Annotated in this window: 75 protein-coding genes, 1 other RNA gene and 1 pseudogene (1 of these 77 cut by a window edge); 23 read left to right on the forward strand and 54 right to left on the reverse strand. The window is 71.5% G+C overall.

Annotated features, from left to right (window positions below):
- From AC1DW8_RS15330 to clpS, 7 genes are all read right to left on the reverse strand, one after another.
- Nucleotides 1–1,138 carry the 5' portion of a molybdopterin-dependent oxidoreductase gene (locus AC1DW8_RS15330; RefSeq protein ID WP_478095079.1) on the reverse strand. The gene continues 428 nt to the left of window position 1, outside the view, so only the first 1,138 of its 1,566 coding nucleotides appear in the window; the start codon lies at nucleotides 1,136–1,138; the stop codon falls past the left edge of the window.
- Nucleotides 1,135–1,755: an RdgB/HAM1 family non-canonical purine NTP pyrophosphatase gene (gene rdgB, locus AC1DW8_RS15335; protein ID WP_056775834.1), complete on the reverse strand. Its 621-nt coding sequence runs from the start codon at nucleotides 1,753–1,755 to the stop codon at nucleotides 1,135–1,137. Before rdgB ends, AC1DW8_RS15330 begins: the two co-directional genes overlap by 4 nt.
- Nucleotides 1,752–2,492, reverse strand: a complete 741-nt coding sequence (rph, locus tag AC1DW8_RS15340; RefSeq protein ID WP_056775832.1) for a ribonuclease PH — start codon at nucleotides 2,490–2,492, stop codon at nucleotides 1,752–1,754. The genes rdgB and rph overlap by 4 nt, the downstream gene beginning before the upstream one ends.
- Before the next feature lie 116 nt (nucleotides 2,493–2,608).
- On the reverse strand, nucleotides 2,609–3,478 hold the full coding sequence (locus AC1DW8_RS15345) for an aldo/keto reductase (RefSeq protein ID WP_478095082.1): 870 nt from the start codon (nucleotides 3,476–3,478) through the stop codon (nucleotides 2,609–2,611).
- A gap of 119 nt (nucleotides 3,479–3,597) precedes the next feature.
- Nucleotides 3,598–4,365, reverse strand: a complete 768-nt coding sequence (locus tag AC1DW8_RS15350) for an MBL fold metallo-hydrolase (protein WP_056775830.1) — start codon at nucleotides 4,363–4,365, stop codon at nucleotides 3,598–3,600.
- A gap of 56 nt (nucleotides 4,366–4,421) precedes the next feature.
- The gene (locus tag AC1DW8_RS15355) at nucleotides 4,422–5,120 is read right to left on the reverse strand and encodes a DUF2017 domain-containing protein (protein WP_478095084.1); all 699 of its coding nucleotides are present in this window, start codon (nucleotides 5,118–5,120) and stop codon (nucleotides 4,422–4,424) included.
- The gene (clpS, locus tag AC1DW8_RS15360) at nucleotides 5,120–5,425 is read right to left on the reverse strand and encodes an ATP-dependent Clp protease adapter ClpS (RefSeq protein ID WP_056775827.1); all 306 of its coding nucleotides are present in this window, start codon (nucleotides 5,423–5,425) and stop codon (nucleotides 5,120–5,122) included. The genes AC1DW8_RS15355 and clpS overlap by 1 nt, the downstream gene beginning before the upstream one ends.
- 71 nt (nucleotides 5,426–5,496) lie before the next feature.
- Here clpS and AC1DW8_RS15365 point away from each other — a divergent pair, with 71 nt between their 5' ends.
- Complete coding sequence (locus AC1DW8_RS15365) at nucleotides 5,497–6,810, forward strand: nicotinate phosphoribosyltransferase (protein WP_478095086.1); 1,314 nt, start codon at nucleotides 5,497–5,499, stop codon at nucleotides 6,808–6,810.
- A gap of 3 nt (nucleotides 6,811–6,813) precedes the next feature.
- Nucleotides 6,814–7,428 (forward strand): isochorismatase family protein, encoded by a 615-nt coding sequence (locus tag AC1DW8_RS15370; RefSeq protein WP_478095088.1) that lies wholly within the window; start codon nucleotides 6,814–6,816, stop codon nucleotides 7,426–7,428.
- A 114-nt stretch (nucleotides 7,429–7,542) separates the two neighbouring features.
- On the opposite strand, the gene AC1DW8_RS15375 is transcribed toward AC1DW8_RS15370, so the two are convergent.
- Complete coding sequence (locus AC1DW8_RS15375; RefSeq protein WP_478095091.1) at nucleotides 7,543–8,214, reverse strand: IclR family transcriptional regulator; 672 nt, start codon at nucleotides 8,212–8,214, stop codon at nucleotides 7,543–7,545.
- 4 nt (nucleotides 8,215–8,218) lie between these two features.
- On the reverse strand, nucleotides 8,219–9,493 hold the full coding sequence (locus AC1DW8_RS15380) for a cupin domain-containing protein (protein ID WP_478095093.1): 1,275 nt from the start codon (nucleotides 9,491–9,493) through the stop codon (nucleotides 8,219–8,221).
- Nucleotides 9,494–9,575: 82 nt separating this feature from the next.
- Here AC1DW8_RS15380 and AC1DW8_RS15385 point away from each other — a divergent pair, with 82 nt between their 5' ends.
- A complete protein-coding gene (locus AC1DW8_RS15385) occupies nucleotides 9,576–10,436 on the forward strand; it encodes a hypothetical protein (RefSeq protein ID WP_478095094.1) in 861 nt (286 codons plus the stop codon).
- The gene (fahA, locus tag AC1DW8_RS15390) at nucleotides 10,433–11,686 is read left to right on the forward strand and encodes a fumarylacetoacetase (RefSeq protein WP_478095096.1); all 1,254 of its coding nucleotides are present in this window, start codon (nucleotides 10,433–10,435) and stop codon (nucleotides 11,684–11,686) included. Before AC1DW8_RS15385 ends, fahA begins: the two co-directional genes overlap by 4 nt.
- 18 nt (nucleotides 11,687–11,704) lie before the next feature.
- Here fahA and AC1DW8_RS15395 read toward each other — a convergent pair whose 3' ends face one another.
- From AC1DW8_RS15395 to hppD, 3 genes are all read right to left on the reverse strand, one after another.
- On the reverse strand, nucleotides 11,705–13,267 hold the full coding sequence (locus AC1DW8_RS15395) for a DHA2 family efflux MFS transporter permease subunit (RefSeq protein ID WP_056775814.1): 1,563 nt from the start codon (nucleotides 13,265–13,267) through the stop codon (nucleotides 11,705–11,707).
- A 135-nt stretch (nucleotides 13,268–13,402) separates the two neighbouring features.
- Complete coding sequence (locus AC1DW8_RS15400) at nucleotides 13,403–14,224, reverse strand: RDD family protein (RefSeq protein ID WP_056827129.1); 822 nt, start codon at nucleotides 14,222–14,224, stop codon at nucleotides 13,403–13,405.
- A 133-nt stretch (nucleotides 14,225–14,357) separates the two neighbouring features.
- A complete protein-coding gene (hppD, locus tag AC1DW8_RS15405) occupies nucleotides 14,358–15,590 on the reverse strand; it encodes a 4-hydroxyphenylpyruvate dioxygenase (RefSeq protein ID WP_478095099.1) in 1,233 nt (410 codons plus the stop codon).
- A 107-nt stretch (nucleotides 15,591–15,697) separates the two neighbouring features.
- Between hppD and AC1DW8_RS15410 the strand changes: the two genes are divergently transcribed.
- Both AC1DW8_RS15410 and AC1DW8_RS15415 read left to right on the forward strand, forming a co-directional pair.
- Complete coding sequence (locus AC1DW8_RS15410) at nucleotides 15,698–16,207, forward strand: Lrp/AsnC family transcriptional regulator (RefSeq protein ID WP_478095101.1); 510 nt, start codon at nucleotides 15,698–15,700, stop codon at nucleotides 16,205–16,207.
- Between the two features lie 80 nt (nucleotides 16,208–16,287).
- On the forward strand, nucleotides 16,288–17,598 hold the full coding sequence (locus AC1DW8_RS15415; protein WP_056827127.1) for an alpha-amylase family glycosyl hydrolase: 1,311 nt from the start codon (nucleotides 16,288–16,290) through the stop codon (nucleotides 17,596–17,598).
- Nucleotides 17,599–17,907: 309 nt separating this feature from the next.
- Here AC1DW8_RS15415 and AC1DW8_RS15420 read toward each other — a convergent pair whose 3' ends face one another.
- The 9 genes from AC1DW8_RS15420 to AC1DW8_RS15460 all read right to left on the reverse strand — a co-directional run bounded on the left by AC1DW8_RS15420 (nucleotide 17,908) and on the right by AC1DW8_RS15460 (nucleotide 28,534).
- On the reverse strand, nucleotides 17,908–18,660 hold the full coding sequence (locus AC1DW8_RS15420) for a methyltransferase domain-containing protein (protein WP_478095104.1): 753 nt from the start codon (nucleotides 18,658–18,660) through the stop codon (nucleotides 17,908–17,910).
- 92 nt (nucleotides 18,661–18,752) lie between these two features.
- Nucleotides 18,753–20,603: a bifunctional metallophosphatase/5'-nucleotidase gene (locus AC1DW8_RS15425; RefSeq protein WP_478095106.1), complete on the reverse strand. Its 1,851-nt coding sequence runs from the start codon at nucleotides 20,601–20,603 to the stop codon at nucleotides 18,753–18,755.
- Between the two features lie 136 nt (nucleotides 20,604–20,739).
- Nucleotides 20,740–22,500, reverse strand: a complete 1,761-nt coding sequence (locus AC1DW8_RS15430; RefSeq protein WP_056775802.1) for a DEAD/DEAH box helicase — start codon at nucleotides 22,498–22,500, stop codon at nucleotides 20,740–20,742.
- Nucleotides 22,501–22,623: 123 nt separating this feature from the next.
- Nucleotides 22,624–23,592, reverse strand: a complete 969-nt coding sequence (locus AC1DW8_RS15435; protein ID WP_478095108.1) for a zinc metalloprotease — start codon at nucleotides 23,590–23,592, stop codon at nucleotides 22,624–22,626.
- A 156-nt stretch (nucleotides 23,593–23,748) separates the two neighbouring features.
- Nucleotides 23,749–24,075 (reverse strand): DUF3039 domain-containing protein, encoded by a 327-nt coding sequence (locus AC1DW8_RS15440; protein WP_056775799.1) that lies wholly within the window; start codon nucleotides 24,073–24,075, stop codon nucleotides 23,749–23,751.
- Nucleotides 24,072–24,875 (reverse strand): glutamate racemase, encoded by an 804-nt coding sequence (locus AC1DW8_RS15445; RefSeq protein WP_478095110.1) that lies wholly within the window; start codon nucleotides 24,873–24,875, stop codon nucleotides 24,072–24,074. Before AC1DW8_RS15445 ends, AC1DW8_RS15440 begins: the two co-directional genes overlap by 4 nt.
- Nucleotides 24,876–24,924: 49 nt before the next feature.
- Entirely contained in the window at nucleotides 24,925–25,476 is a 552-nt protein-coding gene (locus tag AC1DW8_RS15450; RefSeq protein ID WP_056777592.1) for a YqgE/AlgH family protein, read from the reverse strand.
- A 37-nt stretch (nucleotides 25,477–25,513) separates the two neighbouring features.
- A complete protein-coding gene (locus tag AC1DW8_RS15455; protein WP_478095112.1) occupies nucleotides 25,514–27,874 on the reverse strand; it encodes a DEAD/DEAH box helicase in 2,361 nt (786 codons plus the stop codon).
- A 291-nt stretch (nucleotides 27,875–28,165) separates the two neighbouring features.
- Entirely contained in the window at nucleotides 28,166–28,534 is a 369-nt protein-coding gene (locus AC1DW8_RS15460) for a VanZ family protein (RefSeq protein ID WP_056775796.1), read from the reverse strand.
- Between the two features lie 72 nt (nucleotides 28,535–28,606).
- On the opposite strand from AC1DW8_RS15460, the gene AC1DW8_RS15465 reads away from it, so the two are divergent.
- Nucleotides 28,607–29,227 (forward strand): SIMPL domain-containing protein, encoded by a 621-nt coding sequence (locus AC1DW8_RS15465; RefSeq protein ID WP_478095115.1) that lies wholly within the window; start codon nucleotides 28,607–28,609, stop codon nucleotides 29,225–29,227.
- A 39-nt stretch (nucleotides 29,228–29,266) separates the two neighbouring features.
- Nucleotides 29,267–29,668: a thioredoxin gene (gene trxA / locus AC1DW8_RS15470; RefSeq protein ID WP_056775794.1), complete on the forward strand. Its 402-nt coding sequence runs from the start codon at nucleotides 29,267–29,269 to the stop codon at nucleotides 29,666–29,668.
- Between the two features lie 104 nt (nucleotides 29,669–29,772).
- On the opposite strand, the gene ssrA is transcribed toward trxA, so the two are convergent.
- Nucleotides 29,773–30,139, reverse strand: a transfer-messenger RNA (tmRNA) gene (gene ssrA / locus AC1DW8_RS15475).
- Nucleotides 30,140–30,352: 213 nt separating this feature from the next.
- Here ssrA and AC1DW8_RS15480 point away from each other — a divergent pair.
- Nucleotides 30,353–33,727, forward strand: coding sequence for a pyruvate carboxylase (locus AC1DW8_RS15480; RefSeq protein WP_478095117.1), 3,375 nt, complete (start codon nucleotides 30,353–30,355; stop codon nucleotides 33,725–33,727).
- Nucleotides 33,728–33,738: 11 nt separating this feature from the next.
- On the opposite strand, the gene AC1DW8_RS15485 is transcribed toward AC1DW8_RS15480, so the two are convergent.
- Entirely contained in the window at nucleotides 33,739–34,581 is an 843-nt protein-coding gene (locus AC1DW8_RS15485; RefSeq protein WP_478095119.1) for a winged helix-turn-helix transcriptional regulator, read from the reverse strand.
- Nucleotides 34,582–34,634: 53 nt separating this feature from the next.
- On the opposite strand from AC1DW8_RS15485, the gene AC1DW8_RS15490 reads away from it, so the two are divergent.
- The gene (locus AC1DW8_RS15490) at nucleotides 34,635–35,816 is read left to right on the forward strand and encodes an MFS transporter (protein WP_478095121.1); all 1,182 of its coding nucleotides are present in this window, start codon (nucleotides 34,635–34,637) and stop codon (nucleotides 35,814–35,816) included.
- 58 nt (nucleotides 35,817–35,874) lie between these two features.
- On the opposite strand, the gene AC1DW8_RS15495 is transcribed toward AC1DW8_RS15490, so the two are convergent.
- The 17 genes from AC1DW8_RS15495 to AC1DW8_RS15575 all read right to left on the reverse strand — a co-directional run bounded on the left by AC1DW8_RS15495 (nucleotide 35,875) and on the right by AC1DW8_RS15575 (nucleotide 51,289).
- Nucleotides 35,875–37,848, reverse strand: coding sequence for a DUF2207 domain-containing protein (locus AC1DW8_RS15495; protein ID WP_478095122.1), 1,974 nt, complete (start codon nucleotides 37,846–37,848; stop codon nucleotides 35,875–35,877).
- Between the two features lie 78 nt (nucleotides 37,849–37,926).
- The gene (gene smpB, locus AC1DW8_RS15500; RefSeq protein ID WP_056775785.1) at nucleotides 37,927–38,400 is read right to left on the reverse strand and encodes an SsrA-binding protein SmpB; all 474 of its coding nucleotides are present in this window, start codon (nucleotides 38,398–38,400) and stop codon (nucleotides 37,927–37,929) included.
- A 97-nt stretch (nucleotides 38,401–38,497) separates the two neighbouring features.
- The gene (locus AC1DW8_RS15505; protein WP_304437924.1) at nucleotides 38,498–40,000 is read right to left on the reverse strand and encodes a M23 family metallopeptidase; all 1,503 of its coding nucleotides are present in this window, start codon (nucleotides 39,998–40,000) and stop codon (nucleotides 38,498–38,500) included.
- Nucleotides 40,001–40,145: 145 nt separating this feature from the next.
- Nucleotides 40,146–41,051, reverse strand: coding sequence for a permease-like cell division protein FtsX (gene ftsX, locus AC1DW8_RS15510; RefSeq protein WP_056775782.1), 906 nt, complete (start codon nucleotides 41,049–41,051; stop codon nucleotides 40,146–40,148).
- A gap of 24 nt (nucleotides 41,052–41,075) precedes the next feature.
- The gene (gene ftsE, locus AC1DW8_RS15515; RefSeq protein WP_056775780.1) at nucleotides 41,076–41,975 is read right to left on the reverse strand and encodes a cell division ATP-binding protein FtsE; all 900 of its coding nucleotides are present in this window, start codon (nucleotides 41,973–41,975) and stop codon (nucleotides 41,076–41,078) included.
- A gap of 182 nt (nucleotides 41,976–42,157) precedes the next feature.
- Nucleotides 42,158–42,625 carry a hypothetical protein gene (locus tag AC1DW8_RS15520; RefSeq protein WP_478095123.1) on the reverse strand — a complete coding sequence of 156 codons (468 nt, stop codon included), beginning with the start codon at nucleotides 42,623–42,625 and terminating at the stop codon, nucleotides 42,158–42,160.
- A 135-nt stretch (nucleotides 42,626–42,760) separates the two neighbouring features.
- Entirely contained in the window at nucleotides 42,761–43,873 is a 1,113-nt protein-coding gene (prfB, locus tag AC1DW8_RS15525; RefSeq protein ID WP_056775775.1) for a peptide chain release factor 2, read from the reverse strand.
- A gap of 171 nt (nucleotides 43,874–44,044) precedes the next feature.
- Complete coding sequence (locus AC1DW8_RS15530) at nucleotides 44,045–44,572, reverse strand: matrixin family metalloprotease (protein WP_478095124.1); 528 nt, start codon at nucleotides 44,570–44,572, stop codon at nucleotides 44,045–44,047.
- A gap of 288 nt (nucleotides 44,573–44,860) precedes the next feature.
- Nucleotides 44,861–45,319 carry a lamin tail domain-containing protein gene (locus tag AC1DW8_RS15535; protein ID WP_056775772.1) on the reverse strand — a complete coding sequence of 153 codons (459 nt, stop codon included), beginning with the start codon at nucleotides 45,317–45,319 and terminating at the stop codon, nucleotides 44,861–44,863.
- 205 nt (nucleotides 45,320–45,524) lie between these two features.
- Entirely contained in the window at nucleotides 45,525–45,764 is a 240-nt protein-coding gene (locus AC1DW8_RS15540; protein ID WP_478095125.1) for a hypothetical protein, read from the reverse strand.
- Nucleotides 45,765–46,517: 753 nt separating this feature from the next.
- Nucleotides 46,518–47,027: a pilus assembly protein TadG-related protein gene (locus AC1DW8_RS15545; protein WP_056827113.1), complete on the reverse strand. Its 510-nt coding sequence runs from the start codon at nucleotides 47,025–47,027 to the stop codon at nucleotides 46,518–46,520.
- Nucleotides 47,024–47,500 (reverse strand): hypothetical protein, encoded by a 477-nt coding sequence (locus tag AC1DW8_RS15550; RefSeq protein ID WP_056827112.1) that lies wholly within the window; start codon nucleotides 47,498–47,500, stop codon nucleotides 47,024–47,026. The genes AC1DW8_RS15545 and AC1DW8_RS15550 overlap by 4 nt, the downstream gene beginning before the upstream one ends.
- Complete coding sequence (locus tag AC1DW8_RS15555) at nucleotides 47,497–47,871, reverse strand: TadE family protein (RefSeq protein ID WP_255358432.1); 375 nt, start codon at nucleotides 47,869–47,871, stop codon at nucleotides 47,497–47,499. Before AC1DW8_RS15555 ends, AC1DW8_RS15550 begins: the two co-directional genes overlap by 4 nt.
- A 71-nt stretch (nucleotides 47,872–47,942) precedes the next feature.
- Nucleotides 47,943–48,158, reverse strand: coding sequence for a hypothetical protein (locus tag AC1DW8_RS15560; RefSeq protein ID WP_478095126.1), 216 nt, complete (start codon nucleotides 48,156–48,158; stop codon nucleotides 47,943–47,945).
- Between the two features lie 52 nt (nucleotides 48,159–48,210).
- A complete protein-coding gene (locus AC1DW8_RS15565) occupies nucleotides 48,211–49,188 on the reverse strand; it encodes a type II secretion system F family protein (RefSeq protein WP_478095127.1) in 978 nt (325 codons plus the stop codon).
- Nucleotides 49,185–50,054 carry a type II secretion system F family protein gene (locus AC1DW8_RS15570; protein ID WP_082619773.1) on the reverse strand — a complete coding sequence of 290 codons (870 nt, stop codon included), beginning with the start codon at nucleotides 50,052–50,054 and terminating at the stop codon, nucleotides 49,185–49,187. The genes AC1DW8_RS15565 and AC1DW8_RS15570 overlap by 4 nt, the downstream gene beginning before the upstream one ends.
- Nucleotides 50,051–51,289, reverse strand: a complete 1,239-nt coding sequence (locus AC1DW8_RS15575) for a TadA family conjugal transfer-associated ATPase (protein WP_442275665.1) — start codon at nucleotides 51,287–51,289, stop codon at nucleotides 50,051–50,053. Before AC1DW8_RS15575 ends, AC1DW8_RS15570 begins: the two co-directional genes overlap by 4 nt.
- A 253-nt stretch (nucleotides 51,290–51,542) precedes the next feature.
- On the opposite strand from AC1DW8_RS15575, the gene AC1DW8_RS15580 reads away from it, so the two are divergent.
- Together AC1DW8_RS15580 and AC1DW8_RS15585 are read left to right on the forward strand one after the other, a co-directional pair.
- A complete protein-coding gene (locus tag AC1DW8_RS15580) occupies nucleotides 51,543–55,829 on the forward strand; it encodes an FtsK/SpoIIIE domain-containing protein (RefSeq protein WP_478095128.1) in 4,287 nt (1,428 codons plus the stop codon).
- 28 nt (nucleotides 55,830–55,857) lie between these two features.
- Nucleotides 55,858–56,808 (forward strand): acyl-CoA thioesterase, encoded by a 951-nt coding sequence (locus tag AC1DW8_RS15585; protein ID WP_056827095.1) that lies wholly within the window; start codon nucleotides 55,858–55,860, stop codon nucleotides 56,806–56,808.
- A gap of 50 nt (nucleotides 56,809–56,858) precedes the next feature.
- On the opposite strand, the gene AC1DW8_RS15590 is transcribed toward AC1DW8_RS15585, so the two are convergent.
- On the reverse strand, nucleotides 56,859–58,055 hold the full coding sequence (locus AC1DW8_RS15590; RefSeq protein WP_478095129.1) for a glycosyltransferase: 1,197 nt from the start codon (nucleotides 58,053–58,055) through the stop codon (nucleotides 56,859–56,861).
- 204 nt (nucleotides 58,056–58,259) lie between these two features.
- On the opposite strand from AC1DW8_RS15590, the gene AC1DW8_RS15595 reads away from it, so the two are divergent.
- Complete coding sequence (locus AC1DW8_RS15595; protein WP_478095130.1) at nucleotides 58,260–60,314, forward strand: PhoX family protein; 2,055 nt, start codon at nucleotides 58,260–58,262, stop codon at nucleotides 60,312–60,314.
- 99 nt (nucleotides 60,315–60,413) lie between these two features.
- Here AC1DW8_RS15595 and AC1DW8_RS15600 read toward each other — a convergent pair whose 3' ends face one another.
- Nucleotides 60,414–61,340 (reverse strand): DNA-3-methyladenine glycosylase family protein, encoded by a 927-nt coding sequence (locus AC1DW8_RS15600; protein WP_478095131.1) that lies wholly within the window; start codon nucleotides 61,338–61,340, stop codon nucleotides 60,414–60,416.
- Nucleotides 61,341–61,464: 124 nt separating this feature from the next.
- Here AC1DW8_RS15600 and AC1DW8_RS15605 point away from each other — a divergent pair, with 124 nt between their 5' ends.
- Together AC1DW8_RS15605 and AC1DW8_RS15610 are read left to right on the forward strand one after the other, a co-directional pair.
- The gene (locus AC1DW8_RS15605; RefSeq protein WP_056827092.1) at nucleotides 61,465–62,208 is read left to right on the forward strand and encodes a DUF3105 domain-containing protein; all 744 of its coding nucleotides are present in this window, start codon (nucleotides 61,465–61,467) and stop codon (nucleotides 62,206–62,208) included.
- Nucleotides 62,209–62,285: 77 nt separating this feature from the next.
- Nucleotides 62,286–62,720 carry a nitroreductase family deazaflavin-dependent oxidoreductase gene (locus AC1DW8_RS15610; RefSeq protein WP_056775748.1) on the forward strand — a complete coding sequence of 145 codons (435 nt, stop codon included), beginning with the start codon at nucleotides 62,286–62,288 and terminating at the stop codon, nucleotides 62,718–62,720.
- Between the two features lie 33 nt (nucleotides 62,721–62,753).
- Here AC1DW8_RS15610 and AC1DW8_RS15615 read toward each other — a convergent pair whose 3' ends face one another.
- The gene (locus tag AC1DW8_RS15615) at nucleotides 62,754–63,716 is read right to left on the reverse strand and encodes a lysylphosphatidylglycerol synthase domain-containing protein (protein WP_056775746.1); all 963 of its coding nucleotides are present in this window, start codon (nucleotides 63,714–63,716) and stop codon (nucleotides 62,754–62,756) included.
- A 33-nt stretch (nucleotides 63,717–63,749) separates the two neighbouring features.
- The gene (locus AC1DW8_RS15620; RefSeq protein WP_478095132.1) at nucleotides 63,750–65,774 is read right to left on the reverse strand and encodes a glycosyltransferase; all 2,025 of its coding nucleotides are present in this window, start codon (nucleotides 65,772–65,774) and stop codon (nucleotides 63,750–63,752) included.
- 98 nt (nucleotides 65,775–65,872) lie between these two features.
- Here AC1DW8_RS15620 and AC1DW8_RS15625 point away from each other — a divergent pair, with 98 nt between their 5' ends.
- From AC1DW8_RS15625 to AC1DW8_RS15640, 4 genes are read left to right on the forward strand one after another with little or no spacing between them, the layout of a single operon-like run.
- Nucleotides 65,873–66,559 carry a glycosyltransferase family 2 protein gene (locus tag AC1DW8_RS15625; protein WP_056775742.1) on the forward strand — a complete coding sequence of 229 codons (687 nt, stop codon included), beginning with the start codon at nucleotides 65,873–65,875 and terminating at the stop codon, nucleotides 66,557–66,559.
- Nucleotides 66,556–66,984 (forward strand): DUF2304 domain-containing protein, encoded by a 429-nt coding sequence (locus AC1DW8_RS15630; RefSeq protein WP_056775741.1) that lies wholly within the window; start codon nucleotides 66,556–66,558, stop codon nucleotides 66,982–66,984. Before AC1DW8_RS15625 ends, AC1DW8_RS15630 begins: the two co-directional genes overlap by 4 nt.
- Nucleotides 66,974–68,128, forward strand: coding sequence for an LCP family protein (locus AC1DW8_RS15635; protein ID WP_478095133.1), 1,155 nt, complete (start codon nucleotides 66,974–66,976; stop codon nucleotides 68,126–68,128). The genes AC1DW8_RS15630 and AC1DW8_RS15635 overlap by 11 nt, the downstream gene beginning before the upstream one ends.
- Nucleotides 68,128–68,856, forward strand: a complete 729-nt coding sequence (locus AC1DW8_RS15640; RefSeq protein ID WP_056775736.1) for a TIGR03089 family protein — start codon at nucleotides 68,128–68,130, stop codon at nucleotides 68,854–68,856. The genes AC1DW8_RS15635 and AC1DW8_RS15640 overlap by 1 nt, the downstream gene beginning before the upstream one ends.
- Before the next feature lie 11 nt (nucleotides 68,857–68,867).
- Here AC1DW8_RS15640 and AC1DW8_RS15645 read toward each other — a convergent pair whose 3' ends face one another.
- Complete coding sequence (locus AC1DW8_RS15645) at nucleotides 68,868–70,727, reverse strand: peptidoglycan-binding domain-containing protein (RefSeq protein WP_478095134.1); 1,860 nt, start codon at nucleotides 70,725–70,727, stop codon at nucleotides 68,868–68,870.
- 246 nt (nucleotides 70,728–70,973) lie between these two features.
- On the opposite strand from AC1DW8_RS15645, the gene AC1DW8_RS15650 reads away from it, so the two are divergent.
- The 3 genes from AC1DW8_RS15650 (at nucleotide 70,974) to AC1DW8_RS15660 (ending at nucleotide 75,792) form a co-directional block, all read left to right on the forward strand.
- Nucleotides 70,974–71,765 carry a CoA transferase subunit A gene (locus tag AC1DW8_RS15650; protein WP_056827088.1) on the forward strand — a complete coding sequence of 264 codons (792 nt, stop codon included), beginning with the start codon at nucleotides 70,974–70,976 and terminating at the stop codon, nucleotides 71,763–71,765.
- 1 nt (nucleotide 71,766) lies between these two features.
- On the forward strand, nucleotides 71,767–72,423 hold the full coding sequence (locus tag AC1DW8_RS15655) for a 3-oxoacid CoA-transferase subunit B (protein WP_056827087.1): 657 nt from the start codon (nucleotides 71,767–71,769) through the stop codon (nucleotides 72,421–72,423).
- Between the two features lie 234 nt (nucleotides 72,424–72,657).
- Nucleotides 72,658–75,792: a SpoIID/LytB domain-containing protein gene (locus AC1DW8_RS15660; RefSeq protein ID WP_478095135.1), complete on the forward strand. Its 3,135-nt coding sequence runs from the start codon at nucleotides 72,658–72,660 to the stop codon at nucleotides 75,790–75,792.
- 72 nt (nucleotides 75,793–75,864) lie between these two features.
- On the opposite strand, the gene AC1DW8_RS15665 is transcribed toward AC1DW8_RS15660, so the two are convergent.
- The 9 genes from AC1DW8_RS15665 to AC1DW8_RS15705 form a co-directional block, all read right to left on the reverse strand.
- Nucleotides 75,865–76,266, reverse strand: a complete 402-nt coding sequence (locus AC1DW8_RS15665; RefSeq protein ID WP_020144383.1) for an FAD synthase family protein — start codon at nucleotides 76,264–76,266, stop codon at nucleotides 75,865–75,867.
- 70 nt (nucleotides 76,267–76,336) lie between these two features.
- The gene (locus AC1DW8_RS15670) at nucleotides 76,337–77,320 is read right to left on the reverse strand and encodes a glycosyltransferase (protein ID WP_056827085.1); all 984 of its coding nucleotides are present in this window, start codon (nucleotides 77,318–77,320) and stop codon (nucleotides 76,337–76,339) included.
- The gene (locus AC1DW8_RS15675) at nucleotides 77,320–78,138 is read right to left on the reverse strand and encodes a CDP-alcohol phosphatidyltransferase family protein (RefSeq protein WP_056775724.1); all 819 of its coding nucleotides are present in this window, start codon (nucleotides 78,136–78,138) and stop codon (nucleotides 77,320–77,322) included. Before AC1DW8_RS15675 ends, AC1DW8_RS15670 begins: the two co-directional genes overlap by 1 nt.
- Nucleotides 78,135–80,054 (reverse strand): DUF5941 domain-containing protein, encoded by a 1,920-nt coding sequence (locus AC1DW8_RS15680; protein ID WP_478095136.1) that lies wholly within the window; start codon nucleotides 80,052–80,054, stop codon nucleotides 78,135–78,137. Before AC1DW8_RS15680 ends, AC1DW8_RS15675 begins: the two co-directional genes overlap by 4 nt.
- On the reverse strand, nucleotides 80,051–80,806 hold the full coding sequence (locus AC1DW8_RS15685; protein ID WP_056775721.1) for an ABC transporter ATP-binding protein: 756 nt from the start codon (nucleotides 80,804–80,806) through the stop codon (nucleotides 80,051–80,053). The genes AC1DW8_RS15680 and AC1DW8_RS15685 overlap by 4 nt, the downstream gene beginning before the upstream one ends.
- Nucleotides 80,806–81,606, reverse strand: coding sequence for an ABC transporter permease (locus AC1DW8_RS15690; protein WP_056775719.1), 801 nt, complete (start codon nucleotides 81,604–81,606; stop codon nucleotides 80,806–80,808). Before AC1DW8_RS15690 ends, AC1DW8_RS15685 begins: the two co-directional genes overlap by 1 nt.
- Nucleotides 81,607–81,765: 159 nt before the next feature.
- Entirely contained in the window at nucleotides 81,766–82,986 is a 1,221-nt protein-coding gene (locus AC1DW8_RS15695) for a CDP-glycerol glycerophosphotransferase family protein (RefSeq protein ID WP_478095137.1), read from the reverse strand.
- Nucleotides 82,987–83,048: 62 nt separating this feature from the next.
- A complete protein-coding gene (locus tag AC1DW8_RS15700; protein WP_082619771.1) occupies nucleotides 83,049–84,029 on the reverse strand; it encodes a glycosyltransferase family 2 protein in 981 nt (326 codons plus the stop codon).
- A gap of 68 nt (nucleotides 84,030–84,097) precedes the next feature.
- Complete coding sequence (locus AC1DW8_RS15705; protein WP_056775716.1) at nucleotides 84,098–85,261, reverse strand: acyl-CoA dehydrogenase family protein; 1,164 nt, start codon at nucleotides 85,259–85,261, stop codon at nucleotides 84,098–84,100.
- Between the two features lie 284 nt (nucleotides 85,262–85,545).
- Here AC1DW8_RS15705 and AC1DW8_RS15710 point away from each other — a divergent pair.
- A pseudogene (locus tag AC1DW8_RS15710) lies at nucleotides 85,546–85,672 on the forward strand (IS481 family transposase); the annotation flags it as partial.

The following is an 85,672-nucleotide window of genomic DNA, read 5'->3' on the forward strand; positions in this document are numbered from 1 at the left end:
AGACGAAGCCGTAGAGGCCCGGCACGACGACACGCACGGGAAAGCCGTGCTCGAAGGGCAGCGGCTCGCCGTTCATCCGGATCGCGAGCAGGGCGTTGCGGTCGTCGGTGAGCGCGCCGAGCGGGGTCGAGGCGGTGAAGCCGTCGATGCTCGTCTGGAGCACCATGTCGGCACCGGCCTTGGGGCCGGCCATTGCGAGGAGCTCGCGCACGGGCCAGCCGGTCCAGACGGCGTTGCCGACGAGGTCGCCCCCGACCTCGTTGGAGACGCACGTCAGGGTGACCAGCGCCTCTTGCATCTGCTTGCCCTGCAACGTCTTCCAGTCGATCTCGACCTCACGGTCGACCATGCCGGTGACCTTGAGCTTCCAGTCGTTGGCGTCGATGCGCGGCACGACGATCGCCGTGTCGATGCGGTAGAAGTCGGCGTTCGGGACGATGTACGGCGTCAGACCCGGCACCTTGAGCTCGGCGCCGGCGGGGATGGCGAGCTTCGTGCCCTTGAGCGGCGTGCTCTTGAGCGCGTCGCGCGAGACCGTGGCGGCCGCCGAGTCGCCCCCGAGGTAGCTGCCGGCGTATGCCGCGACGGCGCCGACCGCTCCCCCGATAACCCAGCGTCGGCCGGGACCGGCAGCGCCCGTCACGCTGGACGAGGGGGCCGAGGCGCGGCTGAGGAACCAGATCCCGGCTGCGGTGCCGAGGATCGTCGGCAGGACGTCTGCCGGGCCGGCGCCCGGACGGGTGAGCACCGCGGCCGCGCCGACGACCCCGACGACGGCGAAGACGACGAGGCCGGCGACGAGGTGGCGGCTCGCGAGCACGCCGACCGCGGCACAGGCGAGGGCGAGCACGACGACGGTGCCGACGAGCAGGGCCCGCTTGTCGTTGGTGCCGAAGGTCGCGATGGCATAGTCCTTGAGCCACGGCGGCGTCCGGTCGATGAAGGCCCCGCTGACCGCCGCGATGGGGGCCGGCTGGCCCGAGGACTGGCCGACGGCCGTCAGCAGCGCTGCGGCGAGCGTCGCGAGCCCGACCGTGAGCAGCCCGGCCACCAGCCCGTCGACGGCGCCCCACCAGAGCGGACGGGCCGGCTGCTGTGGGGCGGTCTCGGGACGGGTCGCCGGGCTGGTGGTGGTCATGGCCTCAGGTGCTCCTTCAGGTGTGGCACGAGTGCACGGAAGGCGAGCGCCCGGTGCGAGACGTGGTTCTTCTCGTCGGCGTCGTACTCCGCCAGTGTGCGTTCGTTGCCGTCCGGCTGGTCGGATGGCAGGAAGATCGGGTCGTAGCCGAAGCCGTTGGTGCCCCGCGGCTCGCGGCCCACGGTGCCGGGGAAGCGCCCGAGCTCCGCGGCCGAGCGTCCGTCCGGCAGCACGATGGCAGCGGCACAGACGAAGGCGGCGGCGCGGTGCTCGTCCCGGACGTCGCCGAGCTGTGCGAGGAGCAGCTCGAGGTTGGCGCGGTCCCCGCCCCCACCGGACCAGCGGGCACTGAAGATGCCGGGCGAGCCGCCGAGCACGTCGACGGCCAGGCCGGAGTCGTCGGCGAGGGCGGGCAGGCCCGTCACGTGGGCCGCGGACGCAGCCTTGAGGATGGCGTTCTGCTCGAAGGTGACGCCGTCCTCGACGACGTCCGGCGCGTCGGGGAAGCCGTCGAGACCGACGATCTCGAGCCCGAGGTCGGCGCTGACGTCGGCGAGGATCTCGCGAAGCTCCTCGAGCTTGTGGGCGTTGCGCGTGGCGAGGACGACCTGCGTCACGGGGCGACCTCCCCGGCCAGGGCGGCGTGCTGCCGGTCGGTGAGGTCGGCGCAGCCCTTCGTGGCGAGGTCGAGCAGCTGGCCGAGCAGGTCGCGGTCGAAGGGCGCACCCTCGGCAGTGCCCTGGACCTCGATGAAGCGGCCGTCGCCGGTCATGACGACGTTCATGTCGGTCTCGGCGGTCGAGTCCTCGGGGTAGTCGAGGTCGAGGACGGCACGGCCCTCGACGATGCCGACGGAGACGGCTGCGACCGAGCCGGTCAGCGGCTGGGCCTTCTTGCCGATGAGGCCCTGGGAGCGGGCGTGCTCGACGGCGTCGGCCAGGGCGACGTACGCGCCGGTGATGGCGGCGGTGCGGGTGCCACCGTCGGCCTGCAGCACGTCGCAGTCGAGGACGATGGTGTTCTCGCCCAGGGCCTTCGTGTCGATGACAGCGCGCAGGCTGCGCCCGATGAGGCGGCTGATCTCGTGGGTGCGGCCGCCGATGCGGCCCTTGACGCTCTCGCGGTCGGAACGGGTGTTGGTGGCGCGGGGCAGCATGGCGTACTCGGCGGTGACCCATCCGGTGCCCTTGCCCTTGAGCCAGCGCGGGACGCCCTCCGTGAAGGACGCCGCGCACAGCACGCGCGTGCGCCCGAACTCGACGAGGACGCTGCCCTCCGCGTGGTCGAGCCAGTTGCGGGTGATCCGCACCTCTCGGGTCTGGTCGGGGGCACGGCCGTCATGTCGGTCAGTCATGCCCACGAGGCTAGCCATGACTCCACGCTAGGCCTCAATCGCGGGTGCGGGGACGGGCCCGGACGGCTCGTTCGTGAACCGTAAGGACCCGTCCCCGCGGCGCGATGACGGGCCGATCAGTCGAGCGTCTCGGCCGAGAGTCGCTCGACCTCGTCGGCCGACAGCTCGAGGTCGACGGCCTGCACCGAGTCCTGGATGCTCTCCGGACGGGAGGCGCCCGGGATGGGCACGACGGTCGGCGCGAGCGCCAGCTCCCATGCGAGGGCCACCCGCTGCGGGCTCACGTCGTGGGCCTTCGCCACCTCCGCGAACGCGTCGTGCCGGCTCCCGAGGTCACCAGCCCTGCTGATGCCGCCCAGCGGGCTCCACGGCAGGAAGGCGATGCCGAGCTCGGCGCACAGGTCGAGCTCCGCGCGGCTGCTGCGGAAGGCCGGCGAGAACTGGTTCTGCACCGACACGAGGCGGCCGCCGAGCACGTCCTGCGCCTCGCGGATCTGGGCCGGGTCGACGTTGGAGATGCCGGCCATCTCGATGACGCCGTCGTCGAGCAGGTCCACGAGCGCACCGACGGACTCGGCATACGGCACGTCGGGGTCGGGCCGGTGGAACTGGTAGAGCCCGATGGCCTCGCCGCCGAGCCGCTGGAGCGAGGCCTTGGCGGCCTCCTTGAGGTGGTCGGGGCGGCCGTTCTGGGTCCAGGACCCGTCCCCCGGGCGCAGGTGCCCACCCTTCGTGGCGACGAGGACGTCAGCCGCGCTGCCGGACCACGACGAGAGCGCCTTGGCGATGAGAGACTCGTTGTGGCCCACCTCGCCGGCGTCACGGTGGTAGGCGTCGGCCGTGTCGATGAGGGTCACGCCGGCGTCGAGCGCGGCGTGGATGGTCCGGATCGAGCGGTCCTCGTCGGGCCGCCCCTCGATGGACATCGGCATGCCGCCGAGACCGATCGCGCTGACCTTCCTCGATCCGATGGTTCGCTGCTGCAACGGTGCCTCCTTGGTTCGGTCGTTCCGGTCGTCGGCGGACGTCCGGCGACTGCCGGGCGCGCGACGCACCGTCACGGTCCATACCCGGCTTCGGGGGCCGTCACCCGCGGCCGGATCCGTCAGAGGCGGTAGGTGGCGTCCGGCTCGGCGAGCTCGACGCAGCCCGGCCACACCGCGGCAGCCTCCGCCCGACACACCTCGGCGTCGTTCCAGGCCGGGATGTGGGTCAGCATGAGGCGACGCACTCCCCCGGCCCGGACGGCCGCCTCGGCGGCGCGGCGACCCGAGAGGTGGATGTCGGGCACCGTGTCGCGGCCCTCGACGAAGGCCGAGTCGGCGAGCACGAGGTCGGCGCCCGTCATGAGCTCGTCGAGCTGGTCGCACGTGTCGGTGTCGCCGGTGTAGGCGAGCACACGACCGTCGGCCTCGACCCGGAAGCCGTAGGCCTCGACCGGGTGGTTGACGTGCACCGGCGTGATCGTGAACGGCCCGACCGTCACCGGCTCGCGGTGGCGCAGATCGTGGAAGTCGAAGACGGACAGGACGCCCTCGGCCTCGCCACCGCCGTAGGCGCGGGCGAGGTGCACTCCGGTGCCCGCGGGCCCCCAGACCGGCATCGTCGCGCGCCCGGGACCGCCGGGGAGGTAGCGCATCATGACGTAGAGCCCGCACATGTCGATGCAGTGGTCGACGTGCAGGTGGCTGAGCAGCACCGCGTCGACGGCATACGGCTCGATGTGGCGCTGCAGGGCGCCGAGGGCGCCGTTGCCGAGGTCGAGCACGATGCTCCACGTGCGACCCTCGTGCTCGGTGCGGACGAGGTAGGACGAGGCGGGCGAGCGTGGACCCGCGAAGGATCCCGAGCACCCGACGATCGTGACGTCCACGTGACGAGCCTAGGTGCCGGCACCGACTCCGGCCCGGCGACATGGCGTCGGGTGCGTCACACCGTGCCGTCCGGGCGCCGGCCTTCGTCGTCGTCGACGTCCTCCTCGAGGTCGTCCTCGACGTCGTCGTCGTCGTATGCCGCCACGGCGTCACGCAGGTCGGTTCCCATGAGCGCGTGGGTGAGGGTCTCCTGAAGCCAGGTGAGGAAGTCGTACCACGCCATCGCGTAGCCGAGCGGGTCGTCGTCGTCGATGTCGTCCATCGCGGCGTGCAGCGCCTCGGCGTCCTCCTCGGTGCGCATGCCCATGCGTTCCCCGAGCAGCAGGCGCACGTCGGTGAGCGCCATGAGGAAGGCCGGCGCCTGCGCCTCGTCGAGCACGACCCGGTTGCCGACGGCCCCGTCGACGCACGCGAGCGCGACGTCGAGGTTGCCGCTCTTGCGCTGGCGCAGGCCCTCCTCGGTGAGGCGACGGAACTCGGCCGCGATCTCGTCGTCACCGCGATGGGCCGTCGGCAGGAGCCGGTCGAGAGCCGGGTCGCGGTCGTCGAGCGACGCCGAGTCGGTCTGCTGGTCGGCTGCGCTCAGCGACAGGCCCATGGACGCCACGAGGTCGTCGAACGCGTCACCCGTCGGCTCGATCTCGGGCGAGAGCAGCAGGCGCGTCTGCTGCATGAGCCCGAGGAGCACCGTGCGCTCGGTGGACTCGAGGAGCGCGACGTAGTGGTCCTGCTCGCGCAGGAAGGCGCGGGCCATCAGCTGTCCTTCTCGAACGTGGCCCAGAGACCGTAGCCCTGCAGCGCCTCCGCGTCGCGCTCCATCGACTCGCGGGGGCCGTTGGAGACGACCGCACGGCCCTTGACGTGCACGTCCATCATCAGCTTCTCCGCCTTCGGACGGGCGTAGCCGAAGTAGGTCTCGAAGACCCACGTCACGTACGTCATGAGGTTGACGGGGTCGTTCCAGACGATCGTCACCCACGGCACGTCGGGTGCGACGACCTCGTCCGTGGAGGTCACCTCCTGCTCGGCGGGAGCGAGGGAGAGGGTGGCTGCGGTCACAGGGCCACCCTAGGTCCACCGAGGGCGCGGGGCAGACGGTCCCCGAGGCCCGCGACACCTAGGGTGGGCACGTGAGCCCGACGAGCCCTCGCGCCGCGAGCACGGCGCTGCTGACCGACCACTACGAGCTGACGATGCTCCAGGCCGCCCTCGCCTCGGGCGAGGCGCACCGGCGCTGCGTCTTCGAGGCGTTCGCCCGCCGGCTGCCCGACGGCCGCCGCTACGGGGTCATCGCGGGAACGGGCCGGGTGCTCGAGGCGCTCGAGCAGTTCCGCTTCGGCGACGACGAGCTGCGCTTCCTCTCCGACCGCAAGGTCGTCGACCGGGCCACCGTCGACTGGCTCGCCGACTACCGCTTCTCCGGGGACGTCAGCGGCTACGCCGAGGGCGAGTGCTACTTCCCGCAGTCACCGGTGCTCGTCGTCGAGTCCACCTTCGCCGAGGGCGTCATCCTCGAGACTCTCGTGCTCTCGATCCTCAACCACGACACGGCGATCGCGTCCGCTGCCTCGCGCATGACGACCGCCGCCGTGGGCAGGCCCTGCATCGAGATGGGCTCACGACGCACCCACGAGGAGTCGGCCGTCGCGGCCGCTCGCGCGGCCTACGTCGCCGGGTTCGACGCGACGAGCAACCTCGAGGCCGGGCGTCGCTACGGCGTGCCCACGACGGGCACGGCCGCGCACGCCTTCACCCTCCTCTACGACTCGGAGAAGGAGGCCTTCACCGCGCAGGTCGAGTCGCTCGGCAAGGGCACGACCCTCCTCGTCGACACCTACGACGTGCGGACGGCCGTCGCTCTCGCCATGGAGATCGCCGGGCCCGGCCTGGGGGCGGTCCGGCTCGACTCGGGCGACCTGCTCATCCTGGCCACCGAGGTGCGCGCCCAGCTCGACGCGGCGGGCAACACCGACACCCGGATCATCGTCACCTCCGACCTGGACGAGTACGCCATCGCGGGCCTGGCTGCCGGACCCGTCAGCGGCTACGGCGTCGGCACGGCCCTCGTGACCGGCTCCGGGGCCCCCACGGCATCCATGGTCTACAAGCTCGTCCAGCGCGAGGACGCGTCCGGGCAGATGCAGGGCGTCGAGAAGAAGAGCAAGGACAAGACGTCGGTCGGGGGTCGCAAGTGGGCCATGCGGCGCCTTCGCGACGACGGGATCGCGCAGGCCGAGGTCATCGGCATCGGTGAGCAGCCGCGCGACGACGGCAACGACCGCCGGCTCATGATCGACCTCGTCCGCGCCGGCGAGGTCGTCGACCACCAGGACATCCACGAGGCCCGCGCCCGCCACGAGGCCTCGCGCGCGGAGCTGCCCCGGGCGGCGGCCCAGCTGTCGCGAGGCGAGCCCGTGATCCCCACCGTCTTCGAGAAGGACTGAGCCATGGCCGGACCCACGCATGCCGACGGCGCACGGGCGCTGATCATCGTCGACGTCCAGAACGACTTCTGCGAGGGCGGGTCCCTCGCCGTCACCGGCGGTGCCGACGTCGCCCGCGAGGTGAGCGAGCACGTGGGCCGGCACGCCGCGGACTACGACCACGTCGTCGTGACCGCCGACTGGCACGTCGACCCAGGACCGCACTTCTCGTCGACCCCCGACTTCGTCGACTCGTGGCCGGTGCACTGCGTCGCAGGCAGCGAGGGTGCCGAGTTCCACCCGAGGCTCGCCGGCGCCCTGGGTCACGTCGAGGCGGTCTTCCGCAAGGGCGAGCATGCCGCTGCCTACAGCGGATTCGAGGGACGGTCGGTCGACGACCAGCACAGCACCCTTGCCGCATGGCTCACCGAGCGCGGCGTCTCCCGCGTCGACGTCGTCGGCATCGCCACCGACCACTGCGTGCGGGCCACCGCGGCCGACGCGCAGCGTGAGGGCTTCGAGACCACCGTGCTGCTCGACCTCACCGCGGGAGTCTCCAGGTCTACGACCGACGCGGCCCTCGCAGAGCTGCGCGAGGAGGGTATCCGGCTGCTCGGCACACCACGGGTCGGCGGCTGACCCCGCCCCTCCCACTCGAGTGAGCGCCACGTCCCATCTGCGTTGGTTCACAAGGGAATTCGCTCTCACTCGACTGGGGCTGAGCGCTCACTCGACGGGAGGAGGGTGAGGGGGTCAGCGGAGGACGGCTCGGAGGGTGCGGGCGGCGTGCTCGAGCCGCGGACCCACGGTGCGCACGTCGAGCGGCTCGAGCGAGACGACACCGACCGAGGCCTCGACGCCACCCGGTGCCGGGTCGGTGCGGGTCGACAGCGACACCGCGAGCCCGTGCGCCCCCGCCTGCAGCTCCCCGTCGGTGCCGACGACGCCGCGCTCCCCCGTCCGGCCCGCGAGGATCGCCCGTCCCGCAGCGCCCTGGTCGAGCCGGTGCCGGGCGCCGGAGCGGTAGGCGACGTGGACGTCGGTCCACGACGGCTCGACGACGACGAGAGCCAGGGCCTCGTCGCCTTCGGCGATGGTCAGGTGTGCCGTCGCCCCCACGGCGTCGGCGAGCTCGCGCAGCACGGGCCGGGCCTCGCTGCGCACGACGGGAGTCACGGCCGAGGCGAGTCGGCTGATCCCCAGCGCGAGACGCACCCGCCCGTCGGATGCCCGGGAGACGAGGTGGTGGTCCTCGAGGGTCGTCACGAGGCGGTAGACGACCGGCCGTCCGACGCCGAGGCCTGCCGCGAGCTCGGTGATCGTCAGACCGGCCGACCCCTCGGTGCCCGCCAGCGTCTCGAGGACGCGGATACCGCGGTCGAGGGTCTGGGAGGACTCACCTCGAGGGGCGGCCGGACCGGGCACGCGGTCAGCCCTCGGAATGGGCGCCGCCGGGCGTCCTCGCGTGGCCGGCCCCCTTGGACCACGACATCGCGTAGAGGCCGTCGTCGACGGCCACACCGCCCTCACCGAGCTCGAGCGGACGGAACGTGTCGACCATGACGGCGAGCTCGTCGAAGCTCTCGACGCCGATCGAGCCCTCGGTCGCACCGGGCTGCGGGCCGTGCGGGTGGCCGCCCGGGTGCACCGAGACCGACCCCTTGCCGATGCCCGATCCCTTGCGGGCCTCGTAGTCGCCGTCGACGTAGAACATGATCTCGTCGCTGTCGACGTTCGAGTGGTAGTAGGGAACGGGGATCGCGAGCGGGTGGTAGTCGACCTTGCGGGGCACGAAGTTGCAGATGACGAAGTTCCAGCCCTCGAAGACCTGGTGCACGGGCGGCGGCTGGTGGACGCGGCCGGTGATCGGCTCGAAGTCGCGCACGTTGAAGACGTAGGGGTAGAGGCAGCCGTCCCAGCCGACGACGTCGAGCGGGTGGAACGGCAGCGTGTGGATCGTGCCGACGACGCCACCCGGGCCGTTGCCGCGGTGCTTGATGTAGACGTCGGTCTCCTCGTCGGGGCTCGCGCCGACGTCCTGGGCGAGCAGCGGACCCTCGGGCTGGCGCAGGTCGCGCTCGCAGTAGGGGGCGTGCTCGAGGAGCTGGCCGTACTTGCTGAGGTAGCGCTTGGGCGGCGCGATGTGGCTGTTCGCCTCGATGCAGTACGCCCGCAGCGGCTCGTCGCCGGAGACCTCTGGGAGCCATCGGTGCGTCGTCGCCCTGGGGATGATGACGTAGTCGCCCTCGGCGACGTCGAAGGCGCCGAAGACCGTCTCGACGCGAGCCCGGCCGCGCTCGACGTAGACGCACTCGTCGCCGATCCCGTTGCGGTACCACGGGCTCGGCGCGCCGGCAACGGCATACGAGATGCGCACGTCGCCGTTGCCGAGGACGAGGCGGCGCCCCGTGACGACGTCGGTGCCCTCGACGGACGCGGCGTCGAAGAGGTCATGGAGCTTGAGGTGCCGAGGTGTCAGCGGGTGGTTCGGCGTCGTCGACTGGTCAGGCACCTCCCAGACGGCGGAGCCGACCGTCGTCGAGGGGATGTTGCGGTGGTAGAGCAGCGAGCTGTCGGAGCTGAAGCCCTCCTCGCCCATCAGCTCCTCGTAGTAGAGCTCGCCCGGGGCGCTCCCGGCGCCGGGTCGGCGGTGCTGGGTGTGCCGCTTGGGCGGGATGCTGCCGACCGACTGGTAGTGCGCCATGGGCGAGGGCCTCTCCGTCGAGCGCGTCCGATGAGCGGACGCTGGTGTATCGCTATTGCAACAGTGGAGTACGCTCCCGGTCATGTCAAGGACGCCGTTCGCGCCCCTCTTCGACCGCCTCGTCGACGACGCCGCGGTCTTCCCGCCAGGGCTGGCCCCGCTCGACGTGGCCGTGCGCGAGCACCTCGACCGACGCGCGGGTCCGTATGCCGTCCACATCGGGCCGCTGCTCGTCCCCGCCGCGTCGGCGGGCGAGCTCGCAGCCTTCGCCGCCACGGACCCCCGCACCGCCCAGGCACCGCTCGAGGTCAGCCTCGTCGTGCGCCCCGGCAGCCCGGCGCGGCCCCTCGTCGACGCGCTCGCCTCGCTGCGCGACGACGAGCGGGTGCTCGTCACGGCAGCCGAGCTCGGGTGGTCACCCGAATGGCGGCAGGTCCTCGACGCCGAGATCCCTGTCGTCGTCGAGGTGGGCCTCGGGGACGACCAGGCTCGCGGCCTCGACGACATCGCTGCCGCCGTCGACGAGGAGCACGACGTGACGGCGAAGTTCCGCACCGGGTCGACCCCGACGTGGCCGTGGCCCGACGAGGCGACGCTCGGCGGCTTCCTCGACGCCGTCGTGCTGCACGGCCTCCCGTTCAAGCTGACCGGAGGCCTGCACCACGCGGTCCGGGGCAACCACGGCGGCGAGCCGATGCACGGGCTGCTCAACGTCCTGCTCGCGACGCACGAGGCGCTGGGCGGTGCCGAGGCGCACGACCTGGCCGGCATCCTCGCTCGTCACCACGCCGAGGTGCTCGTCACTGCTGTCTCGAGCCTGCCCACGGAGGACGCGGAGCAGGTCCGCGAGAGCTTCACCGCCTACGGCTGCTGCGGCGTGCTCGACCCCCTGACCGAGCTCGAGGCACTCGGGCTGATCACCACCGAGGAGTCCCACGCATGACGCCGCCCACCCGGCCGAGCACCTGGCTCGACGTCCCCGCCGACCACCCCTTCGGCATCGACACCCTTCCCTACGGCGTCTTCAGCACGGCCGGCGACCCGGACCGGCGCGTCGGGGTGCGCATCGGTGACCTCGTGCTCGATGCCGGCGCGGTAGCGGCGATCGGCCGCGACGCCGGGCTCGTGGGTGACGGACCCGATCTCGCGACGGCCTGGCAGACGCCGAGCCTCAACGCCTTCCTCGCCCTCGGCCGCCCGGCGTGGACCGTCGCCCGGGAGTGGCTGACCGAGGTGCTCCGCGACGAGGTGCACCGCGACGGCGTCTCGCCGCACCTGCACCCCGTGGAGGAGGTCACGCTCCACCTGCCCGTCGACGTCGCCGACTACGTCGACTTCTATGCGAGCGAGGACCACGCGAGCAACGTCGGCCAGATCTTCCGCCCGGACAACGCCGCGCTCCCACCCAACTGGAAGCACCTGCCCATCGGCTACCACGGCCGCGCCGGCACCGTCGTCGTGTCGGGCACCGACGTCGTCCGCCCGACGGGCCAACGCAGGGGCCCGAACGACCCCACCCCCGTGTTCGGCCCGAGCATCCGCCTCGACATCGAGGCGGAGCTCGGCTACGTCGTCGGCGGCGCGACCGCTCTCGGGTCACGGGTCTCGGTCGACGACGCGCCCGACCACCTCTTCGGCGTCGTCGTCCTCAACGACTGGAGCGCCCGCGACATCCAGGCCTGGGAGTACGTGCCGCTGGGCCCGTTCCTCGGCAAGTCCTTCGCCACGTCGGTCTCCGCGTGGGTCACCCCGCTCGAGGCGTTGACCGCGGCCCGCGTTCCCCTTCCGGGACAGTCTGATCCGGAGCTGCTGCCGTATCTGCGCGGTGACGCCTTCGGCCTCGACGTGCACGTCGAGGTCAGCCTCAACGGCACGGTCGTCTCGCGCCCCGAGCACGCCGGGATGTACTGGTCGCCGGCACAGATGCTCGCGCACCTCACCGTCAACGGCGCCTCCCTGCGTGACGGCGACCTCTTCGGCTCGGGCACGATCAGCGGCCCGACGCGCGACACCCGGGGCAGCCTGCTCGAGCTGACGTGGAACGGCACGGAGCCGCTGACGCTCGCCGACGGCACGACCCGCGGCTTCCTCGAGGACGGCGACACGGTCACCATGACGGCCTGGGCGCCGGGACCGGACGGCTCGCGCATCGGCCTCGGCGAGGTCACCGGCACCATACGACCCGCCCGCTGAGGGCTCTGGGGGCCGGCCTCAGTGGATGACGACCGGCGCCGCCTCGGCCTGGTCGTCGAGGAAGTGCGACTCCTCGTGCTTGCGGGGCAGGAACGACGCCGGGATCAGCGTCAGCGCCACGAGGATCGCAGCGACGAGGAAGGTGGCTCCGAACGCGTCGGCGGCCTCGGCCAGGCCCTGTTGCACCGCGGCCGGCCCGCCGACGTCGTCGACGAGGGTCGGGTCGTGCAGCGCCGCGATGGCCGGGCCGGCCAGCGCCGAGGCACTGAGGTAGTTCGTGAAGACCACGGAGATGACGGCGACACCGACCGAGCTCGCGATCTGCTGGGTGATGTTGAGCAGCGTCGAGCCACGCGCCACCTGGTGGCTCTGCAGCGTCTTGAGCGCCGAGGTCATGAGCGGCATCATCGTGCCGCCCATGCCGAGACCCATGACGAAGAGCACCGGGACCATGAAGCCCCAGTACGGGGTGTCGACACCCACCTGAGTCAGCGCGAACATCCCGCCCGTGATGGCCAGCAGCCCGAAGGGCACGATGCGGCCCACCGGGATGCGGTCCGAGAGGGCGCCCGCGATCGGCATCGTCACCATCGCGCCGAGGCCCTGGGGCACCATGAGGAACGCCGCGTGGAGCGTGTCGAGTCCCCGCACCTGCTGGAGGTAGGTCGGCACGAGCAGCAGGCCACCGAAGAAGGCCGCGGCGAAGAGGAACATCGTGATCGTCGCGACGCTGAGGCGGCGGTTGCGGAAGAGCCGCAGGTCGAGCAGCGGGTGCTCGGGCCGGAAGCTGTAGAAGACGAAGGTGACGAGCATGACGAGCCCGATGCAGAGCGGGACGAGCACCTTCGTGGAGATGATCGTGCCCTCGCCGGGGATCGAGCTGATGCCGTAGAGGAAGAGCGCCAGGCCGGGCGACATGAGCAGCATGCCGACGACGTCGAAGGACTCGGAGGGCTCAGGGGCATCGGACGGCAGGGCCCACAGGGCGTAGAGCGCCGCGACGATGCCGATCGGGACGTTGATGAGGAAGATCCAGTGCCAGCTCGCGACCTCGATGAGCCAGCCACCGAGGATGGGTCCGAAGATCGGGCCGAGCAGCATCGGGACACCGAGGATCGCCATCAGCCGGCCCATCCGGGCCGGGCCGGCGGCGCGCGTCATGATCGTCATGCCGAGCGGCATGAGCATGCCCCCGCCGAGTCCCTGCAGCACGCGGAAGCCGATGAGGAACTCGATCGACCCGGCGGTGGCACACAGGGCCGAGCCGGCGGTGAAGAGCGCGACGGCGAGGACGTAGAGCCGCTTCGTGCCGAACCGGTCGGCGGCCCAGCCCGTGAGCGGGATGACCGTCGCGAGCGCGAGGGTGTAGGCCGTCACCGTCCACGCGACGGTGGAGTAGGGCAACGGCTGCTCGGGGCTCTCGGCGAAGACCGTCTGGAAGGTCGGCAGGGCGATGTTGACGACGGTGATGTCGAGGATCGACATGATCGCCCCGAGCACGACGACGCCGGCGATCTTGAGGACCGGCCCGTCGATCTTGTCGGGGTAGCTGGGCTGGCTGGTGGCGCTGGGAGCAGACACGATGACTCCGGGGGACGAGGGGTGCGCGACGGCATCGGCGCCGTGGGCGCGGGACTACCCGCGCAGTCTCCATTGTCGCGCCGACCACCGACGACGGCGCAAGGGAGTTACGCCGCCGGCCGAGCCGTCAGGGCATCAGCCCTGCTTGCGCGGCTGCTTCCCCTCGACGACCTGGGTGCTCGCGACCTTGTCGTGCAGGGCCTGGCGCTTGTCGTCCCACAGCGGCCAGAGGCCGTCGAGCAGGGACAGGAAGGGGACGAACTGACCGGCCAGCGGGACGAGGCGACGCATGACTGCGGTGCCCAGCGGCAGCGGGCCGGGCTCGGCGGCACGGCGGACGCTGATGCCGAGCGCCATCTTGCCGGGGGTCTGAGCGATCGTCGTCCAGAACACGAGGCAGTAGGCCGTCGCCACGAGCCACAGGAAGAGCGAGAACTGCACTGCGGGTCCGGTGAGCTCGTTCTGGATCTCGACGAGGCGCGCCTGGTCGCCGGCCTGGGCGGCGGTCACCATCTGGGAGAAGAGCTCGGACAGTCGAGGCGTCGCGAACCACGAGATGATCCCGCCGACGACGGCGAGGATGAGCCCGTCGACGACCCACGCCGCAAAACGCTTGCCCCACGGGGCGAGGGGCACCCCGTCGGCGGTGGTCTTGATGTTGTGCATCCACTGCGTGTTGGCGGGGGCCTGCTGGTAGTAGCTCTGCTGCGCCGGTGACTGGGTCTGCCAGCCGCTGCCCTGCGGCATCGGTGTCGTCGGCGTCGGGACGCCGGTGCGGTCCGGCGGGACCTGTCCCTGCGGGCTCTGCGGGCTCTGGTGCGGCAGGCCGATGGTGCTCTGCGCGATGGTCGGCGACTTCTTCGGGGCGGTGTGGTTGGTCCACGACACGCCGTCCCAGTAACGGAGCATGTCGGTGTTGCTGGGGTCGTCGTACCACCCGGAGGGCTGCTGGCTCATGCCCCAACTGTGCCACGGCATCGGCGTTCCCAGACCAGCGGCGCCCCGACTGGTGGCGGGTGCGCCTCGGCCCCGGCCCGTTCCCGCCCGAAGGCAGGGACCGGACCGGGGCCGAGGGTCACGTCGGTGCGACTCAGAGGTTGCCGCGCTTGTCCTGCTCGCGCTCGATCGCCTCGAAGAGCGCCTTGAAGTTGCCCTTGCCGAACCCGAGCGAACCGTGCCGCTCGATGAGCTCGAAGAAGACCGTCGGGCGGTCGCCGAGCGGCTTGGTGAAGATCTGCAGGAGGTAGCCGTCCTCGTCGCGGTCGACGAGGATCTTGCGCTTCTGCAGCTCCTCGATCGGCACCCGGACGTTGCCGATGCGCTCGCGCAGCTCGGCGTCCTCGTAGTACGAGTCAGGGGTGTCGAGGAACTCGACACCGTTGGCGCGCAGGGCATCCACCGAGGCGAGGATGTCGTTCGTCGCGACGGCGAGGTGCTGCGCGCCGGCGCCGCGGTAGAACTCGAGGTACTCGTCGATCTGGCTCTTCTTCTTCGCGATGGCCGGCTCGTTGAGCGGGAACTTGACGCGGTGGTTGCCGTTGGCGACGACCTTGCTCATGAGCGCGGAGTAGTCGGTGGCGATGTCGTCACCGATGAACTCGGCCATGTTCACGAAGCCCATGACGCGGTTGTAGAAGGAGACCCACTCGTCCATGTGGCCGAGCTCGACGTTGCCGACGATGTGGTCGAGGGCCTGGAAGAGACGCTTGGGCTGGCCCTCGCGGCGGACGATCGACGACGCGGTCGGGACGTAGCCGGGAAGGTACGGGCCGGCATACGTCTGCCCGTTCACGGCACGCTGGACGAGGGTGTGGCGGGTCTCGCCGTAGGTCGCGATGGCGGCGGTGCGCACCGTGCCGTGCTCGTCGGTGTGGTCGGTGGGCTGCTCGAGGACCGTCGCACCGGCCTTGACGGCCTGGGCGACGCACTTGTCGACGTCGGGCACCTCGAGGGCGATGTCGACGACGCCGTCGCCGTGGCGGCGGTGGTGGTCGGCGAGGGGGCTGTCAGGGTCGACGGCGCCCTTGATGACGAAGCGGATCGAGCCGCTCTTGAGGACGAACGCCTTGTGGTCGCGGTTGCCGTTCTCGGGACCCGAGTAGGCGACGAGCTCCATGCCCCAGGCGCTCTGGTAGTAGTGCGCGCTCTGCGTGGCGTTGCCGGCGACGAAGACGATCGCGTCCCATCCGGTGACGGGGAAGACGTCGGTGTTCTCGTCGTACTCGACGAGACCGACGAGCTGCTTGAGCTGGTCGAGGTCGAGGTCGGCCTCGCGCTCCTGGTCGGTGAGGTCGGCGGCCGGAGACGGCATCGTGTCGGTCATGGAGCGAGAGTGACCGAGAGCGTCGAAGTGTGCAACAGCAGCCTTCGCGGCTGAACACAGTGCACAAAGTGTTGCCCGTATGCCGTGTGGTGATGGACACTCTGTCCATGACCTCAGGAGCGGGACCGTCGGTGCGCGCACCGGTCGACGCGCTCGACTGCCGCATCCTGCTCCTGCTGCTCACCGAGCCGGGCATCGGCGTGCTCGGCGCCTCTCGCCGGCTGGGCGTGGCCCGCGGCACCGTGCAGGCCCGGCTGGACCGGCTGCAGCGCACCGGCGTGCTCCGCTCGATGGCCCCGGACGTCGACCCGGCCGCCCTCGGCTACCCGGTGACGGCGTTCTGCACCCTCGAGATCCGGCAGGGTCGCGGTGGGCACTCCCCTGTCGTCGAGCACCTCGCTGCCATCCCCGAGGTGCTCGAGGCGCACACGATCACCGGCTCCGGTGACGTGCTCATCCGCATCGTGGGTCGCGACAACGCCGACCTCCAACGGGTCATCGACCGCGTCGTCGACGACGCGCACGTGACGCGGGCCTCGACCGTCATCTCGCTCGCCACGCGCCTCGACCACCGCACGATCCCGCTCGTCGAGCACCTCCTCGACACGTCGTCCTGACGTGCGAGGCTCGCACACCCTGCAGCACCGGAACGACCCACCGCACCACTCATCCCACCGAGCCGGACCAGGAGCCACCCGTGACCGCCAACCCCTACGCACCGCGGCCCGACGTCGAGCTGACCCACCCGGAGTGGAGCCACAGCGCGACGATCTACCAGATCAACCAGCGCCACCTCACGCCCGAGGGCACGTTCCGGGCCGCCGAGGCGCACCTGCCCCGCATCCGCGACCTCGGCATCGACATCGTGTGGCTCATGCCGGTGCACCCGATCGGGGAGCTGAACCGCAAGGGCGTGCTCGGCAGCCCGTACGCCGTCAAGGACTACCTCGGCGTCAACCCGGAGTTCGGCACGCTGGAGGACCTGCGCCACTTCGTCGACACGGCCCACGGTCTCGGTCTGCGCGTCATCCTCGACTGGGTCGCCAACCACACCGCGTGGGACAACCCGCTCGTCGAGGAGCACCCAGACTGGTACGCCCGTGACTGGAAGGGCGACCTGCGCCCCACGCCCTGGTGGGACTGGGACGACATCATCGACCTCGACTACGACAACCCCGACCTGCGTCGCTACATGACCGAGGCGATGAAGTTCTGGGTGCGCGACGTCGATGTCGACGGGTTCCGTTGCGACGTGGCCGGATTCGTGCCCGTCGACTTCTGGGACAACGTCCGCCGCGAGCTCGACGAGATCAAGCCGGTCTTCATGCTCGCCGAGTGGGAGTCGCGCGACCTGCACGTCCGCGCCTTCGACATGACGTACGGCTGGAGCTGGAACGAGACGCTCCACAAGATCGCCCACGGCAAGGCCGACGTCGAGGCCCTCAAGGTCTACTACGCGTGGAACGACCGCTTCTACCAGCGCGACGCCTACCGGATGCTCTTCGTCAGCAACCACGACAAGAACGCGTGGGAAGGCACCGAGTACGAGCAGTTCGGCGACGCCCTCCTTCCGGCGATCGTCCTGTCCGTCGTCAGCGAGGGCATGCCGCTCGTCTACAACGGGCAGGAGGCGGGCAGCGACAAGCGGCTCATCTTCTTCGACAAGGACGAGATCGAGTGGCGCGAGGACGAGCAGGGCGAGCTCTACCGGCAGCTCTTCGCCCTCAAGAAGGCGCACCCCGCGCTGTGGAACGGCGCCGCGGGCGGGCGCATGGTGCGCGTCCCCAACTCGGCCGAGGCGGCGGTGCTGAGCTTCGTGCGAGCCGTCGGCGACGACCGGGTCTTCGGGGCGTTCAACTTCAGCGACGAGGACCGGACCGTGACGCTCGGCGACGGCCCGCAGGCGGGCTCGTGGCGTGACGCCTTCAGCGGCGAGACCCTCGAGCTGGCGCAGGGCCAGCAGTACACCCTGCCGGCCTGGGGCTACCAGGTCCTCGTCGGCGCCTGACGCGACGGAGCAGGGCCTCGGGCGCTCCTCCACGGGCGGCCCGAGGCCCCGGACGGCACAGGGGTCGTGTCCCGTCGACTGGTAGACGATCGAGCGCCCAGATCATGACGTGATCCCGTCGAAACCGTGCACGCAGCGGCCTTCGATCCGCGAGAATGGAGATGCGTACCCGTCGGTGCTCCCCTGTCCCGGCGGGTACGCCTCTGCCGTGCCGACGTCCCACCAACCGGTCGGCCGGGACGGGGCGTCCCGCTGAACTCCCAGGCGGCGGGACGCCCCCCGAGCGGACGGGGCAGCCGCCGGCACGGGTCAGCGCCGGCGCGCCTCGACGAGGTGTCGCGTCGAGTGGGCGACGAACGGCCGGCCCGCCCGCATCCCGGCGTCGAGACGTTCGAGGGTCTCGCGGTAGGTCTCGACGGTGAAGTCCGGGACCCACCAGACGCACCGACGCAGGAGCCACACGACGGCGCCCACGTCGTACAGCTCCATCCGGCACCGCGCGGTCTTCAGGTCGACGACGTCGAGGCCCGCCGCGCGAGCCTCCCGGCCCTCGGCCTCCGGGTCGCGACCCAGCCGCTCCCGCGGGAGCGGGCCGAGGAACTGCTCGATGAGCTCGAACGCCGAGGCCGGGCCGACGTGCTGGGCGAGGTAGGTGCCGCCGTCGACGAGCACCCGCGCGATCTCGTCCCAGGCCGGCCGCACCGGGTGGCGGCTCGTCACGAGGTCGAAGGTCGCGTCCGGGAAGGGCAGCGGGTCACCCGGCGTGACGGGCACGACCTCGACGCCGCGGGGCCCGAGCAGGGCGCGCGCCCGCTCCATGTTGGGCGCCCAGCCCTCGGTGACGACCATCCGCTCCGGCAGCACCGGCACCTGCGCGACGATCTCGCCACCGCCGGTGTCGAGGTCCAGGGCAACCGTGGCCCTCGACAGCCGAGCGGCGAGGAGCCGGGCGTAGCCCCAGACCGGCCGCTCCTCGGTGGCTCGGCCGTCGAGCCAGCCGAACCCCCAGCCGGTCACGTCGGCGTCGACCGCCTCGTCCACGAGCTCCTCGAACGCACGCATCCGCTCATCCAACCGGCCCGTGGGCCCGGCCTCCACCGGATAACCGACGACGGCACCGGCCCGGCCGGGGCATCCCGGCCGGGCCCGCGACGTCAGGGCGTGACGGTGATCGGGCTCCCGTTGCTGACGAGCTTCCAGTCGACGCTCGAGAAGGCCGCCGGGTCGATGACCTTGTTGGCGGTCGCCCAGTCGATGAGCAGCTGGCGGATCTCGATCTGACGGTTGTAGACGACCGGGGCGGCCACGACGCCCGGGAAGTTGCCGCCTCCCGACTGGCGGTAGTTGTTGATCGCGACGACGAAGCGCGCGTCCGGCGCCACCGGGCTGCCGGCATACGCGAGGTTCACGATCCGCGAGCCGACCGCCTTGGCGAGGTCGATGTCGTAGGTGAGGTCCGCGTCGAGCCCGCCCATGACGTCGTAGTTGTAGTCGGGGGTCGCGTTGGCGTTGGTGATCGTGTCGGCGGCGACCGGGCCCGTCGTCGTGCAGGGCTTGAAGTACTCCGCGCTCTTCTCGAGGTACGCCTTGACCTGGGCTCCGGTGAGGACGATGCCGAGGAGGGTGTTGTCGTAGATGTAGAGGCCCGCCACGTCGCGGATCGTCACGTCGCCGGCCGGGATCGCGGCGAGCTTGTTGAACGGCGCGGCGATCGACAGGACCGGCAGGGACGCCTCGGGCGTGCCCGCGAGCGCCTTCTTGACCGCGTCGGCCTGGACGTAGTTGATGAAGTCGATCGCGGCGGTGTCCTCGTAGCGCGACGTGGACGCCGACATGGCCTGCGTGCACGTCCCGATGACGCCGTTGACGTAGGTCAGCACCTTCTGGTGGGCGGCTGCGACGGCGCCGGTCACAGCGGGGTCCTCGGGCGCGACGTTGGAGTTGTAGAGCGTCGCCTCGGAGTGGACGACCTGCCACTGGCCGCGCACCTTCTGGACGTCGATCGACATCCGCGTCACGCGCATGCCCCAGTAGTAGGGCTCGGAGAGGAGGACCTTCTTGCCGGTCTGCGCGTTCGTGACGTAGCGCTGCGGGATCTCGAGGTGCGCGTGGCCGACGAGGACGGCGTCGATGCCGGGGACCTGCTCGGCGAGCAGCGCGCTCGCGTTCTCGACGTAGGGCAGCGCGTCGCCCCACGACGACTTGCCGTTGTCGCCTGAGTGGCACGCGACGATGACGATGTCGGCGCCGGCGGCCTTGAGGCGGGGCACCATGACCTTCGCCTGCTCGATGATGCCGGGGAACTTCACCTTGCCCTCGACGTTGGCCTTGTCCCAGATCGCGACGCCGGGCGTCACGAGGCCGAGGATGCCGACCTTGATCACCTTGGTGTCGGGCAGCTTGACCGTCTTGATGACCCACGGCTTGAAGACCGGGGCGCCGGTGTTCCAGTCGACGGAGTTCGCCGACAGGAGCGGGAAGTTCAGCTGCTTCTCGAAGGCGCGCAACGTGTCGAGGCCGTAGTTGTACTCGTGGTTGCCGAGCGCGGCGGCGTCGTAGCCGACCTGGTTCATCGCCGCGGCCATGGGGTGCGTCGAGCCGCCGGTGATGGGGTCGATCTTGGCGTAGTAGTACGCGAGCGGCGTGCCCTGGATCGTGTCGCCGGCGTCGATCGTCAGGGTGCGCTCTGCGCCGACCTCGGCCCGGATCGCCTTGATGATCGAGGAGGCCTTGGCCACGCCGATGTCGTTGGCCTTGGCGTCGGTGTACTCGGCGTTCTTGAAGTAGTCCCAGTTGTAGACGTTGCCGTGCAGGTCGGTCGTGCCGAGCACGGTCAGCCGGACGACCTCGCCGTTGGTGCCCGGGGCGGTGGCCGCCGGAGCGGCGTCGGCGGGCACGGCCGAGCGCACGGCCGCGAGCCCGGCGCCGCCGACGGCGGCGAGGGCCAGCAGCTGGCGACGGGTGGTGGAGGATCCGAGGAGGTCAGGGGTGTGGTCGGTGCTCATGTCGTCCTTCGCTGTCAGGTGCTCGATCGGAGCAGTCCCGGTGCACGGTGCGCGGCTCGCCCCCGAGGCGCAGTGCACGACCATAGCCGGACACTTCCGCCCATAGGCCGACAGCACCGGTCGGTTTCGTGAACCCTCAGCGTCGGCCGACGAGCCAGAGCCGGATCTTGTCGATGCGCTCGGTGACCTGCTCGGTCGAGGCGGCCGCGAGGTCGGGTCCGCCACAGACGCGCCGGAGGTCCATGTGGACGTTGGCGTGCGGCAGCCCCTTCTGACGGGCGTACGTCGAGACGAGCGTGTTGAGCTCCTTGCGCTGGGCGGCAAGGGCCCGGTGGGCGGCGACGGGCATGGGGGCGGTGGCGCCCTGGGGGGCCTTCTTGACCTGACGGCTCTGCCGCTCGCGGAGCAGCGCCGACACCTGGTCGGGCTCGAGCAGGCCCGGCAGGCCGAGGTACTCCTCCTCGTCCTCCGACCCGATCTGGGCGTGCATGCCCCACTGCTGCTTGTCGAAGAGCACGTGGTCGAAGTGGGCGTCGGACTCGAGCGCCTCGAAGGCGCCCTCGTCGAGGGCCCCGCTCGCCTTGTCGGCCCGGTTGGCCTCGTCGAGCAGGCTCTGCTCCTCGGCCCACATCTGGCCGATGTCGTCGGGGTTGGGCTTGCGGTCGAGGGCGTGGTCGCGCTGCTCCTCGAGGCGCGCCGCGTGGTCGAGGACCACGGGCACCGAGGGCAGGAAGACCGACGCGGTCTCACCCCGCCGTCGGGCGCGCACGAAGCGTCCGACGGCCTGGGCGAAGAAGAGCGGCGTCGAGGTGGACGTCGCGTAGACCCCGACCGCGAGCCGCGGCACGTCGACCCCCTCGGACACCATGCGGACGGCGACCATCCAGCGCTCGTCGCTCGCCCCGAAGTCCTCGATGCGCTTGCTCGCGCCGAGGTCGTCGGAGAGGACGACCGTCGGGGCCTCGCCGGTCAACGAGCGGAGGATGGCGGCATACGCCCTCGCCTGGGTCTGGTTGGAGGCGATGACGAGGCCGCCGGCGTCCTCGACGTGGCGCCGCACCTCGGTGAGGCGCCGGTCGGCGGCGGCGAGGACCGCGGGGATCCACTCCCCCTTGGGATCGAGCGCCGTGCGCCACGCGTGGGCGACGAAGTCCTTCGTCATCGGCTCGCCGAGGCGCGCCTCGAGCTCGTCGCCGGCCTTGGTGCGCCAGCGCATGCTGCCGCCGTAGGCCATGAAGAGGACGGGTCGCACGACGCCGTCGCGCAGCGCCTCGGCGTAGCCGTAGGTGTAGTCGCTCGAGCTGACGAGGGTGCCCTCGGCGTCGAGCTCGTACGTGACGAACGGGATCGGCGAGGTGTCGGAGCGGAAGGGCGTGCCGGTCAGCGAGAGCCGACGGGTCGCGGGCTCGAAGGCCTCGCGGATGCCGTCGCCCCAGCTCTTCGCGTCACCGCCGTGGTGCACCTCGTCGAGGATGACGAGGGTCGAGCGCGACGTCGTCAGCTCGCGGTGCAGCGACGGGCGCGAGGCGACCTGCGCGTAGGTCACGGCGACACCGTGGTAGTCGTCGCTGTGCCGGCCGATGCTGTTGCTGAACTTCGGGTCGAGACTGATGCCGACGCGGGCGGCGGCGTCGGCCCACTGGGTCTTGAGGTGCTCCGTGGGAGCGACGACCGTGACGCGCGAGACGATGCCCGCGCTCAGCAGCTCGGTGGCCACGCGCAGGGCGTACGTCGTCTTGCCGGCGCCCGGTGTGGCGACCGCGAGGAAGTCGCGCGGCGACTTGCCGAGGTAGAGGTCGAGCGCCTCCTGCTGCCACGCGCGCAGCTTGCTGGCGGTACCCCACGCAGCCCGCTCTGGGAAGGCGGGTGGGAGGTGGAAGGCGGCCCCTGAACTCATAGAGAGGCCACCGTAACGAATCCCCGAGGACGACATGCCGAGGCCCCGCCTTGCGAGCGGGGCCTCGGCCTGGATGGTATGCCGCTCAGTCGGTTTCGCGACGTCGAGCAGGCGCGCTGGTGGTCACCGGCCGGCGCGGTACGCCGTCCACTGGGCCTGCATGCGCGAGACCTGGCCGGTCGTGAAGGTGTTCATGCAGGAGTCGTACGTGTAGTCCATGAAGTTCTTGATCGGGTCGAGGCCGGGGCTCGTGCACGTGTCGCGGCCGGTCGGGCACTGGTAGGCGGCGCTGGCCTCGGCGGGCGTGTCGTCGACGTAGTCGCCGTTGCCGTTACAGCCGCCCTGGAAGGTGTGGTAGAGCCCGACCCAGTGGCCGACCTCGTGGGTGGCCGTGTCGCCCTGGTTGTAGTTCGTCGCGCTGCCACCGGGCAGGGAGGCCGTGAGGATGACGACGCCGTCCATGGCGTCGTAGGTGCCCTTGGGGAAGGTCGCCCAGCCCAGCAGCCCCTGACCGATGTTGGCCGAGTAGAGGTTGAGGTCAGCCATCGTGCCCTTGCGGAGCGTCGTCTTCATGCTCTTCTCGGCCGCCGAGCCGGGCGTCACGGTGTACCAGGACGAGTTGCTCGTCGAGTCGGAGCCGGCGAGGCTGAAACTGAGACCGGTCCCCGAGTAGGCCTTGTTGAGGACGCTGATCTGGCTGCTGATCGCGCTGCCGCTGACGGTGCCCTGGGTGCCGTTGGTGATGGTGTGCCAGTAGACCTTGACCGTCGTCGGTGCGAAGGTGCTGCCCGTGCCCGGCTTGCCCTGCTGGCCCTCCCTGACGACCTTGCCCGACGAGTCCCGGGTCAGCCCCTTGGCCTCGAGGGCCTTGGTCAGGGCGGCCTCGTTGGCGCGCACCTGTGCGTCGGTCAGCTCGTGCGGGTCCTTGGCGGTGCCGTGGGTGCCGCGGGCTCCGACCGCGCCCACGGCCGCCGGGTCGAGGCACGCGGCGCTGCCGTGGCCCTCCATCACGGGCGCGGCCTGCGCCGGTGCGCTGAGGGATGCTGCGGCGAGTGCGAGCGGTGCCGCGAGCATCAGGGAGCGAAGCTTCATGGGGTGACCTTTCTCGTCCGACACGACGCCCGATCGGGCGACGATCCCAGCGACTGTAGGTACGCGACAGTCAGTGGCGGAGCCGGGGCGCGTAAAGAACCCTTAAGGAAAGCCCTCGGTCGGGCGGTGGTGGTCAGGCACCCGCAGACGCGTCGCTCAGGACTGTCCGCCGCCGCCCTGGTCGCCGTCGCCGCCGTCCTGGGGGTCGCGAAGGCCTTCGTAGATCTCCTTGCAGACCGGGCAGACCGGGAACTTCTGGGGGTCGCGGCCCGGGACCCAGATCTTGCCGCAGAGGGCCACGACGGGCTCACCCGACAGCGCGCTCTCGAGGATCTTCTCCTTGCGCACGTAGTGCGAGAAGCGCTCGTGGTCACCGGGCTCCTGGAGCTCCTCGCGAACCTCCTCACGCTCGATCGTGGCCGTGCTCGTGCGCCGCAGCGGCTCGGGCTCGGGCTCGAACGGGTCGGGAGGCATCGTGCTCATGACGAGAGTGTATGCCGCCCTGCCGCACCCCGAAGGAGCCGCTCCCCCGCGGGATAGGCCCCCCACGACGCCGGGAGCGCGCCGGGTCGGCCGCTGAGCAGCACCGCCTCGACACCGGCCTCTGGGCCGTCCGGCGCCGGCTCGAGGCCGAGGCGCCGCAGGGTCTGGCGGGCCACCGCGACGGGAGAGTCGTGGATCGTCACACCGTCCCCGAGGGCCGCGACGATCCGGTCGACGACGAGCCCGTAGTGGGTGCACCCGAGGACGAGCGAGCGCACGCCCGCGGGGGTCTGCGACGCGGCATACGCGATGCAGGCGTCGACCGCGTCGGGGTCACCGGACTCGATGGCCTCGGCGAGCCCCAGGGCCGCAACGGCACACGTCTCGACGTCGGCGGCGAAGGCGTCGACGAGGCCCCTGAGGTAGTCGCTCGACGTCGTGGCAGCCGTGGCCCACACGGCGACCGGCCCTCCCCCGGCGGCCGCCGGGCGGATGGCCGGCACCGTGCCGATGACGGGGACGGCCGGCTCGAGCTCGGCGCGGAGGGCGCCCAGCCCGTGCACCGAGGCGGTGTTGCACGCGACGACGATCGCGGCCGGCTCGTGGGGAAGGGTGGCGCGCGCCGAGGCGAGGATCAGTCGCTGGACCTCGGCGGGCGTGCGCGGGCCGTAGGGCATGTTGTCCGGGTCGAGCGACAGCACGAGCCCGAGGTCGGGCCGCAGCGCGTGGAGGGCGTCGGCGTACCCGAGGAGCCCGAGACCGCTGTCGACGAAGGCAACTCGCCTGGTCGACCTCGGCATCCCGGGATGCTCCTCGGTGTCCGGCCGCACGGGCCCCGTGACGCCCATGTCAGTTCATCGACGGGTCGTCGGGGAAGTTCGCGACGTACGCGAGGCTGTCGCGCTGGCGTCGGAGCACCTCACGCCACAGCCCCTCCGGCCGCGGCGTGAAGGCGTCGCGCACCTCCGCATCGACGACGTACCAGTCGCCGCGCAGCACCTCGTTCTCGAGCTGGCCGGACTCCCACCCGGAGTAGCCGGCGAAGATCCGCAGCCCCGCCAGCTCGGCCGCGACGACGGGGGTCGGCACGTCGAGGTCGACGAGTCCGATCGAGCCGAAGAGGCGCTTGACCCCGAGCGGCTCCGGCTCGTCGCCCGGCACCGTGACGAGCCCCAGCGCCGACGACGTCGACACCGGCCCGCCCTGGAAGAGGACGTGCGGGGCGGTCACGACACGCTGCCAGCCCGGCAGCACCGAGTCCACCTCGGCCGACAGGGGCTTGTTGAGCACGACGCCCTGGGCGCCGCCGTCGTCGTGGTGGAGCATGAGGATGACGGACCGATGGAACACGTCACCCCCGACGGACGGCGTCGCCACGAGGAGGCGGCCGGTGTGGAACATCGAGCTCACGGGCCCAGCCTTCCACACCGGCGACTGCTCAGAAGCGCGCGCCCCGCTGACCACGGCGGTCGTCGTCGCCCCAGCGGGACACGAGACCGTCACCGCGGTCGGTGCGACGGCCCCGACGGTCGTCGGAACGACCGCCACCGTGCTGCGGACGCGAGCCGCTGCGCTGGCCCTGGCGCGGACCGCGCGGACCGGCCGGCCCACGACGATGCGCCTTGGGACCGGCGATGAGGCGCTGGAACTCGTCCTCGGCGATCGCGACACCGCTCGGGGTCGTCGCACCGGTCGCCGCGATGATCGCATCGCCGGGCGTGGCCCGCACGGGCGAGATCTCGAGACCGGCGTCCTTGAGCTGACGCTCCATCGTCCGACGCTGGTGCGGCAGGGCGAGGGTCACGACGGTGCCCTTGTCACCGGCGCGAGCCGTACGACCGGAGCGGTGGAGGTAGTCCTTGTGGTCGGCCGGCGGGTCGACCTGCAGGACGACCGAGACGTCGTCGACGTGGATGCCGCGGGCCGCGACGTCGGTCGCGACGAGCACCGGGAGGGTGCCGTCACGGAACGCGCCGAGCACGCGGTTGCGCTGGCCCTGGTTGAGGCCACCGTGGAGCGCGGCCGCCATGACGCCCTGCTCGCGCAGCTGGAGCGCGATGCGGTCGGCGCCGAGCTTGGTGCGACAGAACACGACGGTGCGGCCCTCGCGGTTGGCGACCTCGGCCGTGATGACCTTCTTGTGCTGCGGGTCGATGAGCAGGACGTGGTGGTCCATGCCCTCGACCGACGCGGTGGCGTCGTTCGTCGAGTGCGTCACCGGGTCGGTGAGGTACTTCTCGACGAGCGCGTCGATGCCGCGGTCGAGCGTCGCCGAGAAGAGGAGGCGCTGGCCGTCGGACGGGATCTTGTCGAGGCTCGTCGTGATCTCGGCCATGAAGCCCATCTCGGCCATGTGGTCGGCCTCGTCGAGCACGGTGATCGCGATGTCGTCCATCTCGACGGCGCCACGCTCGAGCAGGTCGTTGAGGCGGCCCGGCGTCGCGATGAGGATGTCGACGCCCTTGTTGAGCGCGTTGATCTGCGTCGTGTAGCTGAGGCCACCGGCGACGAGCTTGTGGCGCAGGCCGGCGACGTGCACGAGCGGCTCGAGCGCGTCGGAGATCTGCATCGCGAGCTCGCGCGTCGGCGTGAGGATGAGGGCGTGCGGCTTGCGCGGGCGACGCTTGAGGTCGGCCTCGAGCAGCCGGGCGATGAGCGGCAGGCCGAAGGCAAGGGTCTTGCCCGAGCCGGTCTGGCCGCGGCCGAGGACGTCCTTGCCGGCCAGCGCGTCGGGGATCGTCGCGGTCTGGATCGGGAACGGCGAGGTGATGCCCTCCCGGGCGAGGCGCTCGACGATCCGCTCGGGCAGGCCGAGAGCGGCGAAGCCGTTGTCGGCGGCGACGTCGACGGGTCCGTCGGACACGTCCGCGCGGGTCGACTTGGTCCAGGTGTCGGCGTCCATGCGCTCGGCCTCGGCGTCGTCGAAGCTCACGGGAGCCCGGTCGGCTGAACGGTCGGCGAAGCGGTCGGCGCCACGGTCGTCGCGGCGCTCGAAGCGCGGGCGGTCCTCGCGGCGCTGGAAGCCACCACGGTCGCCACCACGGTCATCGCGGCGCTCGAACGACGGGCGGTCCTCGCGACGCTGGAAGCCGCGGTCACCACGGTCGTCACGACGCTGGTACCCGCCACGGTCGTCGCGGTCGCCACGGGGACGGTCGAACGACGGACGGTCCTCACGACGCTGGAAGCCGCGGTCACCACGGTCGTCACGACGCTGGTACCCGCCACGGTCGTCGCGGTCGCCACGGGGACGGTCGAACGACGGACGGTCCTCACGACGCTGGAAGCCGCGGTCACCACGGTCGTCACGACGCTGGTAACCGCCACGGTCGTCGCGGTCGCCACGGGGACGGTCGAACGACGGACGGTCCTCACGACGCTGGAAGCCGCGGTCACCGCGGTCGTCACGACGCTGGTAACCGCCACGGTCGTCGCGGCGGTCGGACGAGGGGCGGTCGTCGCGGCGCTGGTATCCGCCACGGTCGTCGCGACGCTCGAAGCTCGGGCGGTCCTCGCGACGCTGGAAGCCGCGGTCGTCGCGGCGCTGGTAGCCACCACGGTCATCGCGGCGGTCGTCGCGGCGGTCCGAGGAACGGTGCTCGTCACGCGGGGCTCGCCACTCGCGGCCACCGACGTGCGAGGAGCCCGACGATGCCGGGCGGGAGGTCTTGGGGCCGGAGAAGGAACCGGAGGACTTCTGTCCACCCTGTCCGCGGTGCGGCTTCTTGGTCGCGGCGGCCTTCTTCTCGGTGGACCAGCGGGCCTTCTTGGGCGCGCCGGAGGAGGTGTGCTTGGGCATTGCGTATTCAACTCTCTTGACTCGATGCAGACTTCGCCTCGAGCCGTGAGTCACACCACGACCATGCAGACGAGCCTCAGGCGCAGGAATCTCTGCGCCCCATGTGTACCGGTCCCCGGCATCTGTGCCGTCCGGTGTTCGGATCCGCTCCGCGTCGGTGCCGGGCCGCGCCGTCTGCGCGGTCTTCCGGTAGGGGTGTCACCTCGTCGGACGAGCCTGCCCGCCGGGCATCCCCGGCGCCATCTCTTCCGTCGTGATCCGAGGAGACCTCGGAGTCGGATGCCGCCAAGTCTACCAGCGACGCAGCCGGGGCCCGACCACGAGCACGGCCGCCCCGAGCGCCACGCCGACGAGGTCGACCACCGCGTCCCACACGTCGCCGGAGCGCCCGGGGAGGAGGAAGTGCTGCACCAGCTCGCTCACCGGGGCATGGATCGCGAAGATGACGACCGCGGTGCGCACGGACCGCAGGGCGCGCCCCACGGCATACGTCGGCACGGCGAAGACGAGGAGGTGCACGACCTTGTCGGTCCAGCTCACCGGGCCCTCGACGGTGACGACGGGCCAGTAGAGGACGAGCAGCTGCGTCACGACGGCCGCGACCGCCAGGCCGACCACGAGGCGCGAGGTGGGGGCGGACCGTCGCGGGAGGCTCGTCATGGCACCGCAGTCTAGGTAGGTTGCGACGAGGGCCCCGACCCGCTCCGCGAGGGCCGCGACGAGAGGAACCCCATGGGCAAACGCACGGTCACCGTCACCGGCGCCGGCAGGGCCGCCGTCTCCCCCGACGTCGTGCGCCTCGACCTGCGGGTCGGGCACGACGCCGACGACGTCGCGACGGCCCTCGCCGGGGCGGCCGAGGGCATCACGAAGGTCGGGGCGGTCGTGCGCGACCACGACGTGGCCGACGCCGACATCCGCACCCTCGACGCGGGCGTCAGCCAGCGTTGGGACAACACCGGTGTCGCGGTCGGCTTCACGGCCCAGCAGCGGCTCGCCGTCACCGTGCGCCGGCTCGAGTCGGTCGGCGAGATCCTCGAGGCCGCCGCGTCCGCGGTGGGCAACGCCCTGCTCGTCGACCAGGTGCGCCTCGACGTGTCCGACCGCAGCGAGGGACTGCGGCGCGCCCGGGAGGCCGCCTTCGCCGACGCCCGCGATAAGGCGCAGCAGTATGCCGCCCTCTCCGGCGCCGAGCTCGGCGCAGTCCTCGGGGTGGCCGAGGCGGGCGCCATCCCGGTCCAGCGCCGCGAGATGAAGCTCATGGCGGCCTCGATGGACGCCGGCGGCATGCCCGTCGAGGGCGGTGACCTCGACCTCGGGGCTTCCGTCACCGTCACCTGGGAACTGCGCTGAGGGCGGAATACCCGTCACACGCCGATCGTTGGGAGAGACATGGCTACCACTGACCTGACCGCGCAGTCCTTCGAGAAGACCGTTCTCGACAACGACATCGTCCTGGTCGACTTCTGGGCGTCCTGGTGCGGCCCGTGTCGGCAGTTCGCCCCGGTCTACGACGCCGCCTCGCAGAGCGGTGACAACGAGGGCATCGTGTTCGGCAAGGTCGACACCGAGGCCGAGCAGTCCCTCGCATCGGCGGCGAACATCACCTCGATCCCGACCCTGATGGCCTTCAAGGAGGGCGTGCTCGTCTTCGCCCAGCCCGGTGCGCTGCCGCAGTCCGCGCTCCAGGACGTCATCGAGCAGGTCAAGAACCTCGACATGGCCCCGATCAAGGAGCAGATGGCGGCCGAGGCGGCCGGCGCCGCTTCCGGCGGCCAGACCGAGCAGGCCTGACGAGCCCGGACAGACGGCATACGGCACAGACGAAGAGGGCGTCCCGCGAACGGGACGCCCTCTTCGTGCTTGTCAGCGACAGCGTGACGTGGCCACCACGTGAGTGGTGGAGGTGGCGGGAATTGAACCCGCGTCCGATGACGAGAAACCAGGGCTTCTCCGGGTGCAGTGCGCTATGGCTTTTCTCGGCCCCAGGGCTCGCACGCACGCGTCCCCTGACAGGCCCAGTTGAGTAAGAGTCCCGTGCAGCCCCCCAACATGACTGCACAGCAAGTTTCCTAGCTGATGCCAGACACTGAGTCGGAAACTAGCTCAGGCTGACAGACTTCGAGGCTCGCTCAGGCGGCGAGGGCGAAGTCGGTGCGCTTGGAATTGGCACCTATGGTTTTGCAAGGAGCGTTTACGAGATAACCCTGCATCCTCGACCCGCTTCCCCTGACATGTCGACCACCGTCGAAACCGATCACCCCCATGAGGGGTGTCCACGTCACGCTGTTCACTTGTCAAGCTGCTCTGCGTCCCACCGGGGTGGAGTCCACAGTATGCAGGAGGAACGCTCGGGCGGTCCAAGCCATTCCCGTCTCGGATGGGAACACCCCTCTCGGGAGCGACAGGCCCGCCACTAGGCTGCCGACCGTGGTCGACGCGGACCACACCCGTCGCCCCCGGCACCCTGGAGGTCCGATGTTCCGCAAGGTTCTCGTCGCCAACCGAGGCGAGATCGCCGTCCGAGCCTTCCGGGCCGCCACCGAGCTCGGCGCCCGCACGGTCGCCGTCTTCCCCTACGAGGACCGCAAGAGCGAGCACCGGCTCAAGGCCGACGAGGCCTACCAGATCGGCGACGAGGGCCACCCGGTCCGGGCCTACCTCGACCACGAGGCCATCGTCGCCCAGGCCGTCGAGGCCGGGGCCGACGCGATCTACCCCGGCTACGGCTTCCTGTCGGAGAACCCCCTTCTCGCCGAGGCGTGCGACGCCGCCGGCATCACCTTCATCGGTCCCCCGGCCTCGGTGCTGCACCTCACGGGCAACAAGGCCCGCGCCATCGCCGCCGCGCGTGACGCCGGCCTGCCGACGCTGCGCGGCTCCGAGCCCGGCACCGACCTCGACACTCTCGAGGCCGCGGCCGAGGACATCGGCTATCCCGTCTTCGTCAAGGCGGTCAGCGGTGGCGGCGGTCGGGGCATGCGCCGCGTCGAGGGCCGAGAGGGTCTGCGCGACGCGCTCGAGGCCGCCCAGCGCGAGGCCGAGTCGGCGTTCGGTGACCCGACGCTCTACCTCGAGGAGGCCGTGGTCAACCCGCGCCACATCGAGGTCCAGGTGCTCGCCGACAGCACGGGCGAGGTCGTCCACCTCTACGAGCGCGACTGCTCGCTCCAGCGCCGCCACCAGAAGGTCGTCGAGATCGCGCCGGCGCCCAATCTCGACGCGGCGACGCGCGAGAGCATGTGCGCCGACGCCGTCGAGTTCGCGCGCTCGATCGGCTACGTCAACGCCGGGACGGTCGAGTTCCTCCTCGGCGAGGACGGGCGCTACGTCTTCATCGAGATGAACCCGCGCATCCAGGTCGAGCACACGGTGACCGAGGAGGTCACCGACATCGACCTCGTCGTCATGCAGATGCAGATAGCGTCGGGCGACACCTTCGCGTCGATGGGCCTGCGCCAGGACGACATCCGCACCAAGGGCTTCGCGATGCAGTGCCGGATCACGACGGAGGACCCGGCCAACGGCTTCCGTCCCGACGCGGGCACCATCACCGTCTACCGATCGGCCGGCGGCAGCGGCGTGCGCCTCGACGGCGGGACCGTCTTCGTCGGTGCCGAGATCAGCGCCCACTTCGACTCGATGCTCGTCAAGCTCACCTGCCGTGGGATGACCTTCCCGATCGCCGTGCGCCGCGCCCAGCGCGCCCTGGCGGAGTTCCGCATCCGCGGGGTCTCGACCAACATCCCCTTCCTCGAGGCGGTCCTCGGCGACCCGGTCTTCCAGGAGGGCCTGGCCACGACGTCGTTCATCGACCAGCGTCCCGAGCTGCTCTCCGCGCGGATCAGCGCCGACCGCGCGACGAAGCTGCTCAGCTACCTCGCCGACGTCACCGTCAACCAGCCCAACGGCCCGGTCACGACGCGGATCCGCCCCCGCACCAAGCTTCCCCAGCTCCCCGACGCGCCCCTGCCGCCCGGTGCCCGCGACCGTCTCGTCGCCGACGGGCCGGCGGCCTTCGCGCGAGCGCTGCGCGAGGCGAACGACGTCGCCGTCACCGACACGACGTTCCGCGACGCACACCAGTCGCTCCTCGCGACCCGCATGCGCACCCGCGACCTGCTCCACGTCGCCAAGCACGTCTCGCACCTGACGCCGCAGCTGCTCTCGATGGAGGCCTGGGGCGGCGCGACCTACGACGTGGCGCTGCGCTTCCTGGCCGAGGACCCGTGGGAGCGGCTCGCCGCGCTCCGTGAGGCCATGCCCAACATCCCGCTGCAGATGCTGCTGCGCGGGCGCAACACGGTCGGCTACACCCCCTACCCGACGGCCGTGACCGACGCCTTCGTGCGCGAGGCCGCGTCGACGGGCCTCGACATCTTCCGCATCTTCGACTCGCTCAACGACGTGTCGCAGATGCGCCCGGCCGTCGAAGCGGTGCTCGAGACGAACACCGCGGTCGCCGAGGTGGCGCTCTGCTACACGGGCAACCTGATGAGCCCCGGCGAGAAGCTCTACACGCTCGACTACTACCTCCACCTCGCCGAGCAGATCGTCGACACCGGCGCCCACGTGCTCGCCATCAAGGACATGGCCGGGCTGCTCCGCGCTCCGGCGGCGGCCCGGCTGGTCCGCGCGCTGCGCGAACGCTTCGAGCTGCCGGTGCACCTGCACACGCACGACACCGCGGGCGGCCAGATCGGCACGCTCCTTGCCGCCATCGACGCCGGGGTCGACGCCGTCGACGCCGCCACGGCGACGATGGCCGGCACGACGAGCCAGCCCTCGCTCTCGGCCCTCGTCGCGGCGACCGACGACACCGACCGCCCGACGGGGCTCGACATCGAGAACGTCTTCGCGCTCGAGCCCTACTGGGAGGCCGTGCGTCATCTCTACCGGCCCTTCGAGTCGGGACTCGACTCCCCCACCGGCCGGGTCTACTTCCACGAGATCCCCGGCGGCCAGCTGAGCAACCTCCGGCAGCAGGCGATCGCCCTCGGTCTCGGCGACCGCTTCGAGGCGATCGAGGACATGTATGCCGCGGCGAACCGGATCCTCGGCAACGTCGTCAAGGTGACGCCGAGCTCCAAGGTCGTCGGCGACCTCGCGCTCGCGCTCGTCGGCGCCGGCGCCGACCCGAAGGACTTCGAGGACGACCCCCAGCGCTTCGACATCCCGGACTCGGTCATCGGCTTCCTCAACGGCGAGCTCGGCGACCCTCCCGGTGGGTGGCCAGAGCCCTTCCGCACCAAGGCGCTCGCCGGCCGCCAGTCCAAGCCGCGCCTCACCGAGCTGACGCCGGAGCAGGAGCAGGCTCTCGTCGAGGCCCCGCGACGCACCCTCAACGAGCTGCTCTTCCCCGGACCGACCAAGGAGTTCGAGAGCTCGCGCGAGTCCTACGGCGACCTGTCGGTGCTCGGCACCGTCGAGTTCCTCCACGGCCTCGAGGCAGGTGAGGAGTACGAGGTCGAGATCGAGCCGGGCAAGCGGCTCATCCTCGGGGTCCAGTCGATCGGCGAGGCCGACTCCAAGGGGATGCGCACCGTCATGTGCACCCTCAACGGGCAGTTCCGACCCATCACCGTCCGCGACCGCTCTGTCGAGGCAGACGTCAAGTCCGCCGAGAAGGCCGACGCGGGGGTCAGGGGCCAGGTCGCAGCGCCCTTCGCCGGCGTCGTCACCCTCGCAGTGTCCGAGGGTGACACGGTCGAGGCCGGCGGCGTCGTCGCGACGATCGAGGCCATGAAGATGGAGGCCAACATCACGAGCCCCACCGGAGGCACCGTCTCGCGGGTCGCCATCGGCGCGCACCAGCAGGTCGAGGGTGGCGACCTGCTCGTCGTCATCGGCTGACGTCAGCCGCGTCAGCCGCGTCCGAGTCCCCGCACGAGGCCCAGCGCCTCCTCGACCGACCCCGTGACGTCGGGGATCGGGAAGAGGGTGGCGCGCACGACACGGTCCCGGTCGACGACGAACGTCTGGCGCTTGAGCCGGGTCGTGCCGCCCGCACGGAAGGTCGGCAGGCGCAGCGCGGTCGTCAGCTCGAGGTCGGCGTCCGAGAGCAGGGGGAAGCGGATGCGGTTCGCTGCAGCGAACGCGGCCTGCTCCCCCGGTCGCTGGGTCGAGACCCCGACGACCGAGGCCCCGAGGTCGGCGAACTCGCCGAGCCGGTCGCGGTACGTGCACGACTCGAGCGTGCAGCCGATGCCACCAGGGATCTCGTCGGCCCCGGGGAACGCGTTGCCGGGGTAGCAGTAGACCACCGTGAACGGCTCGTCGGTGACGGGGTCCAGGGCGTGCAGGCGCGGGATCGCCTGTCCGACGAGGCCGCTCACCCGGGTGACCTCGTTGGAGTCGGTGGCGGCACCGGCGTCGGGGCTCCCGTCGCCGAGCAGCCACGTGTCCCCGAACTCCTGCAGGGCAGCGAGGACCGGGAGCGCCCCCCGGCCGAGGGCGGTGAGGACGTACTCGTGCCGCGGCGGACGGTCGGAGTAGGCGCGGCGCTCGAGGACGCCGTCTGACACGAGGGCGTCGAGACGCTGCGCGAGGACCTTGCGCGAGATCCCCGTCTCGGCGACGAGCTGGTCGAAACGGGTGCGCCCACCGGCGACGTCGCGCAGGACGAGCAGGCTCCACGGGTCACCGAGGACGCCGACGGCGTGGGCGATGCCGCACGGGTCGACGGCGCTCGCGTGTCGCCTGGTCATGGCCTCATCCTAACTGAGTTCCTAAAAAAGACTCACTGTGGTCTGATGTTCGGGTGCGCGACCTCCGTGACCTCCCGAGCGTCGTCTGGGTGCTGGCCGCCGGGCGCTTCGTCAGCTCGGCCAGCGCCTTCCTCATGCTCTTCCTCGTGCTCTACCTCACCGGACCGCGGGGGCTGGGCGTCGTGCCGGCGGGCATCATCGCCGGCTCGAACGGTGTCGGCGCGCTCCTCGGGAACGTCACGGGCGGCCGGTTCGGCGACCGCTACGGCCACCGCCGGGTCCTGCTCCTCACGGCCAGCGTGGTCGGCGTCCTCACCGCCCTCATCCCGTGGCAGCCGGTGTGGCTGCTCGCCGTGACGATGCCGCTGACGGGCTACCTGGGCGCCGTCGCGTCCCTCGGGCAGGGTGCGCTCGCGGCACTCGCCGTGCCGGCCGGGTCACGCCGGTCGTCGGTCGCCGTGAGCCGCGCCGCCTCCAACGCGGGCTTCGTCATCGGCCCTCCCGTCGGCGCCCTGCTCGCCACGCACGGCTACGACACGCTCTTCGTGGTCGACGGCGTCCTCACCCTCGTGCTGCGCCACGTCACGTCGCGCTTCCTGCCCGACGAGGCGCCGGTGGCCGCGGAGCCCGACGCCCCGGCCGGCCTCTGGCGGGCGGTCCGGGCCGACCGGTCGCTCCTGCTCCTCCTCCCGGGCGTCGTGCTCGTCGACCTCGTCTACCGTCAGCTCTACTCGACCCTCCCCCTGCACCTGCGCGACCACGGGCAGCCGCTCGCGCTCTACACGCTCCTCGTCGCGATCGGGTCGGGGCTCATCCTCGCGCTCGAGATCCCCGTGGCCCTCTGGCTCCGAGACCGACCTGCCATTCCCATCATCGCGACCGGATACGCCCTCGTGGCAGTCGGTTTCGTCATCTTCGGGCTCACGTGGATGGGCGTCACGGCCGCAGCAGTCGTCGCCATGGTGGTGCTCACCGCCGGCGAGATCCTCTACAAGACGACGGCCACCGCGCACGTCCTCGACGCGGCGCCCGCCCATCTCGTCGGCCAGTACCAGGGCCTCTACACCGGCGCCGCCACGAGCGGGACGATGCTCTCCGCCCCGCTGGGCGGGATGGTGTATGCCGTCGCGCCCGGTCTGCTGTGGCCGCTCTGTGGCGTCGTGGCCGGCGTGGGAGCCCTGCTCGCCCTCGCGTCGCGACGACCGTCCCGAGACGCCGAGCCGGCAGCGTCGTAGGGAGGGAGTGTGTCACGGGGACCCACCCCGGCGCCGAAGGTCACATCGATCGTGCGGGCTACCAGGAGCCGGAGGACGACCCGCCGCCACCGCCGCCGGAGAAGCCACCGCCGCCGGAGAAGCCGGACGATCCCGACGAGCCCGGCGTCGAGGTGAAGGTGCCCGTCGACGTCGTCGAGAAGGAGTCGACACCGTCGGCGATGCTCGTGAAGTCGGGGAAGGCGTTGCCGCTCCAGACGTACCACGTCGGCATCACGAGAGGCTGGTTGGCGGCCTCGGCCGCCTTCGCGACGTCGGCGAACGTGCTGGCCCACCGGTCCGCGACACCGAAGACGACGGCATACGGCAGGTAGCGGCTGAAGATGTTGGACGCCTCCTCGAACTCGATCTGCCCGGCCTCGGCGGTCGTGAGGTACTCCTTGAAGCCGAGGGACTGGGCGAGCACGGCCGAGCCCTCGGCGGTCTTGGCGGCCATCCGCCCGCCGAGGAACCAGACGATGAGGCCGGCGACGACGAGACCGATGCCGAGGGCGACCCCGCCACCGAAGCTGCCGCCGAGGATCGCGCTGATCGCAGGTCGGCCGTAGAAGAGCATGAGCCCCCCGAGCACGGCGATGACGAGCCCGAGGCCCTGCCACGCGCCGCGCTGGGTCTGGGGCGAGGAGCGGAACCATCCCCGTGTCACGACCTCCTCGTACATCCCGGACTGGATGCGCTTGAGGGTGCTCGCGAAGGTGTTCTTCAGCTCCGAGAGACGCACGACGTCGCCCCGGCTGGAGAAGATGCCGTCGAGCAGCTGGCGCTCGTAGGGCAGCAGTCGCTCGTCGGCCGGGGGCGCGAGCCGGGTCAGCGTCCAGTCGGTGCGGCTGAAGGCTCCCCCGCCGTCGCTCTCCTCGATCCGGATGAAGCCGCGCACCGCGAGGTCGATGACCGTGGCCGAGACGTCGATCGGGTTGGCGGTCTCGTCGATGATCGTGCCGACCATGCCCGGCTGCACGCCCTTCGGCGGCTGGAACTGGACGGCGACGGTGGACGACCCGCCGCGCACCGTGGCGGCACTCGGGGTCCCGTCGCCCGCCGCGCCGGTGCCGTACGCCGGCGAGAGGCCCGGCGTGAGGTCGGCGTAGCGCTCGTCCCGACCGCGGGTCCAGACGAGGGCACCCATCACGGCCAGTGCCAGCACCGGAGCGCCGATGGCGCCGGCCCAGGCGGCGGCGTTGGCGGCCGGGGCCGCGTCGGAACCGATCGAGGACGCCGAGTCACCCTGTCGGACGTCGGGGCGCACGTTGCCGAAGGCCGAGGCCGGGTAGGAGGCGAGCACCGACATGGCATCCCCCGCGGTCAGCCCGGTGGCCGAGAACCTGGCCGGGTCGCCCTTCGTCGCCTGGCAGGGGGTGTCCGACCGGTTGACGCCCTGGTAGCAGGCCACCTGGGTCGGCGTCGCCGGCGCCTTGACGGTGATCGACACGCGGTCACGCACGGTGGTCTCGTTGGTCCCGAAGACGTTGTAGTAGAGCTCGACGGTGTCGGCCGTGCTCGAGTCGGCGGCCGGCTTGCCGTCGGCGGTGATCGGGTTGAGCACGTCATGAAGCGTGTAGCTGATGGTGTAGACCTGAGTGCCGCTGGTGTACTCGTCGAGGGAGCCGATCCGGATCTCCTTGGCCGCACCGCTGTCGGTGACGCGGAAGGCGTCGGGGGCGCCGCTCGGGCTCGACACCGCGACGTCCGTCAGGTCGTAGTAGCGGTAGCGGTTCTCCTCGCCGTTCCAGCCCATCCGCACCACGACGTCGCGGAAGATGCCGTGCTTCTGCTCGCCGCTCGGGAAGCGCCACGTGATGGTCTCGGTGACCTTCATGCTGCCGTCGGGCTGCACGTCGTAGACCGCGGCGAAGGAGTCCATGCCCTCGTCGCCGGCAGCCTGGGCGGTGGCCGGTACGAGCAGGAACAGCGCGGCTGCCAGGAGCAGACCCAGCACCCCGAGTCGGCGGCCGCGCGTCACGCTCGATCGGGTCGGTCCGGTCGGTCCAGCCATCGGAGTGCCTCCACGTCGTTGGTCCCTTGCATCCTGACACCGGACGCTGCGTCGGGTCGCGCGGTTCCGGCGGAAGGGTCAGCGGCGGCGGTTGGCCGCGCTCATCGCCCGGTCGGCCTCGCGGTTGTCCTGGCGCTCGCGCAGCGCGTGGCGCTTGTCGTACTCCTTCTTGCCGGTCGCGATGGCGATCTCGACCTTGGCGCGGCCGTCCTTGAAGTAGAGGGCCAGGGGCACGATGGTGCGCCCGCTCTCACGGGTCTTGTGCGCGATCTTCGTCAGCTCGGCGCGGTGCAGGAGCAGCTTGCGCTTGCGACGCGGGGCGTGGTTGTTCCACGTGCCGTTGAGGTACTCGGGGATGTGGACGTTCTCGAGGTAGAGCTCGTCACCGGTGAACATGGCGAAGCCGTCGACGAGGGACGCGCGCCCCATCCGCAGCGCCTTGACCTCGGTGCCGGAAAGGACGATGCCCGCCTCGAAGGTGTCGTCGATGAGGTAGTCGTGTCGGGCCTTGCGGTTGCTCGCGATGAGCGACCGCCCCTTCTCCTTCGGCACCAGACCGTCCTTCCGCCTTTGAGGGTGTGTGGTCAGCGCACCAACGCTACCCCGAAGGGGCCCTCGGCTCAGAGTCGGTTTTGTCCGGGAGGGTTGGTCAGAGCCACTTGCGGGGGTTGACCGGCGTGCCGTCCTCGTAGGTGCCGAAGTGCAGGTGACAGCCCGTCGAGTAGCCCGTCGTGCCGGAGTAGCCGATGAGCTGGCCGCGGTTCACGCTGCCGCCGAACTTCACGATGCTCGACAGGTGGTTGTAGCTCGTGACGAGGTCGACGCCGCGGTGGATCCCGTGGTCGATGAGGATCTGGTTGCCCCACCCGCTCGCCCGCCAACCCGCGCGGATGATGTCGCCCGGCGCCGCGGCATACACCGGCGTGCCGCACGCGATGCCCCAGTCGAGACCGTCGTGCAGCATCCACTTCTGGAGCACTGGGTGCCACCGCATGCCGAAGCCGGAGGTCGTCGGGCCGATGGCGGGGTAGCTGAGGTAGTTCGACGGAGTCGGGTCGCTCTGCACCGGCGGCGGCGTCTTGGGGATGTAGACCTGTCCGCGCTTCTTGGCGGCGGCGGCCTTGGCCCGCTCGGCGCGGATCTTCGCGGCGCGCTCGGCGCGCAGCCTGGCCTGGCGCTTCTGCTCGGCGATCCGGGCCTGGCGGGCCCGCTCGACGAGGACGGCCTGCAGGCGGGCCGACTCGGCGCGGGCGGAGGCGAGGTCTGCGGCCTCGCCCTGCTTCTGCACCGCGAGGTCGGCGGTGTAGGCCGACTGCTTGGACTTCAGCTGGTCGAGCTGCGTCTTGGCCGCCGCGGCGTTCTGCGCGGCGGTGACGGCGTTGTTCTTGGCGATGATCGCCTGGTTCTTGGCCTGAGTGGCGGCCGCGGCGGCCGCCTCGGCCCCGCGCAGGGCGGCCTCGGCCTGTCGCTTGAGCTCGGCGATCTCGCCGCGCACCGAGGTGAGGTACGAGCGGGTCGAGGTGTTGTCGGCCGTCATCGCGGCGAGCTTGTCGATGGTGTCGCTGGCGACCGCGCTCGCGGTGTCGGCCATGACGAGCCGGTTCGCGAAGTCCTCGGGTGAGGTGGATCCGAAGACCATTCCGAGCTGCGACTCCTGGCCGGACCCCTGGAAGACCTCGGCGGCGTACGAGTCGAGGGCGTCCTGGCTGCTGACGAGGTCGGCGCCGCTCTTGGCGAGCTGCTCCTTGGCGCGCTGCTCGTTGGCCTTGGCCACGGCGAGCTTCTGGGCCACGGCCTCGTTGTGGGCGCGGGCCTTCGCCTCGGCGGCGATCGCGCGGGCCTCGGTGGCCTCGGCCGCCACCTGGGCGGCCTGGGCGCGCGCCTGGGCCGCCTGCGCGGAGGTGACGCGCTGCTGGGCGATCGGGAGCGCGGCGTTGGTGCGCTGGAGGTTGACGTAGGCGCGCGCGAGCGCGGCGTTGGTGCCCTCGAGCTGCTGACCGAGCGCGGCGATCTTCTGGTCGTTGCGCTTCTTCTGGTCCGACACGGAGTCGGCACGCGCGACGAGCGCCGATCCCAAGGACACGGAACACGTGATGACGAGCCCGGCGGCCGTCAGCCTGGTCGCCGGCCCGCTCTTCTCAGAACGCCTCATGAGCCACATATGCTCCATTGGTACCACACGTCACTCGCGTTGGGGAGAAATCGTCACGATCAGGGCCGCATACGGCCCGGGACAGCATGCGACGCCGCCTCGGCCCCCTGCAGCAAATTCGGGAAATTGTGCAGTTCGGGCCGCGTCAGACGCGCAGGTAACGGCGCAGCGTCACCCAGGACGTGAGGCTCGAGAGCACGATGACGCCGACGACGACGAACGGCGCGACGTAGTAGACGTCCGCCACCCCGATGAAGGCGGTGTCCGTCAGGGTCTGGCTCAGGAAGCCGACGACGCCGTAGCGCACCGTGGCCCAGAGCATGCCCATCGCCAGGACCGCGCCGAGCACGCTCGCCAGGACGGTCTCCATGACGAACGGGAAGCGGATCGTGAAGTTCGAGGCGCCGACGAGGCGCATGATGCCGGTCTCACGCCGACGGCTGAAGGCGGTCTGGCGGATCGTCGTCGAGATGAGCATGACGGCCGCGAGGACCATGAGTGAGGAGAGCGCGATCGCCGCCCACGACACGGTGTTCATAAAGGTGAAGAACTTCTCGAGGAGCTTCTTCTGGTCCTGGACGTCGGCGACCCCGGGCATGCCCTTGATCGAGCTCGCGACGACGTCGAACTTCCCGGCGTCGTTGAGGTTGACCCGGTAGGAGTCGGCGAAGTAGGACTCCCCCGCCCGCGCGAGCGGCGAGTTCTTGTAGGTCTGCTTGAACCGCTCGAACGCCTCGTCGCGCGACTCGTAGTAGACCTCCTTGACCGTCGGCTTGAGGGCCTCCAGCTCGGCCTTGATCGCCGTGCGCTGGGCGTCGGTCGTGGCCTCGCCCGCACAGTTGGTGAAGCGGGTCTTCTCGGCGCAGAGCATCACCGTGACCTGGACGCGGTCGTACCAGTAGTCCTTCATGGTGTCGACCTGCCGCTGGCCCATGAGGCCGAGGCCGAGGAGGTACATCGAGATCATCGTGACGATGACGACCGAGACGGCCATCGAGAGGTTGCGCCGGAGGCCGTTGCCGATCTCGCCGACGAGGAACTGGAATCGCATGTCGTGTCTCGCTTCGTCTCGCGCTCAGCGGTCGCTCGTCTGGACGGCCTTGTGCCGCCGGAAGATTCCGCTCTTGCCGCGTGGCGCGTCGGCATCGCGCCCGATGGGCGGCAGGCCCTCAGACTCGCCGTCCGGGTCGTATGCCGTGGGGTCCCCGTCGTCGTAGCCATCGGACACCTCGGGCTCGGCCGCGCGACGCGGCGCCTCGGCCTCCTCGTCGAGCCGGATGCGCGGGATGGAACCGGTCGTGTAGTCGCCGGCCTCCATGTCGCTGACGAGCACGCCGCGGTCGAGGCGGATGACGCGCTTGCGCATGGCGTTGACCGTGACGGTGTCGTGGGTGGCCATGACGACGGTCGTCCCGGTGCGGTTGATGCGGTCGAGCAGCTGGACGATGCCCAGGCTCGTGTCGGGGTCGAGGTTGCCGGTGGGCTCGTCGGCGAGCAGGACCGGCGGCCGGTTCACGAAGGCCCGGGCGATGGCGACGCGCTGCTGCTCACCACCCGAGAGCTGGTGCGGCAGGCGCTTCTCCATGCCGGCCAGGCCCACGAGCTCGAGCGTCTCGGGCACCGTCTGGCGGATGCGGGCCCGGCTGCTGCCGAGAACCTGGAGGGCGTAGGCGACGTTCTGGAAGACCGTCTTGTTGGGCAGCAGGCGGAAGTCCTGGAAGACGCAGCCGATCTCGCGCCGCAGGGCCGGCACCTTGCGCTCCGGCAGCCGGTCGAGGTCGCGCCCCGCGACGAGGATGCGCCCCCGGGAGACGTCCTGCTCCTTCATGACGAGCTGCATCATCGTCGACTTGCCCGAACCGGACGTGCCGACGACGAAGGCGAACTCACCGCGCGGGATCTCGAGGCTGACGTCGTCGAGGGCCGGACGAGTCGTCCGCGGGTAGGTCTTCGTGACGTTCTCGAAGAGGATCATGCGACGGGCCTCGACTCGTACTGGACATCAGCTGGGCATCAGCGGGACGGCGGCTGGCCCCGGTGGCACGTGACGGCATACGCCGGCGTGAACAGGACCGGCTCCGAGGCTACGGGCCGACGGACGAAACCCCCGGAAAACGGCCGGCCCCGGCGTGGCGGCCGGCGATGCCCCGCCGGGGCTCAGCAGACGAGCGTCGTGAGGCCCTGGGCCGACTCCGAGCCGGCGCGGGAGAGCTTGCCCCAGCCCTGCGTGCAGAGCGAGGTCGTGCGGACCGGGGTCGAGTAGCTCAGCTGCTGGCGGCTGGCGCCCGTCGTGAAGCCGCGCGCCTCGGGCCCACCACGGACGGCGACGCCGGCGAGCGAGCGGTAGGCGAAGCCGCGCACGTGGTACTGGTCCCAGACGTAGACGGACGTGAAGTTCATCCACGCCGACCCTCGGGCGTCGCGGCACCAGCCGACGTACTGGCGGACCGTGAAGGCGGACATCCCGAGGTCGGAGACGACCTTACGGTCGCCGATCTGGCGGACGCTGCTGCACGGCGGGGAGGCGCTGGTGGCGGCCGACGCCGCGGGAGCCAGCCCGACGGTGACGGTGGCGGCGACGAGAAGGGCGGCGAGGGTCGTGACGAGGCGGTGGAGGGGTGACATGGGCGGAACCTCTCAGGCGGGAGCGTGAGCTGCGCCGACCCACCCGTGGGCGGGGGCCGTCGGGTGGAGCCGACGACGCGACCCTACGAGCGCGGAGGCCGGCGCGCCCGCCGAAAGCGGAGATCGCCCGAGATGTCAGTCCTCGCGGCGGTTCTCACCGATCTGCCACCGGATGCCCGCCTCGATGAAGCCATCGATGTCACCGTCGAAGACGGCGCTCGGGTTGCCGGTCTCGAACTCGGTGCGCAGGTCCTTGACCATCTGGTACGGGTTGAGCACGTAGGAGCGCATCTGGTCGCCCCAGCTCGCCTTGACGTCGCCCGCCATCTCCTTCTTCACCGCGGCCTCCTCGGCCTTGCGCTGCAGGAGCAGGCGCGACTGGAGGACGCGCAGGGCGGCGGCGCGGTTCTGGATCTGGCTCTTCTCGTTCTGCATCGAGACGACGATGCCGGTCGGGATGTGCGTCATGCGCACCGCCGAGTCGGTCGTGTTGACGCTCTGGCCACCGGGACCGCTCGAACGGAAGACGTCGACCTTGAGCTCGTTCTCGGGGATGTCGACCGAGTCGTCGCTCTCGATGAGCGGGATGACCTCGACAGCCGCGAAGCTCGTCTGCCGACGACCCTGGTTGTCGAACGGGCTGATCCGGACGAGGCGGTGCGTGCCGGCCTCGACGGACAGGTGGCCGAAGGCATACGGCACGTTGACCTCGAAGGTGGCGGACTTGAGGCCGGCCTCCTCGGCGTACGAGGTGTCCATGACCTTCGTCGGGTAGCCGTGGCGCTCGGCCCAGCGGAGGTACATCCGCATGAGCATCTCGGCGAAGTCGGCGGCGTCGACGCCACCGGCACCGGAGCGGATCGTCACGACGGCCTCCCGCTCGTCGTACTCCCCCGACAGCAGGGTGCGGACCTCGAGCTCGCCGACGTCCTTCTTCAGCGTGGAGAGGTCGCGCTCGGCCTCCTCGAGGGTGGCGGCGTCGCTCTCCTCCTGGCCCATCTCGACGAGGGTCTCGAGGTCCTCGATGCGCGCGTCCATCCCGAGGATGCGGTCGCGCTCGGAGTTGGCGCGGGAGAGGGCGCTCGTGACCTGCTGCGCCGCGTCGGGGTCGTCCCAGAGGTCGGGGGCGGAGGCCTGCTGCTCGAGCTCGTCGATGGTCCGGGCGAGCTCGTCGAGGTTCGTGACCCCGCGCACGGAGTCCATCGTCGCGCGCAGGTCCTTGATCTCTTGCGTGAAGTCAACAGCCACGATCGAACAGCCTACGGCAGCGGCGAGCCGCCCCGCGCACGCCGGGCTGCGCTCCCGGGGCAGCTCCCACCCCGTGACCGCCGTCGCCGGTACGCGCATCGGGCCCACGGCATACGCCGTGGGCCCGATGCGGTTGTGGTGCAAGCTCCCCCGAGCAGTGGTGCGGGTCGATCAGTAGTTGCCGGCCATCCAGCGGATGTCGGCGGCCGTCGGCCGGGTGAGTGCCGTGTTGGAGTTCGTCGACGGGTACATGACGCTCTTGGCCGACGTCGAGTGCGGCAGGCCGCCGCAGTGGCCGAGCTCGTGGATGGCGAGGTGCTCGCCCGCGTACATGGTCGCGAACAGCGGGTCGAGACGAACGGTGCAGCCCGTGATGACACCTCCACCACTGACGAGGGTTGCATCACCGATCGCGCCGTCCGAGGTCGCCTGCTGCGCGAGGACCTTGATGTTGGCCTTGGTGGCGTCGCTCGTCATGGCCACGTTCCACCCTGACTTGCGCCACTCCGAGACTGCCTCGGCGACCTTGTACGAGTTGTTTCCGCCGGTGGCGTCGTAGACGAGTGCCTGGGTCGCCCAGTGGCCCCAGTAGGCCGCCGTGACGGTGGGCGTCGGGGTGGGCTTGGCGGCCTGCGAGGGTGCGGCCGCGCCGACGGCGAGACCGACGGCTGCGAGGACGACGAAGATGATCCGCTTCATGTGCCTTCTCCTGCTGTGGGGGATGTGCTGGGGGCTCAGGACTGATGGGGCTCCATGCGGTGTGTTCGGACAGACGCCGAGACCACCCGTGGGGTAGGTGGTCTCGAGGGGAGTTGGCGCTGTTTGTCCAAATTATCGACTTAGTGACGTAATGCGGCCTTTTTGACGATCTCTTGACCATTACTGGTGCGTTGGTGGGACAACTCCCAGATATGGGGGCACGACGAAGGCCCGCCCCGGATGCGGGGCGGGCCTTCGATGTGCGGCGTCGGTCGTGCGGAGCTGGGCTCAGCAGTACTTCGCGGTGCCGCCCCCGCTCCACGCGCACGTGTCGACCGTCGTGCCCGAGGCGTTCTTGAGGTATGCCGTGTCGCCCGAGTTGTTCCAGACGTACCAGGTCTTGTTGTAGTAGCGGTGCGTCGACGTCGCGGACCCGCGGCCGGTGTGGACCGTCACGGTGGCGCCCGCCTTGAGGGTGAAGGTCGGGAACCGGTAGGTGTAGCCGGTCTTGTCGCGCAGGGTCCAGCCGGTGAGGACGCGGTTGCTGCGCGTCGTGTTCTTGATGACGACGAACTCCGCGTTGAGGCTCGTGTTGCTGCCGGTGTCGGAGCCGGGCGAGTCGTACTGGACCTTGTAGATCATGATCGCCGGGAGCGCCTGGGCCGAGCTCGCGGCGGCGATGGGTGCGGCCACGGCGAAGCCGAGACCGGCGGTGGCCACGAGGGCCTTGGTGATGAACGTGCGCATGCTTCCCTGTCTGTCGTCGCGACCCTGTGGTCGCGGCACGTGCGGATGGCGCCGCCCTTCGGACGGCGCCATCACTCCCTGTCTCGACGCGCCACGCCGCCAGGCCTTGGACGTGCTGGGCGGTGTGGGCGTCGTCGACGGACGCTAGTGCGGATCAGTCTGGCGTGTGAGCGTTTTGGGGGTTTTCACGTCGGTGAGTGGGCGATCAGGGTTGGCGACGTCCCGGGTGCGACCCAGCTTCCCCCGCGCCGGCGCGAGCCACGACCCCCGCCGCGAGGACGGTGTCGGTGTCCACGTCGAGGCACAGGTAGGACATGGACTGGGTGCCGTCGGTCGAGAAGCGGTCGGCGAGCCAGAGTGCGCGGTTGGACGTCGTCATGGTGACGTCGCCCTTGCCGGAGCGCACGAGCACCACGTGCGTGGTCGGCCGCTCGTGGTCGGACATCCACCGGCTCCGGGCGCGAGGTGGAGCCACTCGAGCATGCGCGCGTCGCCCACGCCGACCGACCGGTGGCCGGCGTGGCTTCGACCGAGACGAGGAACGCGTCGACCTGGCCGAGCACGAGCGTCCCCTTGTCGGCCACGAGCGCCACGGCGGCCAGGTGCTCCTGTCCGGCGGCGAGGCCGAGGGGCGCCACCTCGACGGCATCCTCCAGGGACTGCTCTCCGAGTCCGGGACGGGCGGGTCGGCAAGGAGGTCGGCGAGCTCGGCCTTCGCCTTGGCCAGCACAGCGGTGGCCTTGGCCAGCGCAGCGGTGGCCTCGGCCACGGCGGTGGCTGTTCCCGCCATGGCGGTCGCGAGTCGCCCCCAGGGCGAAGGTGCTCACGGCGGCCCCCGAGGCGACCGACCCGTTTCTGCAGCGGACTGCGACCCAAGGTCCGGAAGGTGTCGAGGGACACCGTGCACCCGGCAGTGGCGAGTGCGTCGACCACCGCGACCGCACACGTGGAGTCCTCGTGCGTCACGGCAGACGTCGCGCCGCAGCCTTGTCCGCCTCGGCCCGGGCCTTGTCCACTGCGGCTTGCTGGGCCTCGCGCCGCAGGTCAGCCGGAAGGTGCTCGAACGGATCGGGGTCGGCCGCGGGAACTCCTGTCGATCGGCGACGCGGATCAGGCGGTTGCGCCACGTATCTCCGTCACTCCTCTCGACGGACGGTGTTCACGACAGGTGGTCCGTGTGCCGCGGCGCCGCCCCGAGTCACCCGAGCGGCGCACGGGCCCGGGACGTCACGGTGATGGTGACGCTGCCGCCGAGGGACTCGAGGACCCACCCACTCATCGGCAGCGTCGCCGTCCCCTGGATCGTGACGACGGCTGTGGCGCCGTCGCTCGTGCCGGTGTCGGGGACGACGGACCACGCGGTGATCCCGGACGGCAGCGGCGTGCGCGCCAGATGGGCCGTGGCGGCACTGGCCACGGACTCGTCGGTGATGGCGAGCTGGTCGAGGACGCCGGCCTCGTAGGCGGCGCGCTCGTCCAGCGCGTCGGCGGCGTCGAGAGCCGCCGAGTCTGCGGCGTCGAGCAGGCGCATCCGCGCCAGCTGGGCCGCAGTGACGTCGACGGCGCCGAGGACCAGGAGGGTCGCGAGCACGAACAGGCCGAGGGCGAGGACGCCGATCTGGCCCTCGTCGCGGACTCGACGGTGACCTGTCCGAGCGCGGAGGCGACGGACGACGGCCCGGAGGCGGACGGCATACGTGCTCGTCATCGCGCCACGAACCGGTCGACGGAGGCGACGTGGACCGACGAGATGGTCACGGAGGCCGGCACGTGCGAGGCGATGAAGTCCGGCACGAGCGGGAGCCGGACCTCGATCGTCGCCGTGGAGGTCACCGTTCCGTCGGGGCGCAGGCAGGGAGAGCCGTCGCACGCCACGGACACCGCTGCGGCGTCCTCGAAGGAGAAGTCGGTGAAGGCCAGCTGGGCCGCCGCTCGGGCGCGGGCATAGCCGTCGTCGTCGGACCGCGCCGTGACGAAGGCTCGACCGGCCTCCCGCCCGGCCAGCGACGCCGAGAAGGAGGCTGCCTGGAGCCGAGCCGCGGTGAGCACGAGATAGGTGAGCGGTAGCAGGAGCAGGAGGCCGAGGAAGATGAACTCGAGGATGGCGCGACCAGCCTCGACGTCACTCCGGCAGCCAGCCCGACCGGCGGCCCGGGCGAGGACGTCCTGCGGCCGGATCATCGGGTGCCTCCGGCCACGACCTGCTCCTCGCTGAAGGCGCGACCGGACACCGTGAGCGCGCCCGCGGGTCCGATCGGACCGATGACCGGCAGCGGCGCCGTCACGCGGACCTCCACGACGCGCACCCCCGAGGCGGTGACGGAACGGGTGGCGCTCACGTCCTGGGCGAACGTCGAGCTCAACGCCGAGGTGATGAGCGCCTCGGTGCGTGCGATGCCGTCACCGGGCTGCGCATCGGCTCGAGCGCCGTAGCGGGCGCCCTCGGACGCGGCCGAGATCAGCGTGTTGCGGACGTAGAGCGCCAGGCCGAGCTGGAACACCCCCATCGCCACGACCAGAAGGAGGGCAGCCACCATGACGAACTCCGCTATGGCAGAACCACGCTCGCGATCAGGTGCGCTGGTCGAGCGGTGCTCCAGTCGGGCCAGGAGCGACCCGGGCGTCACGGGCCCTTGACGTCCGAGATGGCGTCGCTGAAGAGCTGCCCGAGCTGGGGGCCGGCGAGGGCCCACAGCGCGGTGACGAGCCCTGCGGTCATGATCGTGATGAGGACCCAGCCGGGGACGTCCCCGCGGTCACGAGGGCCGGCGATCCGACGCGACACGGCGGTCGTGACGGCCGCTCGGGCTCGGGCGTGTGCCGTGATGATGCGGTTCATTCTCTTCTCCCTGTGTTGGACTGCGGTGACAGGACACTCGGTGGGCCGGGTGTCAGAGCTTGAGGTGGAGGAAGCTGAGGCCGGGGTAGAGCGCGAAAAGCACGGTCACGGGCAGGGTGAGGAAGACGATGGGGACCATCATGTAGATCTCCTTCTTCCCGCCCTCCTCCATGAGGGTGCGTCGCCCGTCCTCGCGGACGTCCTGCGCCTGGGCCCGGAGCACGTCGGCGAGCGGCGTCCCACGCTCGACGGCGACGACGATGCCGTCGACGAAACGGGTCAGGCTCATCAGCCCGGTGCGGTCGGCGAGACCCTGGAGTGCCGTGGGCAGGTTGGCCCCCGCCCGGGCATCGGCCAGGCACCGGCGCAGCTCGTCGGAGAGCTCTCCGCGGGACAGGCGGCAGACGCGTTCGAGCGCGCCGACGGCACCCTCTCCCGCGCTGACGGCAAGGGCGAGCAGCTCTGCGACGGTGGGGAACTCGGTGAGCATGCGGGCCTCGCGCCGGCTCGCGGCACGGCTGAGGAGGTAGTCGCGGCCGGCGATCCCGCCGAGCACCCCGACGATCACCATCGACACGAGGACCGGCACCGGAAAGCGTCGCTGCGCGACGGCGACGACGGCAGTGAAGGCGAGACCACCCAGTCCCCCGACTGCCCCGGCCATGACCTGCTCGGCGCGAAACCGTTCGACGTCCGCGGGCTGCCCCGCGCGGAGCTGTCGACGCGCCACGGACGGGGCGCCGCCGACGAGCGCGCCCACCCCGGACCCCAACCTGGCCACGTAGGGCGCGAGCAGCTCACCCAAGCCGAACGGACCACGCGACGGGGCCGGCCGGGCGAGCAAACTCGACGGGCGGGGCGTGTCGCGCAGGTAGGGCTCCAGGCGGTCGTCGAGGGTCGGGCGGCGGCTCGCCGGCAGTCCGGCGACGACGAGAGCGACGCCCGCGACGAGGCACACGCCCGCGCTCGCGCCGACCCACGACCACCCGTCGGCGACGAGCTCTCCGAGTCGACCCGCCAGCCCGTTCACCGGAGGACCCGCTCTTCCTCGGGGAGTCGCCCGATCCACACCATGGCCCGGTAGGCCACGACGCACAGCGCAGCCCCGACCGCGAGGACAGCCCAGCCCGCTGGCGATGAGTAGGCCGCGAGCGAGCTGCCGTTGAGGGCGAGCAGCCCGAGGACGACCCACGGGGCGCCGGCAGCGAGACGGGCTGCGTTGACCGTCCAGCTCTGCCGGGTCTCGAGCTCGGAGCGGGTGCGGGCATCCTCGCGCAGGAACGACGACAGGGTGCGGAGCAGCTTCCCGAGGTCGCTGCCACCCACCTCGCGGGCGATCCGGAGCGACTCGACGATGCGGTCTCCGACCGGGTCGCTGAGCCGGTCCTTGAGCCGGTCGAGACAGTCGTGGAAACGCCCTGTCGTCCGGTAGTCCTCCGCGAACGCGGCGAAGGCCGGACGCAGCTCGGCCGGACCGCGGACGGCGAGCTGCGACAGTGCCTCGGGGAGCGCCAGGCCCGCCCGCACGCCCGACGTGATGTTGTCGACGACGTCGGGCCACAGGTCGCGAAGCTTGTTGCGGCGCTTGCGCGCTCGCATTCGCACGAGCGAGAGCGGGATCGCGCCGGCCATGAGGCTGAAGCACAACGAGATCGGGACGACGCGCGTCAGGGCGAGGACCAAGACGAAGGCCACGACGAAGAGCACCACCGACCCGGCGACGACGTTACCGGGCGTGACCGACGAGTACCCGGCCTGGGTGAGGTGGTCACGCAGCTCGACCATGAAGCCGCCCCTGTCGACCTTCTCGCGGGCGGGCTCCTGAGGCCAGGACGACCAGTAGACGAAGAAGACGCCGACACCGAGCAACAGGCCGATCGCCAGCGGCGAGATCACGAGTCCGCCTGGCCGAGAAGGGCCGCCACGTCGTAACCCGCCCGCTCGAAGGCCTCCCGGTGGGGCGGGAACCCGTCGGCCCGTCGCAGGGCACCCTCGCGCGTGACGAAGAGGTCGGCGATCTCGATGACGTCCCCCTCGGCCCGTCCGGGAACGGCAACGATCTCTCGGACCCGTCGGACGCCGTCGCGCTCGAGGGCGACGTGGACGACGACGTCGACCGCCGCCGCCACCGTCGGAACGACGAAGCGGCTCGAGACGTTCTCGCCGGCGAGCAGAGGCAGCGTGCACATCTTCGTGACGGCCTCGCGGGCGCTGTTGGCGTGCACGGTGCACATGCCCGGCACGCCGCTGTTCAGGGCGATGAGCAGGTCGAGGCTCTCCTCCTGCCGCACCTCGCCGACGATGATGCGCGACGGACGCATCCGCAGCGCCTCCTTGACGAGGCGGCGCAGCGGGACCTCGCCCGTGCCCTCGAGGCTGGGTTGGCGGCACTGCATGGCGGCCACGTCGCGCTGCGGGATCTTCAGCTCGAAGACCTCCTCGCAGGTCACGATGCGCTCGCGGGGCGGGATCGCGGCGGCGAGGCAGTTGAGCAGCGTCGTCTTGCCCGCTTGGGTGCCGCCGGCCACGAGCACGTTGAGACCGCTCGCGACGGCGGCCTCGAGGAACGTCGCCGCCTGTCGGGGCATCGTGCCGAGCCGGACGAGGTCGTCGAGGTGGTCGGCCTTGACGACGAACTTGCGGATGTTGACCTGCCAGTGCGCCCTGCTGATGTCGGGGATGACGACGTGGAGCCGCGAGCCGTCGGCGAGCGTCGCGTCGACGAAGGGACTGCTGAGGTCGACGCGCCGGCCGCTGCTCTTGAGCATCCTCTCGACGAGGTCGCGCACGTCGTCGGCCGTCAGGATCGTGGGGGTCAGCTCGGCGATCCCGCCGCGGGCCACGAAGACGCGCGAGGGCTCGTTGATCCAGATCTCCTCGACGGCGGCGTCGTCGAAGTACTGCTGGAGCGGACCGTAGCCGGCGACGACGGCGAGGATCGAGTGAACGGCGAGTCGCTGGTCTCCGAGCGTCGGCAGACCCCCGTGCAGGGAGCGCTCGTCGTAGTCCTGCACGGCGTCCTGGACGAGACGGCGTACGGCCTTGGAGTCATGTGCGGGATCGAGACCCGAGCGACGGATCAGCTCACGGACCTCGCCCTCGACGTGGCGCACCGCTTCCTGTGTGGACATGCGTTCCCCTGAACCCTGTGAGTTGCTACGCCCGACATCCTGCCCGGACTGTCGCGATCTGGCGCGTCCAAGCTAGGTCAAATGCGTCCAAACGCGTGATCTTCTTCCACAGGGTCGCCGTGGGGTGGTGCGAGCGCCGGGCACCGTAACGGGCCCCGGGATCTCGCCGCCGCCATCGTCCACACCTGTGCACGCGACCCCGGGCGACCGGCTCGCGGGCTGTCTCATGGGGGCACACGAGAAGGAGGATCCGGTGCGCCTGACCATGACCGTCGTCGACACCCGTGGGCTGGGCGCACGTCCGCGACACGTGACGATCGAGGCCCCGGCGGGCACACGCTTCGGCGAGATCCGTCCCGAGCTCACCGACGTCGCCGGCGTCCCGGGCTGCGGCTTCCGCACCGACGGTCGGCTCGTCACCGACGACGCCCTCGTCGGGGCACCGCCCCTCCTGCGGGGTGCCCTGCTGACCATCACCCGGCCGGGTGCTCCCATCGCGGTCGCGACGGGTCGAGGCGCCGTGCAGCTGCGGCTCGCCGGTGGCGTCGGCGCGGGGCGGGTCGTGTCCCTCGGCCGGGGCGAGCACGTCATCGGGCGAGCCGCGTCCGCGGACGTACGCCTCGACGACCCGGGCGTCTCCCGCGCCCACGCGGTCGTGACCGTGACGCCTCACCACGTCAGCGTCGTCGACCACCACCCGACCAACGGGTCATCCATCGAGGGGACGTTGCTGCCGAGCGACGGCGCGCGCCTCGAGCCCGGTCAGCTGCTGACCGTGGGGTCGACGACGCTCGTCCTGGGCGGCGTGGACGTCCGCGGCGGCCACCACGATGTCGTGGACGGCGAGGTCCGGATCCACCGCCAGCCGCGCTTCCGCGACGCGGGCGTCCCTCCGGCCGTCACCTTTCCCGAGGTCCCGTCGCGCCCGGACCGCCAGCGTGTGCCGCTCCTTGCCTCGCTGGCTCCGGTGGCGCTGTCGGCCGTGCTCGCCGCCGCGCTCTCCTCCCCCGCCCTCCTCCTCTTCGCCCTCATGTCGCCGGTCCTCCTCATCGGACAGTGGTGGAGCGACCGACGCGCTGGTCGGGTGTCGTATCGCCGGCAGGTCCGTGAGCACGCCGCGCTGCTGGCCCAGGCCCGCAGCGCCCTCGCAGAGGCCGTCGCGGCCGACGCGGCCGGCCTGCGCGCGGACCATCCCGACCTCGGCCACCTCGAGGCCGTCGCCCGTCGGCGCGGGACCCGGCTGTGGGAGCGACGGCCCTCGGACGACGACCACCTGGTGCTCCGCCTCGGGACCGCGACCCAGCCGACCCGGGTCGACGTGTCCGGTCCGGCACCCGACGGCGTACCCCACGTGAACGGGCTCCCCGCCCTGCTGGATGTCGCGACCTCGGGTGTCGTCGGGGTCGCGGGCCCCCGGGCCCACACGCTCTCGCTCGTCGGCGGCCTGCTCCTGCAGGTGGCGACGTGGCACACGCCCCGCACCGTCCAGGTCCATGTCCTCGCCGACACCCATGAGCACGCGCTCGACTGGGAGTGGGCCGCACACCTCCCCCACGTCCGGGACGACGACGGCTCGCCGGCGCGCGTCACCGGCCGCGCGGCAGACGTGGCACGCCATGTCTCGGCCCTCCGCGAGCTCGTCGACAGCCGACGTGGGGCGGACGACGGTCGCTGGACAGGTTCACGACGTCCTGCTCCCGACGTCGTCGTGCTCCTCGACGGAGCCAGCGGGCTGCGGTCCCGTCCGGGGGTCGCCGACCTGCTGCGCGACGGACCCACGGCCGGGATCGTCGCCGTCTGCGTGGACACGGACGTCTCCGCGCTTCCGGCCGAGACGCGCGCCACGGTGGAGCTGGACGCCGCTGCACCGGCGGCCACGGTTCGTGCGGAGGGGCACACCCTCACAGGGGTGGTCCCGGACCTGCCGTCGGTCGGCTGGCTCGAAGGCGTCAGCCGGGCCTTGGCGCCGTACGTCGACGCCACACCGGAGTCAGGATCGGCAGCGCTGCCCCGTGACGTGTCGTTCGTCGAGCTGCACCGGGGCGCGGGCGTCGACCCCACGACCGGCGACGGCCTGGCGCTGTCGTGGGCACGCAGCACCGGTCGTCCGGTCGCCCTCCTCGGGCGGTCGACCGACGGCGACCTCATGGTCGACCTGGCGACGGACGGACCGCACGTGCTCGTCGGCGGGACCACAGGGTCGGGCAAGTCGGAGCTGCTCCAGACCCTCGTGACCGGCCTCGCCGTGAGCAACCGCCCGGACGAGCTCGGCCTGCTCCTCGTGGACTACAAGGGTGGCTCGGCCTTCGGCGACTGCGCGCGGCTGCCGCACACGGTCGGCCTCGTCACGGACCTCGACGCACACCTGACGGCGCGGGCGCTCACCTCGCTCGATGCCGAGATGAAGCGCCGTGAGCGGCTGCTCGCGCGGGTGTCCGCGCGCGACCTCGACCACTACCGGCGCTCCGCTGGCGTATGCCGTGAGCTCCCTCCGCTGTCCCGCCTCATCATCGTCGTGGACGAGTTCAAGGCCCTCGCCGACGAGTTCCCGGACTTCATCGCGGGCCTCGTGCGCGTCGCGGCCCTCGGTCGGTCGCTCGGTCTCCATCTCGTGCTGGCGACCCAGCGCCCGGCAGGCATCGTCTCCGCCGACATGCGGGCCAACATCGCCCTGCGCATCGCGCTCCGGGTCCGTGACCGCGCCGACAGCGAGGACGTCGTCGACGCCGCAGACGCCGCGTCGCTCGACCCGCGAGCGCCCGGACGAGCCTGCCTGCGCTCCGGCGACCGGAGCCTGACCATGGTGCAGACCGCCTACCTCGGCGGCGCGCTGGCCGAGGGGCCCGATTCGGCGGATCGCACCCGCGTCGTCCCGCGCGACCTGCTGGCCCCGATCGCCCCTCCCGAGGACGTCTCGGACGAGGAGCCCCGCCCCAGCGAGCTCCTCGCCGTCGTCGACGCAGCACGCGACGCCGCTCGTCGCGCCGGCATCCCCTCCCAGCCCTCTCCCTGGCTGCCGCCGCTGCCGACCGAGCTGACCCCGGCCGACCTGATGGTAGATGCGGCGACATCGTCGGGGTCGACGACGCTCGACGTGCCGATGGGTCTCGTGGACGTGCCCGACGAACAGCGACGGGACACCCTCTGGTGGCGCGCAGGCGACCGCGGCCACCTCGGCATCGCCGGTGGGCCACGCTCGGGTCGCTCCACCGCGCTCGTCACCCTCACCCTCGGCCTTGCCGGGAGCACCTCACCCGACGACCTGCACGTGCACGTGCTCCAGGGCGTCGCCGGGCCGTGCGCCGCACTCGCGTCGCTCCCGCACGTCGGGACCGTGACCGACAGCGCAGACCCGACACGCACCCGACGCCTCGTCGCCCGCCTCCTCCGACTGGTCGACGGCGACGAGCCCGCGGCCGCCCGCACCGTCGTGCTCGTCGACGGCTGGGAGTCGCTCGAAGAGGCCCTGTCGAGCCTCGACCACGGCGCCGCCGTCGACGAGCTGCACCGCCTGCTCCGAGACGGCCCCCGGGCGGGGGTGAGGTTCGCCGTCACGGGTGGCCGGGCCATCCTCTCCGGCAGGCTGCCGGGCCTGCTCGACCAGCGGTTGGCCCTCCACCTGCCCGACCCGCTCGACCTCACCCTGGCCGGAGTCTCCCCGGAGCTCGCCACCACGGCGAGGACGCCCGGACGGGCGATCGACCTCCGCACCGGCCACGAGGTGCAGCTGGCCGCGACCTCACCCGGCGAGGTCGCGGAGGCCGTGGCCCGGGCCGTGGACGTCCACCGTGCCGGCTCCCGGGACCGAGGCGGCTGCGTCCCCTGGCGCATCTCGGCGCTGCCGCAGCAGGCGCGGCTGGAGGACCTGCCACCGGTCCGGGACGGCTTGTGGGTCGGTGTCGGCGGTGACGACGCCGCACCCCTCGCCCTGCCGCTCGGGGCCGGTCACCGTCGCGTCGTCGTCGCGGGACAGAACAGGTCCGGGCGCTCGACCACCTTGGTGACCATCGGCGAGCAGCTGCTCAGGCTGGGACGAAGCGCCTGCGTCGTCAGTCCCCGCCGGTCCGTCCTGTCCCTGTGGGCGGCCGGCCGCGAGTGCCCGACCCTGACACCGCACGACGCCACGGAGCTCATCGGCAGGCGACGTGACGATCCAGATCTGTGCCTGCTCGTCGACGACGCCGAGCTCGTGGACGGCAGCCGGGTCGAGGCGCCGCTCGTCGAGGCTGCTCGCCTCGTCGACGACACGGAGGGCATCGTCGTGGTCGCAGCGGAGCTGACCCGCGCGAACGGCGCCTTCCGCGGACTCCTCCCCGAGGTGTCGCGCGACGGGATCGGGATCCTGCTCGGTGCGACGGCCCCGGGCGACGGCGACGTGCTGGGTGTCCGTCTCGAGATCGACAGCACGCGCCGCGCCGGTCGCGGCCACCTCGTCGTCGACGGCCGCTCGACACCGGTCCAGGTGGCCCTGCTCGACCCCCCGGCGCACCGGACGTCGGACTCACCGCCCACGACGGCCCCCGCTCTGCCACTCTCGTGACGCACACCCCAGGCCCCCAGGAGGACCCATGCCGCGCGGCGCCCGAGAGATCACCCTGCGCTTCCTCGCCGCACCCACGGACGCGGGCTACTCCGGCACGGTCGGGGGCGGACGTGTGCTCGAGTGGATCGACAAGGCCGGCTACGCCGCGGCCGCGGGGTGGAGCGGGACGTACAGCGTCACGGCATACGTCGGCAACGTGCGCTTCACCCGGCCGGTCGAGGTCGGCGACCTCGTCGAGGCCACCGCTCGCATCATCCACACCGGAACGACGAGCATGCACATCCTCGTCACCGTCTCGGCCGGAAACCCCAAGGACGGCGACCTGCGCCCGACCACCGACTGCATCATGGTCTTCGTCGCCGTCGACGAGCACGGCCGGCCGACCCCGGTCGCCCAGCTCGTCCCGGAGGACGAGCACGACCGCGAGTGGCAGGAGAGCGCGGTCACCCGGATCGGTCTGCGCAACGAGATCGCCGCCGCCATGGCCGCCCAGACCTACAGCGACGCCGGCACCGCGCCCCGCGTCGTGCTGCGCTTCCTGGCCGCCCCGACCGACGTCAACTGGGGCGGCAAGGTGCACGGCGGCATCGTCATGCGCTGGATCGACGAGGCCGCGCACGTGCTCGCCACGCAGTGGACCGGCTCGGCGTCCAACGTCGCCGTCTACGCCGGCGGGGTCCGCTTCTACCGTCCGCTCCGGATCGGCCACCTCGTGGAGGTGGAGGCGCGACTGCTCCTCACCGGCACGTCGAGCATGCACATCAGCGTCCACGTCCGCTCCGGTGACCCCTCGACCGGCGACCTCGACCTGACGACCCACTCGCTCATCGTCTTCGTGCCGCTCGACGTCGGCGGCACGGCCCTCGCCGCGCGGCCCTGGGTGCCGGTCAGCGAGGAGGACGTGGCGCTGCGCGACCACGCGCAGGCCCTCGTCGAGATGCGCAACGAGGTCGACACCGAGCGCCACATCCCCTGACCACGCCGCTCGCTGACGGCCGGGCCACAGCCGGACCACGTCTGGCCCAGTCAGCCACCGACGGCGATGGCCTCGACCGTGCCGACGATCGCGGACGCGTCCGGGAGCGCCGCGATCTCTTCGGCCAGCGCGGCCGCCCTGGAACGGATGGCGGTGTCGCCGAGGACCCGGGTGAGGGCGCCGGCCAGCTCGGGCATCGCCTCGTGGCGACCTCCGAGGCGAAGTCCCGCCCCGACCTCCTCGATGCGCCGGGCGTTGACCTCCTGGTCGAAGGCGAAGAGCGGCACGAGCACCTGCGGCACTCCGGCGATCAGCGCGGACATCATCGTGCCGAACCCGCCGTGACCGACCACCGCCGACGCGACAGGCATGACGTCGTCCTGCGGCCACCACCGCTCGACGTGAGCGTTGTGCGGCCACGGCCGCAGGGTCTCGGGATCGCCCGCGTGCCCGGTCGTGAGGAACACCCGCACGGGCAGGTCGGCGAGCGCGTCGAGCGAGAGCCGGAAGACCGAGCTCAGCGCGTCGAAGCCCGCCGTCACCGACCCGAACGTCACGTAGACGAGAGGGAGGTCGGGATCGCCCCATCCGGACGGGACCTTCCCCGAGCCGGAGCGCGCCGCACCGTCGCGATAGCGGGTGACCCTCGGGACGTCTTGAACCGCAGCGTCGCTCGTGCCCGGACCGTGGTCCAGAACGTCGAGACTCGGTGGGACCTGTGACAGGACGGGCGCCGACGACATCGCCGCGGCGCACGACCCGTCGTCGAGGCCGGTGACGCAGTCGAGCTCGCCGAGCGGATCGACGAGCGCCGGCCCGGCCCACTGCTGGAGGCTCCCGAGCCCGATCGCCATCTCGACGTGCGGCACACCGGACCGCACCGCGGCGGCGAGCGACCCGAACTCGCACGGCTCGCGCAGGACGACGTCCGGCGCCCACGCGTCGACGAGCTCCTGCACCCGCGGCCAGGCCGCCTGCGCGTCGAGCCGACCGAAGACGTCCCGGACCACCGTCGCGTTGGCCTCCTCCGGGGTCATCGACGGCAGCCGCGCGAAGACCGGGCCCATGACCTCCTGCGGTACGTCGTCGAACGGCACGTGCTCGAGTCCGGCCCGCGCCACGTGGTTCGCGAAGGACTCCGGGGCCGCGACCCGCACCTCGTGCCCTGCCTCGACGCACGCCCGGGCCACCGGGACCATGGGGCCGAAGTGCCCCGTTCCCGCCGTCGTCGCGAAGAGCATCCGCATGTCGACCAGAGTCCCACCCGCGGCGGCGCGCGACGAGTGGTGTCGGACGGCATACACCCGCTGACGAAGGGGACACGCGGAGTTCACCCGATGGCCACCGAAGGAGCACCCACCCGCTCCCCCGGCGCTCCTAACGTCACAGACGGTTCCCAGCCGCGCCGACCAGAGGGGCGCGGCGGACTCACTCGCCGAAGGAGCACCCGCGTGACCCCCAAGCTTCTCCCCCTCATCGCCACGCCACGTCACGGCTCGCGCAGCCGCATGACGTGCCACTACCGCTGCAACGACGCCTGCGACGCCCCGGTCCCCAACGAGAGCGCCAACCCCGCGATGCGCGACCTCGTCGAGGGCGCTCTCGCCCGCCGGTCCGTCCTCAAGGGCGGCGCCATCGGCGCCGGCGCACTCGTCGTCGGCGGCCTCGCGACCGCCACCCCCGCCGCGGCCGCCGGCGCCAGCGCCGCAGCCGGCCGAAGCCGCACCACCGCGGACGTCGGCCGCGCCGCCTTCACGCCCGTCGCGCCCAACCGGGCCGACGCCGTGACGAACGCCCCCGAGTTCACCCACAACGTCGTCATCCGCTGGGGCGACCCGGTCGAGGCCGGCGCGCCCCGCTTCGACGCGCACGCCCAGACGCCGGAGGCCCAGGCCAAGCAGTTCGGCTACAACAACGACTACGTCGGCGTGCTGCCGCTCGACGGCCGACGCGCCCTGCTCGTCACGAACCACGAGTACACCGACGAGAACCTCATGTTCCCGACGGGCGAGTACGACGACGCCATGATCAAGAAGATCGCGATGGCCGCCCACGGCATGTCCGTCGTCACGATCGAGCGCGGACGCGCCCAAGGATCCTGGATCCGCGCCGACCACCGGCGCGCCCACCACAACCGCCGCATCACCGTGCACACCGAGTTCGCCTTCCACGGCCCGGCCGCCGGCCACAGCTTGCTCCGCACCGCAGCCGACCCGACGGGGACCCGCGTCAACGGCACCTTCGGCAACTGCGCCGGCGGCACGACGCCGTGGGGCACCGTCCTGTCCGGCGAGGAGAACTTCAACGGCTACTTCGACGCGAGCGGCGCCGTCGACCCGGCGAACGCCACGTCGTTCAAGCGCTACGGCCTCGCTACCGCAGCCGTGACGAACCGCGGCTGGTCGACCGTCGACGAGCGCTTCGACCTCACCAAGCACCCGCACGAGGCCTACCGCTTCGGCTGGGTCGTCGAGGTCGACCCCTTCGAGCCCGACTCGACGCCGGTCAAGCAGACGATGCTCGGCCGCTTCAAGCACGAGGGCGCCAACGTCACGATCTCCGACTCCGGCCACGCCGTCGCCTACATGGGTGACGACGAGCGCGGCGACTACCTCTACAAGTTCGTCTCGGCAGAACGCTTCCGCAAGGGCGACTCGCGCGCCGCCCGCACGCACAACAAGACCCTCCTGACCAAGGGCACCCTCTACGTCGCGAAGTTCGTCGGCGACGGCACGGGCGACGGCGAGTTCGACGGCGCGGGCACGTGGATCGCCCTCACCTCGGACACCCGGTCCCACGTCCCCGGCATGAGCGTCGCCGAGGTGCTCCTCAACACCCGGCTCGCCGCCGACACCGTCGGCCCGACGAAGATGGACCGTCCCGAGGACGTCGAGCCCAACCCCGTCAACGGCAAGATCTACGCCGCCCTGACGAACAACTCGGACCGCGGGGTGAAGTACCCGACCGACGAGACCAACCCGCTTGCCTCGAGCATGGTCCGCGCAAGCCTGGACGCACCGCTCACGAGCAAGTCGGGCAACCGCAACGGCTACGTCCTCGAGCTCACCGAGCTCGGGAACGACCACACCGCAATGACGTTCACGTGGGACCTCTTCCTCGTCTGCGGAGACCCCGCAGCGCCGGAGACGTACTTCGCGGGCTACGACAAGGCCAAGGTGAGCCCGATCAGCTGCCCCGACAACGTCGCCTTCGACGCCGTCGGCAACCTCTGGATCTCGACCGACGGCAACGTCCTCGGCTCCAACGACGGCCTCTTCCGGGTGCCGGTCTCCGGACCCGACCGCGGACGCGTCGAGCAGTTCCTCACCGTGCCGTTCGGCGCCGAGACGTGCGGCCCACTTGTCACCGAGGACCAGCGCTCGGTCTTCGTCGCCGTGCAGCACCCCGGTGAGACGGACGGCGCGACCTTCGAGACGCCGTCGAGCACCTGGCCGCACACCGACGGCTTCCCGCGCCCGAGCGTGGTCGTCTCCTACCGCCGCTGACCGAGCGGCACGACGCACGAAGGCCCGGCACCGTCAGGGGTGCCGGGCCGTCGTGCGTGACACGTCGTGACCACGAGTTGGTATGCCGTCCGGCTTCGCTCAGCGGGTGCGCGTCGGCAGGTGCGTGCGTGGCGCCATCCGCGGCCCGCGGCGCGGCCGGTGGTGCCCCGCGAGACCGAGCAGGTGCTGCACGCGGTAGCGGTGCCCGCGGTAGGGCTCGAGCAGCTCGGCGAGGCCGTCGTCGTCCACCGGGGTCCCGGTCAGAGCCCACCCGATGTCCTTGGCCACGTGGTAGTCGCCGAAGGACACGGAGTCGGGGTCGCCCAGCGCTCGCTGCGCCACCTCGGCGGCGGTCCACACCCCGACGCCCGGCAGGGCCCGCAGGCGACGGTGTGCCTCCGCGACGGACACGGACGCCCCCTGCTCGAGCCGGCCGGCATACCCCGCCGCCCGTACGACGGTGCGCGAGCGCGCGCCGTCGACGGACGCCTGCAGCCACGCCCATGACGGGACCGCCGCCCACCCGGCTGCCGTCGGCGGGGCCATGAGCCCCGGGAAGAGTCCGGGGGCCGGCTCGCCGAAGCGACGCACGAGCACGCGGTAGCCCGAGAACGCCTCCTGACCGGTCACCTTCTGCTCGATGACCGCCGGAGCGAGCGCGTCGAAGACGAGACCCGAGCGTGGCACCCGCCAGTGGGAGAAGCGCCGCCACGCCTCGGCGACGAGGTCGTGGTGGGGCTCGAAGCCCGAGGGGTCGTCGTCGTCGCCGAGGAGACCCGGCACGGCGTCGAGCAGCCACGCCGCTCCCGGACCCCACGCCTGGGCCTGCACCTCGGAGTCCCCGGGACGGCACACGAGGTGGAGGGTGCCGACGCCGTCGGGCGTCTGCGCCGCCCGCGTCACCGTGCCGTCGCGTCCGAAGCGTGAGGTCGGGTCACCCGAGCCCCGGCGGAAGACGCCGAGCTGGGCACGCAGCGCGATCTCGCGGTCGCTGCGCCACAGGCGGGTCGGGGCTTCGGGCACCACAACATCCTCGCCTACACTCGGCACCGTCGCCGCACGGGACGACCCGTCCGTCGACGAGCGACTCACACCCCCGCCCCACCGGCCCCACCGGCCGCCGCCGACAGACCGACAGGAACGAGGAACGATGGCCCGCGAGACGAGCCGAGACCGCCGCGAGCGCGTCGCCGAGATGCAGGCCGCCCAGAAGAAGGCCGAGCGCCGTCGCCTCTTCGTCGTGATCGGCGCCTGCGTGGCCGTCATCGCCATCATCGGCGCGGCCGTCGCCTGGGCGATCATCGGTGAGCAGAACAAGAAGGACGAGGCGCTCCAGAACATCAGCGGCGACGTCGCCGCCGCCTCGTGCGACCCCATCACCAACGACCCCGCGAGCGGCTCGAGCGACCACGTCGGCCCGGGCACCAACCAGCCGGACGTCACGAAGATCACGTACTCCACGGTCCCGCCGTCGAGCGGCAAGCACTTCGCCGTCCCGGCCGTCGACGGGCGTCGCGTCTACACCGTCGCGGACGCCCCGCAGATCGAGACGCTGGTGCACAACCTCGAGCACGGCTACACGATCCTCTGGTACGACCGCTCCGTCGAGAAGGAGCAGGCAGCCGCGTTCCAGGCCCTGTCGACCAAGGTCAACGCCATGAAGGAGTCGGCCAACAAGTTCCTCATCAGCCCGTGGGACCCCGCCCACGGCGCCTTCCCCGCGGGCAAGAAGTACGCCCTGTCCCACTGGGCCGCCGACGTCGACCAGGCCACCGGCAAGGTCGGCGCCCAGATGGGTCACCGTCAGCTGTGCGGAGGACTCAACACGACGGTCGTCGAGGACTTCGTCAAGAAGTACCCGTGGAGCTCTGCCCCGGAGCCCGGCGCCGCCTGAGCCCTCCCCCGTTCGCCTCCCAGCCCCCGGTGACCCACCGGGGGCTGGGTGCGTGTGCAGCGGGTTACCCTGCCGTCATGACGATCACCGGCGAGTACGTCCCCAGCCCCAGCGAGTGGGTCCGCAAGCAGGTCGAGACGATCGAGAGCACGGGCACCACCGAATCGGTCGACATCATGGGCCTGCCCGTGGTCATGCTGACGATGCGCGGCGCGAAGACCGCGGCGATCCGCAAGGTGCCGCTCATGCGCGTCGAGCACGACGGGTCGTTCGCCGCGGTGGCGAGCCAGGGCGGGGCACCGGCGCACCCGAACTGGTACCACAACCTCCTCGCCCACCCCGACATCGACCTCCAGGCCGGCACCGAGACGTTCCCCGTGCACGCCCGCGAGCTCGAGGGCGAGGAGCGCGAGCAGTGGTGGCAGCGGTGCGTCGCGGCCTACCCGCCCTACGCGGAGTACCAGACGAGGACGGACCGCCTCATCCCCGTCTTCGTGCTCGAGCGCCGCTGAGCGTCCGCGCGCGACGGGTCGGACCGCGACGGGTCAGACGCTGACGTCGCTCTCGGCGGCGGCGTGCCGCTCGGTGATGAGGTGGTGCGAGCGGGCGTAGAGCCACCCGCCGAGCGCTGCGACGACGTCGACGATCGTGACGATGAAGCGCGACATGATCGCGACGGCGGCCGCCGCCGGCGTCGGCATGGCCGTGGACAGGATGAGGGTGAGCAGTCCCTCGCGCGCACCCAGTCCGGCCGGCAGGACGATCGTCAGCATGCCGAGCGACACCGACAGGGCGTAGCCCGTCATCGCCGCCGTCGTGAGGTCGGGGTGCGGCGAGGCGTCCCCGGCGACCGCCCGGGCGAGCAGCAGGGTGTGCACGCCGAAGGCGACCCACACGAGGACGAAGATGACGACCGCGCGCATCACGGCACCCGCCGAGAGGCCGTGCTCGAGGGGCTCGCGCTTGATGGTGCGCAGCATCTTGTCGATGATCGCGTTGAGCAGCTTGGGCACGCAGAGCACGACGAGGATCGGGATGCCGAGGAGCAGCCACCAGTCGAAGCCCGACGAGGTGCTCGTGAGCAGGAACGACGCCGCCGGGAGCCCGACGAGCAGGCCCGTGAGCAGGGCCAGCCCGAGCGCGAGCAGGCCGGTCACGGCGGTGCGCCGACGCGGCACCTTGAGGTGGCTCGCGATGTCCGCCTGCACGAGCACCGACCACAGCGAGCCCGGGAGGTACTTGCCGAGCTGGCCGACGAAGTAGACGCCGGACGCGGGCGCGAGGTGCAGGTCGGAGCCGAGGTCGCGCAGCAGCGTCTTCCAGCCGATCATCGTCAGCCACGTGCCGATGCCTGCCGCGAGCGTCGACCACAGGAACGTCGTCCACGAGATCTTGTCGAGGTGGACGGACACGTCGGCCCAGTTGTGGACGACTGCGTAGACCACGGCTGCGAGCGTGATGAGCGCGATGGCCACGCGCAGGACGGTGAGGATCTTCTTACGGGTCATGTCGCACCCATCATCGCAGCGTCATCCGGGTGCTCAGCGCCGTCGCAGCGTGAGACGCACGAGGCCGTATGCCGCGTCGTCGGCCCGGGCGCGTGACGCCGCTTCCCGCATCCGGGCGTTGACGTCGCCGTCGAGGTCGCCGATGAGCACGAACCCGAGGTCGTGGGCGCGGGCCAGGATGCCACGCACGTCGGCGGGTCCGACGGCCCCCTCGGCCGCGCGCGGGCCGATCGGGACCGTGACGACGAGGAGGCCGCCGGAGCGCAGCGCCCACGAGGCCTGCTCGAGCACGTGGTCGACGTCGTCGGCGTCGCAGCCATGGGGGTGGATGCGGACGATGACGTCGAGGGATCCGGTGTCGACGTCGAGCGCCGCCACGCTCGGGTGCGAGCCGGTGAAGTCGATCTCGACGGGGGCGAAGCCGACCGCGCGGGCCCACCGGGAGAGGAGGGAGCGCGTGCCGCCCTCGTCGACGATCACGGCGCTCCGGCGGCCGTCGTCGCGCACCCGCAGGATCGCGGCGAGACTGCCGAGGGCCGCCCACGCCGAGACGCTGTCGAGGGATCGCGGCAGGCCGAGGATGCGTGAGAGCCGGCGGGCGTCGTCGGCCTCGTCGGGCTCGCCCAGCACGTCGGTCGCGAGCACCCACTCGGGAAGGTCGTCGGGACGGAGCGAGACGAGCGGACGCCGCGCCGCCACGGCCCGGGTCGCGCTGCGACGGGCCCGGCCGGCGACGCTGCGAGCCCCGCGACCCAGGACGCGGCGGGCGTGTGGGAGCAGGCCCTGCTCCGCCGGCCCGTCGTCGTCCCTGGGGTGGAGGTCGTCGGGGTCGTCGGGGTCGTCGGGGTCGTCGGGGTCGTCAGCAGGCACGCCGGGCTCGTCGGCGGGGAGGCCCGGGTCGCCGAGCAGCACGCTCTCGTCGACGGAGAGCGCCTCGAGGGTTCCGAGGTAGTGCGCCCACGGTCCCGACAGGTCGGGGGTCTGCACGCCCTCGGCGAGGCGGCGGCGGACGTCGGGGTCGCCGAGACGGCGCAGCGCACCCGCGAGCGCTCGCTCGTCCTCAGGCGGGACGAGGATCCCGTTGACGCCGTCGGCCACCTGCTGGGAGAAGGGGGCGATGTCGGAGGCGAGGACGGGCAGCCCGTGGGCGTGGCCGAGGATGACGTTCTGCGAGGCCGTCGCCGAGCGGTAGGGCAGTGCGAGCACGTCGTGGTCGGCGAGGAGCGAGGCGAGCGCGTCGGCGGGGACGTAGCCGTCGCGGATCTCGACCCGCCCGGCGAGCGCCGGGTCCGAGGCGAGGCGGCTGATCACGCCGCGGTTGGCGCCCCAGATCTCACCGGCGATCGTGAGGGTGACCTCGGGCACGGTCCGCATGGCGCGCAGGAGCACGTCGATGCCCTTGTACTCCCGGATCAGGCCGAGGGCGAGCAGGCGGGTGGGACCGGGCCGCGGTCCGCGGTGGATCGGGTCGCCCCCGGGGAGGTGGGGCGGGAGGTCGGCGACGGAGACTCGTCGGGCCCCCAGCTCGTGGGCCACCGTGGCCTGGTCGGCGCTGTGCACGAGCACGGAGTCGACGCGCGAGAAGAGCACTGACATGAGCCGGGCATCACCCGGGTGCGGCTCGTGCGGCAGGACGTTGTGGCAGACGACGACCGACTGAGGGCGCGGACCATCACCACCCGGCACGGCGCCAGCGGCCCGCAGCAGCGCCAGGTGGGCTGGGACGACGGGAGGCATGACGTGGACGACGAGGATCGCGTCGACATCGCGCAGCCGCCGACCGGCCCGCACCCACGTGTCGGGCCGAGCCCAGCTGAGCGCCCGGATCGTCCGCGGGAACGGAGGCACCTCGGGCACCCCGTCGGGCACGGACGCATCGGCGTGGTGCAGCTTCGAGGGGTAGAGGTGTGCCCACGACACGAGCGTGACGTCGTGCCCGGCGTCCGCGAGGTGGTGGGCGAGCATCGTCGTGTGCGCGGCGACGCCGCCCTTGTGCGGGTGGGTCGGGCCGACGATCGCGATGCGGAGCGCGGCCGAGCCCGTCGAGTCGTCCGTCATGGTGCCCCGACTCTAGTTCCCGGCCCCGGCTCCCGGGCGTGCTGCCGCGCGCGCCTCGCGTGTCGGTCAGGGCACCGACGGCGCTCTACGCTGGGCGCATGCAGAACGAGGACGTGTGGCTGGTCGTGCCGCTCTACGACGAGGCAGCCGTCATCGCCGACGTCGTGCGCGAGGCCCGCGCCGTCTTCCCCAACATCGTGTGCGTCGACGACGGGTCGCACGACGGGTCGGCCGACCGTGCCGAGCAGGCGGGTGCGGCCGTCGTGCGCCACCCCGTCAACCTCGGGCAGGGCGCGGCCCTGCAGACGGGCTTCGACTACGCCCTGGGCGACCCGGCCATGCGCTACGTCGTCACCTACGACGCCGACGGCCAGCACCAGATCCACGACGTCGAGGTCATGGTCGACCGCATCCGGCAGGGCGACGTGCGTGTCGTGTTCGGCTCACGCTTCCTTGACGAGCGCACCGACGCCTCGGCCTCGAAGCGGCTCGTCCTGCGGGCCGCGGTCGCCTACACGAACTTCACGACGGGCACCCGACTGACCGATGCGCACAACGGCCTGCGCGTCCTGCACCGTGACGTCGTGCAGCGCCTCGACATCACCCAGAACCGGATGGCGCACGCCTCCGAGATCGTCGCCCAGATCGGCTCGATGCGCTTCGACGGCGCGAAGGTCGCCTACGCGGAGGAGCCCGTGCACATCCTCTACACCGACTACTCCAAGGCCAAGGGCCAGTCGCTCTGGAACGCCGTCAACATCCTCGCGGAGCTGATCTGGCGATGAGTCGACAGAGTGTCATTCAGATCCTGCTCATCGCCGCGGTCCTCGCGATCGCCTGGCGGCTGCTCATCGGCTCGGGACAGCGCACGCAGGCGCTGCGTCGCCTGGGGCTGCTCTTCCTGCTCGGCCTCGTCATCTACTCGATCATCGACCCGAGCAAGACGTGGACCAACCTCGCCAAGGCGTTGGGGATCGGACGCGGCGCCGACCTCATCCTCTACGGGCTGGTCGTGGCCTTCCTCGGCTTCGTCGTGACGACCTACAAGCGCTTCCGTGCGATGGAGACGCGCTACACCCGCCTGGCGCGCCGCATCGCCCTCGACGAGGCGGGGTCCGCAGCCGAGCACGTGAAGTCGACAGGAACGGCTGTCACACTGTCCGGCGAAGTTCCCCCGTCCCCGAGCGTGAAGGCAGCCGATGCCGACTGATCCGAGCACTCCGCGTCGTCCCGGCCATGACGACGCCTACGTCGTCGACACCCGGCGTGGCCCCAAGCGACCCGGCGGCGCGGCCGTCGCCGCTTCGCGCATCGACGAGAGGGACGCCGGACCGGACACCCCGGCGCGTGAGCCCCGCTACCGCTGGCGCCGAGGACGCATCGCGCTCGTCGTGCTGCTCGTGCTGCTCCTGGCCTGGATCGGCTTCATGGTCTGGGTGCCGATGCAGGCGTGGGGGGCCGTCAACAAGGTCGACAACATCCCCGCTGGCGAGCGGCCCACCGACACGTCGGGCTACAACTACCTCCTCGTGGGCTCCGACAGCCGTGAGGGGTTGACCAAGGAGCAGCGCAAGAAGTACGCGACGGGCAACGCGGCCGGCAACCGCACCGACACGATCATGCTCGTCCACGTCTCCGAGAGCGGCGGCAAGCCGGTCATGGTCTCGCTCCCCCGCGACTCCTACGTGCCCATCCTTGGGCACGGCTCCAACAAGATCAACGCCGCGTACTCCATCGGCGGACCCAAGCTGCTGACCGACACCGTCGAGCAGGTCACCGGCATCCACGTCGACGGCTACATCGAGATCGGCCTGGGTGGCTTCGCCGCCGTCGTCGACAGCGTCGGCGGCGTCGACCTCTGCGTGCCGCGCGACATGAAGGACAAGAAGGCCGGCATCGACCTCAAGAAGGGCTGCCAGACGCTCGACGGTGGCAATGCCCTCGGCTACGTCCGCTCCCGCTACGAGGACCCGCTGGGCGACATCGGGCGCGCCGCCCGGCAGCGCCAGTTCCTCGGTGCGCTCATGAAGAAGGCCGCGACGCCCTCGACCGTGCTCATCCCCTGGCGCTACAAGAGCTTCGCCGACGCCTCCGCAGCGGGCCTCGCGGTCGGCCAGGACACGGGGATCGTGGACGCCGTCCGGGTGCTCCAGGCCATGCGTGCCGTCAGCAACGACGAGGGCCTCTCCCTGTCCGTGCCGACCTCCGACCTCGCCTACCGCACGAGCGCCGGCGCCCTCGCCGTCAAGTGGGACACCGAGCGCGCCAAGGCGCTCTTCAAGGCCCTCAAGGACGACGAGCCACTGACCGAGCCGCCAGCCGGCACCACCGTCGAAGGAGCGAAGAACAGCTGATGGCCGACCTGCTGCCCGCCGACGTGCTCGCGCGGATGGTCGCCGCGGACCCGGGCCGGCCGCGCCTGACGTGGTACGACGACGAGCCGGGACCGACCGCGGGCGAGCGCATCGAGCTCAGCGCCCGCGTCCTGGCCAACTGGGTCGCCAAGGCTGCGAACCTCCTCCAGGACGACGCCGCGGCGGGCCCCGGCACGACGGTCGGCATCGACCTCCCGGCGCACTGGCGCTCGCTCTACTGGGCCCTCGCGGCGTGGTCGGTCGGCGCGACGGTCGTCGTCGGCGACGCGGCCACCGGAGCCGACGTGCTCGTCACCGGCTCCCCCGCTGCCGCCGCCGGCCACGGAGGTGACGCGGTGCTCGTCTCGCTGCCGGCCCTGGCCCGTCGGCACCCGGAGGCCGACGATGCGGGTGGCGCCGTCGACGAGGCCCGCGAGCTGGCCACCCACGGCGACCTCTTCTCGCCGATGTCCGACGCCGAGCCCGGCGACGTCGCGCTGGCGGCGGACGGCGTCGACACGGCATACGGCGCCGTCGTCGCGCCCGAGGACGGCTGGGGCACATCCCCGCGCGTCGTGCTCGGCGGCGCCCTCGAGCCGGTGCTGCGCCGGGCGCTCGCCGCCTGGGCGGTCGACGGGTCGGTCGTGCTCGTGCGCGGTCAGCGCGACGACCTCGCAGACCGCTTCGCCTCGGAGGGCGTCACCGTCGACGCCCGCGAGAGCGCCTGAGCGACAAGGCTCTACGCCGACAGCCGGTCGAAGAGCGACCAGGTCCGGGACGCGACGACCCCGGTGCTGGCGAGGCCCGCCCGCGCCTGCACGGACTTGACGGCCTCGCGCGTCGCCAGGTCGAAGACGCCCGTCTGACGGACGCCGAGCAGGCGCTGCACGGCGACGACCTGAGGTCCCGTGTCACCCGCGCGCAGCACCGTCGAACGGTCGGCCACGAAGGGGAAGTCACGGGCCTCGAGGACGTCCCAGAGCTCGGGGGTCATGACCCCGGTCTGTGGCAGCGCGAGCGAGCGCTGCAACGAGACGACCTTGTCGCGTGTGACGGAGCCGAAGACACCGTCGACGGCGAGGCCGCCGAGCGCCCGTTGGAGGACGCGCACCGCGGCGCCGCGCGACCCGGTCGCGAGCGTCAGGCTCTTGTATGCCGTGTAGCTCGTGGCGATGTCGACGCTGGCGACCCCGGCGCTGCTGCGTGACGACGTGCTGGCATAGGTGGTCATGGCGAGGTCCCTCCCGGCCGTGGTGGTGCTGGTGACGAGCGCGACGGTGCTCGTCGTCGCCGACCAGCCGCGCGTGTAGAGCCGCTGTTGCGTGGCCGAGTCGGCGACACCGGTCTGCGGCAGCCCGGCGAAGCGCTGGTAGGCCGTCACCCGGGCGCGCGTCAGCGTGCCGTAGTAGCCGGTCGTCGGCAGCGAGCCGAGCCTGGCCTGGAGCGCCTTGACCGCCGCCGACGTCATCCCGAACCGCAGGGTCGGGTAGGCCTTCGTCGTCGTGCCGGACGCCGCCGCGGTCCCGGTCCAGCCGCGCACCCAGAGTCGGGCCTGCGTCACCGGGTCGGCGACTCCGGTCTGCGGCAGGCCGACGAACTTCTGGTACGCCGTCACCCGGGCCTGGGTCAGGCTGCCGTAGTAGCCGGTGGTCGGCAGCGAGCCGAGCTTGCCCTGGAGGGTCCTGACGGCGGCCGAGGTCGTCCCCGGCTTCAGCGTCGGGTAGGCCGCGGTCACGCTCCGCCACCCGCGGGCCGCGAGGATCTCCTGTGTCCGCAGGTCGGCGACGCCGGTCCGCGGCAGCCCGACGAAGGTCTGGTAGGCGACGACACGGGCCTTGGTCTGGTCGCCGAAGTAGCCGGTCGTGGGCAGGTTGCCGAGCCGGACCTGCAGCTGGCGCACCGCCTCGGAGCGCATGCCGTAGGAGAGCAGCACGGGCTTCGTCGTCACGGGCGTCGACGGCGTCGGGGTGCTGGGCGGGGTCGTCGGCAGCGTCGTCGCCGCCGGCGGGAGCGAGGTGAGGTAGCTGCGGGTCGCGACCCCCGTCCACCACGACGTGCGGCCGGCCGCCCCGTCGTAGTTGAAGCTGAAGTGCACGTGGTCCGTGTGGGGCGATGAGCCGTAGTACGGCGCCCAGCCCCGCTCCGTCGCGTAGGAGCGCCACATCTTGCGGTCGTGGATGATGTACATGATCCCGAAGCGACGGGCCATGGCGCCCTTGACGCCGTTCTTGTCGGGGGCGGTCAGCCACGCGAGCACCGACTGGGCGACGGCCTCCTGCGAGGGGTTGTCGACGTTGAGCATCCAGTCCCAGGCCCGCCCGTCGTAGTGCTCCGACGGACCGCTGCCGCAGGCGCGCCCGATGAGTCCCGTCGAGCCCATCCCGTAGTGAGAGGTCATGAGCCGGGCGAATGCGAGCACGCCAGGACGCGCCACGGGGTCGCAGACCGTCTGCTCCTGGTAGGGCACGTACACGTCGAGGGTGCTCGGGAGCGTCCGGGTCGGCGGCGCCTGGACCGCCGCAGCCGGGCTCGCCGTCATGGGCACGGTCAGCGCGGGAAGAGCGAGGACGAGGCCCAGTCGGTGTCGGCGCAAGGCCATGGTGAACCTCTTGTCAGGGGAGGGAGCGGGTTTACTCCCGCACCATTTATGCACTCCAGTCACACCCATCACAAGGCGGTTCGACGAATTACAGACGTGTTCTTCGCTGGGGGTCTCAAATGACACGACTGTCATTCCCTCCCCCGCACGGCGTACGGCATACGTGCGCGGCGACCACAGGTCGGCGCGCTCGTGTGGGACGACCCCACGGCACCCGGGCGCGACGGCGCGGATAGAGTCCGACCCATGGACAAAGTCGTCTCCACCCCCCAGGAGGCCATCGCCGGGATCAGCGACGGAATGTCGCTCTCGGTCGGCGGTTTCGGTCTCTGCGGCATCCCCTCCGTCCTCATCGCGGCGATCCACGACGCCGGCCTCACCGACCTCGAGGCCGTCTCGAACAACTGTGGCGTCGACGACTGGGGCCTCGGCATCCTGCTGCGCGACAAGAGGATCCGCCGCATGGTCAGCTCGTACGTCGGTGAGAACAAGGAGTTCGAGCGGCAGTACCTCTCCGGCGAGCTCGAGGTCGAGCTGACGCCGCAGGGCACGCTCGCCGAGCGCCTGCGCGCCGGCGGGTCCGGCATCGGCGCGTTCTTCACGATGACGGGCGTCGGCACCCAGATCGCCGACGGCGGACTGCCCTGGCGCTACGACGACTCCGGCACCATCGCCGTGGCGTCCCCGCCGAAGCAGACCCAGGACTTCGAGTGGATGGGCGAGACGAGGACGTTCGTCCTCGAGCAGGCCATCACGACCGACTTCGGGCTCGTGCGGGCCGCGAAGGGCGACCGCCACGGCAACCTCGTCTTCAACCAGTCCGCCCGCAACTTCAACCCGCTGTGCGCCATGGCCGGCCGCGTCACCGTTGCCGAGGTCGAGGAGCTCGTCGAGCCCGGCCAGCTCGACCCCGACGAGATCCACCTGCCCGGCATCTTCGTGCAGCGCGTCCTCCCGCTGACCCCCGAGCAGGCCGCTGACAAGCGCATCGAGCGCCGCACCGTCCGCCCGCGCACGACCACCGAGCAGGAGGCCTGAGATGGCTCTGACCCGTGAGCAGATGGCGGCCCGCGCCGCCGCCGAGCTGGCCGACGGTGCCTACGTCAACCTCGGCATCGGCTTGCCGACGCTCGTGCCCAACTACGTCCCCGACGACGTCGAGATCGTGCTCCAGTCCGAGAACGGCATCCTCGGCGTCGGCGCCTACCCGATCGACGGCGACGAGGACCCCGACCTCATCAACGCCGGCAAGGAGACCGTCACCCTGCGCAAGGGCGCGGCCTTCTTCGACTCGGCGACGAGCTTCGGGATGATCCGCGGCGGCAAGGTCGACGCCGCCATCCTCGGCGCCATGCAGGTCTCGCAGGGCGGCGACATCGCCAACTGGATGATCCCCGGCAAGATGGTCAAGGGCATGGGCGGCGCGATGGACCTCGTGCACGGTGCCAAGAAGGTCATCGTGCTCATGGAGCACAACGCCAAGGACGGCTCCTACAAGATCGTCAAGGAGTGCTCGCTGCCCTACACGGGGCGCGGCGTCGTCCAGCGCATCATCACCGACCTCTGCGTCCTCGACGTCACCGAGACCGGCCTCGTGCTGCGTGAGCTCGCGCCCGGGGTCACCGAGGCCGAGGTGCGCGAGAAGACCGAGCCCGAGCTCACGGTCGACCTCCAGCCGGCGCCGTCGCACGGCTGAGCCCCGGCCTGCGGACCACCGGGAAAGGCGCGGTCACGAAGGTCGTGACCGCGCCTTTCCCATTCACCGGCGGGCGCCGGAATTTACCGTCCGCTGTCATTCACGGGACAGGCGATGCCGCATTTCCTGTGAATTCGGCTGGCACGGTCACGAATTGGCCACCAAGGTTTTGCGTTCACTCCGATAAATGGGACATTTGGGACCATTGCGTCTTCCGACCCAGGAGTGACTCCCGTGCGCCCCATCCCCACCTCGTTCGCCGTCGTCGCGCTGACCGCCACCTTCATGGTGGTCCCCACCGTGACATCCGGCGCCACGCCGCGCCCCGTCTCACCGGTCGTCCACGACGTCGCCGTCCCGGCCGTCGCGGGCGTCGGCACGGGCACCGCGAAACGGTCCGCGACCGTTTCCGGGAACGCCGCCGCCACCGGTGACCGACACGGCGCGGGCGACCCCGTCGTGGCCACGAAGCAGGTCCAGGGTGTCGACTTCGACCTCGCCGGCGTCACCTTCGACACGACGCCACCCGCCGGCACCCACGTCGAGGTGCGCACCCACGGGGAGAGCGGGTGGTCGGGCTGGACCGACCTCGGCCTCGACGGCGACGGGCCTGACCCCGGCTCGGCCGACGCCCGCCACGCGCGCCCGGGCACCGAGGCCGTGGCCGCGGCGGGCTCGGACGGGATCGACATCCGGGTCACCACCCCCGACGGCACCCTCCCGCGCGGTCTCCGGGCGAGTCTCGTCGACGGCGGCCGGTCGAGCGCGGACGACGCACTCTCCGCCCCCGCTGGTTCGGCCGTCGCGGCCGTCACCCGACCGACGATCATCTCGCGTGCGCAGTGGGGCGCAGACGAGAGCCTGCGCACGTGCGACGCCGAGCGCCTCCCCGGCTTCAAGGCCGTCGTCGTGCACCACACGGTCAACTCGAACACCTACACCGCCGACCAGGCGCCCGCCATCATCCGCTCGATCTACGCGTACCACACGCAGAGCCAGGGCTGGTGCGACATCGGCTACCAGATCCTCGTCGACCGTTTCGGCCGTGCGTACGAGGGCCGCAAGGGCAGCCCGGCCGGCTTCGTCCAGGGCGCCCAGGCCGGCGGCTTCAACGCCGAGACGACGGGCATCTCGGTCATCGGCGACTTCACGTCGGTCCCCTTCCCGGCCGCCACCCAGAGCACCGTGACCAAGCTCGTCGCCTGGGAGGCCGACCGGTCCCTCTTCGACCCGACGTCGTCGGTGACGCTGACCTCCAGCGGCAACTCGAAGTTCGACCCGGGCCAGAAGGTGACGCTGCCGCGGACCATCGGACACCGCGACCTCAGCCTGACCGGCTGCCCGGGCGACACGGCATACGCCAAGCAGCTGCCGACGATCCGCAGCAACGCCGGCGCGATCTGGCGTGACGGGCAATGGAACCCGATGGCCCCGCGGGCCGCGTCCGAGACCTACCCTCGCCCCACGAACGGTGTCCTGACATTGGCGGGCCACGGATTCGGCCACGGCGTCGGCCTCTCACAGTGGGGTGCCTACGGCGCGGCCACGAAGGCCCTGACGTGGCAGCAGATCGTCGGCTTCTACTACCCCGGCACGACGCGCGCCGCCCAGGCCGACCCGACGCTGCGCGTGTGGCTCTCGGCCGTCGGCACGTCGGGCACCCAGTTCTCGAAGGTCAGCGGCATGGTCATCTCGGACGGCAAGCGGCAGTCCACACTCTCGAGCGCGTACCGATGGCGCATCGTCCCGGAAGGCTCGGCCCTGACGCTGCAGGCGAACTCGGGCGCGGGCTGGTCCACCGTGACGACATGGCGGGGCTCGACGCTGCCGCTCACGGTGAGCCGCCCCTCCACGTCGTCGGTCCGGGTGCTGCTGCCGAGCGGCACCCAACGGGAGTACGCCGGGTCGGTCCGCGTCGTGCCCGTCTCCGGGAAGGCATACGCCGTCAACCTCGTCGGCTCCGAGCGCTACACACGCGCCGTGGTGCCCGTCGAGATGTCGGCGAGCTGGCCCGCAGCAGCCCTGTCGGCGCAGGCCGTGGCCGCCCGTACGTATGCCGCCCACTCGCGTGCCGCTGCCGGCTCCCGCGTCTACGACATCTGCGACGTGTCGTGCCAGGCGTACAACGGCATCGCCGACTACAGCTCGGCAGGCACCCTCGTGCGCCGCTACGAGGACACGCGCTCGACGAACGCCACGACGGCCACGGCCGGGACCGTCCTGACCTACGGAGGCAAGCCCGCCTTCACCCAGTACTCCGCGTCGAACGGTGGGCGCACGGTCAGTGGCGGCACGGCCTACCTCCCGGGCAAGACCGACCCCTACGACGGCGCGGTCGCCTCGTCGTCCAACCCGCATTCGTGGACTGCCACGCTCCCGGTCGGTTCGGTGGAGCGCGCCTACCCGACGATCGGACGGTTCGTCCGCCTGACGGTCGGTCCCCGGGTCGGTGGCGGCGGCAGCGGGACATGGGGAGGACGTGTCGCCTCCGTCACGCTGACGGGGTCGGCATCGACAGTGACGGTGTCGGCGGACGCCTTCCGCACCTCGCAGAAGCTGCGGAGCACGTGGTGGGTCGTGACATCGACACCCCCGTGGTCGACGAACTTCTCCCCTCGTGACGTCACGGGCGACTCCCTCGCGGATGTACTTCTGCCATCGGGCGGCGCGATGAAGACCCTCTCGTACACCGGGTCCCTGAGCTTCACCGTGAGACAGATCGCGGGGAGCGGCTTCGCCGACATGCGAGCGACTGCCCTGATCGGGCCGTGGACCCAGGACAACCTCGGCGACGTCGCCGCCATCGACAAGGCGGGACAGGTGTGGGTCTATCCGGGCCTGGGCCGCAGCAACCTCAATGCGGGGCGCACGCTGCTCGCGTCGGGATGGACCGGCGCCAGCCACATCCTGCCCGTGGGCGACTTCGACGAGGACGGCTACACGGACTTCGTCACGCGGTGGACCGACGGCAGAGTCGTGCTGCACCGAGGGAACGGAGCCGGCGGCATCCGGAGCAGTTCGACCATCGCGTCGGGCTGGAGCCGGCTGACGCAGCTCAGTGCCGGCGAGTTCACGGGTGACGGACATCCGGATCTCCTGTGCGTCCGGGCGTCCGACGGCGCCCTGGTGCTCTACCCGGGCTCGGGATCCGGAACCCTCGGTGCTGCACAGGTCATCGGTCTGGGCGGGTGGAACGCCATGAGCGCGGTCCGCGGCGCGGGTGACATCACCGGTGACGGCCGCGACGACATCCTGGCCCGACGCGCGAGCGACGGGAGGCTGCTCGTCTACCGCGTCCAGGGAGCGGCTCGGCTCACGTCTCCGCTCTCCGCGGGGACCTACGCGTCGACGGCCGCCTGGGGGCAGTAAGGCTGCCGTCGGCGGGGGCCCGGGACCGGGTGCATCGGTCCCGGGCCCCTTCCGTGCCGGTGTGCGAGCGCCTCAGCCGAGGCTGGCGATGTGCTCGATGAGGCCGGTCGTCGACACCGACGGCGTGCGCGGCAGGTAGACGACCTCGCACACGTCGCCGACCCAGTCGAACTTGCCGGCCCAGTCGTCGCCCATGACGAGGACGTCGGCACCGTGCTCGACGATGTAGTCGCGCTTGAGCTCGAGGGACTCCTCGACGAAGACCTCGTCGACGACCTTGAGCGCCGAGATGATCTCGAGGCGCTCGTCCTGGTTGAAGACGGGCGGGCGACCCTTCTTCGCGATGTTGAGCGCGTCGGCCGAGACTCCGACGACGAGGCGGTCGCCGAGCTCGGCGGCTCGCTGGAGCACTCGGACGTGCCCGACGTGGAAGACGTCGAAGGTCCCGAAGGTGATGACGGTCCGGTGGGTCACTCTTCTCCTAGGGCAGGTGGACGGGGTGGGAGACCCATCGCGTCGTCAGCGAGGGTACCGGTCCGGGTGCTCAGCGACGAGTCGCCGCGGACTCGGCGGAGCGCACCGCGTCGGCCAGGGTCGTCTGGGCGAGACCACTGCCGTCGCTCACGGGTCCCCCGTCGGTGACGGCTGCCGCGAGCGCCTCGGCATCGAGAGGGGCGAGCACGACGCCGGCCGGCCGGGGCGCCGTGTCACTGGCGACGACGGTGGCTCCGGCCGCCTGGGCCTCCCGGACGATGACGGAGTCACCGTCCCAGCTCGTGGGCCGCAGGAACGTGCCGACGCGGGACAGGACGGCCGACACCTCGTCGGCGCTGGAGTCGAAGGCCACGGTCAGCCACGGCTCCACCTCGCCGAGACGACGCAGCGCCTCGACCTCCGGGGAGTCGTGGCCGTAGGCGAGGACCGTGAGCGTCGCGTCGCTCCAGCGCTCACGCACGCGACGGACCGTGTCGATGCCGAGCTGGGCGTTGTAGTGCGCCAGACCGGCGTTCGTCGCGAGGGCGAGTGCGTGGGGCTGCCGCTCGTACGGGCTCGGCACCGGAGCCGCGGACGAGTCGAAGGGGGTCACGACGGTGATCCGCGCACGCAGCGCGGCGGGGAGGATGGCCCCGATCTCGTCGTTGACCGCCCAGATCTCGTCATAGGCGTAGAGCGCGAGCACCAGGGCCCGACGGCGCCAGGCGGTCATCCGCGCGACCTGCCCCCCGGTCGAGCCGGAGTGGAGCACGAGGACGGTGCGGCCCGACAGCAGTGCGAAGACGGGTGCGAGCAGCATGGCCCGCCACAGGCGGGTCAGGTGCAGCAGGTGAAGCGACCGGTGGGTGAGCCGCGGCAGCATCGAGGCAGCGCGCCGCGCCGATCCCGTGTCAACGTAGGACACCGGGATGCCCTCTGCCCGAAGGACGCTCGTCAGCTGGGCGTGGCTCGTGCGCACCCCGCCGACCTCGCCGTGCTCCTGGGCCCACTGGAGCACCGGGAGCGGCGCGACCGACGCCTCGCTGCCGGTCATCAGTCGAGCCTCGAGCTGGACAGCACGCCCAGCAGATGGCCCCCGGCCGTGATGACGATGAGCGGCACCATCGCGATGACGAGGACCTGCGTGCCGAGCAGGTCGCCGTGGACGGCGTCGACGACGGCAGCGACGAGCGCGAGGATCGAGGCCTCGACGGCGACGAAGGCCCTGAAGATCGGCACGTAGTCGAAGGCGCGTCGCAGGCGCGCCATGCCCGACGCCTTGGGGCGGGCCGTGCCCTCGACGTCCTCGAGCGGCGGGCGTCCGGTCTTGGCGCGGGCCACGTGGACGAGGTCGGTGAAGGCCTTGTTGAGCAGGACGCCGAGCGCCACGAGCATGCCGAGCGCCGTCCAGCCCCCGACGTCGCCGGGCGCCGACAGGCTCCACCCGTCGGCTCGGAGGCCGATCGCGACGGGGATCGCCCCCTCGGTGACGTAGTGCCCGATGCGGTCGAGGTAGATGCCGGCGGGCGAGAACCGCTGGCGCCACCGGGCGACCTCACCGTCAGAGCAGTCGAGCAGGATCTGCAGCTGCATGGCGAGGACCGCGACGATCGGCCCGACGAGACCGCCGAACGGGATGGCGAGCGCACCGACGAGGCCGGTGAGGATCATCAGCCACGTGACGCCGTTGGGCGAGATGTGCGTCGGGAGGAGGGCGCGCGTCGCGTAGATCGAGAGGTGACGGATGTAGAGCGCGCCGGCCCAGTGCTCCGCGTTGTAGCGGGCGATGTGCTCGGGCGGCTGCGCGACGGCCTTGAGCTCGGCGATGCTCGGGCGGTCGTTCGTCGGGTCGTGCGTCGGGTCGTGCGTCACGAGGAGCCATCCTGCCGTGTCGACCCGTCCGCTGCCGCATCGGTGGCCCCACCGGAGGGGGCCGACCCGATGACCGCGCGCCACGCGCGGGCGGACTCGGCGGCATACGCCACGATGAGCAGGACCGCGCCGACGAGCAGCGGCACGGCCGGCCGGTCGGTGAAGCCGCCGATGATCGCGAGGACGACGACGCGGCCCTCGACCCCGAGAGTGGCGCGGACGAGGGCGTGCGGCGTGCCGCGGCCGGTCTCGCGCAGCCGGTAGACGTTGTCGTAGACGTGCCAGCACACGGCCGCCAGCCACGCGTACGCGGCGGCGCGGGCGACCGGGTCACCGCCGGCGGCGAGGAGCAGGGCCGCCGCCTCGACGGCGACGAGCAGGCCGGGCAGCTGCCAGGCGAGCCGCCCGCGCCCGGTCGGTCGCGGCACGATGGCGAGGTCGACGAGGTGCGGCAGCGTGGGGTCGGGCTGGTCGGCGCGGAAGTGGTCCCGCCCGGTCAGGGCCTTGCCGAGGCGCCCCACCTGGGTCCACGCGAACGCGATGGCTGACGCGACCCCGAGCGCCCACAGCAGGAGGGCAGGGCTGTAGAGGAGGAGCCCCACCGACATGACGAGGTAGCGCTCGGCGATGGGCAGGTGCAGCACCTGCTTGACGTCGCGGACGAGACGGGCGCGGCCCGTCGGCGCGGCCGGCACGTCGGTGCGGGCCCCCTGCGCTCCCCCGTCGCCGGGCACGTCGAGCGCCCGTGGCACGACGGGTCGGGCTGAGAGGGCACGGTGGCGGGTCGCGTAGGCGAAGTCCTCGGCGTGACGGACGGCGAGGAGGGCCAGCACGACGATGGCGAGCCACCACAGGTCGTCGCCCCGGCGCGCTGCGACCCACGCCACGGCCGCCACGAGCGTGAACTCCTTGATGCGGTCGCTGACCGCGTCGAGCCACCCGCCGAGGGGGCTGTAGCGACGCGTGAACCGGGCGAGCTCGCCGTCCACGCAGTCGACGACGAGCGAGGCCTGGAGCAGGACGGCGGCGAGCACCCACGTCCAGCGCGTGTCGACGGCGGCGAGGGCGCACGCCGCCAGGCCGAGCAGGAGGCTGACGAACGTCACGACGTTGGGCGTCCAGCCGCGCCCGAGGCCGTATGCCGTGAGGCGACGTGAGAGCGGACGGATCGCGTGCGTCGAGAAGACGCCGTCATTGCCGCGCGAGGCGGCGCGGAGGCGCTGCTGCCACGCGGAGCCGACGACGCCGGGACGCTGCTCGTGGCCGCGCTCGACGGTGACGTGGGCCAGGGGTGTCGCGGCGACCGGGACCACGGCGTCGCGGACGACGGCGAGCACCGCCAGGTCGAAGACCTGGATGCCGGGCTCCCCTGCCGACTCGCTCGTCGCTGCCGCCCGAAGGACCTCGGCCACGCGGATGCGGTCGGACGCGGCGACGCGCAGGATGCCGGCGGCATACGTCGTCGGTCCGCTCACGACGTGCCGCACGGTCCCGACGGAGGTGACGCGTCGGGACACGGGGTCGACCCGCACGGGGGCGAAGCCGCCCGGCACCACGTCGGAGGCGTCACCGCGCAGGTCGGTGACCGGGCCGTCGACGACCGCGGTCGAGGTCACGTCGCGCGGTCCGTCGAGCAGGTCGAGGAGGGCGACGGGGCTGATCCGCACGTCGTGGCTGACCACGACGAGCGGCACGTCGCTCGCGGCCGCGGCCACGTCCGCTGCGGCCAGCAGGTCCGAGGAGACCGTGTGCGCGTCGACGGGCGCGGAGTTGCGGGCGAGGCCGAAGGGCTCGAGCGACTCGAGCAGGTCCGACGCCGGGGAACCGCCGACCACGAGGAGGTCGCCACCGGAGGACCGGCCGTGCACGGCCCGGGCACGAGCGTCGCCGACGAGCGGGCGCTCGTCGAGCCTCACGAAGCGGCGTCCGCGTCGGCGTCGGCGTTGTACTGGGCGATCACCTCGTCGATGGGACCGTCGCTCTTGAGCTGGCCCGACGCGAGGTAGAGGCCACGCTCGGCGAAGCGACGCAGGTCGTGCTCGCTGTGCGACACGAGGAAGAGCGTCTTGCCGCCCGAGAGCATGTTCTCCATCCGCTCGTAGCACTTCTCGCGGAAGGCGCGGTCGCCGACGGCGAGGACCTCGTCGACGAGCACGACGGGCTGGTCGAGGGTGGTGATGAGCGCGAAGGCGATGCGCACCTGCATGCCGGAGCTGAAGTGGCGGAACGGCATGTCCATGCCGGCCTGCACCTGGGGGCCGGCGAAGTCGACGATCTCGTCGAAGCGGGCATCGATCTGCTCCTTGGTCAGGCCGTGCAGACCCGCCGCTAGATAGACGTTCTCGCGCGCCGTGAGCTCACCGAGGAAGCCACCGGTCAGCTCGATGAGCGGGGCGACCCTGCCCCGGACCGTGGCGTGCCCCTCGTCGGGGAGCATGACGCCGGCGATCATCCGCAGGAGCGTGCTCTTGCCGCTGCCGTTGCCGCCGACGAGACCGACGGCCTCGCCCCGGGCGACGTCGAAGGAGATGTTCCGCAGCGCCCAGAACGTCTCGCTCGGCGCGCTGTTCTGTCGCTTGAGCACCATCTCGCGCAGCGACATGCGCCGACGACGGGAGCGGTAGAACTCGATCCCGAGGTTGCGCACCTCGATCACCGGCTTGGCCATCAGATCTCCTTCAGCACGGCCGGCTCGAGCCGCTTGAACACGAAAGCCCCCACGAAGAGCAGCACGACCGTCAGCACGACGGCCGAGCTGACCGACAGGATGTTCATCTCACCCTTGAAGAAGCCGGACCGGAAGAGCTCGAGGATGCCGCTCATCGGGTTGAACAGGAGCAGCTTCTGCAGCACCGGCGGCGCCATGTCGGCGCTGTAGAGCACGGGGGTGGCGTAGAAGCCGAGACGCAGCACGATGCGGACGACGCGAGCCATGTCGTTCACGAGCACGGTGACCGGCGCGAGGATCATGCCGATGCCCACGGACAGCAGGAAGGTCAGCACGAGCGAGACGGGCAGGAGCACGATGGTCCAGTGCAGCTTCGTCTGCCCGGTGATCATGTAGAAGATCGTGAAGGCGGCGATGACCGGGAGGGTCAGCACGAACTCGACACCCTTGGCGAGGACGACGCGCACGACCCACAGCTCACGCGGCAGGTTGGCCGACCGCACGAGCCGTGCCTCCGACAGCAGCGCCCGCGACGTCTCCGTCATGTTCTGGGCGAACCACTGCCACAGGAACAGGCCGGTCACGAGGTGCAGGAAGTAGGGCTGGTGGCCGCCTCGACGTGCCTGGAAGATCACGGTGAAGACGACCAGGTAGATGAGGGCCATCAGCAGCGGGTCGAGCACCGTCCACACCCAGCCGAGCACGCTACCGGCGTACCGGACGCGCAGGTCGCGCTCCACGAGGGTGCGCACCACCTGACGGTTGGCCATGAGGCCACGGAACTGGGACACGCCGATCATGCGCGCAGACCACCTTCTCCTTCGTGCTGTCTCGAGGCCTCTGCATCCAGGGCCGGGCTGGGCGGTCCCCCACCCGATCCTCGCCGAAGTCTAGGGGTGCTCGCCATGTGCCGCGTCCACGGCCATTACGGGTCCGTGCCGGGGCACTCTCGGGTCGGTCTAGGTCTGGCGCACCATCCGGGTGAGCCGTGCCTCGATGAGATCGGTCGAGGCGCGCACGAACCGCTGCGTCGCTGCGCCGGGGCTCGTGTCGCCGAAGTAGTGCCGCACGACCCCGGCCCGGGAGTCATCGGACGCCGACATCGCGTCGTCGAGGATGCCGATGATCTCGCGGGCGCGGTCGACCTCGACCATCGGCACGCTCGTGTTGAGCCGGGTCGGCTCGACGTCGGCGCGCGGGTTCGCGGGACGCGTCAGCACGAGCGGCCTGCCGGTGGCGAGCCAGTCGAGGGCCACGGCCGAGATGTCGGTGATGCACGCGTCGAGCCGGGCCAGGTGCCAGCCGAACGCCGTCTCCGTGTCGACGAGGTGCCCGGCCGCGGGGTCGGCGTGGTTGGCCTCCGCGACGAGGCGGGCCAGGTGCGTCGACGCCGTGCCGTATGCCGGGTCGAACGTCCCCGAGCGCGGGTGCGGTCGGTAGACGATCCGGAACCGGCGGTCGGCGAGCAGGCTGGTCAGCAGCGCCGCGCCGTGGGTCGCGATGGAGCCGTAGGCCATGCTCTGGCGGTCGCCCTCCCAGGTGGGGGCGTAGAGGATCGTGGTGCGCCCGTCGTCGGGCAGCTGCGGCGCCTCGTAGGTGACGTCCGCCTGCGGCCGACCGATCTCGACCGCTCGCGTGGCGACGTCGAACTCGACGAGTGCACCGCTGAGGCGCTCGGCGGCGGCCGGTCCCGCGATGAAGACCCGGTCGTAGGCCTTGAGCTGGTTGGAGGCCATGTAGGACTTGTCGCTCTCGCCGTGGCTCACGAACACGTGGGCCGGTTCGGCGAAGCGCAACATCTGGAAGTTGCGGACGTTCTGGTTGACGTAGAGGACGAGACCGATCTCGTGGGCCGCCATGAACGCCTCGATGTCGGTGACACGAGGTCCGTGCAGGACCGGGAGCGGGCACTCGTCGAGGAGCAGGCTCGTCGTCTCGGGCATGCGCGAGATGACGACGACGGGCTGCGTCTTGGCCAGCTCCTGGAGGGGGGCGTACCACTGCCGGATCTGGTAGAGGTTGACCGGTTCGTCGGAGAAGTAGACGGCGCAGCGGAACGGGGCGTCGGTGCCGCGCTCGAGGCCCGAGCGCTCCATCCGCGCGGAGAGCTTGCGCTTGGCCATCTGGCGGCGGACGGCCTGCTGGCCCAGCTGAACCAGCAGCTTCGCGTTGTCGAGCACGATCGACGTCCCTTTCCGATGAGGTGTCGTGTGAGGAGAGGTCGGGCGGGGTCGCCCGCGGATCAGCGCTTGAGGCTGCTCGGGCTCGTCAGGAACCCTATGCCCCACGACCAGTGCATCGTCGCGAGGACGACGGGCGTCGCGGCCCGGGTCGCCGCCGACTCGCCCCTGCTGATGGCGAGTCCGCCGGCCGTCACGCCCGCGGCGTACGCCGCCGGGACGATCCAGGCGGGCGGCCACACGAAACCGGCGATCGTGGCCACGGTCGTGACGCCGACCATCGTCGGCGGCGCGAGGTAGCGCGGGTTGATGGTCCCCTCGTGGTGCCTCGCGACGACCCGGCGCCACCGTCCGTAGTGGAAGTACTGCTTGGCGAGGGCCTGGACGGATGCGCGGGGGCGGTAGGTGACCTTGAGGTCGGGCGTGAACCACACCTTGCCGCCCGTCTCGCGGATGCGGTGGTTCATCTCCCAGTCCTGCGCGCGGGCGAAGTGCGGGTCGTAGCCGCCCACTCGCTCGAGCGCCGCGCGACGGAAGACACCGAGGTAGACGGTGTCGGCATCGCCGGGCTCGCCGCCGGTGTGGAAGCGGGCGCTCCCGACGCCGAGCGGGCTGCGCATCGCGGCGGCCACCGCGCGCTCGAAGGCCGACGTGCCCTGGGCGTCCATGATCCCGCCCACGTTGTCGGCGCCGACCCGGAGCAGCTCGGCAACCGCGACGCTGATGTAGTCGTCGGGGATCTCCGCGTGACCGTCGACGCGGACGATGACCGCGCCGGTGCTGGCGCCGATGGCGGCGTTGAGCCCGTCGGGCGTGCGCCCACTCGGGTTGGCCACGACGTGCACGCGGGCATCCGCGGCCGCGAGGTCGGCGGCGACCTCGTCGGTGCGGTCCGTCGAGGGCCCGAGCGCGAGGACGATCTCGAGCGGTCCGGAGTAGTCCTGCGCGAGGATCATCGCGACGGCGTCGCGAAGGTGCCTCGCCTCGTTGAGGATCGGCATGATGACGCTGACCGAGGGCTGGGGGTCAGGAGTCAGGTCCACAGGCGTCCTTCTCGTCGTCGGGTGTCATGGCGCGATGGCCCGGCCTCCCCGCGCGAGCGGCGCCCAGCCTACTTGAGGACGTGACGGGCCATGACCAGGCGCTGGACCTGGTTGGTGCCCTCGTAGATCTGGGTGATCTTCGCGTCACGCATCATCCGCTCGAGCGGGAAGTCGCTCGTGTAGCCCGCCCCGCCGAGCAGCTGCACGGCGTCGGTCGTGATCTTCATCGCGACGTCCGAGGCGTAGCACTTGGCGGCCGCACCGAAGAAGGTGAGGTCCTTGTCGCCGCGCTCGGACTTGGCGGCCGCGACGTAGACCATCTGGCGGGCGGCCTCGAGCTCCATCGCCATGTCGGCAAGCATGAACTGGATGCCCTGGAAGTCGGCGATGCGCGTGCCGAACTGCTTGCGGTCCTTGATGTAGGCCACCGCCTGGTCGAGAGCGCCCTGGGCGATGCCGACGGCCTGGGCGCCGATGGTGACGCGCGTGTGGTCGAGCGTGCGCAGGGCGATCTTGAGGCCGTCGCCGACCTCACCGACGACGCGGTCGCCGGGGATCCGGACGTTGTCGAAGATCAGCTCGCGCGTGGGGCTGCCCTTGATGCCGAGCTTGCGCTCCTTCGCGCCGAAGGTGAAGCCCGGGTCGGACTTCTCGACGACGAAGGCCGTGACGTTGCCGCCGCGAGGTCCGTCGGGGTCGGTGACGGCAAGCACCGTGTAGTACTCCGACACACCGGCGTTCGTGATCCACGACTTCTGGCCGCTCAGCACCCAGCCGTCGCCGTCCTGGCGGGCCCGGCACTTCATCGACGCGGTGTCGGAGCCGGCCTCGCGCTCGGACAGACCGTAGGAGAAGGTCGTCTCGCCCTTGGCGAGGGGCGGCAGGTAACGGGCCTTGACGTCGTCGTTGGCGGCGAGGATGAGCGGGAGCGAGCCCAGCTTGTTGACGGCCGGGATGAGGGACGCGGAGGCGTCGACCCGGGCGACCTCCTCGATGACGATGCACGTCGCGAGGGCGTCGGCACCGACGCCGTCGTACTCCTCGGGCACGTGCGGAGCGAAGAAGTCGGAGGCGACGAGGGCGTCGTGCGCCTCCTGGGGATAGCGCGCCTCCTCGTCGACGACGGCGGCGTACGGGGCGATCTTGTCCTCGGCGACCGCGCGGACGGCCTCCCTCAGGGCCTCGTGGTCCTCGCTGGTCCGGAACAGGTCGAAGTCGGCATTCGTGCTCACGAATCGTCATCCTACTCGCGAGTTCGGTTTAGTAGGACGTCCTAGTGATTCACGCCACGGCGCCGTCGACAGCATCAGAACGGTGGTGGGTCGTCGTCCGTCCCGAGCATGCTCGGCCGGCTCTTCGGATCCGGTGGGTCCGGTGGATCCAGCGGGGCTAGGTGTACTGACCGGGCACGTTGGTTGAGGGAATGCGACTCATCGCTCTGAGCTGCTGACGTGGGAGGGCCTCCCGCGGTGGAGTGGAACTGCTCAAGGTTCACTTCGCCAAACAGGAGGCCCTCGTGTCCCACGCTAACGCTGCCCTCACCCCACGCGCCCGGCTCCGGGTGGCCCAGCTCGTCGTCGACCAGCACGTGCCGATCGCGGAGGTTGCGGCCCGGTTCCAGTGCTCGTGGCCCACGGTCAAAC

Source organism: Terrabacter sp. P2_E3 (genome assembly GCF_056403915.1).

Coding starts and splice junctions, on each gene's coding strand:
- AC1DW8_RS15670 (WP_056827085.1), bottom strand. CDS start 77,320: ATGACCGGCAGCGAGGCGTCGGTCGCGCCGCTCCCGGTGCTCCAGTGG.
- AC1DW8_RS15650 (WP_056827088.1), top strand. CDS start 70,974: ATGGACAAAGTCGTCTCCACCCCCCAGGAGGCCATCGCCGGGATCAGC.
- AC1DW8_RS15690 (WP_056775719.1), bottom strand. CDS start 81,606: ATGATCGGCGTGTCCCAGTTCCGTGGCCTCATGGCCAACCGTCAGGTG.
- AC1DW8_RS15620 (WP_478095132.1), bottom strand. CDS start 65,774: ATGACGGACGACTCGACGGGCTCGGCCGCGCTCCGCATCGCGATCGTC.
- AC1DW8_RS15355 (WP_478095084.1), bottom strand. CDS start 5,120: ATGGCCCGCGCCTTCCTGCGCGAGCAGGACCACTACGTCGCGCTCCTC.
- AC1DW8_RS15605 (WP_056827092.1), top strand. CDS start 61,465: ATGGCCCGCGAGACGAGCCGAGACCGCCGCGAGCGCGTCGCCGAGATG.
- AC1DW8_RS15590 (WP_478095129.1), bottom strand. CDS start 58,055: ATGCGGATGCTCTTCGCGACGACGGCGGGAACGGGGCACTTCGGCCCC.
- AC1DW8_RS15655 (WP_056827087.1), top strand. CDS start 71,767: ATGGCTCTGACCCGTGAGCAGATGGCGGCCCGCGCCGCCGCCGAGCTG.
- AC1DW8_RS15575 (WP_442275665.1), bottom strand. CDS start 51,289: ATGTCCACACAGGAAGCGGTGCGCCACGTCGAGGGCGAGGTCCGTGAG.
- AC1DW8_RS15545 (WP_056827113.1), bottom strand. CDS start 47,027: ATGACGAGCACGTATGCCGTCCGCCTCCGGGCCGTCGTCCGTCGCCTC.
- AC1DW8_RS15585 (WP_056827095.1), top strand. CDS start 55,858: ATGCCGCGCGGCGCCCGAGAGATCACCCTGCGCTTCCTCGCCGCACCC.
- ftsX (WP_056775782.1), bottom strand. CDS start 41,051: ATGCGATTCCAGTTCCTCGTCGGCGAGATCGGCAACGGCCTCCGGCGC.
- AC1DW8_RS15685 (WP_056775721.1), bottom strand. CDS start 80,806: ATGGCCAAGCCGGTGATCGAGGTGCGCAACCTCGGGATCGAGTTCTAC.
- AC1DW8_RS15445 (WP_478095110.1), bottom strand. CDS start 24,875: ATGCCGAGGTCGACCAGGCGAGTTGCCTTCGTCGACAGCGGTCTCGGG.
- AC1DW8_RS15535 (WP_056775772.1), bottom strand. CDS start 45,319: ATGCGCACGTTCATCACCAAGGCCCTCGTGGCCACCGCCGGTCTCGGC.
- AC1DW8_RS15480 (WP_478095117.1), top strand. CDS start 30,353: ATGTTCCGCAAGGTTCTCGTCGCCAACCGAGGCGAGATCGCCGTCCGA.
- AC1DW8_RS15460 (WP_056775796.1), bottom strand. CDS start 28,534: ATGACGAGCCTCCCGCGACGGTCCGCCCCCACCTCGCGCCTCGTGGTC.
- AC1DW8_RS15430 (WP_056775802.1), bottom strand. CDS start 22,500: ATGAGTTCAGGGGCCGCCTTCCACCTCCCACCCGCCTTCCCAGAGCGG.
- AC1DW8_RS15635 (WP_478095133.1), top strand. CDS start 66,974: ATGCCGACTGATCCGAGCACTCCGCGTCGTCCCGGCCATGACGACGCC.
- AC1DW8_RS15440 (WP_056775799.1), bottom strand. CDS start 24,075: ATGAGCACGATGCCTCCCGACCCGTTCGAGCCCGAGCCCGAGCCGCTG.
- AC1DW8_RS15420 (WP_478095104.1), bottom strand. CDS start 18,660: ATGCGTGCGTTCGAGGAGCTCGTGGACGAGGCGGTCGACGCCGACGTG.
- AC1DW8_RS15400 (WP_056827129.1), bottom strand. CDS start 14,224: ATGAGCCAGCAGCCCTCCGGGTGGTACGACGACCCCAGCAACACCGAC.
- AC1DW8_RS15630 (WP_056775741.1), top strand. CDS start 66,556: ATGAGTCGACAGAGTGTCATTCAGATCCTGCTCATCGCCGCGGTCCTC.
- AC1DW8_RS15645 (WP_478095134.1), bottom strand. CDS start 70,727: ATGGCCTTGCGCCGACACCGACTGGGCCTCGTCCTCGCTCTTCCCGCG.
- trxA (WP_056775794.1), top strand. CDS start 29,267: ATGGCTACCACTGACCTGACCGCGCAGTCCTTCGAGAAGACCGTTCTC.
- AC1DW8_RS15485 (WP_478095119.1), bottom strand. CDS start 34,581: ATGACCAGGCGACACGCGAGCGCCGTCGACCCGTGCGGCATCGCCCAC.
- fahA (WP_478095096.1), top strand. CDS start 10,433: ATGACGCCGCCCACCCGGCCGAGCACCTGGCTCGACGTCCCCGCCGAC.
- AC1DW8_RS15435 (WP_478095108.1), bottom strand. CDS start 23,592: ATGAAGCTTCGCTCCCTGATGCTCGCGGCACCGCTCGCACTCGCCGCA.
- AC1DW8_RS15410 (WP_478095101.1), top strand. CDS start 15,698: ATGACCTCAGGAGCGGGACCGTCGGTGCGCGCACCGGTCGACGCGCTC.
- AC1DW8_RS15615 (WP_056775746.1), bottom strand. CDS start 63,716: ATGACCCGTAAGAAGATCCTCACCGTCCTGCGCGTGGCCATCGCGCTC.
- AC1DW8_RS15625 (WP_056775742.1), top strand. CDS start 65,873: ATGCAGAACGAGGACGTGTGGCTGGTCGTGCCGCTCTACGACGAGGCA.
- AC1DW8_RS15550 (WP_056827112.1), bottom strand. CDS start 47,500: ATGATCCGGCCGCAGGACGTCCTCGCCCGGGCCGCCGGTCGGGCTGGC.
- rph (WP_056775832.1), bottom strand. CDS start 2,492: ATGACTGACCGACATGACGGCCGTGCCCCCGACCAGACCCGAGAGGTG.
- AC1DW8_RS15455 (WP_478095112.1), bottom strand. CDS start 27,874: ATGCCCAAGCACACCTCCTCCGGCGCGCCCAAGAAGGCCCGCTGGTCC.
- AC1DW8_RS15520 (WP_478095123.1), bottom strand. CDS start 42,625: ATGTCACCCCTCCACCGCCTCGTCACGACCCTCGCCGCCCTTCTCGTC.
- AC1DW8_RS15505 (WP_304437924.1), bottom strand. CDS start 40,000: ATGAGGCGTTCTGAGAAGAGCGGGCCGGCGACCAGGCTGACGGCCGCC.
- AC1DW8_RS15610 (WP_056775748.1), top strand. CDS start 62,286: ATGACGATCACCGGCGAGTACGTCCCCAGCCCCAGCGAGTGGGTCCGC.
- AC1DW8_RS15530 (WP_478095124.1), bottom strand. CDS start 44,572: ATGAAGCGGATCATCTTCGTCGTCCTCGCAGCCGTCGGTCTCGCCGTC.
- AC1DW8_RS15385 (WP_478095094.1), top strand. CDS start 9,576: ATGTCAAGGACGCCGTTCGCGCCCCTCTTCGACCGCCTCGTCGACGAC.
- AC1DW8_RS15425 (WP_478095106.1), bottom strand. CDS start 20,603: ATGAGCACCGACCACACCCCTGACCTCCTCGGATCCTCCACCACCCGT.
- AC1DW8_RS15640 (WP_056775736.1), top strand. CDS start 68,128: ATGGCCGACCTGCTGCCCGCCGACGTGCTCGCGCGGATGGTCGCCGCG.
- hppD (WP_478095099.1), bottom strand. CDS start 15,590: ATGACCGACACGATGCCGTCTCCGGCCGCCGACCTCACCGACCAGGAG.
- AC1DW8_RS15465 (WP_478095115.1), top strand. CDS start 28,607: ATGGGCAAACGCACGGTCACCGTCACCGGCGCCGGCAGGGCCGCCGTC.
- ftsE (WP_056775780.1), bottom strand. CDS start 41,975: ATGATCCTCTTCGAGAACGTCACGAAGACCTACCCGCGGACGACTCGT.
- AC1DW8_RS15540 (WP_478095125.1), bottom strand. CDS start 45,764: ATGTCCGACCACGAGCGGCCGACCACGCACGTGGTGCTCGTGCGCTCC.
- AC1DW8_RS15380 (WP_478095093.1), bottom strand. CDS start 9,493: ATGGCGCACTACCAGTCGGTCGGCAGCATCCCGCCCAAGCGGCACACC.
- AC1DW8_RS15370 (WP_478095088.1), top strand. CDS start 6,814: ATGGCCGGACCCACGCATGCCGACGGCGCACGGGCGCTGATCATCGTC.
- AC1DW8_RS15560 (WP_478095126.1), bottom strand. CDS start 48,158: ATGAACCGCATCATCACGGCACACGCCCGAGCCCGAGCGGCCGTCACG.
- AC1DW8_RS15495 (WP_478095122.1), bottom strand. CDS start 37,848: ATGGCTGGACCGACCGGACCGACCCGATCGAGCGTGACGCGCGGCCGC.
- AC1DW8_RS15450 (WP_056777592.1), bottom strand. CDS start 25,476: ATGTTCCACACCGGCCGCCTCCTCGTGGCGACGCCGTCCGTCGGGGGT.